The following is a 115,343-nucleotide window of genomic DNA, read 5'->3' on the forward strand; positions in this document are numbered from 1 at the left end:
CGTCGTACTGGATGTCATGAAACTAACCGATGACGCGAAAATATTCGCTGCCAAGTGGTCGTTTCAAACTGAAGGATTGCCGGTTTGGTTGAAACTTGACGGCATTGATTATGATGGTCGCCCTGTCAGCCTGCCAATCAAAACGGGCGAGCCGCATCTTTCAGCTGATGGATTGGAAATCCCGGTGGACGTCAATTGGCTGCGTAAGTTGAAAGACCGCAGTGAACTCACTGTCGTTGTTAGGGTTGGGCTTGACAAGCAAAGTACAGAGGAGTCGGCAGTAAGACTTCCGTTACGCAGCTACAGCATCAAAACGTTTGCTATTCCAACATTCGAGGACTTCTCATCAGTAGGCCATCGCATACTTCCTATCAACAGTCCCGTTGATATCAACAGCATGATACTCACAACCATAGCGCCGTCCACCGAGCGACAACAAATAGCGCAAAGCAACCCATTTCCTGGAAAGATCGATGGATACGTTATAGTACTAGGACTAACCGAAACCAGAGCAAAATTGCGAATGGACTTTAAGTTTTCTTATTCCAAGGTTACGTTCTGGTATTATCACGCGAATCTAATAGTTATTGCTGAGAGCTTTGACTCTGAGGGTAACTTCCTAGAAAAAATAGAGCTAAACCAACGCAGCCTCACTCAAATAAGCTTCTCCAAACCAGGAATAAAAAGAATAGAATTTGACAACAACCTAAACCAAAATCGCGCTTGCTTTCTGGACAGCTTCGAACTTACCCCATAACCCTGAAACCGATACCCGTGAAAATTTTAAACATGTAGCCATTAGAATTAACAAATAAAACATCGTTTCATTCGGCAGCTTCACATTGCTTAATACTGAAGCTGCCGCAGTTTGCGATACTTTTAAACCACCGCGTTTAAAAGACACCTCCAGACACGCCTTCAAGGCTACACAACCTTGCGCCTTTGCCTACAGCTAAGCCAGAATCCGCCGGCTTGTGCGCCTTGGGTGCGGGTTCTATTGTGGGTCGGTCGCTGACGAATCAGCGATCGGGTTTAGCGATCCGACACCTTACAGACGTAACAACCCCAGTCTCAATTGCAGTTCTTGTCGTTCTGCATTTGGCGTCATGGTGGCTGTGCGCGGGAGACCTTCGGGTCTACCCGGGGTTTCTGTGACCCGGATCGCTAACCTGCGTACAGCCGCCACCTTTACTTGTTTAGCGATGAGCCGTGGCGGCTAAATCAACCACGGAGCTTCACCATGATCAAACCAACACCCAACCCACCCGAAACCGACGCCACCTCGCCCTACGAATCCCTCAACTCAAAAAAACTCCACGAAGCCGCCGACCGCGCCCTCGACCACTACCTCTGCCCGCCCGGCTCCCCTCCGATTCAACGCAAAACCCGCTCGATGTACGCCGTGACCGCCGACTTCAAAAACGAGGAACTGTTGGCCAACGCCTGCGAAACACTCGCCTCAGCCCGAACCATCGCCAATGACTTCGCCAATCTCATACCTGCGTCGCAGCGCCGGACGCTGTTGGGGATTGCGCAGTTGATTATGCTCGGGGAGCTGGCGGTGAATCGGGCGCTGGACAATCTGGAGTTGCCAGGGTGATTCGGGCGTGAATACTTGTTGAGTTACTCGGGGTCAGCTCTGGCCCCTTCGCGAGCAGGCTCGCTCCCACAGGGGAGCAGAGGCAGGCAGTGAAGTAATGCGGACAAACTGTGAGAGTGAGCCTGCTCGCGAAGGCGGTGTATCAGTTAATGAATATGTTGATTGGGACACTGCTATCGCGAGCAGGCTCACTCCTACACTGGGCCATGTGGGTGGATCAGAAGGAACTGCCGCCCCTCCCCGTCAGTCGCATGATTAAGCAGACAGGATTCATAGGAGCGAACGTGTCCAGCGATCCCAAGCGTCACGTTGTCGACGCACCCGTCATTCATCGCCTGCGGGTGCTGACGGTCAATACTCACAAAGGCTTTACCGCGCTGAATCGGCGTTTCATCCTCCCGGAACTGCGCGAAGCGGTGCGCAGTACCTCGGCGGATCTGGTGTTTCTGCAAGAAGTGGTGGGCGAACACGAACGCCATTCCAGCCGCTACAACGAATGGCCGCAAACCTCGCAGTACGAGTTCCTTGCCGACAGCATGTGGAGCGACTTTGCCTACGGGCGTAACGCGGTGTATCCCGACGGCCATCACGGTAATGCCTTGCTGTCGAAATACCCGATTCGCGAATACCGTAACCTCGACGTTTCGATCACCGGCCCCGAGCGCCGAGGCTTGCTGCACTGCGTGCTGGATGTGCCAGGGCACGCCGAAGTGCATGCGATTTGTGTGCACTTGAGTTTGTTGGAAAGTCATCGCCAATTGCAGTTGCAATTGCTCTGTCAGTTGCTCGAATCGTTACCCGAAGATGCTCCGGTGATCATTGCCGGTGACTTCAATGACTGGCAATTGCAGGGCAACGCCGCCCTCGCCCGTCGCGATTACTTGCATGAGGCTTTCGAGCGTCATCATGGGCGCCCGGCCAAGACCTATCCGGCGAGGTTTCCGTTGCTGCGCCTGGACCGCATTTATCTGCGCAACGCCAGCAGTCATGACCCGCGAATCCTTGGCAACAAGCCGTGGACGCATTTGTCCGATCACCTGCCGTTGGCGGTGGAAGTGCATCTTTAGCGACGTGTTACGCGGGACCGCTCGTCAGTCGTTATGTCCAGAGGCGCAAATACCTTCTACACCTAATAGAGCTGAAGGATTGGCACTTCAAAACGTTAGGGTTCAGATCTCACGTAGTTGATTAGCTTCAGAGGTTTTTAGATCACGCACCCGTTCAAGGATGAATTCCCCTACCTGCACGGGAATTTGCAACGATGCGCTCTATTCGATCTCTGAGGGTTTTACCTCGCCGTTTTATTTTGCCCGCCTCCCTCGTACTGCTCGCCAGCCCGCCGGCCTGGTCGAGTTGCGTGTTGACGCCCGGCCCCGGCAACGACGCGTTCAGCTGTGACAGTGGCAGCAGCGGCCCGTTGACCGACCTCTCAGGTAACAACAGCCTGACCCTCCCGGCCAACGGCAGCGGCCAGATCAACGGCAGCGTGAGCTTTGGCGCCGGCGCTGACCGGGTCGAGATCAATTCAGGTGTTATCACGGGTGCAGTCAACCAAGGTGCGGGCGTCGATGATTTCGTCATGACCGCAGGCACGCTGGGTTTTCTCGCCCAAGGCGACGGGCGCGACACCTTTTTAATGACCGGTGGCACCATCGTCGCGGCCTTCGAGGACGGTGACGTGGCACGCATGACCGGAGGCACCATCGGCCGGGTCGATATGAAGCTCGACAACAATATTTTCGACCTGTCGGGCGGGCAGATTCTCGGCAATCTGGTCACCGGTTTTGGCACCGACATCATCATCGTTTCCGGCGGTCGCATCGGTGGCAACATCAGTGTCAGCGGCGGTAACGACAGCATCACTGTGACCGGCGGGGACATCGTCGGCGAGATTCGCGCCAGTGTCGGTGATGACCGTTTGTTGTGGGACGGCGGCGGCATTATCCGTTCGGCAATCCTGATGGACGTCGGCAATGACAGCGCCACCTTGCGCAATCTCGACGACAGCATTCTCGCGCTGACACCGAGCGTCGATGGCGGCGTCGGCACCGATACCCTGACCTTCGACAACAGCCGCACCGCCCTGCCCGCGCGTTTTATCAATTGGGAAAGCGTCAGCCTCAGCAACGGTTCGCAGCTGGATCTGGGCTCGTCCCGTTTGACACTCGGTGATGCTGGCAGCGGCACGGGTGTGTTGAACATCGACGCCAGCAGTGCGCTGTTCGCCACCCAAGGCGCGGTCACTTCTGCCGTGGCCGGTCAAGCGGTGACACTCAACAACGCCGGGATCATCGACCTGACCCGCAACAACAGCCGCAGCGACGACACCCTGACCGTGCAGGGCAACTACGTTGGTAACAGCGGTCAGTTGCTGTTGCAAAGCGTGGTCGGCGGCGATGATTCGCCGAGCGACAAACTGGTGGTCAACAATGGCAGCCTCAGCGGCGCCACGGTGATAAGCGTCAGCAACCTCGGCGGGCCGGGTGGGCTGACTCAGGTCAACGGTATCCAACTGGTGCAGGCGCAAGGCAGCACGGTGACGACCGACAACGCCTTTACCCTGAGCGCACCGGTATCGGCCGGCGCTTATGACTACTACCTGTTCAAGGGCGGCGTCACGGCTGGCACTGAAAACAGTTGGTATTTGCGCTCGGCCGTGGTCGCACCGCAGGTCGTCAGCGTGCCGAACCCTGACCCGACGTTGCCGCCGCAGCTCGTGCCCGTGGTCGCGACACCGGTCGTGGCGGCGATCACACCGATCGCCGCATCAGCGGGGCAACCCGCGCCGACGCTGCCCACGCTGCCGGTGCTGCCAGCCGCCATCGCGGGCGCCGAGCCGATTGCGCTGTACCGCCCGGAAGTACCGACCTGGTCAGTGTTGCCGCCCGCGGCGGCGCAACTGACGCTCAACGCGCTGGGGACCTTTCACGATCGCCAGGGCGATCAGCGTCTGCTGACGGAAACCGGTGCATTCAGCGCCGGCTGGGGGCGTGTCTATGGCAAGAATCTCGAGCAGAGCTGGGCCGGCACGGTCACCCCGCGCCTGGACGGCTCACTCAACGGCTTTCAGGTCGGCAATGATCTGTACAGCTCGCAGACCTCCGGCGGCCAGACCCAACGCGTCGGGTTCTTTGTCGGTCACAGCCGCTTGCAAGGTGACGTCGATGGGTTCAATGAGGGCTTCCAGCACAACAGCGCCGGCAAGATCAAACTCGAGGGCGACAGCTACGGCCTGTACTGGACGCTGACAGATCCGCACGGCGGCTACCTCGATACGGTGGTGATGGGCACCCGTTTCGACGGCGACAACCATTCCGATCGAGGAGTCAAACTCGACAATCGCGGGCATGCCCTGACGTTGTCGGCAGAAGCCGGTTATCCGTTGCCAATTAATGACACCTGGGTGATCGAGCCACAGGCGCAGATCATCCACCAGAAAATCTCCCTCGACAGCCAGGACGACGGCGTCTCCAAAGTGTCGTTCGATTCCGACGGTGCGTGGACCGGTCGACTCGGCGCGCGCCTCAAGGGCCGTTATCAGCTCAGCGGGCTGCCCGTGGAACCCTATCTGCGCGCCAATCTGTGGAAGACCTTTTCCGGCACTGATTCGGTGACGTTTGGCGACAGTGATGTGATCACTACCGAACAGAAATCCTCGACCGCGGACATTGGCCTCGGCGTCGTGTTGACCCTGGACCGCGCCGTCAGTGTGTACGCGAGTACTGATTACAGCAGCAATATTGACAGTAACGACGTGCGCGGCGTGGTGGGCAATCTGGGGATTCGGGTGAGCTGGTAGACCTTCTGTCGGCAATGGAAGCTTTCTACCTTGGGGCTTACGTCGCGTTTTTCCATACAAACAACCACTTAGTTATGTGCAGAAAAACAAACGCTTGCAAAGCGTGATTTGCGGTGACCGCTCATCGTTCAATTTCTTGACGGGCGGGCACCGCTCTTCTTATCTCTACCTTACTACCCCCGGAATCACTGCCCGGGGCGAGCCTTCGGACACTCGCGAAATCGAGCGGCCACGGTTCGCCCCGCTCCATTCGGTCGCCCCTCGTTCGGGGTAGGAGAGACGCCACACAGAGAGAATGCATGCGCCTGCAAGGTAGACCTCCATGAAAACCTCATTCACCCCACACGAGATCAAAATCACTTTCTGCACAGTGTCGAGTTCTATCTTGCTGTGCTCATCCATGGAGGCGCAGGCCGGTCCTGCGGCGGATGAAACCACGCCTTGGTATCGCGCGGATGTGCCGGTGATGACCCTGCCCACTACCGTCATCACGCCAGAACCGCAGCGCTTCAGTCCGCGTCCGGATCTGCAAGGCACACGGCTGATCACCGAAGACCTCGCGCCTTCGGCGTGGGATGAGTTGTATGGGCGCAGCGCGCGTCAGGCGCAAACCGATGTGCTGTCCTCGGGTTTCGCCACACCGGGCAGCGGCGATTTCAAAGGTCCGGCGGTGCTCACACTGCAAAGCGCCAGCCATACCCAGAAGATCGGTTTGATTGGCGGCCTCAACCAGATTCAGGCAAACGGCAACGGCCTGATCACTACCCGCGGCCTCGCCGACCCGACCCGCGACACCCTGAACTTGCAGGGCCAGAGCCTTGGCGCTTATTACAGCCTGATCGGTGCTCAGGGCTGGCATGTCGATCTGTCGGCCAGCGGTGGCCGGGTCAGCGGTTTCAGCCGCAACGAACAAGGCGCCCGGCAAGCCACCGAAGGCAGCGCGCTGACCTTCTCGGTGGAGGGTGGTTATCCGATTGGCTTGAGTGAGAACTGGGTGGTCGAACCGCAGGCGCAATTGATCAACCAGCGGATTACCGTCGATACGCCGTACGCCGGCTCCGGCAACGCCTCGTCGACCGACCTGAGCGCATGGAGCGGCCGTGTCGGTGCACGTTTGAAAGGCAGTTATGACTTGAACGGTCTGCCGGTCGAACCCTACGTGCGCACCAACCTCTGGCACACGGTGTACACCGGCAGCACGGTGACACTGGATCAGGTCGACAAGATCAGCAGCAGCCGCAAATCCTCGACCGTGGAGCTGGGCCTGGGTTTGGTGGCGCGGGTGACGCCGGCGGTGAGCCTGTATGTGAGCGCGGATTACAGCAGTGATGTCGATGACAATGATTTGAACGGGATTATTGGCAGCCTGGGGGTGCGGATGCGTTGGTGAGCGTCAGGTTACCGAAGATCCCTGTGGGAGCGAGCTTGCTCGCGAAAGCGGTTGAGCATTCAACATCATCGTTGACTGACAAACCGCCTTCGCGAGCAAGCTCGCTCCCACAGGTTTTACTGTGCCTTGGATCAACCCTCCGGCTTGAGGATCAACACCGCCAACGGCGGCAGATTCAGCTCCAGCGACAATGACTGACCATGGCTCGGCACTTCCTCGGTAAACGCCCCGCCGCCATTGCCGTAATTGGAACCGGCATAGGTGTCGGCATCGCTGTTGAGCAATTCAGTCCAGCGCCCGGCGAACGGTACGCCGACGCGATAGGCCTGACGCGGCACCGGCGTGAAGTTGGCCACCACCAGCACCGGCTTACCCTCCTTGCTCCAGCGCAACCACGCGTAAACGCTGTTGATCGCATCATCGCCGATCAACCACTGAAAGCCCTGCGGTGCGTCGTCCTGATCGTGCAGTGCCGGCTCTTGGCGATACAGCCGATTGAGGTCGCCGACCAGTTTCTGCACGCCTTTGTGCTCGGAATACTGCAACAGATACCAATCCAGTTGCTGATCGTGATTCCACTCGCGCCACTGACCAAACTCGCAGCCCATGAACAACAGCTTCTTGCCCGGGTGGGTCCACATGAAACTCAGGTAAGCGCGCAGGTTGGCGAATTTCTGCCAGCGATCGCCGGGCATCTTGTCGATCAGCGAATGTTTGCCGTGCACCACTTCGTCGTGGGAGATCGGCAGGATGAAACGCTCGGACCAGGCGTAGACCAGACCAAAACTCAACTCGTTGTGATGGTGCGCGCGGTACACCGGATCCTGCTGAATGTAATGCAGCGAATCGTGCATCCAGCCCATGTTCCATTTGTAGGCAAAGCCGAGTCCGCCCTGCTGGGTGCTCTGGCTGACGCCGGGCCACGCGGTGGATTCTTCGGCGATGACCAGCGCGCCCGGCGCTTCCAGTTCGACCACGTCGTTCAAGTGCCGGAGGAAGTCGATGGCTTCGAGATTCTCGCGGCCGCCGTGACGGTTTGGCACCCATTCGCCAGCCTTGCGCGAATAGTCGCGATACAGCATCGAGGCCACCGCATCGACGCGCAAACCGTCGACATGGAAATGCTTCAACCAATGCAGCCCGGAAGCGAGCATGTAGCCATGCACTTCGGTGCGCCCGAGGTTGTAGATCAGCGTGTCCCAGTCCTGATGAAAACCTTCCAGCGGGTTGCCGTATTCGTACAGCGCGGTGCCGTCGAACTGCGCCAGACCGTGAGCATCGGTCGGGAAATGCGCCGGCACCCAGTCGAGGATTACGCCGATCTCGGCCCGGTGGCAGGCGTCGACGAATTCAGCAAACTGCGCCGGCGAGCCGTACCGCGCGCTCGGCGCGAACTGCGACAGCAGCTGATAACCCCAAGAGCCACCGAACGGGTGCTCCATGATCGGCATCAGTTCGATGTGAGTGAAACCCAGTTCCTTGACGTACGGAATCAGCCGCTCGGCCAACTCCGGCCAAGTGTACTGACGGGCGACTTCGCCCAGATCATCCAATTCGCACTGCCAGGAACCGGCGTGCAGTTCGTAGATCGACAGCGGCGCCGAATGTTTCTGCCGTTCACGACGGCTGCTCATCCAGTCCTGATCCTGCCAGTCGATTTGCAACGGCGTGGCGACTTTCGACGCGGTGTCCGGCGGCAGGCTGGTGGCCAGTGCCATCGGGTCCGCCTTCAACGGCAGAATCCCGTGGGCGCCAAGAATTTCATATTTGTACAACTCACCCGCTTGCAGGCGCGGAATGAACAACTCCCAGACACCGGATGGATGACGCAAACGCATCGGATGCCGGCGCCCGTCCCAGACGTTGAAGTCACCGACCACCGAGACCCGCCGGGCGTTCGGCGCCCACACCGCGAAGCGCACACCGTCGACGCCATCAACGGTTTTCAGTTGCGCGCCAAGGCAGGCGCTGAGGTCACGGTGATTGCCCTCGGCGAACAGATACAAATCCATTTCACCGAGCAACTGGCCGAAGCTGTAAGGGTCCTCGGCAACCTGCTCGCCACCGGCCCAACGCGTGCGCAGCTGATACGGCCGCGCCTGATCGAAATGGCCGACGAACAATCCCGGGGTTTCGGTCTGCTGCAACGGGCCGCGCTCTTCACCCGAGTCCTTGTCCAGCACCACGACACTTAATGCACCGGGTAAATAGGCGCGAATGAACTGCCCGCCGGCGCCGTCGCCGTGGGGGCCGAGAATGGAAAACGGGTCGTGATGTTCGGCGCGCACCAGGGCGTCGATATCCTTCGCCGCCGGCAGCAATGCCTCTTTAGCCGGACCCTGTTCCTTGTTCGAGAAACTCATGACTACTCTCCACCAAGATCGGAAAAGGGTTTAAGCCCCGTCAATAACCCGTACAAACCGTGTAACGGTACGGGCAGCCACGTAGGGCGGTTTTCGGCTTCATAGGCCACTTCATAAGCGGCCTTCTCCAGGCCGAACAACGCCAGCGCGGCGTCGGCACCTTCAGGATCTTGCCAGGCATGATCAAGACTAGCTGCCGCTTGGCGATATGCCTGCACAAATGCCTCACGTGCTTCACGCAAATAACGTTCGGCCACCCGATGGCGCGCCGCTTCGGACTCGGCGCTGTGATCGACGTTGTGCACGTTGATGGTCATCGCCGCCGCGTAATCAAAGGAGCGCAGCACGCCGCTGACGTCCTTGTACGGACTGTGTTTGCCACGGCGCTCGCTCAGTGGCCGCGCCGGCTCGCCTTCGAAGTCGATCAGGTAAGCATCGCCCTTGATCACCAGCACCTGACCCAAATGCAGGTCGCCATGCACACGAATGCGCAAACCGCCGACGGCTTTTTTCGCCAGATCCTGCACGTGGGCAAGGATGGTTTTCTGCTCGTCGACCAGCCGTTTCACCAGTTTCTGATCCGCCGCGCTGAGTTCGCCCTGATGCTGTTTGAGCAACTTCAGTGCGTGCTCGACCTGTGCGGCAACATCTTTGCCCGCCGTCTGCGCATCCTTGGCCGTCGACACTTGCGGCTTGAAGTCGGGGTTGTCGGTGGGTGCGGCCAGCACTTTGTGCATCTCACCCAGACGCTGACCGAGCATGCCGGCAAAATCCTTCAGCTCACCCAGTGCGTTGTAATGCTGTTCCTGCTCGGACATGGCATCGGCCAGTTCATCACGCAGCGCCCGTTCGAGGTTGTTCTGCGTCCATTCCCAGGCGTCGCCCTGATTGCTCAGATAGCCTTGGGCGATCATCAGCAGATTGTCTTCGCCCTTGATGTCGCGGCGGATCACCGACCCGAGCAGCGGGGAGATATTGGCAAACCCGGCCTCGGTCAGGTAAGCGCTCATCTCCAGTTCCGGGTGTACGCCAGAAGCGACTTTACGTATCAGCTTGAGCACCAGACTGTTGCCGATCACCACCGAACTGTTCGATTGCTCGGCGGACAGATAGCGCACTTCCGACTCGGCGCCGAGGCCGAGTTTTTCCAGCTGCGGCGTCGGCGCAAAGCGGATTTCGCCGTCAGTGGATTCCAGCACGGTGTTGTTCTGCATGCCTTGCAGCACCGCGCGGATAAACGCTTCGAGGCTGAACGCGTCAGTGATCAAACCGACCTGTCGTACCCGGCGTACACGCGACAAGGCCAATTGCTGCGGCAATGCCGGGCCAACCTGGTCTTCGGCAATGAAGCCGAACGGCAGTTGATAGCGACTGGTCTGCCCGGCGCTGGTGACTTCGATTTCGCTGAGCAGCACCGGATGCTGCGCATCGCCGAAGCGCACGCCATAAGCCAGATGGACTTTTTCGATGGCCGCGTCCTTGCCGGCGAACCAGCGACGGTTCTGCAACCAGCTCGGCAGAATGTTCTGCTCCAGCGTATTGCGGGACGGCGCCTCGAGCAGCTCTTCCATGCGTTTTTTCAGCACCAGCGTGGTGAAGTCCGGCAGGCTCTGTGCCGGCTCAACGTGCCAGCTCGGCATCTGGTTTTCGCTGGCCAGCGCAAACCAATAGAAACCGTACGGCGCCAACGTCAGGAGGAAATTCAACTGGCCGATCGGCGGAAAAGCATTACCGCCGAGCATCTCCACCGGGACCATGCCGACGTACGCCGACAAATCCAGCTCCGCCGCTTGCGCGCTGCGCGACACGTTGGCCACGCACAGAATGATTTCATGCTTGCCGTCGGCGTCGGTGAATTCGCGGGTGTAAGCGAGAATCCGCCGGTTGCTCGGCGAGAGCATTTTCAACGTGCCTCGACCAAACGCCTTCGACTGTTTACGCACGGCGAGCATGCGTCGCGTCCAGTTGAGCAATGAATGCGGGTCGCCGGCCTGGGTTTCGACGTTGACCGACAGGTAACCGTATTGCGGGTCCATGATCGGTGGCAGCACCAGGCTCGCCGGATCGGCGCGGGAGAAGCCGCCATTGCGGTCGATCGACCACTGCATCGGCGTGCGTACGCCGTCACGGTCGCCGAGGTAGATGTTGTCGCCCATGCCGATTTCATCGCCGTAATACAGAGTCGGCGTGCCTGGCATCGACAACAACAGGCTGTTGAGCAACTCGACGCGACGACGGTCACGCTCCATCAACGGCGCCAGACGTCGACGAATACCGAGGTTGATCCGCGCGCGCCGGTCAGCCGCGTAGTAATTCCATAGATAGTCACGTTCTTTGTCGGTGACCATCTCCAGCGTCAGCTCATCGTGGTTGCGCAGGAAAATCGCCCATTGGCAGTTGGCGGGAATTTCCGGGGTCTGGCGCAGAATGTCGGTGATCGGGAAGCGATCTTCCTGGGCCAGCGCCATGTACATGCGCGGCATCAGCGGGAAGTGAAAGGCCATGTGACATTCGTCACCGTTGAGGCCCGCGGCATCGGTATCACCGAAATACAGCTGAGTGTCTTCCGGCCATTGGTTGGCCTCGGCCAGCAGCATGCGGTCGGGATAATTGGCGTCGATTTCCGCGCGGATCTGCTTGAGGACGTCGTGGGTCTCGGGCAGGTTTTCGTTGTTGGTGCCGTCGCGCTCGATCAGGTACGGAATCGCATCGAGGCGCAGGCCGTCGATGCCCATGTCCAGCCAGTAACGCATCACCGACAGGACGGCTTTCATCACTTGTGGGTTGTCGAAGTTCAGGTCGGGTTGGTGCGAATAAAAACGGTGCCAGAAGTATTGGCCGGCGACCGGGTCCCAGGTCCAGTTGGATTTTTCCGTGTCGAGAAAAATGATTCGGGTGCCGTCGTACTTCTGATCGTCATCCGACCACACATAGAAGTCGCGGGCCGCCGAACCCGGCTTGGCCTTGCGCGCACGCTGAAACCACGGATGCTGGTCGGAGGTGTGGTTGATGACCAGCTCGGTGATCACCCGCAGGCCGCGTTTGTGCGCCTCGGCGATAAAGCGCCTGGCGTCGGCCATGGTCCCGTAATCGCTGTGCACGCCACGGTATTCGGCAATGTCGTAGCCGTCGTCGCGACGTGGCGAGGGGTAGAACGGCAACAGCCAGATGGTGTTGACGCCGAGGTCGGCGATGTAATCGAGTTTGGCGATCAGGCCGGGAAAGTCGCCGATCCCGTCATTGTTAGAGTCGAAAAACGATTTGACGTGAACTTGATAAATCACCGCATCCTTGTACCAGAGCGGGTCTTTGATGAAGGTGGCTGCTGTGGGTTTCTTCGCCATGTGAAACTCCTGTTCAATTCTAGAAAAAACGTGAGCCGATCACCTGACTCCAATTCAATGAGCAACCTGTGGGAGCGAGCCTGCTCGCGAATGCGGATTAACATTCAGCAAAAGTGTCGCCTGCCAAATTGCTTTCGCGAGCAGGCTCGCTCCCACAGGGGTTCTGTGTTCAGGCAGTGATTCGCCAGATTCCAAACGGCTGGTACGCCGGGTCCAGGCGCATGAACTGATACTTGCCATGCCAGTCCCAGCGATGCCCGTTCATCAAGTCTTCGCCATGGGTTGTCGCGTCATCCGGCAGGCCCATTTCCCACAGCGGCAGTTCGAAATTCGCTTCCTGCACGTTATGCGGATCAAGGCTGACCGCGACCAGAATGAAGTTGCTGCCGTCAAAGCTGCGCTTGCCGAAATACAGAATGTTGTCGTTCCAGGCGTTGTAGACCTTCAGCCCCAGATGCGTGTGCAGCGCCGGGTTCTGCCGGCGGATGCGGTTGAGCTGGGCGATCTCGGCAATGATGTTGCCGGGCGCGGTGAAGTCGCGGACGCGGATTTCGTATTTCTCCGAATCGAGGTATTCCTCTTTGCCCGGCACCGGCGCCGACTCGCACAGTTCATAACCCGAATACATGCCCCACAACCCCGAGCCCATGGTCGCCAGCGCTGCGCGAATCAAGAAGCCCGGGCGTCCCGATTCATGCAGGAATGGCGGGTTGATGTCCGGTGTATTGACGAAGAAGTTCGGCCGGTAGCACTCGCGCCATGGCGATTCATTCAGTTCAGTGAAATACGTCGCCAGCTCAGCCTTGCTATTGCGCCAGGTGAAATAGGTGTAGCTCTGCGTGTAACCGACCTTGCCGAGGCGCGCCATCATCGCCGGTGTGGTGAAGGCTTCGGCGAGGAAGATCACTTCCGGGTACAGCGCGCGAACGTCGGCAATCAGCCATTGCCAGAACGGCAGCGGCTTGGTGTGCGGGTTGTCGACACGGAAAATCTTCACGCCTTCCTCAACCCAGCCGATGACGATGTTACGCAGCTCGACCCACAGGCTCGGAATCGCTTCCGGCGCGTAGAAGTCGACGTTGACGATGTCCTGATATTTCTTCGGCGGGTTTTCCGCGTATTTAATCGTGCCGTCCGGCCGCCAGTTGAACCAGCCCGGGTGCTGCTTGAGCCACGGGTGATCCTGGGAGCACTGAATGGCGAAATCGAGGGCGATCTCCAGGCCATGATCAGCGGCCGCCGCGACCAGTCGCCGGAAGTCTTCGCGAGTGCCGAGTTGCGAGTGAATCGCCTCGTGGCCACCCTCCTCGCTGCCGATCGCATAAGGACTGCCCGGATCCTCCGGCCCCGCCGTCAGGGAATTGTTGCGGCCCTTGCGATGGGCGCGGCCGATCGGGTGGATCGGCGTGAAGTACAGCACGTCGAAACCCATGTCCTGAATCATCGGCAGGCGCGCGTGCACATCATTAAAGGTGCCGTGACGGTGCGGATCGTCGGTGATCGAGCGCGGAAACAGTTCATACCAACTGGCGAACTCGGCCAGTTCACGCTCGACGTCCATGGGGAACTCGGCACTCACGCTCAGGTAAGCGCGGTGATCGGCCTGCGCCATCAACTGCGCACTGCGCGAGTGCAGAAACAGCGCGACCTGCTCGGTTTCGAGCAACCCGGACAGTTCGTGGTGCAACGCGGCCAATTGCTCGCTGAGCTGACCTTCGCTGCGTTCGGCGGCCTGTTGCACCATCGTTCGGCCTTCTTGTAGCTCTAGCGAAACCGGTACGGCGGCGGTGTGTTTCTTCTCCAGTTCATACTGAAAACTGGCGAAATGGTCGATCCACGCCTCGATGCAATACAGAAAACGGCCCTGATGCTCGGGACGGAACTGTCCTTGCCAACCATTATTGCCCTGGTCGGACATGACCTCGCTTTGCCAGGTCTCTTCGCCTTCTTCACGCCAGCGAATGCGCACTGCGAGTTTGTCGTGACCGTCGGCAAACACCTTGCTGGTCACCACGACGTCGCGGCCGGCGATCGACTTCACCGCGAACTGCCCGCCATCCAGGGTCGGCATGGTGTTTTCGATGGCGATGCGCGGCAACAGCAACGCCTGCGACAGCGGCATGTGCGGGTTGTAGCTCAGTTCAGAGGGTTTTTCAGCAGTCATTGAGCATCTCTCCTTAACGCCCAAAGGACGCTCTTGTGCCGGGGTCAGTGTTCGCAACGCAGCGCCTGCCCCGGAATGAACTCACTTAGGTTCCGAGCGACCGCCGCGGGGAAAAGTTCAGATGAAATTGTCGTGTCAGAAAAGCGGATCGAATGGCGCACGAGGTGGTCAACTCACTTAAGCACTTCTCACGCCATGTGCCACACGGAGGTCATCAGATGACTATCCCGATCCCGGCGGAAACGCCCGATCCGAACATCGACAAACCCACCCTGCCCGAGACGGAACCGCAACCGATCCCCGAGCAGGAGCCGCCGGGTACCACGCCACCGCCCAAAGAAGAACCGCCGAGCACGATGCCCCCCGTTATCGTGTAACTGAAAGTGTGGGAGCTTGCCTGCAAGCGATGAGGCCAGGTCAGTCAACCGCTGCATCGTCTGATGCGCCGCCATCGCCAGCAGGCTGGCTCCCACAACGATCATTCAGTGGTCATCCGTCTTCTGCTCTTTACTTTCGAAGAGCTTCACGATGCGCGGCATCACGCTGAAGATCGCCAGTGCCAGCAAGGTACTGAGCAACGCCGTCGCCTCTTTGCCCAACCCTGCTGCCACACCGATGGCCGCCGTCATCCAAAGCCCCGCTGCAGTGGTCAGGCCTTTGACATGGCCTTCGTCACCTTCAGGGTTTTTCAGGATTGTGCCAGCCCCCAGAAAGCCGATCCCGGCGATCACCCCCTGCAACACCCGACTCATCGCATTCGATTCCGCCCCCGAGGTCTGCGGCACCAGCACAAACAGCGCCGCCCCGAGCGCCACCAGCATATGCGTGCGCACCCCGGCAGCCTTGCCTTTGTGCTCGCGTTCAAAACCGAGAATGCCGCCGAGCACCGCCGCCATGAGCAGGCGCACAGTGATCCGGGTCAATTGCGAGGCATCGCCGATGTCGGCGAATTCTGTTTGCAGGGTTTCCCACACTTCATGCCACCACGCGTTCATCGTGCAGTCCTTGTTGTTTTGGCTCGATAGACGATGGACAACGGCGACCATTAATCGGTTGCGCAGAACGATCGTCGACGCGTGCGCCCTAACCTTGCAGACCTCCCTGAAAAAAGGACTGCTCCCATGCCTCTTCGAGTCGATGAATCCAATCCCGAGCAAAAAGTGTGTTTTTTCACTGTCGAGAATGGCGAGGAAATTCGCATTTGCGACACTCTGGAAGTCAAAACCGATAGCGACAAAGCCATGTCCTTCGTGGAAATCGAAGGCAGGCGCGTCTACGTCACCGAAGCAGAAGCCGACGCGCTGACCGTTGCAGGCGCCAGGGACGGTCGCAAGCATTTGAAGGCCGACGAGAGTGATTCGGTGATTTGACTGACCTTGATCAACACCCCGCGCAAACGTCTGCGATAGGCGTTTGCGCCTTTATCTGCGGGCTGCTTCAAGTTGTCGCAGGCGCTGCTGAAAATCGCATCTGATCCGCTTTTTATTGAAATACCTGAGTCTGTTATGCAAACAGATCGGCGCTCATAGTGCATTGGCCTGATGGAGGCTGATGAGCGACTAACCATGAGCGAACAAATCCCCGTCCGAACCGTAGAAGCAACGCCCACTATAAAGAGTGTGCCCGCACGCCCAATGAAGGCGACGGCCAAATCCAGCGACAACCAGATCCACACCCGCAGCTTCACTGGCCTGTTCCGCACCCTGCGCATGAGCGGCGCGGGTTTTCTGTTTTTGCTGTTTTTCGGCACCGTGTGGCTGAACTGGGGCGGACGTCAGGCGGTGCTCTGGGATCTTTCCGAAAGCAAATTCCACATCTTCGGTGCGACCTTCTGGCCACAGGATTTCATTCTGCTGTCCGCGCTGTTGATCATCGCCGCATTCGGCCTGTTCGCCATCACCGTGTTCGCCGGCCGGGTCTGGTGCGGTTACACCTGCCCGCAGAGTTCGTGGACATGGATCTTCATGTGGTGCGAAAAAATCACCGAAGGCGAACGCAACCAGCGGATCAAACTGCAAGCCGCGCCGTGGGGGCTGAACAAACTGGCCCGACGTGCGGCCAAGCACACCTTGTGGCTGGCGATCAGCGTGATGACCGGCCTGACCTTCGTCGGCTACTTCACGCCGATCCGGCCACTGGCCGAGGAACTACTGACCCTGCAAATCGGTGGTGTCAGCCTGTTCTGGGTGCTGTTTTTCACCGCCGCCACCTACATCAACGCCGGCTGGCTGCGTGAAGCGGTGTGCATGCACATGTGCCCGTATGCGCGGTTCCAGAGTGTGATGTTCGACAAGGACACTCTGGCGATTTCATATGACGTGGCCCGTGGCGAACACCGTGGCCCGCGCAAACGCGATGTGAAACCGCTTGAAGCCGGGTTGGGCGATTGCATCGACTGTCACTTGTGCGTGCAGGTCTGCCCGACCGGCATCGACATTCGCGATGGCTTGCAGATGGAATGCATCGGCTGCGCGGCGTGCATCGACGCCTGCGACTCGATCATGGACAAAATGAACTACCCACGCGGTTTGATCCGCTACAGTTCCGAACGTGAATTGCAGGGTGGCAAGACGCACCTGCTGCGCCCGCGCCTGATCGGTTACACCGTGGTGCTGGTGGCGATGATCGGCGCATTGGCATTGGCGTTGGTCGAGCGGCCGATGGTCTCGCTGGACGTGACCAAGGACCGTGGTTTGTTCCGGGAAAACGGTCAGGGCCAGATCGAGAACATCTACAGCCTGAAAGTCATCAACAAGACCCAGCAACGCCAGGACTACAACCTGAGCCTGGTCGACGGCGACGGTTTCCAGCTGCAAGGCAAGACCGAACTGAGCCTGGCGCCGGGGGAAATTGTCGATGTGCCGGTGTCGGTGGCGATGACCACGGAGCGCCCGACCAGCAGCTCGCAGACCTTGAGTTTCAAGATCGCCGACAGCGATGAGCCAGAGGTTTATAGCGTGGCGAAGAGCAGGTTTGTGGCGCCGATGAATCGCTGAGCCGTTAGAATCCGGCCCCTCACCCCAGCCCTCTCCCAGGGGTAGAGGGAGCCGACCGAGGTGTCTGTCGCTGTACATCGACCTGAGAGACCGAGTCGATTATGGATTCAGTAAAGCACTTTCAGGCCGAGTCGATTATGGATTCAGTAAAGCATTCTCAGGCCGAGTCGATTATGGATTCAGTAAAGCATTCTCAGGCCGAGTCGATTATGGATTCAGTAAAGCGCTTTCAGGCCGAGTCGATTATGGATTCAGCGAAGCAATTTCAGGTCGGTGTAGTTCACAAGCATCCCCCAATCAGTCCCCTCTCCCTCTGGGAGAGGGCTAGGGTGAGGGGCAGTTCCCCTGACACACCTCATCATCAACCCGCACCAAGGCTCCTCGATGAAACGCTACGAAAAATTCGCCGACGACATCGCTGAACTGATCCGCTCCGGCGTCCTCGGCCCCGGCCAGCGCGTGCCTTCGGTGCGTTACGCCAGCCAGACCTACGGCGTCAGCCCATCCACGGTGTTCCAGGCCTACTACCTGCTCGAACGCCGTGGCCTGATCCGCGCCCGGCCGCGTTCCGGCTACTTCGTCAACACCCACGCGCCGAGCCCGTTTTCGGAGCCGGTGATCAGCAGCCACGTCAACGACTCCACCGAAGTCGACGTCAGCGAACTGGTGTTCTCGGTGCTGGAATCGATCAAGGACCCGAGCACCGTGCCCTTCGGCTCGGCATTTCCCAGCCCGACGCTGTTCCCGCTGCAACGCCTGTCGCGCTCACTGGCCAGCGCCGCCCGCGAGATGGACCCGCGCATGGTCGTCACCGACATGTCGCCGGGTAACCCGCAATTGCGCCGGCAAATCGCCCTGCGTTACATGGTCGGCGGCCTGATGCTGCCGATGGAAGAACTGTTGATCACCAACGGCGCCCTCGAAGCGCTGAACCTGTGCCTGCAAGCGGTGACCGAACCTGGCGATCTGGTGGCCATCGAAGCCCCGGCGTTTTACGCCAGCCTGCAAGTGCTGGAACGGCTGAAACTCAAAGCCGTGGAGATCCCCGTGCACCCGCGCGACGGCATCGACCTCGGCGTGCTCGCGCAGACCCTTGAGCGGCATCCGATCAAGGCGTGCTGGTGCATGACCAGTTTCCAGAACCCGATGGGCGCGACCATGCCCGAGGCGAAGAAGCAGGAACTGGTGGAACTGCTGCGCCGTCACCAAGTGCCGCTGATCGAAGACGATGTCTACGCCGAACTCTATTACGGCCAGCAAGCGCCAAAACCCGCCAAGGCCTTCGACACCGAAGGTCTGGTGATGCATTGCGGCTCGTTCGCCAAAAGCCTGGCCCCCGGCTACCGCATCGGCTGGGTCGCCGCCGGGCGTTATGCGCAGAAAATCGAACGGCTGAAACTGATGACCTCGCTGTGCGCCTCGATGCCGGCGCAGGCAGCGATTGCCGACTATCTGCAACACGGCGGCTACGATCGGCATCTGCGCAAACTGCGTTACGCCCTCGAAGAGCAGCAAAGCGCGATGCTCGCCGCGATTGCCCGCTATTTCCCGGCGCAGACGCGGGTCAGCCAACCGGCGGGCGGCTACTTCTTGTGGCTGGAATTGCCACCGCAGATGGATTCGTTGAAGTTGTTTCAGATGGCGCTGGCTCAGGGCATCAGCATCGCCCCGGGGCCGATATTCTCGCCGACGCAGCGCTTCAGGAATTGTATTCGCCTGAATTACGGCAGCCCGTGGACCGAGGATTCGGAGAAGGCCATGGAGACGTTGGGGCGGATTGTGCGGTCGTTCTGACAGATTGATGGTGTTTGCTTTGGCCTCTTCGCGAGCAAGCTCGCTCCCACATGGGTTCTGTGTCATTCACACATCCAATGTGGGAGCGAGCTTGCTCGCGAAGGGGGCGGTGTTATCGAAACAAATCCAGGCGATTAACGCCCACCCCCCAAATCAACAAACGTCCCGGTCGCATACGAAGCCTTGTCCGACAACAACCAGACAATCGCCTCCGCCACCTCATCCGGCCGCCCGCCACGGGCCATCGGAATCGCTGACTCGAGTTTGCTGACCCGATCCGGATCGCCGCTCAACGCGTGAAAGTCGGTGTAGATGAAACCCGGACGCACCGCGTTGACCCGAATCCCCTCGCCTGCCACTTCCTTGGACAAACCGATGGTGAAGGTGTCGAGCGCGCCTTTGGACGCCGCGTAGTCGACGTACTCATTGGGCGAGCCGAGCCGCGAGGCCACCGACGACACGTTGACGATGCTGCCGCCCTGCCCGCCGTGCTTGGGCGACATGCGCAGGATCGCATGCTTGGCGCAGAGGATCGGCGCCAGAACGTTGGTTTTCATGATTTTGAGGATGCGGAATTCGGACATTTCATCGACCCGCGACTTGTGTCCGACGGTGCCGGCGTTATTCACCAGTGCGGTGACCCGACCCAGTTCGGTGTCGACCCGGTGGAACAGCGCGATCACTTCGTCTTCGATGCTGACGTCGGCGCGCACCGCGATGGCCTGAGCGCCCAATGCGCGAACTTGCTCCAGCACGCTTTGTGCGGCTTGTTCGTCTTGCTGGTAGTTGATGCAGATCCGATAGCCTTGCTCGGCAGCCAACAACGCCGTAGCGGCGCCAATCCCGCGCCCGCCGCCGGTGATCACAATGACTTTATCCATGCTGGCCTTTCCCCCAAATGCACACGTAACAGTCGGGGGGAAGAATAACCGCCATTGGCGGGTTTTGCATGAGGTCTGTTGTGTCTGGCCGGACGCCTTCGCGAGCAGGCTCGCTCCCACAGGGGGTATGCATTCCAAATGTGGGAGCGAGCCTGCTCGCGAAGAACGATAACGCGGTCGATCAAACCGCCGCCAGCGCCTCGCCCCGTGCAATATCCTGCATGAATTTATCCGCCGGCATCGGATGCCCGAGCAGATAACCCTGCAACGAATCACAACCCAATTGCGTCAGGAAATCCTGTTGCACATCGGTCTCGACACCCTCGGCGACAATTCGCAAACCCAGCGCCTGCCCCAGCGCGACAATCGCCGAAACGATGGCGGCATCATCGCTGTCGCGCTCCAGATCGCGGACAAAGCCACGGTCGATTTTCAGCTCGTTGGCCGGCAGACGCTTGAGGTACATCAGGCTCGAATAGCCGGTGCCGAAATCATCGATCGACAGATCGACGCCCATGTCCGACAACTCCTGCAACACAGTCATGCTCGCGTCGGCATCGCTCATCGCCGTGGTTTCGGTGATTTCCAGCGTCAGGCTGTTGGCCGGCAAGTGGTGCGTGGCCAGAGCCTTGGCGACGCTGCGCACCAGCCCGGTGTGGCAGAACTGCAACGCCGACAGGTTCACCGCGATGCGCCAATCGGTATAACCGAGGACAAACCACTCGCGCATCTGCCGGCAGGCTTCGTTGAGCACCCATTCACCGATCGGAATGATCAGACCGGACTTCTCGGCCAGGTCGATGAATTTGTCCGGCATCAGCATGCCGTGCACCGGGTGTTGCCAGCGCAACAGCGCTTCAGCGCCGACCGGACGGCCATTGGCGGCGTCGAACTTCGGTTGGTAATGCAGGCTGAACTGGCAGTGTTCCAGCGCCGCGCGCAGGTCCTGCAACAACTGCAACTGCTTGCGCGCGTTGTTGTTCATCGAGGCATCGAAAAAGCTGTAACCGTTTTTGCCGCCGCCCTTGGCGTGATACATCGCCGCGTCGGCGTTCATCAGCAACTCCTGGGCGGTCTGGCCATTGCCCGGATACAGGGCGATGCCGACGCTGGCGGATATCTGCAAGTCATGCTCGGCGACGCGGAACGATTGCGCGATCAGGCCGACCTGACGCGCCGCCAGCCCCAGCGCATCATTGGGTTCGCTCAGACGCACCAGCAACACGAATTCATCGCCACCGATCCGCGCCAGTGTGTCGAGGCTGCGCAAGTCTTCACGCAGACGCACCCCGACTTCGCGCAACAACTGATCGCCCATGTGATGGCCAAAGGCATCGTTGACCGGTTTGAAGCCGTCCAGGTCGATGAACATCAAGGCAAAACAGCCGCCCTGCTCATGAACCTTTTTCATCGCCTGATTGATCCGGTCGTCGAGCAGCATGCGGTTCGGCAGGCCGGTCAGGGTGTCGTGCAGGGCCAGTTGCGTGAGTTCGCGGTTGGCCACGGTCAGCGAGTGCGCCAGATCAGCGGTGCGCGCCTCCAGACGTGCGTCGAGAATCGAGGTGAGCAAGGCAATCGACAACACCGCCAACGTGGTGATCAGCACCAGACTGTCGAGGCCGTTACCCTTCAGACCATTGAGCGTAGCGCCACAAAAACTGCCATCAGGGAATTGTGCGGCAGCCATGCCGGTGTAATGCATGCCGACAATCGCGACGCCCATGATGATCGCCGCGCCGCCACGAATCAGCCTTACATAGGGCGAATGCTGACGCAGGCGAAAGGCAATCCACAGCGCGGCGGCAGAGGCACCGACGGCGATCAGCAATGAGGCACCGAAGAGGGTCGGGTCGTAATCGATCCCGGGCGTCATGCGCATCGCCGCCATGCCGGTGTAATGCATGGCGCTGATGCCCGTGCCCATGATCAGCGCACCAAAGGCCAGTTGCAGAATCGGCAGTTTCGGCTGACTGACCAGCCACAAGGCAAAACCGCAGGACAGTACGGCGATCAACAGCGACAGCGCCGTGATGCCGACGTCATAGCCGAGGTCGATGGGCAGTTTGAAGGCGAGCATGCCGATGAAGTGCATCGACCAGACACCGACGCCCATGGCCAGTGCACCACCCGCGGTCCAGAAATGCACTGCGCGCCCCTTGGCGGTGGCGATGCGCCCGGTGAGGTCGAGCGCGGTATACGAAGCGAGGATCGCCACACACAGCGAAATGAAAACCAGGGTGGAGGAATAACTACCGATGAGCATGAGCATTCTCGTGGCCACCCGACGCGGATTGCGTCCATTCTCGGTCGGGCAAATGCGGCGATTGTACTGATTGCACGGAAGAACGCACTGACAAAGTAAGCAAATTGCCATCAACCCGATGAAACGCTTGTTCGGTGGTTCGGCAAGGCTCTGGAATGGGCCTTTCTGCAACCGGCGCGCTTACTGTGGGAGCGAGCTTGCTCGCGAATAGGCCCTTCGATTCGAAACAATAAGTGAATGCACGGACGCCTTCGCGAGCAAGCTCGCTCCCACAGGTTGTTGATCATGGCGTGAGTTATTGGGTGTCACTGACATCCAGTTGCCCATCCCACCCACCGCCCAGTGCCGCGATGAGTTGCACGCTGGCGATCAAGCGGCTTTGCAGGATATTCAGCACGCTGCGCTCGTTGCTCAGTGCCGTGGCTTGCACCACGACCACATCGATGTAGGCGATCAATCCGGCCTTGTACTGGTTTTCCGTCAGGCGCAGGGAATCACGGGCGGCATCCAGCGCTTCCTGGCGCACCGCGGCTTCGTCCTCATATACCTTCAACTGCACCAGATAGTTTTCCACTTCGCGGAAACCGTCGAGCACGGTTTGCCGGTATTTGGCCACGGTCTGGTCGTAGACCGCTTCAGTGCGATCGACTTCGGCCGACCGGATGCCGCCATCGAAAATCGGCAGCGACAGTTTCGGCCCGACCGACCAGAAACGATTCGGCAGGCTGATCAGGTTCTGCGACGTACTGCTGCTGTAACCGCCACTCAGGCTCAAGGACAGATCCGGGTAATACGCTGCTTTCGCCACGCCGATGTTGGCGTTGGCGGCGATCACCGAGCGCTCTGCCGAGGCGATGTCCGGACGTCGCTCGAGTAACTGCGACGGCAGGCTCAACGGCACCTGCGGCAGGTTCGGGATGGTCTGGGTTTCGGCGATATTGAAATCCGCCGGTGCCTGACCGGTCAGCACGGCGATGGCGTTTTCAAACTGCGCGCGCTGCCAGATCAGATCGACCAGATCGGCCTGGGTGCTTTTCAGTTGGGTCTGCGCCTGCGCCACCGCATCGCGCCCGGAAACACCGGCGCGATACTGGTTCTGGGTCATTTTCAGCGAACGCTCGTAAGCGGCAACCGTCGCTTCGAGCAGGCGTTTCTGCTGATCGATCACGCGCAATTGCAGGTAGTTCTGCACCAGTTCCGATTGCTGGCTCAGGCGCATCGCTGCCAGATCGGCAAAACTGGCCTGGGCGCTGGCCTCGTCGGCCTCGAGTCCACGGCGCAACTTGCCCCACACGTCGGCTTCCCAACTGACACCCAATTCGGCGTTATAGGTGTCACGGATGCCGCTGGAGGAGCTGCTCAAACTCGAACTGCTGCTGCCGGTGCCCTGGCTGGAACGGGTTTTACCCAGGCTCAGATCGACACTCGGGTAAAACGCCCCGCGCGCACTGCGCACCAACGCCTGCGCCTGGCGGAATTGGGCTTCCGATTGCGCGACGGTCTGGTTGGAATTGTTCAGTCTTTCGATCAAGCCGTTGAGCTGTTGATCGCCATACAGCTCCCACCACGCACCGCGCGCCAGCGAATCGCTGGGCTTGGCCTGGGTCCAGCCTTCGGCTTCCTTGTACTGAGCGATTTCGGCGGTTTGCGGCCGTTGATAGTCCGGGCCGACAGCGCAGGCACTGAGCATCGCCACGCACAGCGACAGGCTCAACAGACGCGAACCGCGAACAGTGGCCAGATGAATAAGCGAACGGTCAGTCATAGCGGAGTTTCCAGAGCGGCGTCAGTACGCACGCCACGCCATTTGTTGAAACGATGGCGCAGCTTGTCGAGATAGAGGTAAACCACAGGCGTGGTGTAAAGCGTCAGCACTTGGCTGAAAATCAGCCCGCCGATGATCGTCAAACCCAGCGGCTGGCGCATTTCCGCACCTTCGGCACGGCCGAGCAGCAACGGCAAGGCACCGAGGATCGCCGCCAGCGTCGTCATCAGGATCGGCCGCAAGCGTTGCAGGCAAGCACTGCGGATCGATTCCAGCGGCGACAGGCCCTGATGGCGTTCCAGTTGCAGCGCCAGGTCGATCATCAGAATGGCGTTTTTCTTCACCACGCCAATCAACAGGAACAGCCCGAGCAACGAGATCAGGCTGAACTCGCCACCCAGCGCATAGATCGACAGCAACGCACCGACCCCGGCCGACGGCAAAGTCGACAGAATCGTCAGCGGGTGAATGTAGCTTTCATACAGCACACCCAGCACCAGATACACCGCCAGCAATGCACCGAGAATCATGAACGGCTGGCTCTTCTGAGTCGCGGCAAAGGCGTCGGCGGTGCCGGCCATTTTCGCGATGACGTCTTCCGGCAAGCCGAGCTTGGCAATCGCCCGCTCGATGGCGGCGCTGCCCTGCTCCACCGTCACGCCTTCGGCCATGTCGAAGGAAATGTCCTCGGAGGCGAACTGGCCTTCGTGACTGACGCGGTCGTCTTCCAGACTGTTTTCGTAATGGGCAAACGTCGACAACGGAACCCGCGCGCCGTCAGCAGTAATTACCTGCACTTGCTTGAGCGTCACCGGGTCCTGGGCGTATTTCGGATTGACCTCCATCACCACTTGATACTGATTGAGGCTGTCGTAGATCGTCGAAATCTGCCGCTGACTGTAAGCGTTGTTCAGTACCGCAGTGACCATGTTCATGTCCACGCCCAGGCGTTTGGCTTGATCGCGATCGACAATCAGCGTGACCTGTTGCGCGCCCTTGCCTTCGCGGGCATCAATCGCGGTCAGTTCGGGCAATGCGCGCAGCGCAGCGACCACTTTCGGGTACCACTCGCGCAGCGAGCCCAGATCACCGCTTTGCAGGATGTAGCTGTATTGCGACGTGGTCTGTTCGCGACCGCCGCCAAATTGCAGGTCCTGATCCGCCATCAGCATCAGTTGCGCACCCGGCACCTTGGGCATTTCCTTGCGCAAACGCTCAATGACTTTCTGCGCGTTGAGCTGACGCTCCTTGATCGGTTTCAGACGCACCAGCATGAAAGCGTTATTGGTGCCGTTGGTGCCGCCGATGAAGCCGGCAACGCTTTCCACCGCTTCGTCCTTGAGCACGGCGCGGCGGAAAATTTCCATTTTCGGCTGCATCACGCTGAACGACAGACCGTCGTCGCCGCGCACGAAACCGATCAACTGGCCGGTGTCCTGCTGCGGCATGAAGGTTTTCGGTACCACCACGTACAGCGCCACGTTGACGCCTACGGTGATGAGCAAGCTGAGCAGCGTCAGACGGCGATGGCGCAGCACCCAGTCAAGGCTGGTGGCGTATTTGCCGACCATCCAGTCGTTGGTGCGGCGGCTCCAGCGTTGCAGGCGGTTTTCCTGGCCCGGCGTGTGTGGCTTGAGCCAACGGGCGCAGAGCATCGGCGTCAGCGTCAGGGAAACCACCAGCGACACCACGATAGCCGCAGCCAGAGTGATGGAGAATTCGCGGAACAAACTCTCGACGATCCCGCCCATAAACAGGATCGACAGAAACACCGCCACCAGCGAGACGTTCATCGACAGCAAGGTAAAGCCGACTTCCTTGGCCCCCAGGTACGCGGCCTGCATCGGTTTGACGCCTTCGTCGATGTGCCGGGAAATGTTCTCCAGCACCACGATGGCGTCGTCCACCACCAGACCGGTGGCGAGAATCAACGCCATCAGCGACAGGTTGTTCAACGAGAAGCCGTAGAGATACATCACCGCAAAAGTGCCAACCAACGACACGGGTACGGCCAATGTCGGAATCAGCGAGGCGCGGAAGTTACCGAGAAACAGAAACACCACCAGAATCACCAGCGCCACGGCGATCAGCAAAGTCATCTCGGCTTCGTGCAACGTGGCCTTGATCACCGGCGAGCGGTCCATGGCCAAATTCAGCTTCACGCTAGCCGGAAGCACCGCTTGCAACGCCGGCAATTGCGCCTTGATCTCGTTGACCGTCTCGATGATGTTGGCGCCGGCCTGGCGGTTGATCACCAGCAACACCGCTGCGTCATCGTTGAAGAAGCCGCTGTTGTAGCGGTCTTCGACGCCGTCGCTGACCTTGGCCACGTCCTTGAGGCGCAGCGCGGCGCCGTCGGCGTAGTGGATGATCAGTGATTCGTAATCCTTGGCTTTCTCCAACTGGTCATTGGCCTGGATCTGCCACAAGCGCTGACCGTCCTCGACCGAACCTTTGGGCCGGCGCACGTTAGCGTCGGCGATGGTCTTGCGCACATCGTCGAGCGCCACGCCGTACTGGTTCAGCGCCTGCGGTTCGAGCTCGATACGCACCGCCGGCAACGAACTGCCGCCAATCTGCACTTCACCGACGCCCTGCACTTGCGACAGGCTCTGCGAAAGAATGGTCGAGGCCAAATCGTAGAGCTGGCCTTTTTCCAGCACATCCGAGGTCAGCGACAGCACCATGATCGGCGCCTGTGACGGGTTGACCTTCTTGTAGGTCGGCATGCTGCGCATACCGCTGGGCAACAGGTTGCGCGAAGCGTTGATCGCCGCCTGCACTTCCCGCGCCGCGCCGTTGATGTCGCGGTCGAGGTCGAATTGCAGAATGACCCGGGTCGAGCCCTGGCTGGAGCGACTGCTCATGGTGTTGACGCCGGCGATCGCGCCGAATGAACGCTCCAGCGGCGTCGCCACGGTGGACGCCATGACTTCCGGGCTGGCCCCGGGCAGGCTCGCCTGCACGACGATCACCGGGAAATCCATTTGCGGCAGCGGCGCCACCGGCAGCAGGCCGAAACTCACGCCGCCGAGCAGCATGATCGCCAGGCTCAGCAGCATCGTCGCGACCGGGCGCTTGATGAAAGGACCGGAGAGGTTCATTGACCACCGTTCCCTGCATCACCACACAACCCTGTGGGAGCGAGCTTGCTCGCGAATGCATTTTGACATTCAACGTAGACGTCGACTGATTGGCCGCTTTCGCGAGCAAGCTCGCTCCCACAAGGAATTCGTCGTGCATGCAGGGTCATACCGACACCTCTTCGCTGTCCGCATTGGTCTTGCGAAAGCGTCGACCGAGGCGATCGAAATACAGGTAGATCACCGGCGTGGTGAACAGGGTCAGCACCTGACTCACCAGCAGCCCGCCGACCATCACCAGACCCAGCGGCTGACGCAATTCCGCACCGGAGCCGGTGGCGAGCATCAACGGCACCGCACCGAACAGCGCCGCCAGTGTGGTCATCAGAATTGGCCGGAAGCGCAGCAGCGCCGCTTGGTAGATCGCCTCCTGCGGGGCCATGCCTTGGTTGCGTTCGGCATCGAGGGCGAAGTCGATCATCATGATCGCGTTCTTCTTGACGATACCGATCAACAGGATGATGCCGATGATCGCGATCATGCCCAGGTCGTTGCCGCTGAGCAGCAACGCCAGCAAGGCACCGACTGCCGCCGACGGCAATGTCGAGAGAATGGTGATCGGGTGAATGTAACTTTCGTACAGCACGCCGAGCACGATGTACATGGTCACCACCGCCGCCAGAATCAGCAGCAAAGTACTCGACAGCGACGCCTGGAACGCTTCGGCCGCACCCTGGAACTGGGTCTGCACGCCGACCGGCATGCCGATGTCCTTCTGCACTTGTTCAATGATGTCGACCGCATGCCCCAGCGCCACACCGGGCGCCAGGTTGAACGACATCATCACCGCCGGGAACTGGCCGATGTGGGTGATCGCCAGTTGCGCCTGACGCTCCTCGACGTGGGCCAGACTCGACAGACGAACCTGTGCGCCATCAGTGGTCTTGACGTGAATCTGGTCCAGCGCCTGCGGGCCGATTTTCTCTCCGGCCTGCGCCTGCAACACCACGCGGTACTGACTGGCCTGGGTATAGATGGTCGAGATCTGCCGCTGGCCGAAAGCGTCGTACAGCGCATCGGTGATGTTTGCCACTGAAACGCCAAGGCGTGACGCGGCATCGCGGTCGATCACCAGATAGACCTGTAAGCCTTTGTCCTGCAAGTCGCTGGCGACGTCGGTCAATTCCGGACGCTGCGCCAGTGCTTCGACCAGACGGCCGCTCCACTGGCTGAGCAGTTCGGAGTCCGGCGAGGACATGCTGAACTGGTACTGCGTACGGCTGACGCGGTCTTCGATGGTCAAGTCCTGCACCGGTTGCATGAACAGGCGGATACCGACCAGTTTGTCCAGTTGCGGTTGCAAGCGCGCGATCACCTCAGTGGCGGTCAGATCGCGATCACCATGCGGCTTGAGGTTGATCAGCAAACGGCCGCTGTTGAGCGTGGCGTTGTCGCCGTCGACACCGATGTAGGACGACAGGCTCTGTACCGCCGGATCTTCGAGAATGATTTTCGCCAGTTCCTGTTGACGCTCGCCCATCGCCGCAAAGGAAATCGACTGCGGCGCCTCGGAAATACCCTGAATCACCCCGGTGTCCTGTACCGGGAAGAAACCCTTCGGCACCACCATGTAGAGGACCACCGTCAGTGCCAGCGTGCCGATGGCCACCAGCAACGTCAGCGGCTGATGCTTGAGCACCCACTGCAACTTGCGTCCGTAGGCGGCGATCATCCAGTCGATGACAGCACCGCTGGCACGGTAGAAACGGCCCTGCTCGTGTGCTTCCGGCTCACGCTTGAGCAGACGCGCGCACATCATCGGCGTCAGGGTCAGCGAAACCACCAGGGAAATCAGGATCGCCACCGCCAGGGTAATGGCGAATTCGCGGAACAAGCGCCCGACCACATCCGCCATGAACAGCAGCGGGATCAATACCGCGATCAACGACAGGGTCAGGGAAATCAGGGTGAAGCCAATCTGCTTGGCACCCTTGAGCGCCGCTTGCATCGGGCTGTCACCCTCTTCGATAAAGCGCGCGATGTTCTCCAGCATGACGATGGCGTCGTCGACCACAAAACCGGTGGCGATGGTCAGTGCCATCAGGGTCAGGTTGTTCACCGAAAACCCGGCCAGATACATCACGCCAAAGGTGCCGATCAGCGACAGCGGCACGGCCACTGACGGAATGATCGTCGCACTGGCGCGGCGCAGGAACAGGAACGTCACCATCACCACCAGCGCGATGGCGATGAGCAATTCGTGCTGGACGTCAGTGACCGAGGCACGGATGGTTTGCGTGCGGTCAGTCAGTACCGTCACGTCGAGACCGGCCGGCAGGTTGTCGGTGATGCTCGGCAGCAAGGCCTTGATGCGGTCGACCACTTCGATGACGTTGGCACCCGGCTGACGCTGGATGTTGAGCAACACCGCCTGATTCTGGTTGGCCCACGCGGCGAGGCGTTCGTTCTCGGCGCCGTCGACGATTTCCGCAACGTCCTTGAGCCGCAGCGGCGCACCATTCTTGTAGGCAAGGATCAGGTTGGCGTAATCCTTGGGCGAAGTCAGCTGGTCGTTGGCGTCGAGCATCGACACCCGCGTCGGGCCGTCGAAGTTACCCTTCGGCTGGTTGACGTTGGAGGCGCTGATCAAGGTGCGCACGTCCGACAGGTTCAGGCTGTTGGCCGCGAGCGCCTCCGGATTGACCTTGATCCGCACGGCCTGGCGCTGACCGCCGGCAATGCTGACCATGCCGACGCCGCTGATCTGGGCGATTTTCTGCGCCATGCGCGTATCGACCAGGTCATTGAGCTTGGGCAGCAGCATGGTTTTCGAGGTGATCGCCAGGGTCAGTACCGGGGTGTCCGCCGGGTTGACCTTGTTGTACACCGGCGGTGCCGGCAGATCGGTCGGCAGCAGGTTGGTCGCGGCGTTGATCGCGGCTTGCACCTGTTGTTCGGCGACGTCCATGTTGATGTCGAGGCTGAAACGCAACGTCAGCACCGAGGCACCGCCGGAGCTGGTCGAGGCCATTTGCGTCAGGCCCGGCATCTGCCCGAACTGACGTTCGAGCGGCGCGGTCACGGCACTGGTCATCACGTCCGGACTGGCGCCGGGATACAGGGTCATGACGCGAATGGTCGGGTAATCGACCTGCGGCAGTGCCGACACCGGCAGCAAGCGATAAGCGATCAGGCCGGCCAGAACAATGGCCAGCATGCTCAGGGTGGTGGCTACCGGACGGAGGATGAACAGCCGCGAAATGTTCATGCGCCCTTCTTGGCCTTGTCAGTCACGGCGGCGTCTGGCGCGTTGGCTGCGGACTTGCCTTGCAGGTGTTCGGTCGGCGTGGTCGGGACCTGATTGCTGTCGTTGACCACTTCCACTTCACTGCCCTCTTTCAGGCGGTCGGTGCCTTCCAGCACCACGCGATCACCCGCCGCGAGGCCTTCGGTGATGACGGTGTTTTCACCGTCACTGGCGCCAATCTTCAATTGGCGAATGGTGACTTTCTTGTCGCCCTCCAGCGCATAGACGAACGTGCCGTTGTTGCCGAACTGAATCGCCGCCGACGGGGCCAGCACCACGCCTTTCAGCGTATCTGCCAGCAGGTGCACGTTGACGAACTGATTGGGGAACAGCGCCTGATCGCGGTTTTCGTAGCGCGCCTTGAACTTCAGAGTGCCTGTAGCGACGTCGATCTGGTTGTCGAGGCTTTGCAACACGCCGGTGGCTTGCAGTTTGGTGTCGCCACGGTCCCACGCCTCGGCCGGCAGCTTGGCGCCACTGCGATAGCGGGCGAGCACGGTTTCGAGGCTGTTTTCCGGCAGTGTGAAGGCGACGCTGATCGGTTGGGTCTGGGTGATCACGGCGAGGAACGTGGTGTCGTTGGCGGTCACCAGGTTGCCGACATCGACCTGACGCAGGCCCACGCGACCGCCGATCGGTGCGCGGACCTTGGTGAATTCGAGGTTGAGCTTGGCGTCATTGACGGCCGCCTGATTGGTCTTGACCGTGCCCAGGTACTGGCCGACCAGCGCTTCGGCGGTGTCCAGTGTCTGTTTGGCGATGCTGTCTTCTTTGAACAGGCCGCGATAACGCTCGACATCGACCTGAGCGTTTTTCAGCTGTGCCTGATTCTGCAGCAAGGTGCCTTCGGCCTGCAGCAAGGCGTTCTGGTACGGGCGCGGGTCGATTTCTGCCAGCACGTCGCCGGCCTTGACCATTTGCCCTTCTTCGAAATTGATCTTCATCAGTTCGCCACCGACCCGGCTGCGCACATTGATGGTGTTGAGCGCGGTCACGGTGCCCAGCGCCTTGTAATACAGCGGGAAGTCGCCGGTGACCGCCGGCGCCACGCGCACCGGAATCGGCCCGGTGCCGCCACCGAAGCCTGGCCGCATCATCCCCGAACGCCCGGCATGCCCGGCTGCAGCCTTCTCGCCGCCCTCCTTGTGGGCGGAACCGGCCGGCCAGAATTTCCAGCACAGGACGGCGATGACCAACAAGACAAGCAGGCTGATCAGCCAGCGACGGGATTTGCGTGGGGACGATTGCATGGAGTGATTAACCATTGGGCGCGTGGGCTTCTTTTACGGGAGGCTGAACGATAAGCACTGATGGGGAATTAGCAAAGCAGCTTTACCGGCAATTTACCTTCAACTTACGTTTCAAGGTGTGAGGCAAAACACTGATACACAAATGAAAACGGCCTGGACAGGGCCAGGCCGTTAACAATTGTAAAAGCGCTTATTTCAGAACGGACAGTGCCGCTTCGTAGTTAGGCTCTTCAGCGATTTCCTTGACCAGTTCGCTGTGCAGGACGTTGTCGTTTTCGTCCAGCACCACAACGGCGCGAGCGGTCAGGCCTTTCAGCGGGCCGTCAGCGATGGCCACGCCGTAGTTCTCGATGAACTCGGTGCCGCGCAGGGTCGACAGGTTCTGTACGTTGTCCAGGCCTTCGGCGCCGCAGAAGCGTGCTTGGGCGAACGGCAGGTCAGCGGAGATGCACAGCACCACAGTGTTGCTGATGTCGTTGGCCTGAGCGTTGAACTTGCGCACAGACGTGGCGCAGGTTGGGGTGTCGACGCTTGGGAAGATGTTCAGCACTTTGCGCTTGCCGGCAAAGTCTTTCAGGGTGACGTCGGACAGATTGCCGGCAACCAGAGAAAAGGCTGGCGCCTTGGAACCGGCTTGTGGCAACTGGCCGTTTACTTGAACCGGATTGCCTTTAAGGGTGACTTGAGCCATGACTTGAGTCCTTCTGATGTTTTGATTGGAAAGCATGCAAGAGGCCGAAGTTAACCACGAAATTGTCTGACGACCTATGCCCTGTTTGGAAATTGTTGGGGGGCTGCGCGAAAAATTGTATACAAAATCAGCGCAGTTCCCCCTGTGGGAGCGAGCTTGCTCGCGAAAGCGTTGGATCAATTCAGCATAAATGTTGAATGTGACGACCTCTTCGCGAGCAGGCTCGCTCCCACATTGGATTCTGTGGTGTTACTGGTCTTTTATTTATGAACCCTGTCGATTCACCGCTGGCCCGTTCGACTAAACCACGAATCCTCACAATCCACGGAGTCACTGCCATGCGATTCATGATCCTTGTAAAAGCCACCGTCGACTCGGAAGCCGGCATCATGCCCAGCGAAGAACTGATCACCGCGATGGGCAACTTCAACGAAGAACTGGTCAAGGCCGGCATCCTGATCGATTGCGATGGCCTGCACCCGAGCAGCAAAGGCGCCCGCGTACGCTTCTCCGGCGACAAGCGCACGGTCATCGACGGCCCCTTTATCGAAACCAAGGAGCTGGTCGCCGGTTACTGGATCTGGGAAGTGGAATCGAAAGAAGAAGCCATCGAATGGGTCAAGCGTTGCCCTAATCCGATGCGGGGCGATTCTGAAATTGAAATCCGCCAGATATTTTCTGCGGAAGACTTCGGCGACGAATTCACCCCTGAGGCGCGGGAACAGGAAGAACGCATCCGAGAGATGGTGAAGAAGTCTTGAGGAGTTGACATCCGGGCGGGGGAACGACATCCCTGCCCGGAAAGACCGCTAAATTGGGTGAATGTTTACCGCGACCAGGCCTCTCCTGGCATCGTCCTTAACTTCAAATTCAACCCTCTGACCCACCGTGAGCGTCTTGAATCCGCCACCCATGATTTCCGAGAAATGAGCAAATGCATCTTTGTTGTCGTCGTCCGACGTAATGAACCCAAACCCCTTAGAATCGTTGTAGAACTTAACTGTTCCCTTTGTTATCGCCATTTCTATCGCCCTCATTTTTAAATCGTCTTGCCATTTGACGAGACATTCCAGTCTCATCAGACGCCCGGTTCAGCCCTCCCACAACTGTCAAACCTGACAGGGTGTAAATATTCCCAGTACTCACGTCAACCTCCAACCCGAACGCTTTAGTACACGCTCTTCTTGATGGTTTGATCGTTCTCACGCTCTGCGTGGGAATGCCTCAAGGGACGCTCCGCGTTCCAGCTAGCGAATTTGACGCAGAGCGTCAGGGGCTGCATTCCTTTGCTGCGCGTGGGAACGATCATTCAACAGAGATCAGTTCTTGAGTTCGACGTGATCCAAGGCTTGATTCACCGCCAGTTCACCCAGCATCACAACTTGTGCAATACCCAGAGCAGTCTTGCGCTGAGAGGTTTCCAGCGAGGCGGCGAAGTTGATCAACATTTCGCTGGCCGAGCCGAGGGTTTCGCTGGCGTTTGCTAGCAGGGATTCGGTGTTGTACTTGGGATTGGCGAGGTACATGGGTTCCGGCTCGTTGGCGCTGGACATGATGCCGGCGGCGGGATTGAGGTAGTAGTCGAGGGCGCGGTCGGCGGCTTCGTGGAGTTTTTTGCTGTCGACTGAGGCGTAAGGGGATGTGGTGCTGGCGTCTGATTCTGGGGGGTTGGGTGTTGGTTTTTTCATGGTGTAACTCCACTGGAAAGTTGGAGCTGCCCCATTCGGTTTCCGGTCGAAGAGGTGGCAGCTGTACGCAGGTTGGAAACCCGGGCAGCGGCGACCCGGACGACCCGAAGGTCCCCCGCGCACAGCCGCCATAACGGAGTGCACACATTCGAAGTGCGCAAGGATACGTTATGAAAGGCGTGTACGCGCCACTAATACCCGTCGGGGTTTCCAGTCCCGGTCGCTGATTTGGCAGCGACGAACACAGGCTAGAGACCCGACGTCCGACGGACAACCTGAAAACCTTGTGGGAACGTTCCGCAAATTCCAAACAACGTTTAAACATCCCGAATTGAAATACGCATATGTAGCAGCAGCCCCATTTCACCCGACAGCGCCTACACCGTAAGCAATGGAATAGTTAGTACACAATAAGCTGTGAACCCGTACACAAAACCAAAGAATTAATCCATTCGGCTGGCTAACTCCCGATTAGCTGCTAGCGTCATTCAGACGTGTCCTACAGGCTTGATAAGAAAAGGGATTACGCCGTAACGGCCGAGATGTGCCGAGTTGTCCATAGGCCACCAGGGAATCGGGGATGATGTTCAATCGAGTGGGGAAGACTCTTTTTATGGCGAGTTCGCTGGCGGCTGCGTGTGGCGCGCAGGCGAATAACGCCGAGGACTCCAACAAGAGTAACAACCCGCTGAACATCGCACCCGGCGCCAATCTCCAGGACTACTACACCCCCAGACTCTACGACAGCAATGCGCACACCAATGATGTGTTGCTGCGCGGCACCTTGCCGATCGCCCCGAATGATTTGATCGGCGTGCCGCAACTGGTTCGCGCCACCCTGCCGATCAGCACCCGCCCCGATCCGCACCACGGTTACAGCACCGGCATCGGCGATCTGAACCTGTTCGATATCTTCATTCTGAAAACCGACGGCGTGCAGTTGGGCATTGGCCCGCTGATCACTGCACCAACCGCCGAACAGGACGAACTCGGTACCGGCAAATGGCAAGGTGGCCTCGCCGCCGTGGCCATCGACGCCTCGCCGCGCGGTTTGCTCGGCGCCCTGGTGCAGTATCAAAGCTCCTTCGCTGGTGACGACGACCGCACGCACGTCGAGAGCGCCACGATGCAGCCGTTCATCATCCATAACCTGGAAAAAGGCTGGTACCTGCGCTCCACCGGCACCTGGACTTTCGACCTGAAAAACGACACCCACTACATCCCGCTCGGCCTCGGCGTCGGTAAGGCCTGGAAGGCTGGCAGCAACATTCTCAACGCCTTCGTCGAACCGCAGTGGACGGTTGATCGCAAGGGCGACGGACTGCCGCAGTTCGTTGTGTACACCGGCATCAACGTGACATTCGGCAAATAAGGAAAACGCCATGCAAGCTGCCTTCAAAGTCGCCGGATACAGCCTGATGATCATGTTTGTCAGCTGTGGCGTTGGCGCCCAGAGTTTCAACGCCAGCCCTGATGAAGCCCTCGGCATCGCCAAGCGCACGGGCGTCGAGGTGCCCTTCAATCGGATCGGCACTACGACGCCGATGCTCAACCCAATCAATTCAAAACAGTAAGCGGAGATGTTGATGATCAAGCCCAACGTTGTGCGCCCGTTGTTGGCGCTGTGCATGATCGGCAGTCCTCTGCTTTACGCAGCAGAGGGCGGCGTCGGCCGACCGATCACCGGGCAGCAGGTGTTTTCCAACGCCGGGATCGTCCCGCCCGAACCGGGCTGGGTCATGTCGCTGACCAGTATCTGGTACGACGGCTCGCTCAAGGGCAGTAACGGTGCACCGATTTCCGGCGCGGTCAGCGGCGGGATCGACATGAAAGTCTCCTACACCATGGGCAACTTCACCCACGTCTGGGACACCGGCAAGGGCCGCTGGAATTACGCTTCGGCGATTGGCGTGCCGGTGCAATACACCGACATCAAAGCCAGCATCACCGGCCCGCGCGGACGGACGTTGGGCGACAGTGACTCGGGGACGCAATTTGCCGACGCCTTGATCACGCCGATTGCCGCCGGCTACCACTTCGATGAACTGAATCACCTTTCGCTGTCCCTGCCGATCTACGTGCCGACCGGCGCCTATAACGATAATCGGCTGGCCAATCCGGGGCAGAACAACTACACGTTCATGCCGACCGTGGCGTTCACTCATCTGGATGGCAAGGGCGGCGAGCTCACGCTGTCCAGCGGTCTTGAGTTCTATACCGAGAACGACGCCACCGACTATCGCAACGGCAATATTTTCACCCTCGACGCGCTGTGGACCCATGGCTTTGGCGATGGCTGGAACGCCGGTGTCGCCGCCGGTTATATCCAGCAACTGACCGACGACAAAGGCCAGACCGCCGATACCTTCAATGGCTATCGCGGCCGTTCGGTCGGTGCCGGTCCGGTGATCGGTTGGGCCGGCAAATTCGCCGACGCGCAAGCCAACATCAGCGCGCGCTGGGTGCCGGAGTTCGACACCAAGAACCGCCCCGAAGGCAACGGCTTCAGCGTCAACCTGACCCTGGCCTTTTTCTAGACCGGACACAAAGGACTGCCCCCATGACTGCGCTTACTGACCTCAACGCCCTGCAAGCGAGCATCGCCGAAGCGGTGCTCGGCCAGGATCAGGTGATCCGGCAGATCCTCCTTGGCCTGTTGGCCAATGGGCACTTGCTGCTGGAAAGCCTGCCGGGCTTGGCCAAGACGCGCACGGTCAAGGCGCTGGCCAAGCACCTCGACGCGAAGATGAGCCGCATCCAGTTCACCCCGGACCTGCTGCCGTCGGACATCACCGGCGCCGAGGTGCTGCATCAGGTCGAAGGCAAAAACGAAATCCGCTTTCAGCCGGGGCCGCTGTTCGGCAACCTGATCCTCGCCGACGAAATCAACCGCGCGCCGGCTAAAGTGCAAGCGGCGCTGCTCGAAGCCATGGAAGAACGGCAGATCACCGTGGCCGGCAACAGCCATGCGCTGCCAGAATTGTTCATTGTGGTGGCGACGCAAAACCCGATCGAACAGGAAGGCACCTATCCGCTGCCGGAAGCGCAGATGGACCGTTTTCTGATGAAGGTGCTGCTGGACTACCCGAGCGCCGACAACGAGAGCCAGGTCCTGCGATTGTTACGCGCCGAGGAGTTCGCCCAAGGTGCCAACACCGCACCGAACAAGGGTTTCAGCCTGTCGCAGGAGGTGATCTTTGCCGCGCGCAAGGAAGTCAGCGCCGTGCATGTTTCGCCGGCCATCGACAGTTATCTGATCGACCTGATCAACGCCACGCGCCATCCTGCAGATTACGACGAGGATCTCGCGCGCTGGATCGCCATCGGTGCCAGCCCGCGCGGCGGCATTGGTCTGGATCGCTGCGCGCGGGCCGATGCGTGGTTGCAGGGGCAGGATTTCGTTTCGCCGGACAACGTGCGCGCCGTGGTGCATCCGGTGCTGCGTCATCGCCTGCAATTAAGCTATGACGCGGTGGCCGATGGCGTCAGCGCTGATCAGGTGCTCGATCGCATTCTCGATAAAGTGGCGATTCCGGCATGAACGCCGACGGGCTGGTCTATGTCTCTCTCGCGCAATTGATGGCGCTGGAGTTCAAGGCCCGCGACCTGAGTTTTCTCGCCCGGCAACCGCGCGGCAGCATCCTCGCCGGCAACCATGCTTCGCGCCTGCGCGGGCGCGGCCTGAACTTCGACGAGTTACGCCGCTACCAGCCGGGCGATGACTTGCGCCACCTCGACTGGCGCGCGTCGCTGCGCACCGGCAAACCGGTGGTGCGCACCTTTACCGAAGAGCGCGACCGCCCGGCATTGATCGTGGTCGATCAGCGCATGTCGATGTTCTTTGGCTCGCGCCACAGTTTCAAATCTGCCCTCGCCGCCGAACTCGCGACGCTGGCCGCATGGATGGTGTTCAACGCCGGTGATCGGGTCGGGGGGCTGGTGTTCAACGATCAACGCATCGACAGCATCGCCCCGCTGCGCAGCCGCAAACGCGTGGAAGCCTTGCTCAGCCGCATTGCCGAACAGAATCAGGCATTGAACGCTGGCAACCCCGATGCCGAAGACGAGGATCAACTGGACAAGGTCCTGCAGCGCTGCCTCGCCCTGGCCGGGCACGACCATTTGATCTGCATCGTCAGCGATTTTGCCGGGGCCGGTGAACGCACTTTGCAACTGATGCGGCAGCTGTCGGCGCACAACGATGTGATCGCCTTGCAGGTCTATGACCCACTGGCGATGAAGCTGCCAAACAATGGTCGCCTGCTGGTCACCCAAGGCGAGTTGCAGGTCGAGCTGGCGGTGGAAAAACGCAATGTGCACCAGCCGTTGGGCGATTTCCTCAGCGGTCGGCTCAAGGACGTCGCCACCCTGCTGCGCCGCAGTCAGGTGCCGCTGATGATGTTCAGCACCGCCGAAGAGGCGCACGCGCAACTGCGCGCCGAGCTGGGTAAAAGCGCCGGGGCCCGCCGGTGAATCCGAATATCCCGAGCATCGAACAACTCAAGGAGTTGAGCCTGCCCGCGCCGGTCAGTTATGCGCCGCAAACGTGGGGCTGGTGGGTGTTGCTGGGGCTGTTGATCGTGCTTGCGATCGTGGTTGGTGTGCGGCGTTATCGGCAATGGCACAGGGATGCTTATCGCCGCGAGGGCCTGGCGCGTCTGGCGCAGTTGCGCAGCCGCAGTGACGACCTCAATGCCCTGCGCGAATTGCCCGCGCTGCTCAAACGCGTGGCGCTGTCGATGCCCACACACAAATCTTTGTTGTGGAATGCAAACCCTGTGGGAGCGAGCTTGCTCGCGAAGAGGCCGGCACAGCCAGCATCTCCGGTGACTGACACACCGCTTTCGCGAGCAAGCTCGCTCCCACAAGGGGTTGCGGCGCTTGGGCTGGACGATTGGCAAGGCTTTCTGCAACGGCACTGCAAAAAGCCGCTCCCGGCCGATTTCAGCGAACAACTCGCGCAACTCGCCTACGCCCCCGACGACACCCTGCACGCCCTCCCCGCGCCACAACGGCAGGCGTTGTTCGACACCTGCCAATCGTGGATGGAACATCACCATGTGGCAGCTTGATTACCCATGGCTGTTGCTCCTGCTGCCATTACCTTGGCTGGCTTACCGCTATCTGCCCGCCTACAACGAGGCCCGCAGCGCCGTGCGCGTACCGTTTTTTGCCGCGATGAGCCGCGCCGTCGGCGAGGCCCCGGCCAGCGCCGGCACCCGCCGCAATGCCTGGCAATTACTGCTGAACCTGTTGGTCTGGGCGTTGCTTGTGTTGGCCGTCGCGCGCCCGGTGTTTGTCGAAAAACCGATCGAACGCCAACAACCGGTGCGCGACCTGATGCTCGCCATCGACATTTCGCAGTCAATGGAGACCGAAGACTTCACCAATGCCCAGGGCGAAAAAATCAATCGCCTCGCCGCCGTCAAACAAGTCGTGCAAGGCTTCACCGACAAACGCAAGGACGACCGCCTCGGCCTGATCGTGTTCGGCAGCGGCGCCTATCCGCAAGCGCCGCTGACCCTCGACCACGCCAGCCTGTCACTGCTGCTGGCCGACACCGGCATCGGCATGGCCGGGCCCAACACGGCGATTGGCGATGCGATCGGTTTGAGCCTCAAGCTGCTCGATAAAGCCCATGAGCAGGAAAAAGTGCTGATCCTGCTCACCGACGGTAACGACACCAGCAGTGCAATCACCCCGGATCACGCCGCTGAAATGGCCGCGAGCAAAGGCGTGATCATTCACACCATCGGCATCGGCGACCCGAGTGCATCGGGTGAAGCCAAGGTCAATCTGCCGGGGCTGCAACAGATCGCCAAAACCACCGGCGGGCAGTCCTTCCGCGCCGAAGATCGCAACGCTCTGGATCAGGTCTACAGCACCCTCGATCGCCTCACTCCGCATCAAACGAAAACCCTCAGCCATCAACCGCAACGCGAGTTGTTCTACTGGCCGCTGGGCGCGGCGATCGGCTTGTTGGCGCTGTATCACTTCGGCGCCTCGCTGCGCCCACGGCTGTCGCGCGTGCGGCAAGAGCAGGAGGCCTGAGATGGAGATCAATCTCAGCGACTTGCACTTCCTGCGCCCGTTGTGGCTGTTGCTCGGCGTGTTCGGCGCACTGTTGCCGCTGATCTGGCGACGCAGCCGTGACCTGCAACGACAACTGCGCGGCAACATTGCCGAACACCTGCTGCCGCACCTGCTGGTCACGCCGCAGGACCACCAACGCCTGCGACCGGTGCACCTGCTGTGCGCGCTGTTGGTCCTCGGCGCGATCGCGGCGGCCGGGCCGACCTGGGAACAGGATCGGCCGGACTTCCTTGAAAATCGTGCGCCGCTGATTGTCGCCGTGGACCTGTCGCCGTCGATGGACGCCAGTGATGTGCAGCCGACCCGGCTGGAGGCGGCCAAACACAAACTGCACGATCTGATTCAACGCCGCGCCGGCGCGCGCACCGCACTGATCGCCTACGCCGGCAGCGCGCATCTGGTGTTGCCGCCCACCGACGACCCGGCGTTGCTCGACAGCTTCATTCAAGCGCTGGGTAGCGGGCTGATCGACAAACCGGGCAAGGACGTTGGCGCGGTCATCGAGCAGGCCAAACGTCTGCTCGGCGCGGAAAAAACACCCGGCAGCCTGTTGCTGATCACCGACGGCGCCGACACCGCACAACTGGACGGCCTCGGCCAACCGTTGCGCGACAGTCAGTTGCAAGTGCTGGTGCTGGCGGTCGGCAGTGAGGACGGCGGCATCATTCATGACGCCAACGGCCAACCGCGCACCGATGCCAACGGCCGTCCGGCGCTGGGCAGTTTCGATCAGGCGGCGATCAAGCAACTGGCGTCGGCCGTCGATGCGCCGCTCGGCAGCCTGACCCTCAACGACGATGACCTGGACTGGATCGAGTTGCACGCGCAACAGCACTTCCAGAGCGCCAGCGCCGAACAGCGCGAGTTGCACTGGAAAGATGCCGGTTACTGGCTGTGCTGGCCGTTGTTGCTGTTGGCCTTGTTCAGCGTACGCAAAGGCTGGAGCGTCAACTGGATGCCGGCGTTGGCGCTGGCGGTGGGCCTTGGCTGGCCGGCGGCCCCGGCACAGGCCAGTGCGTTGACCGACGCCTTCTTCACCCGCGACCAGCAAGGCCGCTGGGCCTTTGAACACGATCACTTGCCGCAAGCCGCCGCGCTGTTTGTCGACCCGTACTGGAAAGGCGTCGCGGCGTATCACGCGGCCGATTACGACCTTGCGCTGGCAACGTTTGCGCGGCTGGACACGCCACAGGCGTATTTCTATCTGGGCAATATTTACGTGCGCCGCTTCAAGTTCGATGAAGCCATCGCCGCCTACACCCAGGCCTTGAAACTGCAACCGCAGTTCCCCGAAGCCACGGCCAATCTGGCGCTGGCGCAAGCGTTGCTCAAGGACACCGAAAGCGCCGAGAAAAACGCCCCGCAGACCAAACCCGACGAGGTGAAATTCGACAAGGCGCCGGGCAAGGGCCAGAGCAAAAAGGTTGAGACCGAGCAGGCGGCATCGGATGCCTTGTGGCTGCAAAACCTGACCACCTCGCCGGCGAAATTTCTCAAGCAGAAGTTCAGCTTGCAGGATCAGCAGGGAGCCAGGCCATGAACCGAGTTGTAGCATTCGCGAGCAGGCTCGCTCCCACAGGGGATTTGCGGCCCGCACAGATCCAATGTGGGAGCGAGCCTGCTCGCGAAGGGGCCCGCCGGATCACCACAGCTCTGCTGATAGGTCTAGCCAGTGGCCTGTTCACACTTCAGGCCTTTGCCGCCGAACCCCAACTCAAAGTCCAGGCCCACCTGCAACCCGCCGAAGGCGCCATGGTTGGCGGCCTCGTCGAACTGCAAGTCGACGTCCTCACCGACACCTGGTTCACCAGCGCCGCCACCCTGCCCGACTTGAAACTCGACGGCGCGCTGGTGATGCCACCCGACGGTCAGGCCCAGCACCTCAATCAGACCCTCGACGGCCAAGCCTTCAGCGGTTTGCGCTACAGCTACCTGATCACCCCGAACGTTGCGCGCACGTTCGATATTCCAGCGCTGACCGTGCGTGCCACTCCCGGACAGGCGACGACGCAGATCAGCGCTCAAAGCCAACCGCTGCACTTCAGCGCCGCCCAGCCACCGGGGTTCAGCGCCAACGAAACACCGCTGGTGGCCAGCGGATTACGCTTCAGCCAAACCGTGACTCACTCGGCCACGCCGCTGAAAGTCGGCGACACCGTCGCCCGCCAACTGACCCTGCAAGCCGACGGTGCGCTGGCCATGGCCCTGCCGGTTCCAGCGTTCGCCGAGGTCGCCGGGCTCAGTCGCTACATCAACACCCCGCAGGTCACCCGCCTCGATGACGGTCGCGGCGATATCCTCGGCGGCCAGCGCATCGACACGGTCAGTTATCGCGTCGACAGCAGCGGCTCGCACACGTTGCCGGCCATCGACGTGAAATGGTGGGACTCGACCAGTCGCCAGACGCGCACCGCGCAAGTTCCGGCCGTGACGTTTACAGCGGCAGCCAACAGCGCCTACAAACCGGTGTTTTCGATCAGCGAGGACCTCAAGCAACTCGGCCAGCATCGCCTGCACTTTTCCACGCGCTGGCTGTTGTGGCTGACGGCGCTGGTTGCTCTGGTCGTCTGCGTTTGTCTACTGCGCCCCGCCGTCACCCGTGCCCACCAACAATGGCTGGCACGCCGACGCGCGCGGCAGTTGGCCTGGGTGCAATCGGCGGACTTCGCCTGGCAACAAATCGAGCCGCAATTGACCGCCTCACCGGCGCAATTGAGCGCCTTGTACCTGTGGCTGCGGCGCAGTCGCCTCGGGCTGAAACTGGTCGATGCCGGGCCGCGCCTGCAAGGCCTGTTGCGCGGGCTTTACGGCCGCGATCCTGCCGCCGGGCAAACACTTGTTCAACTGCGCCAATCGTTGACTACGCTTCACAGTCAGGCCGAACAGCAGCACGCAAAACCGGCCTCGGCCCTGCGCCCGCTCAACCCCGTTCACGAGAAGGATTTCCCATGACGAACCCGCCGCAGCACCGCCAACGTTTCAACCTGGCTCTGTTGTTTGCGCTCGCTTTGCCGTTGCTCGCGCAAGCCAGCGAACCGCTGCCTTCGTGGAACGAGGGGCCGACGAAAAAAAGCATCATCGAGTTCGTGCAGGCGGTCACCGACCAGAGCAGCAAGGACTTCGTCAAACCCGCCGAGCGCATCGCCGTGTTCGACAACGACGGCACCTTGTGGAGCGAGCAACCGGCCTACTTCGAACTGCTGTTCGCCTTCGATGAGGTCAAACGCACCGCGCCGCAGCACCCGGAATGGAAAACCACCCAACCGTTCAAAGCCGTGCTGGAAAACGATCACAAAGCCTTGGCCGCGTCCGGCATGGACGGCTTGCTGAAGATCGTCGGCGCGACCCACACCGGCATGACCACCGAAGCCTTCGACGACTACGCCAAGACCTGGCTCAGCCAGGCGCGCCACCCGAAAACCGGCAAACCGTACACCGAGATGATCTTCCAGCCGATGCTGGAAATGCTCGACTACCTGCGCAGCCAGGACTTCAAGACCTACATCGTTTCCGGCGGCGACACCGCGTTCATGCGCGCCTTCGCCGAAAAGGTCTACGGCATCCCGCCGGAACAGGTGATCGGCACCACCTTCATCACCTCGTTCCAGTTCAAGGACGGCAAGGCCTCGATCGTGCGCACGCCGAAACTGGCGCACAACGACGATGGCCCGGGCAAACCGGAAAGCATCGATGCGGTCATTGGCCGGCGGCCGATTCTGGCGTTCGGCAACTCCGACGGTGACCTGCAAATGCTCCAGTGGACCGCCGCCGGTTCCGGCAAACGCTTCATGGGCCTGGTGCACCACACCGACGCGAAGCGCGAATGGGCGTATGACCGAAAATCCGATATCGGGCGCCTCGACAAGGCGCTCGACGAAGCAAATTCCCGTGGCTGGACCGTGGTCGACATGGCGTCCGAATGGCGCCGGATCTACCCGTTCGAGTCACCGGCAACCGAGCAGGTGCAATAAGAAAGCGTGCTGCAGGACTGCAATAAACGTTAGTCGCAATAAACGACCCCCGCGCAAAGGAGCTAGTCATATGACTCGCATACGCAAGTGGCTTCCGAAACTCGCCTTGGTGGCGACTTCGGTCATGGCGCTGTCGGCAATTGCCACAGCGGCTGAGAAACCCAACATTCTCGTGATTTTCGGCGATGACATCGGCCAGACCAACATCAGTGCCTATTCGATGGGTGTGGTGGGCTACAAGACCCCGAACATCGACCGCATCGCCAAAGAAGGCATGATGTTCACCGACTATTACGCGGAGAACAGCTGTACGGCTGGACGATCGTCGTTCATCACCGGCCAGACGCCACTGCGTACAGGCCTGTCGAAAGTCGGCGTGCCGGGTGCACCGGTAGGCTTGCAAAAACGTGACATCACCATTGCCCAGGCGCTCAAGTCGCAAGGTTATGCGACCGGCCAGTTTGGCAAGAACCACCTCGGTGACAAGGACGAATACCTGCCGACCAACCACGGGTTCGACGAGTTCTTCGGCAACCTCTACCACCTCAATGCGGAAGAGGAACCTGAGCGTCCGTACTGGCCCAAAGACGATCCCGAGTTCGTCAAGGCGGTTTCCCCGCGAGGGGTGATCCACAGCTTCGCCGACGGCAAGATCGAAGACACCGGCGCACTGACCACCAAGCGCATGGAAACCATCGACGACGAAACCACGGCGGCGGCGCAAGCGTTCATCGAGAAACAGGCCAAGGCGGACAAACCGTTCTTCGTCTGGATGAACACCACGCGCATGCACTTGTACACCCACGTGCGTGATTCGATGAAGGGCCAGAGCGGCATGCCCGGCAACGACTACGCGGACGGCATGATCGAGCATGACGGCGACGTCGGCAAACTGCTGAAAACCCTCGATGACCTGAAACTCACCGACAACACCATCGTCGTCTACACCACTGACAACGGCCCGAACCAGTTCTCCTGGCCGGACGCGGCGACGACGCCGTTCCGCAATGAGAAGAACTCCAACTGGGAAGGCGCGTACCGAGTGCCCGCGATGATTCGCTGGCCGGGCAAGATCAAACCGGGTGAAGTCACCAACGAGCTGTTCTCCGGTCTGGACTGGTTCCCGACCTTGCTCGCGGCGGCCGGTGAGACCGATGTCGGCAACAAGTTGCTCAAAGGCTGGGCACCGACTGCCGGCGGCACCAGCTTCAAGGTGCATCTGGACGGTTACAACCAACTGCCTTTCCTGACCGGTCAGAGCCCGAAGAGTGAGCGTAAAGAGTTCTACTACTTCAACGATGACGGCGTGCTGGTGTCGGCGCGTTTCGGCAACTGGAAAGCGGTGTTCTGCGAACAACGCGCACCGGGTGGCTTCAAGGTCTGGAGCGAACCGTTCGTGTGCCTGCGTGTACCGAAAATCTTCAACCTGCGCATGGACCCGTACGAACGTGCTGACATCGTTTCCGATCAGTATTACGACTGGACGACCAAAAACGTATATCTGACCGAAATGGCCGTGATGAAGTCGGCGGCATTCCTGCAGACCTTCGTCGAGTATCCACCGAGCCAGAAACCGGCCAGCTTCAGTGTTGACCAGGTGCGCGCGGCGGTTGACGCCAAAATCGCTGAGAAAATGAAAGCTGCACAGTAAAACCGCTGGACCGCCGTCCGCCGTCACTGGCGGGCGGCCCTCTTTTTGACTTGGGACCGTGTTGGCTCCATTCGCGAGCAGGCTCGCTCCCACAGGGGATTTGTGGTGGCCACAGGTCCAGTGTGGGAGCGAGCCTGCTCGCGAAGGGGCCAGCACAGTCACAGTGACTCTTGAATTAAGGCCTTCGCATGTCCTCACGTATCGCCAGCAAGCCATCGGCCATACCCGTACCGCAAACCACCTCCCCAGCCTTGCTCGCCCCCGCCCTGCTGCTGTGCATCTCCGGCGCCGCCGCGCTGGTTTATCAAGTGTTGTGGATCAAGCAGTTGTCGCTGGTGGTCGGGGTCGAGGTGTACGCGATCACCACTGGCATCAGCGCATTTTTCGCCGGGCTGGCGATCGGTGGCTGGCTGTTCGGTCGCTGGGCGGATCGTTTGCAGCAACCGGTTCTGCTGTATGCCGGGCTGGAAGTGCTGGTGGCGATTCTCGGCGTCGGTGCGACCATTGCCATGAGCCTGGCGGCCAGTCCGTTTGCCTGGCTGCAAGGGCACGTCGGCCTGCTTGCGTGGCTATTGCCGTTCGTTTTGGTCGGCGTCCCGGCGGTGTTGATGGGCGGCACGCTGCCGGTACTGGTGCGTGCGCTGGCGAGTGACCCGGGCAAGGCCGGCGGTCAGTTGTATGCGGCCAACACCTTGGGCGCGATTATCGGCACCCTGCTCGCCGCCTTCGTATTGATCGCCAGCCTCGGTGTGCGTGGCAGCGCGTTGTTTGCGGCGATGCTCAATCTGCTGGCCGCCGTCGGGGCGTTGTGGTTGGCCCGTCAGCATCCGGCGATTGTGACAACTGCCGCTAAACATCATGCAGAGAAAGCCCCGGATCGCACCGCGTTGTGGCTGTATTCCATCGCCGGTGGCGTGGCGCTCGGCTATGAAGTGGTCTGGTCGCAATCGATCGTGCAATTCATGAGCACCCGCACCTACGCGTTCGCCGTGGTGCTGGCGACGTACCTGACCGGATTGTTTATCGGCAGCGCCCTGCTTGCGCGCCGGGTCGAGCGCATTCGTGATCCGTGGGGAGTGTTTGGCCTGCTGATTGCCGGTGCCGGGTTGATCGCCTTGCTGGAAATTGCCCTGCTCGGGCGCTGGCTGGTGATCGCTCAGAGCCAGGCGGAAATGTGGCTGTTGAGTCTGGGCGCCAGTGAGTTGGCGGGCATGAGTGCGCGTTTTGCAGTGGCCGCGTTGAGCATCGTGTTTGTGCCGACGCTGTTGCTCGGCGCGGCGTTTCCACTGGCCTTGCGGCTGAGTGTCGGCCATGAGCGGGTCGGTCGCGATGTCGGCGCGGTGGTGGCGTTCAATACCCTCGGCGGGATTGTCGGAGTGATGCTCTGCGGGTTTGTTTTGATTCCGCTGTTGGGGCTGGTACGCACGTTGGCCCTGCTGGCGATCATCGCCGCCGCTATCGGCTACTGCGCGGTGCGCAAAGGTCATCACGTGAAGAAAGGCCGGCGTCAGGCCGTGGTCGCCCTGGGGCTGGTGTCGGTGCTGTTGGCGGTGTTCACACCGGTCGACAAACTCGCCAGCCTCTTGCCCGGCGCGCGCAACGGCACCCTGGCGTTTTACGAAGAAGGTCGCGGCGGCACCGTGGCGGTGGTGGCTCAAGGTCGTGGCGAAAACAACTTTCACCGCTTGTACATCCAAGGTGTGTCGAACACCGGTGATGCCATGCCATCTCTGCGTTACATGCGTATTCAGGCGCTGTTGCCGTTGCTGATTCACAACGGTGAACCGCGCTCGACGCTAGTGATCGGCTTCGGCACCGGCATCACGGCCGGGGCGATGCTGCGCTATCCGGGGCTGGAACATCGGGTGGTCGCCGAATTGTTGCCGGCGGTGGTCAAAGCCGCGCCGCTGTTCAAGGGCAACTTCAACGCCGCCAGCGATCCCGGCGTCGATGTACGTCTGCGCGACGGTCGCCAGGAACTGCTGCGCAGCGCGCAAACCTACGACCTGATCACCCTCGAACCGCCACCGCCCTCCGCGGCCGGCGTGGTCAATCTGTATTCGCGCGACTTCTATCAGTTGGCGGCCAGCCGTCTGGAGCAACAGGGCATTGTTGCGCAGTGGCTGCCGTTGCCGACGCAGAACATCGACGATTCACGTTCGCTGGTGCGCAGTTTCCTGGATGTGTTTCCGTATGCCTCGCTGTGGACCAGCGAATTCCACGAAATGTTGCTGGTCGGTTCAATGCAGCCGATGCAACTGGACGCGGCAAAAATCACCGCGCGTTTCCAGCAGGACAGCGTACGCAGCACCTTGCAGGATGTCGGCATCGGCTCGGCCGCCGCCCTGCTCGCAACCTGGGTGACGGATCGCGCCGGGCTTGAACGCTTTGCCGCCGACGCGCCTGCGGTGACCGACGATCAACCACGCATCGAGTACGCGCCGTGGGTGCGCAGCAAGGAAATCACCCGCGTACTGCCGGCGTTGCTGGACCTGTACCAGCCGCCTGTGCTGGTAAATGCCGATGCCGGATTGATTGAACGGATGGAGACACATCGCCAGCGTTTGATGCAGTTTTATCGGGCGAGCTTGCACGCCTATGACGGCGATCGCGATGCGTGGGGGCGGGATATGCGCGAGGTGATGCGCTGGGATGGCGGGAATCCGTATTTCCGCTGGTTTACCGGGCAATGATTCGCTTTCTGATAGACCGCCATCGCGAGCAGGCTCACTCCTACAAGGGTTCTGTTTTGGTCACACGATATGTGTCCACCTGAATCCTTTGTAGGAGTGAGCCTGCTCGCGATAGAGCCATCAACTGCGCTGAATTATTTGGACCCTGACTTCAGCTTCAGATACGACTGACGCATGTCCGATGCCCAGCCATCGATCACCGGTTTGACGTCATTGGCCGTCATCGCCTGGGTGTCATTTTCCAGTGGTTTGCCGGTGCCTTTGCGTACCACTTGGGCGATCACTTTGTTGCTGGCGCCATCGAGGAACACCGCTTCGGTGGCCAGGGTGGTTTCCTGATCGCGGATACCGCTGGCCGTGCTTACGGCTGCGGCGACGAGGGCGATCGGAATCACCTCATACGCGTGCAGGCCTTCGGTCTTGCTGCTCACGGCGGTGATCGCCGCACGTACCACAATCACGCCCGGGCCAGGACCGGTCGCCAACGGCAGGTCTTTGCCGATTTCGCGCTTGAGTGCCTGATCGTAGTAGGAGGTGATGCCATTAAGGGTTTGCTGGGAGATCTTCGCGGTCGGCTGCGGTTTCGGGTAGAGCTGAGTCGGTTCGATGTACACACTGGTGAATTTTTTGATGTCGACCTTCGGATCGATCCAGCGCATCACCTCGGCGCCGGACGGTGATTTGGCCTCCTTGAGCTGGCTGTAGTCTTTGAGGAAGCCGGAATACTCTTTCGGGTCGACGGTTTTGCTGGAACACCCGACCATGGCGAGGGTGGTAATGCACAGCGTGCCCATCATCACTGCTAGCTTCATGCTGTAACTCCTGTCAGAAGGCCGAAAACTTTGCCTGGGGGAGTTACAGGTATAGCTAAAACCTCAGTAATTGCGATTGCAAAGCACAATATTCACGCAAGGCTGCGTGGCCGATCACAACCGTCATTTGACAGACGCCGGTCATCCGGCAAAGCTGCATCGAGCTTGAACGCACGCCAGACGGCAAATGCACCTGGACTACGGAAGTCGCAATGCCCAAGCATAAAAATAAAGCAGTACAACCTGACCCTGATTCGTCTCAATCTCCAATTTCAAAATATCTGTTCCCAATCGCCATCGGCGTGCTGCTGGCCGCCGTCGCAGGCATCGGCTGGTTTCTGTTCAGGCCCGCGCCGACGCCGGTGAAACCTGTGCCGATCAGCGCACCCGTCGCTGCCCCCGCCAAGCCTCAACCTGTCGCCACGAGCAAACCGGCAACAATGGTCGATGAGCAACAGTGCCAGGGCTGCCACACCGAACAGGTCAAGGATTGGCAAGGCTCGCATCACCAATTGGCGATGCAACCGGCGACCGCTGAAACGATGCTCGGCGATTTCAACAACATCACCTTCAAAGCCGAAAACGAGACCACACGATTTTCGCGCAAGGGCGGCGAATTCTGGGTCAACACGCCCGGCATCGACGGCAAGAATGCCGACTTCAAAGTCGCTTATACCTTCGGCATCGCGCCGTTGCAGCAGTACCTGATCGAGGTCGGCGAAGGTCGCTTACAGGCGCTCGGCGTGGCCTGGGATACCGAGAAAAACCGCTGGTTTCACCTCTACCCCGGCCAGGGCGTGAACTTCAAGAACCCGCTGCACTGGAGCAAGCCGAACCAGAACGCCAACTTCATGTGCGTCGAATGCCACACCACCGGTTTCAAACGTAATTTCGATGCGCCGAGCAATACTTTCAACAGCCACTGGAACAGCCTCGGCGTCGGTTGTCAGGCCTGTCACGGTCCAGCGTCCAATCACTTGGAGTGGACGCAGAAAAAAGGCGATCTGATCCATCAGGGTTTTGACGTCGATCTGAAGGACAAGAACGCCACCGTCGAGATCGAAACCTGTGCCCGTTGCCACGCGCGTCGTGCGCCGCTGGGCGATGGCTACACCGTCGGCAAGCGCCTGATGGACGATTACCTGCCGAGCACGCTCACCCGCGAGCTGTATGCGCTGGACGGCAAGATCAAAGATGAAGTGTTCGAACACGGCTCGTTCCTGCAAAGCAAAATGTTCGACAAGGGCGTGCGCTGCAGCAATTGCCATAACCCGCACAGCACCGAACTGAAGGCGCCGGGCAACGCGGTGTGCCTGCAATGCCACAACACTGCCGGCAAGACGTCGGTCGAAGGCGTTGATGGCAAGGGCCTGCAAGCGAAGAACTACGACTCCATCGAACACACCCGCCACACCATGGGCCAGCCCGGTTCGCAGTGCGTGGATTGTCACATGCCCGGCAAGTTCTACATGGGCAACGACTTCCGCCATGACCACAGCTTCAGCATTCCCAACCCTGAGCGCGCGCAGAAACTCGGCACCCCGGATGCCTGCCTGACCTGCCATCAGGGCAAGGCTGGCGACAAGGTCACCGCGCAGTTCAAGTTGTGGAGCGCCTCCAGCGCTACCCAGGCACCGCGTTATGACGAAAGCCTGTGGCTGATTCGCAATGGCCAACCGGGGGCTGCGGATGCGCTGTATGAGCAGTTGCAGCGCAGTAATTTGCCGGCGATTCAACGCGCGACCTTGCTCGCGGAGTTGCCGCTGTATCCGAGTGAGCAGGCGTTGAAGCTGGCGACCCAGGACTTGAAGAACCCGGCGCCGCAAGTGCGGGAAAGTGCGGTGCGGGCGATCAGCGCATTCTTGCCGCCACCGGAGCGTGCGCCGTTGTTGGCACCGCTGCTGGGTGATCCGGTGAAAGCCGTGCGCATCGTTGCCGCGCGCGATCTGCTCGGTGCGGCGCGCAACAACGGCCTCGGCGCGGCGCAAGCCAATTGGGACGCGGCGATTGCCGAGTACGAAGCCGTGCAGAAAAGTCTGCTGGAACGTGCCGAGGCCAATCTGAACCTGGCGATGTTGTATCAGGCCAGTGGCCGTGGTTCGGAAGTGGAAGACTTGCTGCGCTCGGCACTCAAGCGTGATCCGGACTTCTACCCGGCGCTGGTCACGCTGGTGCAGTGGCTGGAGGCCAATGGTCGCGGTCAGGAAGCACAAAAGTTGCTGGAGGACAGTCTCAAGGAACACCCGGACGCGGCGCTGTTGCAGCACACTCGGGGCTTGTCGCTGATCCGTGCCGGCAAGGCTGGCGAGGCCATGTCGCCGCTGAAGAAAGCCGCGCAACTGGAGCCACAGAACGCGCAGTACGGTTATGTGCTGGCGGTGGCGCTGCATGAAAGTGGCAAGGTTGATGAGGCGTGCGCGGTGCTGGAGGGTTTGCTCAAGGTTCAGCCAGCCAACCGCAACGCGCGGCTGTCGCTGATCCAGTGGTACCTCGACAGTGGGCAGGAGCCGAAGGCGCAGGTGCTGTTGCAGGGTTGGAAGAAGATGAACATGGGGGATCCGGCGCTTAAGTGACCGGCTGGAGATTGGCTTCCCTCACCCTAGCCCTCTCCCAGAGGGAGAGGGGACCGACCGGGGGATATTCAAGAATTCCGCCGACTTGAGCGATTGGCTTTGAATCCATAGTCGACTCGGTCTTTCACGTCGGTGCATTACGCCAGAAACCTCGGTCAGTCCCTTCTCTCAGAGGTAGATGGACGGGACCGATTGGGGGAGATTCAAGAGATGCACCGACGTGACCGATTCGCTTTGAATCCATAATCGACTCGGTCTGTCACGTCGGTGTCGCTCACCAGACAACTCGGTCAGTCCCCTCTCCCTCCGGGAGAGGGTTAGGGTGAGGGGCTTTCAAGGGTTCACCCCATTACCAGGACGACGTCTCACCACTGCGCAACGCCATCTCGCGCCGGCTATTGATGTGCATCGCCTTGATCAACGACACCGTGCCCACCAAAAGAATCGCCGCGCCCAACAGGAAGTCGATGTTGTACAACTGGAAGTCCTGCACCGGCCCAATCAGCAGCACCCGCACAATCGCCGCGCCCAACAGCGTGGCAAGGAAGTCGATCCCCGGTTCATTACGGTAGAACACCAGCAGCAACGGCAGACACAACACCAACAGCAGCAACAACACCACCACCTTGAACGAACCCTTGCGCTCGACGCTGAAGGCACATTCGTGCGGCCCGTAAGCCTTGTAATCGTCGTCACGAATCATCGAGGTTTTCTCGTTGATATAGTCGACGCGGTTGTACTTCTGGATCGGCGTAAAGGTGTTGGACATCTCCATCAGCGTGGTGATGTTCTTGAAACGCAGGTCAATGCGCTCGCTGCCCTTGAGGTAATAGAGCACCGGTTTGTAGCCGTAGCGATAGCTGTCGAAAGGAAATTCAGTGACCTGACCCTGCACACCGATCGGGCGCGGTTCAAGTTCGGCGTAGGCACTTTTGTTGGTGGCCGACAGGTTGCGGCTCAGCGGCTGCACCTTGACCTGCTCAAGGAAGATCGGCGTGACGCCGTAGGACCACTGCAAGGGCTCCATTCGCAAACGCAGTTCGTTGCGGCCCAGGTCATAACGGTTGAACGTACGTTCGGAGACCACCAGCGAACCACTGAGCATGAATTCGCCGCGCAGGTTGTTGGTGACGCGCAAGGTCAGTTGGTCCTTGCCCAGCAACGCCGCTTCATTGGACGGTGGCGTGCCGCACCACGCGGTGCTTTCGCCGACGCCGCCGAGCTGGCCGTCGCGGTTTTCCTTGAATACGTAAAAGTAACTGGCCCACAGCGTCAGCATTAACAGCAACGCCGTGAGGCCGAGGATTTTTTTGCCCGGACTCACTGATCAGACTCCCTTCTTCGGTTCCATCGTCCAGCCGAAAACCCGCTGGCGACGGCGACTCTACCAAAAGGCCACCACTGACCCAAGGGAAAATGCCCGAATGGCGAAGGTTCTAAGGGTTTCCCCGGTCCCGACAACACCGCAAAACTGTGGCGAGGGAGCTTAGCGTCTTCGGAACAGTGGACGCGGTTCGATGACTGAGCGGCCGTAGAGCACGCTCATGCCGGCCAGCCCCTTCAGCGCATCCTCGGCGGATTTGTCTTCACGCACGGCAAAACTGTCGAACCCGCACTGGCGCATGTGGCTGAGCTGATCGCGCAGCACATCGCCAATCGCGCGCAACTCCCCGGCCCAGCCGAACCGACTGCGCAGCAGATACGCCTGACTGTAGGCGCGGCCATCGCGAAAACTCGGGAAATCCAGCGCGATCAGCGGCAACGATCCCAGCCACGGCAGCAGGCTTTCGACTTCGTCGTCGGGGCAGAGCCACACGGCGTGGGTCGACGGCGATTGCAGCCAGTGCGCCAGCGGCAACATCAGCAAACCCGAGGGCCGTGGCGCCGAGGGCTCACGCACCAGCGTCCACGGATCATCCGTGACGATCCGCGCCACACCCGACTCCAGCCGCAACAGATTGTTCATACCGCCGCCTCCAGCGTCTTCGGATAGACCCGCTCCTTGAACGGCTCCAGGCCGATCCGCGCCACGGTGTCGACAAACAATTCCTCGTGCTCGCGATAGCGGACAAACGTGCCGATGATGCGTTCGATCACTTGCGGCACCTCGGCGGCGCTGAACGACGGGCCGATGACTTTGCCCAGTGCGCTGTGTTTGCCTTGCGCGCCGCCAAGGGTGATCTGGTACCACTCGCTGCCGTTCTTATCGACGCCGAGGATGCCGATATTGCCGATGTGGTGATGGCCGCAAGCGTTCATGCAACCGGAGATGTTCAGGCTGATATCGCCCAGATCATGCAGGTAGTCGAGGTTGTCGAAACGCGCCTGAATCGCTTGGGCGATCGGGATCGACTTGGCGTTGGCCAATGCACAGAAATCACCACCGGGGCAGGCAATGATGTCGGTGAGCAGGCCGACGTTGGCACTGCCCAGATCGTGTTTGCATGCCAGTTGCCACAGCGCGTAGAGGTCGGTTTTCGCCACGTCGGGCAGGACGATGTTCTGCTCATGGGCGATACGAATCTCGCCGAAACCGAAACGCTGCGACCAGTCGGCGACGGCGAGCATCTGCACGCCCGTCACATCGCCCGGCGGTGCGGCCATGCCCGGTTTGGTCGACAGCACCACGCTGGTGTAACCCGGCACCTTGTGCGGTTGTACATTGCGCGCGACCCAACGGGCGAACGCCGGGCTTTCGGCCAGGCGCGTGCCGAAGTCCAGATCGGTGTCGGCCAGGCTGTGATAAACCGGCGGCACAAAGGCACTGGCGACCCGTTGATATTCGTCCTCGGTCAACTGCGCCGGGCCGTCCTTGAGGTGTTGCCACTCCTCTTCGACTTCCTTGGCGAACGCCTCGATGCCCAGTGCCTTGACCAGAATCTTGATCCGCGCCTTGTACTTGTTGTCGCGCCGGCCATGGCGGTTGTACACCCGCAAAACCGCTTCGACGTAGGACAGCAAATGCTGCCACGGCAAGCCCTCGCGAATCTGCAAACCGAGGATCGGCGTGCGCCCCAGGCCACCGCCGACGATTACGCGCAGAAGCATTTGCCCGTCGCGACCGGGGTAAAGATACAGGCCGATGTCATGCATCATGATCGCCGCGCGATCCTGCTTCGCCGAGCAAATCGCAATCTTGAATTTACGCGGCAGGAAGAGGAATTCCGGGTTGATCGTCGACCACTGCCGGAGGATCTCGGCCAGCGGGCGCGGGTCGATCATTTCGTCGGCGGCGACCCCGGCAAACGCTTCGGTGGTGATGTTGCGCACGCAGTTGCCCGAGGTCTGGATCGCATGCATGTTCACTTGCGCCAAGCGTTCGAGAATGTCCGGCACCTCGGCCAGTTCGATCCAGTTGAACTGCATGTTTTGCCGCGTGGTGAAGTGGCCGTAACCGCGATCGTAATCGCTGGCGATGCTCGCCAGCGTGCGCATCTGCTCGGCGCTCAACGTGCCGTAGGGAATCGCCACGCGCAGCATGTAGGCGTGCTTTTGCAGGTACAGGCCGTTTTGCAGGCGCAGCGGCAGAAACTCCTCTTCGCTCAGTTCCCCGGCCATGAAGCGCTCGACCTGATCGCGGAATTGCGCAACACGCTCGAACACCAGCGCCCGGTCGTAATCATCGTATTGATACATGCAACTGCCACCTCATCAGAATTGATCACGGATCAAAACTGTGGGAGCGAGCTTGCTCGCGAATGCGGTGTGTCAGGCAACGAATAGGTTGTCTGACACACCGCATTCGCGAGCAAGCTCGCTCCCACAGGATTTTCCCAGACTATGGCCGAACGGCGCAGCACGTTACAGATTCACCTGAAGCGATAAAAACCATATCAGGGCGCGGCAGAACGCCGCAGTCAGCACTTCAATCTGATCCGCACAAATGATCAATTCCTGAGCCTGTTTTGTTTCTGACGGGGTTTCTACAGTGCAACTCATGCCAGACCGGGTGGCCTGGCAAGACTTTGCAACCGTGGATGAACTGACCATGAGCACAGCAACAATCGGACAGGCTTATAACTACAAGGTCGTCCGCCAATTCGTCATCGCGACGATTTTCTGGGGTGTGGTGGGCATGGCGATGGGTGTTTTGATCGCCTCGCAACTGGTGTGGCCGGAGATGAACCTGGACCTGCCGTGGACCACCTTCGGCCGCTTGCGCCCGTTGCACACCAGCCTGGTGATTTTCGGTTTCGCCGGCAGCGCGCAATTCGCCGCCAGCTACTACGCGGTGCAGCGTACCTGCCAGGTGCGGCTGTACTCGGACACCCTCGCCGCGTTCACCTTCTGGGGCTGGCAATCGGTGATCGTGATCATGCTGATCACCCTGCCGCTGGGCTACACCACTACCAAGGAATACGCCGAGATCGAATTCTCCGGCGCGGTGTGGATGGCCGTGGTCTGGGTCGCCTATGCCGTGGTGTTCTTCACCACCGTGGTGCAGCGCAAGACCAAACACATCTACGTCGGCAACTGGTTTTTCGGCGCGTTCATTCTGGTGATCGCCATGCTCCATGTGGTCAATCATCTGTCGATTCCGGTGGACTGGTTCAAGTCCTATCCGGTGTATGCCGGCGCCACCGACGCGATGGTGCAGTGGTGGTACGGGCACAACGCGGTGGGTTTCTTCCTGACCACCGGATTCCTCGGGATGATGTATTACTTCGTGCCGAAACAGGTCAATCGGCCGGTGTATTCGTATCGTTTGTCGATCGTGCATTTCTGGGCGCTGATCACCCTGTACATCTGGGCCGGCCCGCACCATTTGCATTACACCGCACTGCCGGACTGGGCGCAGTCGCTGGGCATGGCCATGTCGCTGATCCTGCTCGCGCCGAGCTGGGGCGGCATGATCAACGGCATGATGACCTTGTCCGGCGCATGGCATAAGTTGCGCACCGACCCGATTCTGCGCTTCCTGGTGTTGTCGCTGGCGTTCTACGGTATGTCGACGTTCGAAGGGCCAATGATGGCGATCAAAACCGTCAACGCCCTCTCCCACTACACCGACTGGACCATCGGCCACGTGCACGCCGGCGCCTTGGGCTGGGTGGCAATGATCACCTTCGGCGCGACCTATCACATGGTGCCGAAAGTGTTTGGCCGCGAGCAGATGTACAGCACACCGCTGATCAACCTGCACTTCTGGCTGGCGACCATCGGCACGGTGCTGTACATCGCCTCGATGTGGGTCAACGGCATTACTCAGGGCCTGATGTGGCGGGCGATCAACGAAGACGGCACGCTGACTTACTCGTTCGTCGAAGCGCTGCAGGCGAGTCATCCCGGGTTCATCGTGCGTTTCGCCGGCGGGGTGTTCTTCCTTACGGGGATGTTGCTGATGGCTTACAACGTGTGGCGTACGGTGCGGGTTGCCGACGTCGCACTGGCCCACCGTGAAGCGCAGATCGCCTGAGACAGGGAGCCGATCGTGATGGAGATTTTCTTTGATGTGCTGGGCGTGATGTTTCTGTGGCTGGCGGTGGAGTATTGCTTGCGGCGGGAGACGGCGGACAGTCTGGATGAGGCGAGTATGGTGCCGTTTGCCGATGATCCGGAGGTGGCGCGGCGGGTTGAGCTGGCCACCGGCAAAACCGTGAGCGCGGTGGCGCCGGAGGTGGCGAAGCCGGGGTGGGTCAATCTCGATATGTGAGGGGTGTCAGGTGGGCTGCCCTCACCCTAGCCCTCTCCCAGAGGGAGAGGGGACTGAGCGAGTTGATCATTTGAGTTACACCGACCTGAAATATCAAGTCGAACTCAGGTTTTGGCCATCCCCCAATCGGCTCCCTTTCCCCCTCGCCCCCTTGGGGGAGAGGGCTGGGGTGAGGGGGTAAGCTCTTGATCTTAACCGCGCTCGCGCGGAATCAAGCTCTGCAACTGCTGCGCCAGAAAGTTCGCATCAAAGACAAACGTATCCGGATCCTTCAGCCCATTGGTCTTGCGCCACTGCCACTCGCCATTCGCCATTCCCACCAGCGAAATGCTGCCATACCGCGCCGCCGTCAGCCCCATCACCGCCAGTGAAATCTGCCCGCCACTGCCCATCACATCCGGCACGAACTCCACCGGTTTGCCAGCAATCACAATGCTCAGCTTCTCCGTCTTGAACGTGGACGTTTCCACCGGCGTGCTCGGCCCGAACGCTACATAAGCCACACGACTCACCTCCAGCAGATTCGGTGCCTGCACCGGCTCCAGCCATTGCTGGATCTGACCGAAAAGCTCGCCTATGCGTGTGGTCCACGTCGCCGATTGCGTCTCGAACAGTTGCTTCTTGTGTGCTTCGCTGTCGGCATAGTGGCGAAGCATTTCACCCAGTTGTTGTACGTCGTCCATAGCGGTGTTCCTCGGAAAGGACCTGCAAAGGTTGATAGTGGCAGATACCAGCCTCTGCGTACGTTTAAGCTGCAGCAAGGCCGATGAAGCACCATGACACTTGCGTGAAAGATCAGCAGTACAGTCACTTGTCGCTGGCATCGGATCGCGAACAAAAGGACACTCCGGGCAGACCTGAACCCTCAACACATGTCAATGCATGAGGACATCCAATGCGCACCATCGGCCTGATCGGCGGCATGAGCTGGGAATCCAGCGCCGAATACTATCGACTCATCAATCAACAAGTCCGCGACCGTCTCGGCCCGTTGCGCTCGGCGCAACTGCTGATGTACAGCGTCGACTTCGGCCCGGTCGAACAGGCGCAGCACGCCGGGCGCTGGGACGATGCCGCGGCGATTCTGGTGGAGGCCGCGCGCAGGCTCGAAGCCGGCGGCGCCGAATGCGTGGTGCTGTGTACCAACACCATGCACAAGGTCGCCGAACAGATTCAGGCAGCGATCAGCATTCCGTTTTTGCACATTGCCGAACCGGCCGCGCAGGCGGCGCTGGAAATCGATGCACACACGGTCGGCCTGCTCGGCACGGCCTTTACCATGGAGCAGGATTTCCTCAAGCAACGCCTGATCGCTCAGGGTTTGACCGTGCTGGTGCCGGACGAAGTCGAGCGCAAGGACGTGCATCGGATCATCTACGACGAACTCTGTGTCGGCGTGATCAGTGAACCGTCGCGGCAGATCTATCAGCGGGTGATCGAATCCCTCACCGCACGCGGCGCGCAGGCGATCATTCTCGGCTGCACGGAAATCGGCATGTTGATCAAACCCCAGCACAGTGCCCTGCCCCTGCTCGACACCACCGAACTGCATGCGCAGTCGGCGGTGGCGTTCGCCCTAGGCGACTGAGTCAGGTTTTCGGGCGATTGCGCAGGCGGGCCATGCTCAGGGTGTCGACCCATTGCCCGTCGCGCACGGCGTAGTCGCGGAACAGGCCTTCGGTCTCGAAACCGAATTTGCGGTAGAGCGCGATGGCGGCCTCGTTGTCGGCGTAAACCGAGAGTTCGACGCGGTGCAGGTTCATCCAGTTGTCGGCGACGTCGAGGGCGGCCGCCAACAATGTCGAACCGACGCCTTTGCCCTGCCACGCCGCGGCAACGGCCATACCGACGCTGCCGGCGTGGCTGCGACGAATCCGCGAATAGTTTTCCAGCCCCAGATGGCCGATGACCTGACCCTGATGCAGCGCGACCAGCTTCAACACCCGTTCGTTTTCCGCCAGCAGCCGTTGGCGCCAGACGTCGGCGGACTGAAACGGCATCTGCAACACCTGCCGGGTGACAGCCCGTTCGTTGTAGAGCGCAGTGACAGCCTCGATGTGCGACTCGCTGAAGCGTTCGATGTGAATGGCGGGGTTGTGCTCAGGCATGAAAGATCCCTCCTGGATCAGTGCGTGGCCGGTCACTGTAAACCGCTTCTTCACGGATTCGCCACGACTGTTTAAAGCCGTTGACCGAAACGTCCGGCAAGCCACAACGCCTTGCGCCATTGCCTACGCATCCGCCAGAATCCGCCGGCTTGTGCGCCTTGAGGGCCGGCTCTATCGTTTCCGGGTCGCTGATGAATCAGCGATCGGGTCTCGCAGCCCGCGATCTCTAGACGCACAACACCCTCCAGTTTTATGGCGGCTGTACGTGGGAGACCCTCGGGTCTGCCGGTTCTAGAGTCCCGGTCTGCGACCCGCGTATAGCTGCCACCTCTTCGTATCGCAGCGAATCTGTGGCGGCTTCATGACTCTGGAGATTCAATCATGATCAAACCGACGCCAAACCCACCCGAAACCGACCCGACCTCGCCCTACGAAACCCTCGACTCCAAGAAACTCCACGAAGCCGCCGACCGCGCCCTCGATCACTATCTCAATCCGTTCCACCCCAGAAAACCGCCGCTCAAACCCAACACCCGCTACCTCATCGCCCCCGGCATCGACAGCGAAGAACTACTGGCCGACGCCTGCGAAACCCTGACCTCGGCCAAAACCATGGCCACCGACTTCGCCGGGCTGGTGGACGGCTCGCATCGGCATGTGCTGTTGGGGATTGCGCAACTGATCATGCTGGGGGGAACTGGCGGTGAATCGTGTGCTGGATAATCTGGAGTTGGCGGCTGAGCCTCGGCCCCGATTATTGAAACTGGAACGGCCCCCTTCAAAGGGCCGTTTTTGCGTCTGCAGGAAACCGTTCACCGACGACCATTCGTCTTAAAGTCACGCTCACCTGTCAGATCTGACAGGTGACGAGGCGCTCCTTTCGCGGTGTCATGAGCTTCGCCCCGAAGATGGCTATTGACCGCACGCCAGGAGAGCAACATGAGCATCAACGTCAATTCGACACAGATCAGCACCTTGCTCCAGCTGTATCCGATGGCCATCCCCGGCGCACTAGAAAACCTGCAACCGCCAGGGGCCTACCATCTGGGCATTCCCGAAAGCATTTATTCGCCATCCACCAAACTCTTCATGGTGATCGACCCGGTCACGTTGTTTTCCACCTCCTTTGCAGCAGGTGACTCCGTAAGGCTGTGGGTCAACAAGCAGGCGACATCCGTGATCAAGACGATCAAACCGGGCGAAGAGAACGTCCGCATTTTTATGGAGTTGCCTTGGGGAGGGTTGAAGGATGGCCTCAATACCCTGTACTACGAAGTCACCCGGGTCAGCGGTAATAAAGATAAATCCAATCCGATACTGAATGTGCTGTTCAACAACCCGGTCTCCGGTATCACGGTCAGCCATCCGGCCAGCATTGGCCCAGAACAAACGGGACCAATCACCATCACCATCAGCTACCCCCGCCCCTACGGAACCGTGACGCTGACCATCGGCACCTGGAGCATCCCGTTTACCAATTTTGATCACACCAAATCGATCATTTACCACCTGACCGCCGCCGAACTCCAACAGATCGGCAGTGGCACCCATCCGGTGAGTGCCAGGGTGATTGATCAATTGACCAACAGCAATGTGTCGGCAACAACTTCAATCAGCATTACCGCTAATCAGAAAGTGTACAACCCACCGATCATCGTGGAGGCAGAACCGGGCAAGGTGCTGGATGTGGCATCGCTGGCAGGGAAGAACGCAACGCTTCATGCGCGAACCTGGAGCGGCATGGTAGATGGCCAGCCATGCTGGCTGAAATTGCTGGGGTTCAAGGCCAACGGCAGCGCGCATGACCTGCAAATCTGGAACGGCCTGCCGGCGCGGACTAATCCCACCTGGATCAGTCAGGGCAAATATGTGCAGACAGTGCTTAACAGCTATCTGGCGCAACTGGGGAACGGTAGGACGCTGACGGTGCAGTTCTGGGTGTCGGAGGACAAGAGCAACAACTTCGCAACGGCGACGAAGTTTGTGGATCAGGTTTACACCGTCAAGGCATCGAATGTCACGATCACTTCGTTTAAAGACTCGGCCGGCGCCAGCGTGCCCAATGGGGGCCGGACATTCCAGACAGGGGGTACATTGACCGGTACCGCAGGTAGCAACCAGCAGGTGCAAATTCTGCTCAACGGCACAGCTCGACAAACCGTGACTGCCAGCGCCACCGGAATCTGGAACTACAGCATCTCCGGGCTGGCGGTTTTTTTTCATACATTCATTGCCAGGCCATTGCCCGTCGGCGCACCGGACTCAACGCAATGGCGAGTCAATATCGAGTCGGAATGGAAAAATGACTATACCGACTTTCAAAATGACTCCTACAACGGCTGGTTATTGCATAACGCGGCCCGCTCCGGCTATATCCGGATTCACGCAGGCGTGAAGGCATTTTTCAACTTCACCGATGAAGGTTCGAATAAAGGATTTGCCGGGACGGTGATGTACAAGGATTTCGATTGCCTGCCGGGAACCTATTCCTTCCGGATGCAAGCCTGCCATGTCGCCGACAGTCCGGCGCCCGGCATACCGAATCCGATCCTGCAACTGCAATGCGGCATCGCGGGTGGCAATGGTGCCGTACGCGAATTACCGAAGACTGGTATCTGGTACGATTTTTTGCTCAACATCAACGTCCCCGCTCGCCGCATCGTTCGGTTCTACATACAGAACCATCAAGACAATGGCCACGGCAATGACTTCGGCATTCGCAACATCAGCGTAGTCCGCAACGATGGCGGTGGCGGCATAATGGAATCGCTGGAAGAGGCCCCGCTCTACAGCGGCCCGCCACTGCTTCCGCTGCCTCTGGTATGACGCATGAAGAAAAAAAGAAAAAAGGGGACGGATTTATTTAATTAAAGAATCCGTCCTTCTCTTAATATTCATTCAAACCACTCCGCCCGCTCGTTGAAAGTGCGCCTGATCAACTCCACCAGCACCTGCACCTCTTCAACGCCCTGCGACTCACTGTTCACCGCCAACCAAACCTGCAACCGCATCGCCTCCTCAAAAAGCCCCGGTAACGCCACGAGCCCACGATCAAATCGGCTCATATACATCGGCAGCAACCCGATGCACGCGCTGCACCGAATCATCTCCAGCATCAGCTCGTACGACTGCATCTGCACCACGCCAGCCAACCGCTGTTCGACCAGTTCATTCCACGGCCGAAAGCTGTCGATCTGCCGATCATGCTGCCATTGCACCAGCATGAAATCGGCGAGGTCGTCCGGACTTTCCGGGCGTGCAGTGACGCGGGAGTAACGTTTGGCGATATGCGGCTGGTATTCCAGTTGCGCGAGGCGTTGCGGTTCGCTGGTGGCGAAGGTCGGGCCCGGGTGCGGAGTGCCACCGTGGGCGAGCCACAGCACGATGTCGGCGCTGACGGCGCGCAGGGCCAGTTCGCTGTCGAGGGCGATGATCTCGAGGCGCACACTGGCGTTACGGCGCAGCAGCGCGATCAGGTCGCGGCCGAGGATGTCATGCAGGATCGATTCGGCGACAGCCAGACGAATCAGCGGTTGTTCGACCACCGGCAGTTTGCGTTCATTCGCCAGCGCCACCAGTTTGGCCTGCAGTTGCTGGCCTTCGCGGGTCAGGCTCAGTGCACTGCCCTGAAAGCTGAACAGCGAGTGCTGGAGTTCTTGTTCCAGTTGCGCCAATTGTTTACGCAGCAAGGTCGAGCGCACGTTGAGGCTGCGCGCGGCTTGCATGAAGCAGCCGCAGCGGGCGCTGACCAGGAAGTATTGCGCGACGTCCGGGTCGACCTTCGCGGCTTGCGCCAGCCAGGGTTCATTGCTGTCGTGTGGCCAGCGAAATTCGGCACTGCCCTGTCGTCCTGCGGGTTCGGTGAATGACATCGATGACTCCCTGTCGATCTTTGTATTTGTCTTGAGTGCGCCATAGATCCCTGTGGGAGCGAGCTTGCTCGCGAAAGCGGTGTATCAGTCAACGAAGATGTTGAATGTGCTGACGCTTTCGCGAGCAAGCTCGCTCCCACAGGGGTTTGTGGTGAAGGTGAGATTAGTGTTTTTCCTCGAGGACTTTGTTGAGCTCCGCGCCGTCGATGCTCAGTGTCGCGGTGTTGAGCATGCCGTCCAGATACGCCTGGGCAATCTGTTCCTGACGCTGCGCACGCAAGGCTTCGGTCAGTTGATCGCGCAGTTCATCGAGGGTCGCCAGACGCGCCGGTTGTTGCTCAGTGAGTTTGATCACATGGAACCCGGCAGCGCTTTGCACCGGGTCGGAAACGGCGCCGACCTTTAGCCGGGCGACAGCGCCTCGCACCTCCGGTACCAGTTGCTGCAACGGTTGCAGGCCACTATCGCCGCCGCGTTCAGCGGTGACGCGGTCTTGGGAATACTGAGTCGCCAATGCAGCAAATTCCGCCGGCGTTGCCTGAGCTTTTTTGCTCAACTCCGCCGCCTGTTTGCGCACTGCGTCCAGAGCCTGCGGATCACTCACTGCGAGGAAAATCTGACTGACCCGATACAACGCCGGTGTCTGCCAATTGGCTTTGCCCGCGTCATAGGCCTGCTGCAGTTCAGCCGCACTCGGGTAATCCGCCGGCACCTCACTGACCGAACGCAAGTAATCCCGGAACACAATCTGTTCAGTAGCCGCACGGGTCTGCCGCGCAACCTCCGGGCGCTGCGCCCAACCCTGGGCATCGGCCTGCTCCAGCACCGCTTTCTCGGCCAGACGCGTGCGAATCCAGCGCTCCAGCGCTTGACGATTGCCGCGCAGTTGTTCGCGGGTCTCGGGCGCAACCGTTGCCAGCAGCGCCTGCAACTCGGCCGGCGTGACTTGCTGATTACCCAAACGCGCGACCGCTGGCCCCGCAGCAACCGCCACCACTGGCGACGATTGCTGAGCGGCGACCGGGTTATTGCCCGGTCGCACCACCAGCGCCACGGCCACCACCAACAGCGCCACCGCAGCGGCGCTGATCACCATGGCAGGCTTTTTCACAGCGCGACTTCCTCTTGCTCGGCGACGGCGACTTTGGCGGTCTGCGCGGTGCCGGCCTGAGTGAAATCACGCAGATAGACGATGAACTCCTGCAACAGACGATCCCACAATTCCAGGTTACCGCGCAGGTGATCGTTGCTTACGCCCGCCGCCACGACCACATCCATTTCCATCACCAGAAACTCTCCCTGCAACGACAACCGCGCAAAACGACGGCTGGCGTTCCACTGCTCGGCCACACCCTGCGGCAGTTCACCCTGCACGCGCAGCGCACAGCTGAAAGTGAAGTCGACGTAGCGGCCCTGCTCCACCGCCGGGTTGCCGAAACGCACGGCGTAGCCAATGCCCTGGCTGGCGCTGAGCAACTGGACGATGCCGTTCTGCTCGGTTTCGTTGACGCGATAACCGGCGGCTTGCAGAACTTCGGTCAGGGATTTTGGCGATACGTGGCTGATCAATTGAGTCATTGTTTCTTCCTTGTTTAGCAGTCTTTTAAATCAATGCGCGAGCGCGGCTTGCGGCGCGTCGAATTGAGTCTTGTAAAGCTCGTCACCCAACCCCTGGGCCAGTTCATCGAACTTGACCCGGGCGCTGCCCGCGAAGGGCTGGCGGATCTTCATCACCTCGGCCACGTCGATGTTTTCGTAGGCGGTGAGGATCTGCTTGGCGACGCCGTACATCTGCTGATTCTTGACTGAACATTGCTGCACTTGTGTGTCACGTTCAGCCAATTGCGCTTGAAGCTTAGACCGTTCTGCCTCTTTGGCACGGGCCATGACCAACAGCTCGTCATAGGCTTTTTTGAACTTGCCGGTCTGCTCGGCACTGGCCGCCACTTGCGCCTGCGCCTGGCTGTGCAGGCTCTGTTGCTGCCCGGCGAGCTGCTCGGCAACGCCTTTGGCCTTGGCCAGTTCGGCACTCAATTGCTTGATTTGCGCCTGCGCAGCCTTGGCTTCGTTCTGCGCGGCCAATTGCGCGGCGCTGGCCTGAGCCTGCTGGCTTTGCAGGGCCTGCAACTGCTGCGTGGTGCTGCGCAACTGGGTGCGCAAGCGCTCTTCCATGCCTTCGGCACTGGCCCCGGTGGCGATTAACAAGCCAAGCCCCAGCGATAACAAACGCGTTTTCATCACCCTCTCCCGGCGCCTTAGAAGCGCGTGTTGAGCTCAAGCTGCAAGACGTCGATGTCGAACGGCGCGCCGTACACCGCTTCGGTGCTCATCCAGCGACCGGTGGCGTAAACGTTCTTCGCCAGACCGTAATTGCCGCCAATGAAATAACCCTTGGCGTTGGTGCCGCCGAGGTGGAACGAGGAATCGTTGAAGCCATCCGGCAAGGCATCCGGCTGGATGTATTTGTAGCCAGCGAACATGTTCCAGTCGCCCTGCTTTTTCAGCTCCAGGGCGCTGCCGAGGGTGAACTGCACCATCCACGCATTGGCGCCGCTTTCGATGTCGCCATTGCTGTCGAGGTTGTTGACGATCTGCCCGGCCGAGCGCTTGCGCATGTCGCCTTCGTCGTACGCGAGGTTGTGGATGTAGTTGCCCTGGCTGCGCAGTTTGAAATCTTCTGGCAGATCGGCGTCCCACACCACGTTCAGATCGAGCAGATTGAATTCCGAAGCGAGGCCAACAAACTGCGGCTGCGGCGTGGTGGTCGGGTTGAGCGGGTTCGGCGTGATGTCGCGCAGCAGGAACACGCTGTTGCCCTTTTGCATGAACGCCGCGCGGCTGCCATCGCTGTCGCAACCCGGCGCACCGGCCCATGGTTCGCAAGGGCTGGAACGCTGACCCTGAATATCGTCGAAGCGGTAGTACGCCAGTGCACCTTTCAAGCGGTTGTTGCTGTTGATCGCCCATTTGGCGCCGATCTGCGCGCCGTACAGCCACTTGTTGTCGCTCTCTTCCTTGTCGAAGCCGTTGCTGCTGGCGGTGTCGTTGGTGTAGTCCACCGGGAACGCGCCGACGGTGCCGAACACGCCCCAATCGCGGTTGAGTTTGTGGTCGAAAATCGCCGCCACACCGTCGAAATTCAAGTCGTTGGAATAGAGCATGTCGGTGGACATGAACGGGTTGGCGAAGCGCCCGCCGGTCAGGGTCAATTCATCCGTCGGCTTCCAGTTCAGGTAGCCCTGATCGAGCCAGATGTCCTTCTTGGCGAAACCGCCGCCGAGGCTTTGCGTGGTCGACACCGGGTTGTTGTCCGAGCCGGTGCCGATGCGGATACCCGCTGTCCATTGCGGAGAAATCTCGGCTTTCATGCCCAGCCGTGCGCGGATACGGAATTGGTTGGTGCGGTCTTCGCGGGTATTGAGCAACGGCGGCAGGTTGGTGCTGCTGTTCGGGTTTACGTCGTACGGGCCGTTATTGTTGAGCTTGGCAAAGTCGACGATCTCGTTGCTGTTGCTGTCCGAGTAGTAGCGCGATTCGTCACGCAGGCGAATGTCGCCGTCGAAACTGATGCGCGCCGCCCATTCCGGGAAGCTGTTGGGCGCGGCCCAGTTTTCCTGTTTGGCGGTGGCCATGACTTCGGCTTTGACCTGATCGCGGATCTGGTCACGCACCGCTGCCGGCACGTATTGCACACGCACGTCACCCGGCGCCGCCACTGGCCCTGCCGCGACTGCGGTGGATGCGGCAGCCTGTTTGGCCTGCGCCGCTTCGTTCTGCGCCTGAGCGATCAGGGCATCAGCCTTGTCCTGTTTCAGAATGCCCTGCTCGACTAGCAAGCGGATCAGATTGATCGTGGCGTTCTCCGAGGGCGCAGGCGCTGCCGCGGCCTGACCGACCAGGGTCGCAATGACCATGCCGACCGCCAGGGACAATCGATTCACGTTGGAAATCATCTGCACACAACTCCTTTTGGCAAAGCTTTAAAAATGAGGGTTAACCCGGACGCCGCCCTTGCAGGGACAGGCGCACAGGCAAAGTGATGGAGGCCGGTGGCCGTTCGCTCAGGGCCGGTGCACCGCGTAAAGCGGCCAGCACCTGCGTATCAATGTCGGGGTTGCCGCTGGACTTGATCAGCTCGACGCGGGTGATCTCGCCAACGCTGCTCAGCCACACATCGGCCTGCAGCGAAAACGCGAGGTTGCGCAGCTCAGGGTTTTCGCGCAGCAAACGCTGGAAAGTGAACGCCAGAAACTGGCTGTACGTCCCGGTGCCCAAACGTCCGCCGCCGGCCCCGGCCATGCCGCCGCCCTTGCCCGCGCCGATGTTGAAAGCGTCGTTGCCGCTCTGCGCGTCGCCGTCCATTTGCATCGGGTTGGCCAGATCGTCAGCCGGTGATGGCGGCGCTTCTTCCTCGGGCTTGACCTCTTCGGGCTCCGGCGTTGGCTCGGGCTCGACGACTTTTTCTTCCACCGGGGTTTCCGGTTCCGGTGGTTTTTCCGGCGGCGGAGGTGGCGGTGGCGGCAACGGAATGATCGTCGGCACCTTCGGCGCTTCACGGCGGATGCCGCTCATGTCATTGGCCCACTGCCACAGGAACCACGCGGCGAGCGCGCCGATCAGCAAGCCGGCGCCCCACTTCGCATAACGCAGCACTGGTTTTTTTACCGGCAGCGGCTCGATCGGGAGTTGTGCGGTCATGACTCAGCCCTGACTCGGTTTGCCGGTCACAAGACCGACCTGGGACAGCTCGAGCCGGCGCAACAGATCCAGCACTTCAATGACTTTCTGGTACTGCACCGTCGCGTCGCCGCGCACGATCACCGGGAAATCCGGGCTCTGCGCTTTCTCGATGCGCAGGCGTTCTTCGAGCTCGGCCAGGGTCACCGGGTAAGCGTCGAGGAACACCTGGCCGCCGTCGTTGACCGAAATCGCCTTGGTCTTGGCCTCGGACAGCGACACCGAAGCGCTGGCCTTGGGCAGATTGATCTGGATCCCCGAGACCTGCGCGGTGGCGGTGAGGATGAACATCACCAGCACCACCATCAGCACGTCGACCAGTGGGGTGATGTTGATGCTGTCCACCGCTGCATCTTCGTCATCGTCGTGGGAGGCATTTACGGACGCCATGTCAGTGCTCCTCAGGCCGGTACAGAATGGTTGGCGTGATGGCCGCGATGCGCCGACTCACTGAACTGGCTCTCGCCATGCATCTCCGCCAGCCGCGTGATGAATTCGTCGACGAACACGCGCATGTCGGCGCTGACTTCCTTGTTGCGAGTGACCAGGCGGTTGTAGCCAAACAGTGCGGGGATCGCGACGAACAGGCCCATCGCCGTAGCGAGCAAAGCTGCGGCCATGCCGGGAGCGATGGCATTGATGTTGACGTCACCGGCCATCGCCGTGCCGAGGAACACCACCATGATCCCCAGCACGGTGCCGAGCAGGCCGATGTACGGGCCGCCGGCGATGGCGTTGGACAGGGTCGAGAGTTTCGAACTCAGTTGCTGGTTTTCACGGGTGCGCACACCGTCCATCGAGCAGCGAATGGCTTCGATGGTCGCGGCGGAAACCGAGGAGGTATCGGCGCCCTGCTCGCGGCGGGTGCGGATCTCTTTCACCGCCACCAGATACAGGCGCCACAGCGACGAATGCTGCAACCGCTGGGCGAGTTGCGCGTCGTCGGCGAACATCTCCAGACGTGTGCCGACCTTGGCGAACTGCACGCGGAAGTCTTCGTTGGCGGCGGATACGCGGCTGAGGCTGCGGTTCTTGCGCAGCATGATGATCCACGACTGGAACATCATCAGCACCAGCACGGCGATGATCACCCATGCGTCGATTGGCACGGCGTTGAGCAGGAAGCCGAGGCTGCCGAAACCGAAACCGGACTGTTCTTCGTCGACGCCGTAAGCCACCAGTTTCGACTCGGCACCTTGCGAGGTGGCGTCGGCCAGCAACAGCGGCGCCGGACGGGCGACTTTCGACAGACGCATTTCATCGATAGCGCCCACAAATGGCTGGAACGGACCTTCGTGCAGGTCGGCGCCAATGGCCATGACCGAGTTGAAGGCCGGCATCGCCTGAGCAAGCGTGGCAGCTTCGCGACCGTTGATGAACAGGGTCACTTTGGCGCCTTCAGCGGTCAGCGCGAGGTGTTGCCATTGGCCCGGGTTCAGCGCTTGGGTGGCAACGGCACGTTGGCCATCGATTTCGACAAATGGCACGCCTTGGTTTGCACCGATCAGCAAGCTGTTGGCGCCTTCGCGACGGGCTAGAATCAGTTGCTCGCCATTGGCCTGATCCAGACGCAGCCAGGCACTGAAGGTGAACGCACTGCCGGCGTTGTGTTGCAACGAAGGACTGGCCGACAGCAACAACGGTTGACCGCTGAACTGCAAGGCGCGCCCTACTACGCCGTCAATCGCCGCGCCGGTCGCGCTTTGCGCGGTGTTGCCGTAGGCCGTGGTGTCTTTGGCCGGGGTGCCGGTGGCGCCGTCAAAGTGATAGAGCGCGGTGTAATTCGGATCGAAAGTCAGCTGGCCGTTGCCGGTCGCCGGGGCCTTTTGATTGCCGTAGTACATCCAGATGTCTTGGCGCTGACCGCCCTCGACATTCGGCACATCGACCCAGATCAGCGCCATGCCCATCAGCGCGTCGAAACTTTCGATCTGGTGGTTGAGCACGGTCTTGTCATCGGCGGCGACAAAGCGCAGATCCGCGCCGTCCTCTTTCACCCCGTCAAAGGTGAAGTTGCCGGTGTGCAGGCGCACCAGCAGCGCAGTACGCCCGAGTGCCTGATTGATGCCCGCGCCTTGTGGCGTGGTGTCGACGGCAACCTGTTTGCGGTAGTGCCAGTCGTCCTGCCACCAGGCCTGAGCCGTGGCCGGGAGCACGAAGCCCAGGCAGATCAACAACGAAAGAATGAGGCGCTGCATGAACGTGCTCCTTTAGAAAGTGGCTTGAAGGTTGAAGTGCAGGCGCGATTCCTGCTTCGAGGTGTTCGGCCCTTCGAGTAACGGGTAGCCCCAGTCGAGGCTGCCGGACAGCCATTTGCTCAGGCTGGCGCGGGTGCCGAGGCCGACGCTGGCCAGGGCGTAATTGGCGTCCTGGTCCGGCAGTTCGTCGCGCAGATACAGTTGCGCGCCTTCGGCAAAGGCGTAGAAACGCCAGTCCTGCATCCATGTACCGGCGTACTTGGCCAGCGATGGCGTACGCAGTTCCTGACTGAGCAGCAAGCCGTCATCGCCAGTGCGTTCGGCGGCCAGATAGCCGCGCACCGAAGTGGCGCCGCCGGCGGAGAATTGTTCGTTGGAAACCAGTGGCCCCGACGCCAGTTGGAACGCGGCTTTGCTTGCGCTCTGCCAATCGCTGTCGAAGGTCCAGGTGTAACTGGTGTCGCCCTTGAGCACGGCGAAACTCGGTTTGGCGCGATAGCGTTTGTAGTCGAAATCTTCGTCGGTGCTGCCGTAACCGAAGATGCTGCGAGTGGCGGCAACCAGGCTCAGGCCGAGGCCGAGCTGGCTTTTTTCGGTGTAGCGATAGCCGTTGTAGGCGAAGGTGAATGGCGCGTATTGCAACGGCACTTTGTCGCTTTCGCCGGACAAGGTCAGGCGTTCGTCGAAGTCCTTGAAGTCGATGCCGGCCGACAGTGAGTTCGACCAGTTGCCGCTGGAGGGCAGCGTGTAAATTGCCGAAACGCCATAGGAATGGCCCTTGCCGAGCACGTTGCTGCCGCCAATGGTGGCGACGTTGCTGTCGGACTGATAACCGGAGAACTGCACGCTCCAGCGATCCGTCAGTGGCGCGGTGTAGGAACCCGACCAGACCTTGGCGTTGTCGGTCTCTTGCGGGGCGGTGAAGAACGTCAGGTTGACGCTATGGCCGAGTTGCCAGAGGTTGTTGTAACCGAGGCTGGTGACGGTGCGCAGCTTTTCGGTGTCGGCGCTGTAATCGTTGTTGAGGCCGACGCTGGCGGTCCACGGGTTCTGGTCTTCGACCTGCAAATCAACGTCCATGGTGCCGGGGCGCTGACCTTCGCGCACCAGCGGCATGACTTGGCGGCCCGGGGTTTTGTTCAGTTGCGCCAGTTCGCCTTGAACCTTGGCGAAGTCCGGCACCTCGCCCTCTTTCAGCGCCGGCACGTCGTCGCGGATGTCCAGCGGCGAATAGTGTTTGGCGCCGACCACACGCACGCGGCCGACCTTGGTTTCACTGACTTGCAGATAGACGATGCCATCGGCGACTGCCTGCTCCGGCAGCTCGACGAACACCGATTGATAGCCGCGTTGCTGATAGGCCTTCTGCAATGCATCCCGCGCACCTTCGATATCGCTGAGGGCTTTTTGCGGGCCAAGAAACGGGTACACCGCCTCTTCAATCGCCCGTGCATCGAGCACGGTGTTGCCGCGCACGAAGTATTCGTTGACGTCGACCAGACGCTGCGCTGCGGCGTTTGGCGCAGCCTCTTCGGCCAATGCCGGCTGCGCGCCCGCCGTCACCAGCAGCCAGCCCCACAGCGCCAGCCGTGACTTGAAAATCGGTTCCACACTACCCCCTGAATTCGCGATGACCTGTTGGCGCCTCGGCGCCCTTGTGTGTTGCCGCGCTTAGTTGCTGACGTGCGGGGCACAGGCGTGCTTGCCCAGCCACGTGTGCAACAGCGCGAAGTTCAGCGAGAACTCGGGCATTTGCAGCAACGCGCCGCAGAACACTTCGCCGATGATTTTTTGAATGAGCAGCACCGCGCGCGGCTCGTTGAGCAGCGTGGCGATGTCGCGACTGAGGGCGTTGAAGCTCCAGACTTTCTGGTTCAGACCGAGGCCGACGAACCAGCGGAACAACAGGTTGTAATTGAGCTGTTCATACAGTTGCTGCTCGCTGGGCACCGAATACAGCAGTTGCAGGAGCAGGATGTGCATCACCGTTTGCGCCGGAATCAGCATGCCGGGCTCGGCATTGAGGTCGTGCAGGAGGTCGCGGTGGGCATCGAGCAAATCGTCGATCTGCGGGCGCAGCAACACCAGCGAATGGCCCGGCGGAATGTAGCTGGAGACCTCTTTCAAGGCGCCCTGCCAGTCATCCTGCGAGACGATCCAGACCCACGGCGCGCCGTAGCGATACACCGAAACCGGCTTCTTGCGCGCGGCTTCGACGATCTTCGACAAGCGTTGATCAAGTTCCTGCATGCCCACTTTCGAGTAGCGTTCCATAGTCCCCATTGCCTCACTCCCGGCGTCCCGCCTCGGCTTGTGAAAAGCGCCCCGTTGGGCCCCTCAAGCGCGTTACATAGGCATGACCGGACTGGCGATGTGCTACCGAACTTTTGTCATAAAAGCTTCATTACCGAATTGCTCGAGAAATCACAGACAACAGAAAACCCTGTGGGAGCGAGCTTGCTCGCGAAGGCGGTGTGCCAGTCGAGTAGAAGGTGACTGACAGGACGCCTTCGCGAGCAAGCTCGCTCCCACAGGGGGATGTGCGTGATTTCGGAGTCAGGTGTAGACCGGCCAGGTGTCGATGATTTTGCCGCCGCGCACCGCCAGCAAATCGCCGAACTGCAGGAGGACGGCTTCGGTCTGGGTCGGGCGCAGGAAGACTTGATCTTCTATCGTCAGGCCCACGGCATTCGAGCCATTGACCATCTCCTGATTCGAGCTGTGGCCATACACGCCATTGCTCTGCAAACCGGCTGGCGACTCGAATTCGGCCATCCAGTTGCCGCCATAGATGAAGAAGGTCTGCCGCTGGTTCTGGTCCCACCACGAAAACAGCTTCGACTGGTCATCCAGCGCCGGGATATTCACCGCGCCGGTGCTCTTCAATACGGGCGTGGCGATGTAGGTCGCGGGCACGTGCTCGGTGAGTGACGGCAAATCATAGTGTGTAGGCTTGAGCATCGCTGTTCCCACCGACACTTCAGTGCTGAGCCTCTCGTTTTCATGAATCCGATAACTCGGGCTGCCCGCGGTGTTCAGGCACAAACCGTCGTGCCACAACGCGGGGAACTGCTGCCGGGTGAAATCGACACAGCGCTGATAAATCACCATGACCTTGGCAAACAGTTCTTCCGGCGAGCCAAGAATCCCCGGCACGCCCATGCCCACGAACGGGTCGTAGCCCATGAATCCGGCAAACTCCAGATGCTGCGGGTTGGCGCTGATCAACGTGAGCATCTGCCCCAGCACATTCACATCACTGACGCCGCCCCGGTGCAGGCCGACGTCCAGTTCGATATTGATGCGCATGCGCGTGCCCAAACCCTGCGCCAACGCCAGGTATTGCTGCAAACGTTCAGGACCGTCGAGCAGCCATTGCAGTTGCTTCGCCGGGTCGAATGGGCCTTTGTGGGATTGATAGAAAATCTCGGCCGAGCGCACCGGCAGTGGCTTGCCGAGCAGGATGTCCGATTGCGCAAACGTGACGGCATCATGATTGAGAAATGGCTGATGAAACGACATCAGCTTCTGCGTCCCGGCACGCTGGCCGATGTAATTCAACAATCCCGGCGCCGGCAAGGATTTTTCCACCAGCCGCAACTGCTTGCCGCCGCGTTTGACCGACTGCATCACCACGTCGATGTTGTGATCGAGGCGATCCAGATCAATCAGCAGCACTGGGCGCATCGGCCCTTTTTCCTTCAGCTCCTTGTTCAGCGCGCGGAAGTATTCGCTGTACGGCGCGCCACGATCCCCCGGCCGCAACCACGCGCCGACGCCCACCAGCAAAGCCCCGACACCCAAAGTGCCGAGGAGGAAATTACGTCGATTGACCGCCATCAGCTCACCCCCAATATCGACGACAGATGCGCGCTGAGAAAGCGCCCGCTCGGATCCAGCGCCTGGCGCACATCGACAAATTCGCGCCAGCGCGGATACAGCGGTTGCAGGGTTCGCGCATTCAGCGTGTGCAACTTGCCCCAGTGCGGCCGCCCGTTGTACTTCCAGAAAATCGGTTCGACCGCCGCAAAAAAGTTGTGATGATCCATCTGGTAATGCTGGTGCACCGAGATCGAACAACTGTCGCGCCCCTCGAACATACTCAGCGGAATATCGTCGGCCTTGACGTAGCGGTACTCGATGGGAAACCAGGTGCGCAGGTCCTTGTCCTGAATCAGCTTGAGAATTTCGCGCAGGCACGCCGGGCCGTATTCGGCGGGCACCGAATATTCCATCTCGTTGAAACGCACAGTGCGCACGTTGGCATAGATGTCGAACGAGTCGCCGACGCGGTCATCGAAACTGGCCAGATGGCGCAGGCTGTTGAGCATCGTGCGGCGCAGGTCGGCGAAATCGCTGCCGTACTTGTCGATCTTCTCGATCAGGGTGACGAACTCGTTGCCACCCTCCTCTTCGGGCGGGATCGGCGGCGTGGCCGGGTCGTCGGTTTCGTTGAGGGCAATGGACAAGGCGTAGTCGGAATGGGTGACGACGAGCATTTCCCAGTGCTGGTTTTCACGGGTGTTCTTGTCGAGGTCTTCGAGCAGTTCTTCAGTCTTGGCGATCCACTGGCGTTCGCGCAGGCGATAGGCCGGGCGGTTTTGCAGGCGGATTTTCGTCGCCACACCCAGTGCGCCGAGGGAAACCCGAGCGGCGTTGAACACTTCGCGATGGCGTTGGCTGTCGCAGTCGAGCACCTCGCCATTGGCGGTCACCAGTTGCAGACCGCAGACGTGCGCCGAGTAGGACTGGAAGTTTTTGCCGGTGCCATGGGTGGACGTCGAGATCGCCCCGGCGAGGGTCTGGTAGTCGATGTCGGCCATGTTCTGCAGGGCCTGACCGATGTCTTTCAGCGGCTGGCCCATGCGTGACATCGGCGTGCCGGCGGCGAATTCGGCTTGCAGGGTTTTCGTATCGTGGTCGAGCAGACCGTTGAAGTAACTCAGCGACAACAGCGTGCCGTCGGTGGGCACCAACGCGCTGAAGGAATGCGCCGAGCCGACCGGGCGGATTTTGCCTTGTGCCTGCTTGATGACCGTCGTCAGTTCATCAAGATCCTTCGGCGCCAATCGTGCCGCTGGCAGGCAACTCTGCCCGCCCGACCAATTGCGCCACGGAATCAAGCGTGGCGCACGCATCAATTGGCCCAATGCCGGGTGGCTCGCCAAGGCACTGAAGGCGCCGACGATGCTTGCCCGTTGCAACAACTGACGCCGTGTCAGATCCATGGTCATGCCGGGCACCTTATTCTGGGAGGGGCTGGTCGGCCATGAAGCCGATCAATTGCAGGAACTGTTCTTCCGAGCACTCGACGCACTGACCCATCGGCGGCATGCCGTTATAGCCGTTGATGGCGTGGTCGAGCAGCGTGTCGGCGCCCTGCCGGATGCGCGGCTCCCAGGCTTTGCGATCCCCGGTCAACGGCGCGTTGGCGGCCGGGTTGGCGTGGCAGAGTTGGCAGCTGTTGGCATAGATCTGCGCCAGTGCCGGGTCTTTTGGCATGGCGTTATGATCGGTGGTGGCCGGGGGTTTGGGGTCTTCGCCGCAGCCTGGCAGCGTCATGGCCAACGCCAGCATTAGAGTGAGTCGGATTGCCCGCATAACGGCCTCGCTTATTGTTGTGCTCACACCTTAAGGCAGGCGGGTCGGCGGGTTGAGGGCATTGCGGGACAGCGAGGGGGGCAAACGGGGCCAGTTGGGGTTCACAAGCGGGGCTAAAGAGGTCTAGGCTTGAAACACAATTCCAAGACCTCCCCTTCTTTCAATGTGGGAGCGAGCCTGCTCGCGAAAGGGCCGTGTCAGTCGCCGAAGGTTGACTGATGAACCGCTTTCGCGAGCAGGCTCGCTCCCACAGGTTTCTGTTTTCAACCTGCATACAATTTTCTAATCACGGGGTAGCGACATGACCACAGCAAACATCCTTGGCAATCTGTTCCCTTCTGTCAGCGACATCCCGGAAAAATACCGCCTCGACGCTCAGGTCGAGCAACGCGAATATCTGGTCGATGGCCAGTTGCGCCGCTGGGACGGCCCGCTCGCCACCGTGCGCAGCCCGGTCTATCTGAAGGGCGAAAACGGCGACGAACAAGTGATCCTCGGCAGCACGCCGCTGCTCGATGCCGAGACCGCCCTCACCGCCCTCGACGCCGCCGTGCGCGCCTATGACCGTGGCCAGGGCCTGTGGCCGACCATGCGCGTGGCCGAACGCATCCAGCACGTCGAAGCCTTCCTCGGGCGCATGCGCCAACAGCGCGATGCCGTGGTGAAGCTGCTGATGTGGGAAATCGGCAAGAACCTCAAGGACTCGGAAAAAGAGTTCGACCGCACCTGCGACTACATCGTCGACACCATCAATGCGCTCAAGGAACTCGACCGCCGCTCCAGCCGTTTCGAGTTGGAACAGGACACTCTCGGGCAGATTCGCCGCGTACCGCTCGGCGTCGCCTTGTGCATGGGCCCTTACAACTATCCGCTGAACGAAACCTTCACCACGCTGATCCCGGCGCTGATCATGGGCAACACCGTGGTGTTCAAACCGGCCAAGCTCGGCGTGTTGCTGATCCGTCCGTTGCTCGAAGCGTTCCGTGCCAGCTTCCCGACCGGTGTGATCAACGTCATCTACGGCAGCGGCCGCGAGACCGTCAGCGCGCTGATGGCCAGCGGCAAGATCGATATCTTCGCCTTCATCGGCACCAACAAGGCCGCCAGCGACCTGAAAAAACTCCACCCGAAACCACACCGTTTGCGCGCTGCGCTGGGTCTGGACGCGAAGAATCCGGGCATCGTCTTGCCGGAAGTCGATCTCGACAATGCCGTCAGCGAGGCGGTCACCGGCTCGCTGTCGTTCAACGGCCAGCGCTGCACGGCGCTGAAAATCCTCTTCGTCCACGAAGACGTGGTCGACAGCTTCATCGAGAAATTCAACGCAAAACTGGCCACGCTGAAACCGGGGATGCCGTGGGACAGCGGCGTTTCGCTGACGCCGCTGCCGGAGTCGGGCAAGGTGGATTATCTGCACGGTCTGGTGGCAGATGCGCAGAGCAAAGGTGCGCAAGTGGTCAACCCGAATGGCGGCGAATCCCGCGAGTCGTTCTTCTATCCGGCGGTGCTGTACCCGGTGAACCCGCAGATGCGCGTCTATCAGGAAGAGCAATTCGGTCCAGTCGTGCCGATCGTGCCGTACCGTCATCTCGATACTGTGATCGACTATGTGCTGGAGTCGGATTTCGGCCAGCAACTGAGCATCTTCGGCACCAACCCGGTGGCGGTCGGTCGACTGGTCGACACCTTTGCCAACCAGGTCGGACGGATCAACCTCAACGCGCAATGCCAGCGTGGCCCGGACACTTACCCGTTCAATGGCCGTAAAAACTCCGCCGAGGGCACGCTGTCGGTACACGATGCGTTGCGGGTGTTCTCGATCCGCACGCTGGTGGCCACCAAGTTCCAGGACAGCAACAAGGACCTGATCAGCGAGATCATTCGCGGGCGTGATTCGAGCTTCCTGACCACCGACTACATCTTCTGAGCAAATTGGAAATAACCGAAGGATTCGACATCAGCTTCGAATCTAAAGCCGTGAAGCCCCCGGCCATTCAGTGTCTACACTGATCCCAGCGCTGCGCTGGATGCCGGGAGGTTGATCATGCTTGATTACTTCGCGTTGGGTCTGTTGGTGTTTGTCGGACTCGTGTTGTTTTACGGAATCATCGTGCTGCATGACATTCCGTACGAAATTGCTGTGCACCGTAACCACCCGCATCAGGATGCGATCCATGCCACTGGCTGGGTCAGCCTGTTCACGCTGCATGCGCTATGGCCGTTTCTGTGGATCTGGGCGATGGCGTACCGCGAGGATCGCGGCTGGGGCTTCGGTGACGGTAAACCGGTGCAGAACCATGTTCTGCGCCTGGAGCAGCAAGTCATCGAATTGCAAAGCCGCATTGAACGGCTTGAAGCCCTGGCGCCGGATGATGCACCGCCGCCACACATCGAGGGGCGCTGAGCCATGGACCTGCTCCTTGTCCTGACCTATGCCGCGTTCTGCGTCGCGCTGTTCAAGATCTTCCGCATCCCGTTGAACAAATGGACGGTGCCCACCGCGGTGCTCGGTGGCATTTTGCTGATCGGCGCGCTGATTTTCACCATGAACTACAACCATCCCTATTCGGAAGTGGCGCGTTCGTATTTTGTCTCGGTACCGGTGATTCCCATCGTCAGCGGCCAGGTGATCGAGGTCCCGGTAAAGGGTAACGAACCGCTGGAAAAAGGTGATGTGCTGTTTCGCATCGATCCCACACCGTTTGAAAACCGGCTGAAGTCGCTCAAGGCGCAACTGGTCGCCGCCAAGGGTGATCGCTACCGCATCACCGAATTGATCCGGCGCAACTTCGGCACCCAGCGCGAACTGGACGCCGCCATCGCCCGTACCGATGACCTGCAGGCGCAACTGGACAATGCCCAATTCGAACTGGACAACACCACCGTTCGCGCGCCGAGCAAAGGCTTCGTCACCCATGTTTCGCTACGGCCGGGGATGATGGCGAGCAAGTTGCCGCTGCGCCCCTCGATGGTGTTCATTCCCGAGGAAGGCCAATACTTTGCCGCGTGGATGCGCCAGAACAGCCTGTTGCGTCTGACCGTGGGCGACGAAGCCGAAGTGGCGTTCGATGGCATTCCCGGCAAGGTTTTTGAAGGCCGGGTGAAAAATGTCATCGGCGTGATTGCCGAAGGCCAGGTACAGCCTTCTGGCACGTTGATCGGCTATACGGGATCGCCGCCAGCCGGACGCGTGCCGGTAATCATCGAAATCACCGATCCCGACTTCGCCCAGTACAGCAAATTGATGCCAGGTGGCGCCTACGGCCAGGCCGCGCTGTACAGCCAGCACTTCCACCACATTGGCGCGATGCGCAAAATCCTCCTGCGCATGTCGGCGTGGATGAATTACATTTTCCCCTTCCACTGACTTCAACTGAAATAACGCGAGGCCCGCACTGAGTACTTACAGCACCCATCGACTTCCGCCCTTGCTGCGCCGTGTCTTGCGTCCGTTGCTTGATCCTTATCGACGTTACCGGCACGCGCGGCTGATTCATGCGGTGCGCGTGGCCCTCGGGTTACTGGCAACCATCCTGCTCACCACCGGCATCAACCTGCCGCATGGCGAATGGGCGTCAGTGACCATGCTGGTGGTGATCGGCGGCTTGCAGCACCACGGCAATATCGGCAAAAAAGCCGCCGAGCGCGCCACCGGCACCTTGATCGGTGCCGGCGTCGGGTTGCTGTTGGTGGCGCAACAGGCGTGGCTCGGCATGCCGTGGCTGACGTATTTTGCGATGGCGGTGGTCTGCGGTTTCTTCTCTTATCACGCGATTGGCAAGGGCGGTTACACCGCCCTGCTCTCGGCGATCACCGTGTTCATCGTCGCCGGCCATGGCGACAACCCGATCACCGATGGCTTGTGGCGCGGCGTCGATATCTTGATTGGTATTGCGCTGGCGCTAGCCTTCTCCTTCGCCCTGCCGCTGTATGCGGTGTATTCGTGGCGCTACAACCTCGCCGATGCCCTGCGCGATTGCGCCACGGTGTATGGGCGGATCATCAGCGGCCAGCCGGTCAGCGCCGATGAGCATTTGAAGCTGATGAGCCGCCTCGGGGCGGTGATGGTGCAGTTGCGCTCGCTGATGCCGTCGGTGTCCAAAGAAGTCAAAGTCTCGATGACCGAACTCGATGCGATCCAGCGCAACCTGCGCATGTGCATCAGCACCCTGGAAATCCTCGGCAACACGCGGCCGGATACCAACGATCCCGAGGCCATGGCGCATTTGCAATCAGCGCTGAAGGCCGAGCACCGGCAGATTCGTGTGCAATTGATCGGCATGGCCCGCGCGTTGAAAACCGGGGCTGCACAACGTCTGGAGCGGCCATCGGAATTACCGGACGCAAGCCTTGAAACTCCGGTTTACAACGCACTGGATGGCTATCGATTGTTGACCCGGCAACTGGCGGCGAACGTTGCCGAGATGCGCCAGCGCCTGGCGAAAACCGCGCCGCGCTGGAACATCTGACGGTTACTGCGCGGCCAGTCGCCGCGCCTTCAGGCCCCAGCCCTGTTGCATGCCGGCGGCGGCCAGCAGGATCGCTGCAACACCGATCCACTGGAGGATTTCCAGGCGATGGCCGAAGGCGAACCAGTCGACGAAAATCGCCGCGATCGGGTAGATGAACGACAGTGCCCCGGTCAGCGCGGTCGGCAGTTTCTGAATCGCACCGTACAGCAACACGTACATCAACCCGGTATGGACGATGCCGAGTGTGACCAGACTGGCCCAGGCACTCGTCGCCTGTGGCAAAGCGCTGAAATGCGCGAACGGCGCCAGCAGCAGAACCCCGGTGCAGACTTGGATCAGCGCGATCAGATGTGGCGGCGTGCCGGTCAGGCGTTTGATGATCAACGCCGCAATCGCGTAGAGAAACGCCGCGCCCAAAGCCAGTGCAATGCCCAGCAGATAGTCGTTACCGCTGCCGCCCTGCGTGCCATGGGCGCTGACGATTGCCAGCATGCCCATGAACGAAATGGCCAGCCAGAACAGCTTCTGCACGGTGATTTTCTCGCCAAGAAACAGCGCCGCCAATCCGACCAGCATGAACGGCTGCACGTTGTACACCGCCGTGCCGATGGCAATCGAGGCCCGTGAATACGAGGCGAACAACAACACCCAGTTGCCAACAATCGCCATCCCACTGACCACGGCGAGCAGAAATGTGGTGCGGGTCAGAATGCCCGGGCGCAAGAAGCCGAACGCCGCGCAAATCAGCAGCAAAGTGCCGGCGCCGAATACGCAGCGCCAGAACACCACGTCCAGCACCGGTTGCCCGGACACCAGCACGAACCAGCCGATGGTTCCGGATATCAGCATGGCGGCGGTCATTTCAAACGAGCCACGACGGATTGTTTTGTCCATCATCAATCTCCTGTCTTTGTGGCAAAAGTATGCCAAGTAAAGCTGCAAGCGCTCCAGCGCAAAAAGAAGGCTAAACTCGGCATCTGCCTTTTTTATCGTGGGTAGTTTTCGCCAATTGCCTAATGCTGGAGTTTTCTCATGACTGACGATATTGATCAGATCCTCATCGGCGCCTTGATGGAGGATTCGCGACGCTCACTCAAGGCTCTGGCACAGATCAGTGGCTTGTCGTCGCCAAGCGTGGCCGAGCGCTTGCGCCGGCTGGAAGAGCGCGGTGTACTCAAGGGCTACACCGTGGAGATCGACCCGAAGTGCTTCGGTTATCAATTGCAGGCGATTGTGCGGGTGCGGCCATTGCCGGGGCAGTTGCAGGAAGTCGAGCGGCAGATTCTGGCGATTCCCGAGTTCACCGAATGCGACAAGGTCACCGGCGAAGACTGCTTCATCGCCCGTCTGCACGTGCGCTCGATGGAGCAACTGGACACGCTGCTCGACCGCCTCAATACCCTGGCCGAAACCAACACCGCCATCGTCAAGAAGACGCCGGTGAAGCGTCGTTTACCGCCGATGGCATAAATGCTTTTTCCGCACGTTTGGCGTAAATTGAGGGTTTTCCGGCGAAGGATTGGCGGTATGAAAGTTCAGGCAGTGATGCTGGCGGCGTTGATGCTGGCGGGTTGCGGTACGGTCCAGACAGTGGTGCGCAGTGATCAAGCGGCGGCAGACGGTTTGAAAAAACAGAAATCCTATTGCGGCGCTGTGCCTCGGGTCTACAGCGGTCTGATGTATGATTTTTGTAGCCTGCACGCCCCCTTGGAAGAAGGTAAGAGCGCCGACGATTACAACACTGCCGTCCCGGGATTGCTGGTTGACGCGTTGGTCTCCGGAGCCCTCGATACCTTACTGTTGCCCTACACCGTGTACCGGCAAAGTACCGATGGCAGCATTGTCGTCAACTGACCTTCGTTGACTATGGCTCAGACAACAAAAAACCCGCCGAGGCGGGTTTTTTGTTACTTCATGAACTGCAATCAGTCGTCGCGGCTCATGATGCCGAAGATCTGCAACAAGCTGATGAACAGGTTGTAGATCGATACATACAGGCTGATGGTCGCCATGATGTAGTTGCGTTCGCCGCCGTGAATGATGGCGCTGGTCTGGAACAGGATGCACACCGACGAGAACAGAACGAAACCTGCGCTGATCGCCAGTTGCAGGCCGCTGATCTGGAAGAAGAAGCTCGCCAGCGTTGCACCCAGCAACACGAAGAAACCAGCGGTGATGAAACCACCGAGGAAGCTCATGTCCTTGCGGGTGATCAGCACGTAAGCCGACAGACCACCGAACACCAGCGCGGTCATCGCGAACGCCGAGCTGACCACTTCAGCGCCGCCCTGCATGCCCAGGTAACGGTTGAGGATCGGGCCGAGCAGGAAACCCATGAAACCGGTCAGCGCAAAAGCGGACACCAGGCCCCACGCGGAATCACGGAGTTTGTTGGTAAGGAAGAACAGCCCGTAGAAGCCGATCAGCACCACGAAAATGTTCGGGTAGCCAACGCGCATCTGCTGGGCAACGAAAGCCATGACGCCGCTGAAAGCGAGGGTCAGCGCCAGTAGGCCGTAAGTGTTGCGCAGGACGCGGCTAACCTCTAGCTGCTCAGCCTGCACGCTGTTATTAACTGCGTAATCCTGTTCGCGCATGGCGACACTCCTGTTGGTTTGAAACGTTCAGTCGCAAAGATCATAACAGACGCTCTGTAACAAGCCATGCAGAGAGTTTGACAGTGTGTTTCATTCAGGTATTATGGCGCCCGCAACGCAACGGAGGTGTGGCCGAGTGGTTTAAGGCAACGGTCTTGAAAACCGTCGACTGTAACAGGTCCATGAGTTCGAATCCCATCGCCTCCGCCATCTTATGTACGACAAAGCCCTGATTATTCAGGGCTTTGTCGTTTCTGGGGTTCTGGTTTTTTACTCTGCACGCATCATTCGTTTGCGCACCTTCTTCAAGGTGAAGACCAAGGGCTGCCCTTGCCAAAACTCCCTGTTTTTCTGCGTGGGCCTGATCAGGCCGGGACAACCGGCGCAGCGGGCTTTTTGATCCCCGTAAACCGAGATCCCTTCCTATGATCAAATTGCAGGAAAGCGCAAACGCCTTCCTTTAAGAACAGAAGAGTTCAACGATGGAATGTATCTGCCCCTGTCAGCATTGCACCCCACAGCTTATCGGGCTCATCTGCATCCTTTACGTTTTCAGCCAATAGCCACATCGTCTTGATAATATCTTTGACACCACTACTCGTGTGCTGCCCCGACCAACTGGTCAACGAGCCATACTTGCCGAAATTCACAGTGAACGACAGCAAATCACCCGCGGCAAAGCCAACCAGATCAAAGTCTTCAGTAGGATTGGGTGTACCAACACCGGTCCTATATGTACCGATAACTTTGCCCGTGGCCGCATCCACGCGTAACTCCATTTCCGAATGAAGTTCATTGCGCCACTTGCCATTGAAATCTACAGCAGGTACGGCAGTCTCGACCGGGGTCGAAATAGTTGAAAAATGTCTTAACATGTTGCCTCCTTGCCCACTATTAATTGGACTGTGTTGCCGTAATCAGTACGAATCAAAAGGCTGTCTTCTGTAATCGTCAGAACCGTCAATGCGGCCACCTTACGCTAGCTCAAATCGCCAGAGTTGCAAAAAACCGAAAACCCGCTCTACGGGTTGGCCTCAAGCGATGCACTGCCTGCCATTCCCCCTTAAATTCTGGCTGAGTGAAAGTAGCTAAGCCCCCCCCCTGAAAACCGGGTAAATTCACGGCGAAAAAGGCGGCCAGATGTACTTTGAAGGATGAATCCTGAATGCCGAAGAAACCACCATCCCCTAAAGACAACGCCACCGCAGCAGACATCGAGCGCTCGATCCAGGCCCTGAACAAAATGGCCGAACGCCTCTGGGGCGAAGGCCGAGAAGCCGAGGCCAAGGCCCTGCTCGATGCCCTGGATGCGTTGAACCGGGCGCTGGACCGAATCAGAATTGGCGAAAGTCGCAGGGTCGTGACGCTGCACTGAAGAGTGGAATCTGGAACTGGCTCATGAATCAGCCGTGCCAACGTGGCACGGCCAAGGATGAACGCTGATGCGTGCGATAAAAACCTTCTTCGGTATTCTGTTGTTACTGTGCGGTTTCGACTTCACCTACGAAAAACCCCGCAGGGTTTTTACTGCGGGGTTCGTCAGGTTGTGCGTGGTGGTCGCTATTGCAGAGTTGCTGACGCTGCACATGATTTATTACGGTCCGACGCGTTAGCGCTACGGCTTGAGAATCAGCACCGGCTCACCCTTCTTGACGATGTAAGTCGCCAGCTCCGAGCCTTTGTCTGCGCCAACATTCTTCGCAACATGCGCCACCCCTTCCGGGATAAACAACGAATCCCCCGCCTTCAACGTGACCGGCGCCCTGCCCTCCATTTGATACTCGAACGTGCCGCTGATCACATAGGCGACTTCCACACCCGGATGAGCATGTCGGGGCGAGGTCACGCCCGGTTCGAAATCGACGCGCGCCTGAATCACCTCGCGCTCGGCGGTACCGAGGTCCTGACGAACCAGATCGGTGCGGCTCAAGCCTTGTTGCCAGCTCTTGGCCGGCGCATCAGCCGCGTGGGCGACGCCGATCATTGAAGCGAGTAGCGCAGCGCTGGCCAGTAACAGTGGACGAAGCATGATGAAGCCCTCTCGAACATAGTGGTGTGGTGGCCTCTACTTTGAGCGGGGCATGTAGGAAGGATGTGTCGCAAAGCCTGAGTTTAGTGTTCACATGTGTATCCACGGCAGATAGATACACGCTTATACAAAGGCTTTGCCGGCTGACGCCTGTGCCAACAGCCACGTTCTGAAGGCGACAATTTTCTTCGCCTGCGCCGTTTCATGAGGCGTCACCAGATAGAAACCCAGTTCATCTTTCAAACGCAGATCGAAGGGCACCACCAAACGCCCGGCCCGCAGATCGTCGTCGACATAGGTTGAACGGCCAATGCACACGCCCTGCCCGTCAACCGCGGCCTGTACCGCCATCATCGCCAGATCAAAGGTCAGGCGCGAGCCGTCAGCGAGTTGCGGCGATTGACCCGCCGCACGTCGCCACGTGCCCCAGTCACTGGCCGTCACGCCACTGACTTGCAGCAGGGTGTGATTGGCCAGATCCGCCGGCGTGCTCAAGGTCTTTGCCAGTGCCGGACTGCACACCGGAAAAATCTCATCCGACATCAGGAAATGGGCACGCAGTCCTTTCCAGTCGCCGCGCCCGTAACGAATCGCGGCATCGATCCCGCCCCGGCGAAAATCCACCAATTCAGTGGACGCGCTGATGCGCACATCAATAGCGGGAAACGCCTGCTGAAAGGACGGCAATCGCGGCAACAACCATTTGGAGGCAACGGAGACCAAGGTATTGATGGTCAACACACTGTTGTGGCGCGACTCCGATAACGCCTGCGTTGAATGGCGCAGTTCGTGGAACGCTGAGCGAATGCCGGGCCAATACGCCTGGCCGTCCTCAGTCAGCGCCAGCCCATCCTTGAGCCGCAGAAACAGACTCACGCCCAACTCCTCTTCGAGCCGACGGATCTGATGGCTGATAGCGGTTTGGGTGACATTCAGTTCTTCAGCGGCCTTGGTGAAACTCATATGCCGTGCGGCGCACTCAAAAGCTTTCAAGCCATTGAGCGAAGGAAGTCTGGCGACCATGGCGAATCCATTACCCATGAGATTTTGTCATACGCTAGCACTGCAAATGACCTTTGCGAAGCCTTGCCGTGGCAATGGATGCTGACACCTCCTCACCCACTGGAAGTGCCATGAAACTGTATTTCGCCCCCATGACCTGCTCGCTGGCGCCGCACATTGTGCTGCGCGAATTGGGCCTGCCTTTCGAGCTGATTCGCGTCAACAACCAGAGCAAGCGCACGGCCGACGGGCAAGACTTTCGCACCATCAACCCCAAGGGTTACGTCGCTGCGCTGGTGCTGGATAACGGCGAAGTGCTGACAGAAGGCCCGGCAATCTTGCAGTTTCTCGTCGATCAGGTTGCCGAAAATGCGCTGGCGCCGGCACTCGGCAGTTGGGAGCGGACACGTTTGCAGGAGGACCTGAACTTCATCAGCACGGAAATTCATGGTGGTTGTGCACCGCTGTTCGATGCGCAGATCCCACAGGCGACCAAAACGATGTTCACCGACAAACTGTTCAAGCGCCTGGACTACCTGAACCGCAGGCTGGTGGATCAGGACTATTTGCTGGGCACGTTCGGCGTCGCCGATGTCTATCTGTTCACCGTGCTGGGGTGGTTGCCAAATTTCAATATCGACTTGCAGGACTGGCCGGCGCTGGCCGCCCACTCGCGGCGGGTCGCCGCCCGCCCCAGTGTCCTTGCCGCCATAGCGGCTGAAGCGGCGACGCAGCCGGTTTGATCAATCCCTAACAGACTGCCCGTGCGCAAACGGGCCATGTCGGCCCCGAAGCTGTAAACTGCCGCGATCTTTACTCGCTCAAACAAGGGATCCGCATGGCCAACCAAGACATCACTTTTACACCCGATCCGGACGCGGATTCGATTTCTTCGGACGTCACCACGTTCAACGGCATCATGGTTTCCACCCAGATCCCGACCCGTGCCGATGGCAGCCTGGAACTGGGCGATATCACCTTGCAGAGCGAATGCACCCTGCAAGCATTGAAGGTGGCACTGGAGCGCGCCGGCAGCTCGATGGACCGCGTCATGCACCTGACCATTTACCTCACCGACATGGCCGATCGCGCCGCGTTCAACGAGGTTTACAAGCGTTTCTTTGCCAAGCCATGGCCGGTGCGTGCCGCAGTCGGCGTCGCCTCCCTGGCGGTTGAAGGCATGCGTGTGGAAGTGACCGCGATGGCGGCCAAGGCCTGACTTCACACCGCAAAACCCTGTGGGAGCGAGCCTGCTCGCGAAGGCTTCAGTTCAGGCACCATTGATGCTGAATGTGATGGCCCCTTCGCGAGCAGGCTCGCTCCCACAAGGGGTTGTGCGGTGTCAGTTGCCATCGGGCAGCACAGGCGTGCCGGGCGCGCGTTTCACGGGTAGAATGCGCGGCTAACCGTGACAGCCTGACTAAAAAAACTATGTCCTTGCCCAAGCATCATCTGGAATTGCTCAGCCCTGCCCGCGATGTCGCCATCGCCCGCGAGGCGATCCTGCACGGCGCCGACGCCGTGTACATCGGCGGCCCGAGCTTCGGCGCGCGCCACAACGCCTGCAACGAAGTCAGCGAAATCGCCGAACTGGTGGAATTCGCCCGCAAGTATCACGCGCGCATTTTCACCACCATCAACACCATCCTGCACGACAACGAACTGGAGCCGGCGCGCAAGCTGATCCATCAGTTGTACGACGCCGGTGTCGACGCGCTGATCGTTCAGGATCTGGGCGTGATGGAGCTGGACATTCCGCCGATCGAGCTGCACGCCTCGACCCAGACCGACATCCGCACCCTTGAGCGGGCGAAGTTCCTCGATCAGGCCGGTTTCTCGCAGTTGGTCTTGGCCCGAGAGCTGAACCTGCAAGAGATTCGCGCCATCGCCGACGAAACCGACGCCGCCATCGAGTTCTTTATCCATGGCGCGTTGTGCGTGGCCTTCTCCGGCCAGTGCAACATCTCCCACGCGCAAACCGGGCGCAGCGCCAACCGTGGCGACTGCTCGCAAGCCTGCCGTTTGCCGTACACCCTGAAAGATGAAAAGGGTGGCGTGATCGCCTACGAAAAACACCTGCTGTCGATGAAAGACAACAACCAGAGCGCCAACATCCGCGCGCTGGTCGAAGCCGGTGTGCGTTCGTTCAAGATCGAAGGTCGCTACAAGGACATGGGCTATGTGAAGAACATCACCGCCTATTACCGCCAGCGCCTCGACGACGTGCTCGAAGACCGCCCGGACCTGGCCCGCGCTTCAAGCGGCCGCACCGCGCACTTCTTCCTGCCTGATCCAGAAAAAACCTTCCACCGTGGCAGCACCGACTACTTCGTCACCGATCGCAAGATCGACATCGGCGCTTTCGACTCGCCGACCTTCACCGGTTTGCCAGTGGGCACCGTCGAGAAAGTCGGCAAGCGCGACATGCAGGTTGTCACGCAAGAGCCGCTGTCCAACGGCGATGGCCTTAACGTGCTGGTCAAACGCGAAGTGGTCGGTTTCCGCGCCAACATCGCTGAAGCCAAAGGCGAGTTCGAAGAAGACGGCGAGAAGCGCTATCGCTACCGCGTCGAGCCGAACGAAATGCCCGAAGGCCTGTTCAAGCTGCGCCCGAACCACCCGTTGAATCGCAACCTCGATCACAACTGGCAACAGGCGCTGCAAAAGACCTCGTCCGAGCGTCGCGTGGCCCTCAGCTGGCTCGCACGTCTGCGTGAAGAACAGCTGGAAGTCACCGCCACCAGTGAAGAAGGCATCAGCGCCAGCGTCACCCTGCCCGGTCCGTTCGGTGTGGCCAACAAGCCTGAACAGGCGCTGGAGCAATTGCGCGATCTGCTCGGCCAGCTCGGCACCACGCAGTACCACGCCACCGACATCAAGCTGGATGCGCCAGAGGCGTTCTTCATCCCCAACTCGCAGCTCAAAGCCCTGCGCCGTGAAGTGATCGAGAACCTGACCGCCGCCCGTGTCGCTGCGCACCCGCGTGGCGGCCGTAAAGCCGAAACCAGTCCGCCGCCGGTGTATCCGGATTCGCACCTGACCTTCCTCGCCAACGTCTACAACCAGAAGGCCCGCGACTTCTACCACCGTCACGGCGTGAAGCTGATCGACGCAGCGTACGAAGCGCACGAAGAGCCCGGCGAAGTGCCGGTGATGATCACCAAGCACTGCCTGCGCTTCTCCTTCAACCTGTGCCCGAAACAGGCGAAAGGCGTGACCGGTGTGCGCACCAAGGTTGCACCGATGCAGTTGATCCACGGCGATGAAGTGCTGACGCTGAAGTTCGATTGCAAACCGTGCGAGATGCACATCATCGGCAAGATGAAAGGCCACATCCTCAACCTGCCGCAACCGGGCAGCGTGGTCGGCCATATCAGCCCCGAAGACCTGATGAAAACCATTCCGCGCGCACCGCACTGAGTGGTTGGCGAGTACGGTGCTTCGGCGCCGTACTCGCCCGCCCTTCTGCGAATACACCAAATCGCAGGCATAAAAAAACGCCAACTTCTTGCGAAGTTGGCGTTTTTTTCGAATATGGCAGGGGCGGCTGGATTCGAACCAACGCATGGCAGGATCAAAACCTGCTGCCTTACCGCTTGGCGACGCCCCTACTGCTCTGTACAGCTACTTCGTTAGGTTCGCTGTGAGAACGGGGCGCAATTTACCAAGGTTTTTTGGCTTTGGGAAGCGCGAAGTGAAATATTTTTTGTTTTAAAACAGCTACTTATTATTTTGGCCTGAATCAGGCCCATGCCGAGTCGGTTTCGCCGCCGTGTATCACACTGTGTACGAACCCCGCCGCGACACATCGACTTTCAACAAAGCCGTTTTACGACACAGGCCAGATACGTCCCTACGCTCTAATGCACTCAAGGTTTCAGGTGTTCATTCAGAACCCTTGGCCAAAGGCTCGCAAAGGAGACGTCACCATGAAAAAGGCACTGCACACCCGCAACACCGCGTTCGGTTTGTCGATTCTGGCTTTGTCGTTGTTCGGCGCTTTTGGCAGCGCTCAGGCGCAAACCGCTGAACCTTCCGCCGTCAGTTATTCCGCGCCCTCGCCTTTCGGCCCGCTCAAGCATGTTAAGGCCGGCGTGCTCGACGTAGCCTACGCCGAAACCGGCCCTGCGAATGGCCCGGTGGTGATCTTGCTGCACGGCTGGCCCTACGACATTCACAGCTACGACGAAGTCGCGCCGTTGCTTGCGGCAAAGGGTTATCGGGTGTTGATGCCTTATGCGCGGGGTTATGGCGATACGCAGTTCCTCTCCAAAGACACCCTGCGCAACGGTCAACCGGCGGCGCTGGCCAGTGACGTCATCGACTTCATGGATGCGTTGAAGATCAAGCAAGCGGTGCTCGGCGGTTATGACTGGGGCGCGCGTTCGGCGGATATCGTTTCGGCGCTGTGGCCAGAACGAGTGAAGGCGCTGGTCTCGGTCAGCGGTTACCTGATCGGCAATCAGGCTGCCGGGCAGAACCCGCTGCCGCCCAAGGCGGAATTGCAGTGGTGGTATCAGTTCTACTTCGCGACCGACCGTGGTCGTGCCGGCTATGCGAAGAACACCCACGACTTCGCCAAGCTGATATGGCAAACCGCTTCGCCGCAATGGAAGTTTGATGACGCCACGTTCGACCGCAGTGCCAAGGCGCTGGAGAACCCGGATCACGTCGACATCACCGTGTTCAATTATCGCTGGCGTCTGGGTCTGGTACAGGGTGAGGACAAATATGCGGCGCTGGAGCAGAAGCTCGCCACCGCCCCGTCGATCAGCGTGCCGACCATTACCCTTGAAGGCGACGCCAACGGTGCGCCGCACCCGGCGCCGGAGGATTATGCCAAGCGCTTTACTGGCAAGTATCAGTTTCGTTTGATCAATGGCGGGATTGGCCACAACTTGCCGCAGGAAGATCCGCAGGCGTTTGCCAAGGCTGTGATTGATGCGGATCACCTGTAGAAACAAAAAAGCAGTCAGCCCGCAAAGGCTGACTGCTTGATCATCAACGTGTGATTACTCGGTTGGCACAACCAGATCCAACGCCTTGTTCACCGCCAACTCCCCCAACATGACCACTTGCGCAATACCCAGCAGCGTATGGCGGTTTGATCCCTCCAGCACCCCGGCAAAATTGCCGAGCATGACCGTGGCAGACGCGAGGGAACCACTGGCATTGCTCAGCAAGGACTCGGCGTCGGATTGCGGGTTAACCATGAACATCGTACTGGGCGTGTAGGGTGTGGCCATGATCGCGGCAGGCAACAGGTAATGGTCGAGCGCACGCTCTGCCGCTTCGTGAAGCTTTCTTGAATTGGGCGATGCGTACGGGGACACCAGGTCTGTGACCGGTGGTTCGGGTGGTTGGGACATCAGCTGAAACTCCAGACAAAAACCGTTTGCGGTTCTTTGATAGAAGGCGTGAAGCGTCGCGATCGCGGACGCTTGCGTGCAAATGAGGGCGCGCGCGCCCTCACCCATCTACACCGCGACTAGTGCGGCAAGCGCTGGTTATCCAGGACTCGACCGACCACCAGCTCGCTGAGCATGATCACCTGTTGCAGGATCAGCATCTTTTTGCGCTGTGAAGGGTCAATCGAATCGGCGAGATCTCGGGCCATGTCACTGGCCGAGGACAGGGTTTCGGTCGCTTCGACGAGCAACGTTTCGTTATCCACTGTGGGGTCGATGAGGTAGATCTTGCCGGTCTTGCGGGTGGGTATTGAAGTCTTCTGCGCGGAAGGATTGAGGTAGAAATTGATCGCGCGTTCGGTGGCCTCTTTGATGTTTCGAGGTTCGAGTGCGGCGTCGTAGGGGATTGGATCGGCTTCTGGCGGGTTTGGCGTAATTTTGAACATAGATGACACTCGCTTAGCAAAAAATAAGGAGCCATCACTCACGCTACCAAACGAGGTGGTGACCATTGCGCAGGTTGGTAGACCGGTCTAAGCGAGTAAACCCCGGCGCTCCCGAAGGAGCCCCACGCATGGCCACCATATAAAAACGAGCCCCGAAAAGAGGCTGCATATAGCGGCGCATAACGCTTAGAAGACGGGCTACCAAACCCGATCACTGTTTTGCAGTGACAGAGAAACGATACAGCCCGCCTCAAGGCGCGTAAGCCGGCGGATTCTGGCGTACGCGTAGGCAACGGCGCAAGGTGTTGTAGCCGTTATGGCGTAACAGTGCGTGTAAGTTAAACGTGTGTCGGTGATGGTGTTTAAGAGCCCCTCACCCTAGCCCTCTCCCAGAGGTAGAGGGGACCGACCGTGGTGTTTGGGGGAGGTACGCCGACGTGGGATACCGTGGTGAACTCTAGTGAGGAAGCGGTTGGTGCCGCCGACAAAGCCCCTCACCCTAGCCCTCTCCCTAGCCCTCTCCCAGAGGGAGAGGGAACTGACCGGGGTGTTTGGGCGAGGTTCGCCGACGTGGGATTTCGAGGTGAATTCAGGTGGGTGACGGCTTGGGTTATTTGACCAGTCGTTTTTCTTTGGAAGGTCTGTAGCCGAAATACGAGCTGTAGCATTTGCTGAAATGGCTTGGGGAAACGAAGCCGCACGCTACGAGCACTTCCACTTGTGACAGCTCGGTGTGTTGCAGCAAACGCCTTGCTTCGGTGATGCGCAGTTCGAGGTAATAACGCTGCGGCGTGGTGCCCAGTTGTTCTTTGAACAAGCGCTCGAGTTGCCGGCGGGAGCGGCCGGCGTACACCGCCAGTTGCTCCAGCTCCAGCGGCTCTTCCAGATTGGCGTCCATCAGTTTCACCACTTCACGCAACGGCGCACTGACGCAGAGGTTTTCATCGGGTTTGATCCGGCGGTAGCGCGACTCCTCAAAAGCCAGAATGTCTTCGATACCTTCGACCAACGCCTTGCCGTGCAGGCTTTTGATCCAGTCGAGTGCCATGTGAAAAGCGCCGGACGGACTCGAAGCCGTCAGCCGGTCGCGATCAATCACGTAAGGCTCACTGCTGACGTGGGTGGTTTTAGCGATTTCGGTCAGCGCGGGGCGATGTTCCGGGTGGATCGCGCAGCGATAACCATCCAGCAAACCGGCCCGGCCAAGAAACCACGAGCCATTCCATAACCCGGCGAGCGAGATGCCGCGCTCCGCTGCAACCTGAAGCAAATGAATAAACTCGTCACTCGCGCGCAATTCGGTGCGATACCCGCCACACACCACCAGCAGATCCAGCTGCTGAAGCGCGACCGAATCCAGACGTGCATCGGGGCGGATGACCAGGCCCAGGTCACTGATGACTTCAGCTTCGCCGAGGCCGAACGTGCGCGAAGCAAACAGCCCCGGGCGCAGCAGGTTGCTGGTGATGATGGTGTCCAGCGCCTGGGTAAAGGCCGGCAGCGAGAAGTGTTCGAGCAGCAAAAAACCGGTGCGGGTCACGCGGGCGTTATCAGCGCTTTGCTCATTCAGATAGCGGAGGTTTTTCCCCTTCATGCCCCCGCTGAATTGGCGTCGTTCGATCAAGGTCTGGTCCATCGGTCATGTTGTTATGCGCCGATATTTGGCTTGATCCGCCAAAGAGTCAATCACGCCTGTGGTTGATGGCTGGTCACGCAGTGAATTCCGCCGCCACCGGCGGCGATGGCATCGATGTCGAGCTGGACGATTTCGCGATCCGGATACAGCTGCGACAGCAGGTCGAACGCTTTTTTGTCCGCGGCTTTGTCGCCAAATTCCGGAGCGATGATCGCGCCGTTGATCACGAAGTAGTTGATGTAACCGGCGGCGAAGTCCGGGTTGTTTTTGTTGAACTTGCTTTTGCGCGGATTGAGCGGCGGCGACATCGTGTGGACCTGGAGTTTGCGACCATCAGCATCGGTGGCGTTCTTGAGGATTTCCAGGTGCGCCAGGGTGACCTTGTGATCGTAGGATTCAGGGTCGGTGTCGAGGTTGGCAATCACCACACCGGGCTTGATAAATCGTGCGTAGAAATCAACGTGGGCGTCGGTGATGTCCTTGCCCTTGATCCCCGGCAGCCAGATGATTTTGCGCAGACCCAGACGCTCCTTCAGTTCAGCTTCGACATCAGCTTTGCTCCAGTCGCGATTGCGGTTGCTGTTGATCCAGCTGCTCTCGGTCATGATTCCGGTGCCGTGGCCATCGACCTCGATGCCGCCGCCCTCGCCCACCAGATCGGTGCGGATGTAGGTGGCTTGTGCGTCGTCGGCGACCAGTGCGGCGATCTTCGAGTCTTTGCTGTGCTGCTGTTTGCCGCCCCAACCGTTGAAGTTGAAGTCCACCGCGCCCAAACCACCCTTATCGTCGATAACGAAATTGGCGCCGATGTCACGCATCCAGATGTCGTCGAGCGCTGCGGTGACGTAAGTGATGTTGTGTGTGCCGCAGAATTCCTCGGCGATGCTGCGCTCATTTTTGCGGCAGAACACCGTCACTGGCTCAAACCGCGCGATGGCGCGGGCGACGCGGCCGAGGGCTTCCTGAACGTCTTCGGTGAAGTCTTCCCAGATCGCGTCTTGCGCGCCGAAAGCGATGTAGGCGCGCTCATGCTTATCGCCTTCGTCAGGCATGAACCAGCGTCCTTGCGCAGCGGCGAACACTGTGCCCGGCGACAGGCCAAGGCCCATAAATGCCGCGCCGACACCGGCGGCGACCGTGACTTGTTTGATGAACTCGCGACGAGTCGACATGTTGCTTTTCCTGTAGAAAAAAGGCCGGCGCAACACGCCGGCCATGGATCATTGGCCAGTGGCAGTCTTGAATTTGGTCCAGGTGCGCATGCGCGCTCGCATATCAGCCTGGGGAATGTCCTTGCCCGGAATCAATCGAGCATAGGTCGCCTCGTCGAGGTAGATATCCGGGTTGTCACGCATGCTTGCATCGACGTTCGCCCGCGCCTTGGCGTTGGAGGTCGGGTAACCGGTGAAATTGCTGATCGCTGCCATGTTCGCTGGGCGCATGACGAAGTTGATAAACGCGTAGGCGTATTCCGGATGTCTCGCGTCGACCGGAATGGCCATGGTGTCCATCCACACCGTGGTGCCTTCGCGGGGCACGCGATACTGAAACTTCGTGTGCTTACCGGCACTGTCCGAAGTGCGCTGAGCCTGGGTCATGTCACCGCTGTAACCCAGTGAAAGGCACAGGTTGCCGTTAACCAGATCGGTGACCGGTTGCGACTGGAACTTGCGGATGTACGGCCGCAGCTTCATCAGCAATTCGCTGGCCGCTGCCAGATCCTCGGCTTTGCCGCTGCGCGGATCGCGACCGAGGTAATTGAGCACCACGGCCAGCGCTTCATCCGGCGAGTCGATCATCGAGATTCCGCAATCGGCAAACTTCGCCGCCAGCTCCGGTTTGAACAGCATGTCGAGGCTGTTGACCGGCGCGTCGGCCATGCGTTTTTTGATCTGCTCCTCGTTGTAGGTCAGGCCGATGGTGCCCCAGGTGTAGGGCACGGTGGCTTTGCTGGAGTGTTCGTAATGGCCGCGCAGTTTCTGCAAACCGGGTTCGATGTCGGCCAGTTCCGTCAGCTTCGTTTGATCCAGCGGCATCAGGCTGCCGGCGCGCATCAAGCGTTCGGCGACGGTGTCGCCGGGGAAGATCAGGTCGTAGCCGCTGCCGCCGGAGAGCATTTTGGCTTCGAGGGTTTCGCTGCCGTCCATGACGTCATAAATCACCTTGATCCCGGTTTCGGCAGTGAAACGGCTCAGCGTGTCTTCGGCAAAATAATCCGCCCAGTTGTACAGCCGCAGGGTTTTGTCTTCGGCGTGCAGCGACGGCATCAAGCAGATCAGCGCCAGGCCGATCGCGCCGCGTAAGCGTTTGTGGTGGATAGCCATGTCAAACCCCTTGGGTGTTCCAGCGTGCATGAAGGTGGCGACCGTCCTGACTCAGCAGCGGCCCGTACATGTCCGGACGACGATCGCGATAGATGCCCCAGCTCAAACGCTCTTCGCGCATGGCCGCCAGATCGAGGCGCTGAACCAGCACACCGGTGCTGTCGCGGTCAGCGCTGGCGAGCAATTGGCCTTTGTGATCGCTGATGAACGACGAGCCGTAGAAGCTCATTTGCAGGTTCGAATCGGTGGTCGCGGTTTCTCGACCGACGCGGTTCGACGCCACCACCGGTAGCAAATTGGCCGCCGCGTGACCGCGCATGGTCATCTGCCAGTGATCGCGGGAATCCAGCGCCGCGCAACCCGGTTCTGAGCCGATCGCAGTTGGATACAGAAGTACTTCGGCGCCCATCAACGCCAGGCAACGGGCGGTTTCCGGGAACCACTGATCCCAGCAGATGCCGACGCCAAGGCGGCCGAACGCGGTATCCCAGACTTTGAAACCGGTGTCGCCGGGGCTGAAATATTCCTTCTCCTGATAACCGATGGCGTTGGGGATATGGGTCTTGCGATACACACCCAACAGACGCCCGTCGGCATCGGCCACACTCAGCGAGTTGAAGTAGGCATTGCCAGCCTTTTCGAACCAGCTCAGTGGCAACACCACGCCCAGTTCACGGGCCAGTGCGGCGAAGCGCGCAAGCACGCGGCTGTCGCGGTATTCCTCGGCCAACGCCATGTGTTTATGGCTTTGCTCGATGCAGAAGTACGGCGTGGCGAACAGCTCTTGCAACAGGATCACTTGCGCGCCCTGCTGCGCCGCTTCGCGCACGAGATGCTCGGCGCGATCAAGGTTGCCGGGTAAATCCCAGGTGCACGGCATCTGCGTGGTGGCGAGGGTTAATAACGTCATCGCTTAACCCTCCGCCGGCCAGGCTGGCTGCTGCTGGGTAATGCAATGCACGCCGCCACCGCCGTGAGCCAAATGGTTGATCCGCACCGGCACCACTTCGCGGCCGGGAAAGGCTTTCTCCAATACTTTGGCGGCGACGTTGTCAGCCTCGATGCCATACGCCGGCATGATGACCGCGCCGTTGGCGATATAGAAATTGGTGTAGGACGCACAGAACACTTCGGCTTCGGTGTCGACCGCATCGGTGGCTTCGAACAGTTCGATCAGCTCGAACTTGCGGCCCTGCGCATCGGTGGCCAGTTCCAGTGCTCGGCGGTTTTCCCGTGCCACTTCGGCGTACACCGACGATTGATCGTGGGTGGCGTCAACCAGCAACACACCCGGACGGGCAAAGGCGCAGACGCCATCAACGTGGCCGTCCGTCATGTCGCCAGTGACGTAATCAGGATCACCCGGCAACCAGATGGTTTTCTTCACGCCGAGCAAACGGCTGAAGATTTCTTCCATCTCGGCTTTGCCGATGCCGGGATTGCGATTGGGGTTGAGCAGCACCGACTCGGTAGTGATCAGCGTGCCTTGGCCGTCGACATGTATCGCCCCGCCCTCGTTGCTCAGCGGCGTGCCAAAGCATTCCAGGCCGAGGTGATTGAGCGCACGACGCGCCAGGCTTTCGTCGAGGTCATGCGCCGACTTGCCACCCCACGCATTGAAGCGCCAGCTCACACCGGCCAGACCTTGCTGAGGGTGGCAGACAAAGGTCGGGCCAGAGTCGCGGCACCAACTGTCATTCACGGCCAGCGCAATCAATTCGATGTTCGGCCCGCACAACGCTTTGGCACTGGCGATGGCCGATGGATCGACCACCAGTTTCACCGGTTCGAAGCGGGCGATGGCGTTGGCGACGCGTGCGAAATCTTCCTGCACTTGCGCCAGGGTCACGCGCCAACCGGATTCCCACAACGTCTGGTTGTGCGGCCAGACCATCCACGTCGCGGCGTGAGTCACCCACTCTGCCGGCATCATCCAGGCGCTGTTTTTATTGTCGTTGTACTGCATGATATGCCTCGTTAGTTAAGCCAATGTGTTCACGCCGACCATGCTACGGACGCGTAAACAGGCAAACAAACAATGGATTTAGTGGATAACTGATTAGAGGAGCTTATCGATATGCTCAAACACTGGCCGCCGCTCAGCTCCCTGCGCGGCTTCGAAGCGGCTGCCCGGCTGGGCAGTTTTCACAAGGCCGCCGAAGAGCTGAGCCTCACCCAGTCGGCGATCAGCCAGCAGATTCGTAGCCTTGAGGCGTACCTTGAGCAGCCGTTGTTTTTCCGCAGCGGTCGCAGCGTGGCGCTGACCGATGCCGGGCACGATTTGCTCAGCACTACCCAGGCGATGCTGCAGCAACTGGCGGTGGGGATTCGGCGTCTGGGTCAGTATCAGAAACCCAATCAACTGGTGCTCAACACCACGCCGGCCTTTGCCCTGCATTGGTTGCTGCCACGGTTGGCGGACTTTCGCGCACTGCATCCAGAGGTGGATTTATGGATCTACAGCACCGATGAAGTGCCGGACATGGCCACGCAGACCATCGACCTCGCCGTGCGCGACGACATCAGTTCGCAAGCCGAATGCAGCTTCAAAGTGCTGCACGCCGATCGCCTCTATCCGGCCTGCCACCCACGCGTGCTGAAGCAACCGCAAGCGCAGCGCACGACCTTGCACGGTGAGCGGGAAATGGACTGGAGCCACTGGGCGGTCGAGGCCGGGATCGATGTCGGCCAACAGGATCAGGGCCTGAACTTCTCCGACCCGGGATTGCTGCTGGACGCCGCATGCTCGGGGCTCGGCATTGCGCTGGTGAGCCAGTTACTCAGCCGTCAGGCGCGGGCGGATGGCCTGTTGCAGCCGCTCGTCGAAGGCACCATTCGCGGGCCGAACTGGGCGCTGCTGACTCATCGCGACAGCGAAAACGACTCGATGGCGCGCAGTTTCAGCGAATGGCTGATCAATAACCTGAGCGATCAATGACCGGTGCATGCGCCGCCATTACCTCGACAATCCAGTCGATGAACACTCGCAGTTTCAGGCTGACATGCCGGTTCGGCGGATAAGCCACATAAAGCGGCATCGGTTCGAGTTGCCAGTCCTCGAATAGCGCTACCAGTTCGCCCTGCGCTTCGTGAGCGCTGGACATGTACTTGGGCAGCCAGAGTACGCCCAAGCCGGCCAGTCCTGCCGCGAGGTAGGCGTTGCCGTCATCAACTGCCAGTACGTGGCGGCCTTTGATTTGCAGGTTCTCACTGGCATTGCGCAAGGCATACGGCACCGGTTTGCCGGTGCGCGCCCAGAGGAAACCGACCACGCGATGGTGGCTGTTTTCCAGCTCCCGTGGATGCACCGGCGTACCCGCGCGAGCCAGATATTGCGGTGCGGCAAATACACCCAACTGCAGATCGGCGACCTTGCGCGCCATCAACGACAAGTCCAACAGTTCGCCACCGCGCACCACGCAATCGACGTTCTCATCAATGATGTCGACGATGCGGTCGCTGACGCCCATGTCGATCTGAATGTCCGGATAACGCGCATGAAACGCGGGCAAGGCCGGCACCAGAATCAGCCGTGCCAGCGGGCTCGGTACGTCCACGCGCAGCCGGCCCGAAGGCAACGCTGCGGCGCCGGGCAGGCTGGTTTCGGCGTCGTCCATATCGGCCAGCAACTTGACCACCCGCTCGTAGTAAACGGCGCCGTCGGCGGTGACGTTGACCTTGCGCGTGGTGCGGTTGAGCAACTTGACCCGCAGCCGCGCCTCCAGTTGTTGCACCAGTTGAGTCACGGTGGTCTTGCTCATGTGCAGGGTTTCCGCGGCTTTGGTGAAACTCCCGGCCTCGACCACCCGGGCGAACGCCTGCATTGCATCAAATCGGTCCACGTTTAAGCCTCTGATTGTTTGGCATTCACGAACAGTGAACGCCAAGCTTGCGCGTTTATCGCACGACTGCAAATACCTAAAGTGGCTCCATCAACTCACTGATGGAGACACCCCATGACCCAGCGCGATGTTGTTTTCCCGCCTGCCCGCCGCGCACTTTACGAGCGCCATCGTTACTCGCCGGCGGTGCGCTCCAACGGTTTTCTGTTTGTCTCGGGACAGGTCGGCAGCACTGAGGACGGCACGCCGGAGCCGGATCTGCAAACCCAGGTGCGCCAGGCCTTCAACAACCTCAATGCGATCCTTAAGGAGGCTGGCTGCACATTTGACGACGTGGTCGACGTCACCGTGTTCATCGTTGATCCGCAGTCGAAGTTCGAGACGATCTGGAATCTGGTGCTGAGCGAATTCTGGGGCGAGGCCCCGCACCCGACCGCCACCGCGATTGGCGTGACCTGGCTGTACGGCTTTGATTTCGAGATCAAGGTGATTGCCAAGCTACCCGAAGCGGCCTGATCGTCAGGTGGATTTGCAGCGTGGGCCGGCAGTCTTCAGACTGTCGGCCCTTTAGTCTTTCCCGACATCCGCCATGTCAGTTTCATTGCTCGAACCGGCCCTCCCCGGCATCGCCCTGCGTCGTTGGCGCCTGTTGCATCGCGTCAAGCAAAGCCACGCCGCGCAGATGTTCAACGTCACCCAATCGACCATTTCCCGTTGGGAAAGCGGCGTGCTGGCGATGGATTCAGCGGCGCATCTACAGCTTGAACAACTGCTGGCCGCGCGCCTCGACACGGCGGCCGACCAAGCCCTCGCCCGCTTGGTGCGCGAAAGTGCACGACCGGTGCATCTGGTCTGCGACCTCACTCACCGTTTGCTGGCCTGCTCCCCGGCCCGTGCCGCACAGTTCGCCAGCCCGCTGAGCGAATTGCTCGGGCAATCGCTGTGGCGTTTCGTGACGGCGGAAATCGCCAGCAACGAACTCGCACTCGACACCCTCGGCTGGCGTGAGCTGCAGGCGCCACCGGCGCTGGAATTTGTCACCGGCAACAACGACTCCAACATTGTGCCGATCCGCCAAAGCCTGTGCCGCTGGACCCGCATTCCGTTGTCCGACGGCACGGCGGCGCGGCTGGTCGAGACGCTCTGAACGCATATTTTATGCGTGGACGCTCACCCACATCAGTTCTAGGCTTGCCTCTCGGTTCCACCATCGGGCAAGTTCATGGACCTCGAAAAAATCAGCGGACGCCTTGAATTCCTGCGTGAAGCAGAAAGGCTCAAGGACGTCCTCAGAAGCGCACACACCTCGAATGGCCGCACCGAAAGCACCGCCGAACACAGCTGGCGCCTGTGCCTGATGGCGATGGTTTTCGCCGATGAACTGGTCGGACTCGACCTGCTGAAAGTGCTGAAGATGTGCGTGATTCACGACTTGGGCGAAGCGATCAATGGCGACATCCCGGCAGTCGATCAGGCCGCGTTCCCCGACAAGGCTGAGCAGGAGCGTAACGACCTTCTGCTGCTCACCCGCTCGCTTGATGAGACGCTGAGAAACGAGATTCTCGCGTTGTGGGACGACTACGAACATGCCCGGTCTGCCGAATCCAAAGCGGTCAAGGCACTGGATAAGCTGGAAACCCTGTTGCAACACACTCAGGGCCAGAACCCGGCGGACTTCGACTACCGCTTCAATCTGACCTACGGTGAGAAGCACACCGGTGCTGCACCGATTTTCGCTGCACTGCGCGCCCTCATTGATCAGGACACTCAGGCAAGAATTCAACAAGCGAAGTGAACTCGTCGCGTCCGGCATAGCCCGCGCCCCGGCGAACAATACGATCAACGCTCACCTTCAAGGATTGGCCGGCTTACAAAACCACATCTGTTGATGCTGGTCTTTGATGCCTTGAGTGCGTATAACCTCGCCGTTTCGTCTACCCTGAGTTTGCGCCTCACGTCGCCACTTCAGCCCTTTTGACGCTCACGAAACGGAGAATTCCATGCTCAAACGAACCCTGGCACTGACCGCCGGCCTGGCCCTGTCCTTTTCTGCGCTGGTAACTCACGCCGCCGACGTTCTGCGCGTCAGCGCGATTCCCGATGAAGCACCGACCGAGTTGCTGCGCAAGTTCGAACCGTTGGGCGCTTATCTGGAACAGCAATTGGGCATGAAGGTGCAGTTCGTGCCAGTAGCCGACTACCCGGCGGTGGTTGAAGCACTGGCCACCGATCGCCTCGACATGGCCTGGCTCGGTGGTTTCACCTTCGTTCAGGCACGCTTGAAAACCGACGCGACCACGCCGGTCATTCCGTTGGTGCAACGCGAACAGGATGCGCAGTTCACCAGTAAATTCATCACCGCCGACCCGAATGTGCACAGCCTCGCCGACCTGAAAGGCAAGACCTTCGCCTTCGGTTCGGTGTCGTCGACTTCCGGCAGCCTGATGCCACGTTACTTCATGCTGAAAAACGACAACATCAAACCTGAAGCGTATTTCAGTCGCGTCGCCTACTCCGGCGCGCACGACGCCACCGTGGCGTGGGTGCAGGCCGGCAAGGTCGACGCCGGTGTGCTGAACGCCAGCGTCTGGCAAAAACTGGTCGACGCCGGCAAGGTCGACACCAACAAGGTCAAAGTCTTCGCCACCACCCCGACCTACTTCGATTACAACTGGACCGTGCGCGGCACCCTCGACCCGGCACTGGCGGCGAAAATCAAGAAAGCCTTCCTTGATCTGGACCCGGCCAACCCTGAGCAGAAGAAGATTCTTGATCTGCAAGCCGCCAGCCGTTTCATCGACACCAAGCCCGAGAACTACAAGGGCATCGAGGAAGCCGCCCGCGCCGCCGAACTGCTGAAATGACCCTACGCCTCAAACACGGCAGCCTGCGCCACGCCAATGGAGTCGACGCCCTGCGCGGTGTCGACTTGCAGATTGGCGTTGGCGAACAGGTCGCCATCATTGGCCCGTCCGGGGCCGGTAAATCGAGTTTGCTCAACCTGCTGGCCACCGCACTGCGGCCCAGCAGCGGCGAGATCGAAGTGCTCGGCGAACGCGCCTGGCACCTGTCGGCCCGTCAGCGTCAACGTCTGCGCGCGCGGATTGGTCTGGTGCATCAGGCGCCGCCATTGCCACCGCGTCAGCGCGTGGTTACTGCCGTACTGGCCGGCAAACTTGGGCAGTGGAATCTGGGTAAAAGCCTTTTGAATCTGCTGCATCCACTGGATGTGGCCGGTGCGCGCGCGGCGCTGGCGCGACTGGATCTGGGCGACAAACTCTTCGCCCATTGCCAGCAATTGTCCGGCGGCCAGTTGCAGCGCGTCGGAATTGCCCGGGTGTTGTATCAGGCGCCGGAGATACTGCTGGCTGACGAACCGGTGTCCGCCATGGACCCGGTCATGGCCGGGCACACCCTGTCGATCCTCTCGCGCCACGCTCGCGAGCACAACGTGACGCTGGTGGCCAGCCTGCATGCGGTGGATCTGGCGTTGTCGCACTTCCCTCGGATCATCGGTTTGCGCGACGGGCAGATTCTGTTCGACAGCCCTTCCGCTCAAGTCAGCCATGAAATGCTCGATGCGCTATACGCCAACGAAAAACTGCAATCACCGACCGCTGCGGTGGCGCCCCTGACTGTGCAGATTCCACGATGCTGAAGGCTGATTCACGCGATCCGGCGGCGTGGCCACGGCTGCTGCTGACGTTGCTGGCGATTGCCTTGCTGTGGCCGGGCGTTCAGCTCAGTGAGCTGAACCTGGGCGTGTTGCTGCCCGACAGCCAGAATGAAATGGGCCGCTTTGTCGCGCAATTCTGGCCACCGGCGCATGACGAAGCGTTTCTCCAGTTACTGCTCAAAGCCACCCTGCAAACCCTGGCCATCGCCACCGCCGGTATGGCCTTGGCGCTGTTGCTGGCGATACCGGCGGGCCTGATCGCCAGTCGCGCGCTGTCGCTGTCCGCCGCCTCACGCGGTGGCGTGCCCAGTCGACTGGGGCGTCTGCTGCGCTGGCCGGTGCGCGGCCTGCTGATCTTTTTGCGCAGCGTGCCGGAAATCGTCTGGGCGCTGTTGTTTGTCCGCGCCGTCGGCCTCGGTCCGGCGGCGGGTGTATTGGCCATCGCGATTACCTACAGTGGCATGCTCGGCAAGGTCTACGCGGAGATTTTCGAATCCACCGATCAGCGTCCGGCCCACGCGCTGTTGCAGGCTGGCAGTGGTCGTCTGGCGGCGTTTGCTTACGGCACGCTGCCCAATGTCGCGTCGGAATTGCTCTCGTACACGGTTTATCGTTGGGAATGCGCGATTCGCGCCTCGGTGGTGATGGGCTTTGTTGGCGCCGGAGGCTTGGGACAACAGATCGACCTGTCGATCCGCATGTTCGCCGGCGGTGAAGTCGCGAGTATTCTGCTGTGCTTTCTGATTCTGGTTTTGGCCGCCGATCAACTCAGCCGCTTGCTGCGCTGGAGGCTGATATGAACCGTCTGATCAACCTGCTGCTGATCGCCAGCATAGGGCTCGCCGTCATCGCCTCGTTCGCGTATCTGGGGCTCGATCTCGGTGAACTCGGCAGCGCCACCAGCCTCAAGCAGATGGGCGCTTATGTGCAGCGCTTTTTCAGCCCGGACCTGAGCGCCGATTACCTCAAGGCAATCTTCCACGGTTCGCTGGAAACCTTGGCCATGTCGGCCCTCGGCACGTTGCTCGCCGCCGTGTTTGGCATCGTCCTCGCGCTGCCTGCCGCCGGGCGTTTCGGCTGGCCACTGCAAAGTGCCTCGCGCCTGTTGCTCAATGCCTTGCGGGCGATTCCGGAACTGGTCTGGGCCGCGCTGATGGTGCTCGCCGCCGGCCTCGGCCCGAACGCCGGCACCCTCGCCCTCGCCCTGCACACCACCGGCGTGCTCGGTCGCTTGTTCGCCGAGGCGCTGGAAAACACCCCGCCACAACCGGCCGAAGCGATTCGTTTGGAGGGCGGCAATCCAATCCTGGCCTTCTGCTACGGGACCTTGCCGAACCTTGCGCCGCAACTGCTCGCTTACATGCTCTACCGTTGGGAAAACAACATCCGCATGGCCAGCGTGCTCGGTTTTGTCGGTGCCGGCGGATTGGGGCAGATGCTCTATGTGAGCCTCAGCCTGTTCCAGGAAGCGCAAGCCAGTACGGTGATTATGGCGATGCTGGTGCTGGTGTTTGTGGTGGACTGGCTGAGTGCGTGGAGCCGGCAGCGCTGGGTCAAGGCGTAGGCCGGCTCACCCACTCAGTTCAGCGAAAGGTTGTGTTGCGTGACATTGTCCATATTGAAATGGCTCAAGCGTCCCTGATCATCAAACAGCAGAAAATCGCTACCGACACAACGTACCCGTACACCGTGTCGAGGCCATTGCAGTGTCGCAACGAGGCGGTTGCTGGTCCTGGCGATAAAGTGCCAGCGCATGTCGTGATCGTTGATCAGGTAACCGATCAGCCGGCAGTGCTCCTGCAAATGCACTTCCACCAACTCCTCATGGTCTTGCTCGAAGTCACAATCCGGCAGGCTGTAGTTGTTGCAATCAGTCCCACCACCGAACACCAGAACCGAAACCTCGTCGTTTTCACGCCCCACACGCATAAACTCCAATCGCCCATCAGCGCTAAGCAGGTACTGCTGGTCTATACCCACCGCAGGCACCGGCATTCGCTTCATCAGTCGCCGCTCAGGCAAGCGGTAATGCCATAACTCCAGGCCCGCTTGCGCATCACTCAGCCATAAAGATTCGTTGTACGTGTCATCCTTCATGCCAATGACCTCGCCGGGCAAATCGCTCACGTGCCACAGCGTTTCGAATCCACGATCGACATCCACCACACGCAGTTGTCGCCCACGGCCGATGGTCCAGTTCGAACCGTTGAAGGTGCGGCTGAACACATTGAACATCTGCACGCCGAGATCCGTTGCGATGCGCGTGACCAGATCCACTTTGCTGATACGCCACACTTCATTGCGTCGGGCGACCAGCAGTGCCACTTGCCGCCCATGGGCCAGAACGATGTATTGCGCAGGCATCGCGAATTGGTAGAGCGTGTTGCCATGCGCGTCGACCACCACTGCGCCGGCCTCGCCCAATGCCAGCAAGTAGCGCTGATCATCGAGCGGCACAGCATCCCGGATCATCCGGCTGCCCATGGCCGGCGCAGTCCATTGTAGGGGTTCGCTGCCGGTGACCTGTGTGTAGGGCGCAGGCCGCGCGGGCAATTGCTGCGGCAGGTCGGCCTGCAAGAGTTTGTCCTTGCTCATACTGACCAGTGCCTGCAACTGCAGCAGAGACAAACGCCCCTGCCCGCCCACCTGATCGGCGATGATCGCGTGGACGGTGGCGCTCGCCAACCAGGCCAGCTGGCTGGCGTGCGCCTTGTGCTGCAACAGGCTTTCGGCCAGTACCGCACGCTCGGCGTAGCGGGCAGGATCATCACGCAATTGCTCGACCTGATCGGCATAAGCCAACAAGGTGTCGGGGAGCAGAATCGCGCGCTTGACCAGCGCTCCAAGGGCCAGGCTGCCGCCGGCCATTTCGGCATTCAACAACCATTGCGTGGCGCGCTCGCGCTCCGCCGGCAGCGGCCAGACAACCTCGACGGCTTGCAACCAAAGGCCTTTGCGCGCCAGGGATTCGGCCCACTCAAGACGCAGGCGCTCGGCGTATAACGGCGATTTGTCCTGGAGCAACGCCACGGCGTCAGCGAAGGCTTCATCGCGGCGCGCCACCAGCAAGGCGCGCTGCCAGTTACCGGCCAGGCATAGCAGACGCACGATGGTCGCGGCAGGCATGTCCCAGGCCAGCGCGAGGTCGGCGGCCTGTTGTTGGCGGCCGTGTTTTTCCAGATAGTCGAGCGCCTCCTGCTGTACCTTGAGCAGTTCGGCGAGGACGAACACCGCCTCCTCAATCCGGCCTTCACGGTCGAGTCGCTGGAAGGTCTGGCGGTAGATCTGGCGCAGATGCCCCTCGACGTCTTGCTCGAAGACTATCGAGCGGGCGAGCCCCTGGTGTTGGCTGATCGACAGATCCTGGCGCCGCTGTGGCGTGCCGAACGACTGCTCACCGCTGTGCTCGCCACCGCCCAGCGGAATCGCATGGCGCAGCGCCTCTTCATAATCGCCGTTCTCGAACATCTCGAACATGCGCTGCATATAGGCTGCCTGACGCCGGCCGTACAGCGCAGACAGCCGCGAGTGCCGGGTCAGACGTGTCACCCATCGACGCCACAGCGCAGGTTTGTGTTGGAGCGGTCGCGCCCGCGGCGCAATGTCTGCGGGCGAATGGGTCGGCGCACCCGGCAATGGCAACGGCACGGACGCCACGCGCCGCAACAGATGACGCAACCCGAACAGCAACAGGGTCAACGCGACCCCGGCAATCAGCGTGCCTACTACGACGGCACCGATCTGCAACGACAGCGACGTCACCGGCGCGGGCGTCACAGCGTTCACATCGGTGTGCCGGCCCTGGGCGCCCATCCAGAACACCGCCACCAGCAACACCAGCGTCACACTGAGTTTCAGCCACGGCAGAGTTTTGGCATCAGGCACTGTCCCGCCGACGCTTGCGGGTGACACGACGGCGTCGGGCGATGCCTGCGGCGCTTTCTGCTGACGCGCGATCAGCGCCTGCAGAGTCTTCTGCTGCTCGGGGCTGACCGGTTTCAGGTTTTTGCCGAGAATCTCGCGCACATCGCTGGCGACCTCCAGCGGCTCCAGCACTGGCGGCGGCAGTATGTTGCGACAGTCATAGGTGTCGAGCAACGTCACGCCACTGATATCAATCCACTCACCCGGCGCCAACACTTCGGCATCGCGCAGATGCAGAGCACTGACATGGCTGCCGCGTACCAGCCAGAGATCAGCGGCCGGCAGATCACGCATTTCCTGCGGGTCGAGCACGGCAGAACACAGCACCTTGCCCTGACGAATCAACGGCCAGCCAAGCAAGGTCTCGCACTGCACGGTCAGTGGCAGAGCAAAGCGCAGCAGATCACCGTCGGCGAAACGGTAAGCGCTGGCAGCGGTTTGCCAATGCTCGATGATCAAGCGCTCACGTTCGTGCTGGGCGAACCGTTCAGCGGAGAACCACAGCCCTTCGATGCGCTGGTGACCGCTCAAAACCGGGCGGCGAATCAACGCGGCGGCGTGTTCAAGCATGGCTGGCGTCCTTGTTTTCCGGTTTTTCATTACAAATTACCTGCAAACGCAGGAGGCGCTGGGGTACCGCGTAGACCAGCAGTTCGCGGGCGCTGGTCAGTACGGCAACCAGACCGCTCAAAGGACAGAAGCTGACCTTGGCAATCACCTCGCTGGTGGTGAATAACGTCTCCATGTCATCTCCGTGCCACAGGGCGATAGCCTGCTGACCGGGGCTGATCATCAACAGCGAGTAACGCTCGTTGTCGTCTTGCAGCAAACCGATGCCTTTCCAGCCACGGGCCAGATCAATGCGTTGCGCGTCGGATGGCGAAGCCTTGACCGAGACCACACGCCAGCTTTCGCACTCATTTTTCACTGTGAGCAACGCGCAACCCCCAAAACCGTTACGCCAGTGATAACTGGCGGCAAACAGCACCTGACTGACGCCATCGGCCAATCCCACTGCATGCGCAGAAGTGACCCGCCCTTCCGGATTCACCGAATGGGCGTACAACCGAGTGCCTTCGCGGCGCACATAAGCCATTGCGTCAGCGTCCACCTTGGCGATGGCGATTACCTCTGTCGCCAGGCGATGAGTCTGCCGGGTTCCCGGGGTATTGGCATTTTTTGCAATTTCCACGATCCAGAAGGCCAGATGTCCTTGGGTATCGAGCAGAAACAAACGGCTGGCGGAGTAACCGCGCAAACCTACCGCGGGAAGGAAACAGGCGGTCCCCGGCGGCAGCCCTAACTCTTCCAGACCCGGCTTATCGACAGGTTTCAGGCCGGGAATACTCCAGAATGTCAGCTGCAGAGAGTCGCTCAAAACCGCCCCGATTGCGCGGCCGAAGAACAGAGCCGTCAGCGCTGTACGTCCCGAGCTCCAGAGGTTGCGGCGCACTTCCAAAGGTTTTTTCTGGTATGGCGCTGGTAACTTGATCACCACCATGCCGGGTTCATCGAGCATCTTTAGCGCGACATGGCTGCCGGCACTGGAAATGACCGGCGGCCGCGTGAGCGCCACCCGCGGCACACAACCCTTGGCCGTCGGCGCAGCATTGACCACTTCACCCTCGAACTGGCCTTTGAGCAATTGCAGGGCCAAGCGCTCATCGGGCATCGGCAGGCGTACGCGACGGGTATCCGTTGCCTGCAATTGCACGGACAGGCTGCTGCCATCAAGACTGCGCGCGACCTGCACGCGATGGGTGCATATCTTCCCGTCAATGACCGGCAGACGTTGCCCCACCAGCCAGCACTCACCGACCGGCATTGACGTGGTGCGCAGCCAGCTGCGCCACGTCTGCCAGTGTCCATCACCCACAGTGGTAAAGGTTCGTGCACTCAGCAATCGCTTGAGTTGCGCCGCCGAATCGACCTCGTGCAAGACTGGCTCCTGCTGCAAAATGCCCCAACGCAGTTCGGCACCCGCCTCTTTCGCACGACGTGCCAGCAGAATCAGCAGCGCCATGTGCACCAGGCGCGCAGCGCCCAGTTGCAGCGGCCCGGCGTCAAACAGCGCGACAATCAGGCGACTGGCCTGTTGCCCACGATATTGCGGCGCGAGGAACAGGTGTTCGCCTACAGCCGCGCGGCGCAAAAACTCGTCAGGCACTTCGTCGGCCAGCAGCCATTCGCTGGTCAGCAGCCGATCATAAGGCCCACGCCGCTGCAAATCGCCCAAGCCATCGGGCTCGGGCACGCCGCCCTGTTGCACACCGCGCAGCGGGCCCAGTACCGGGTTGAGCCGTCCAAGCAGATCGGCGAATAGCGGCAGTTGTTCCGGGGCGAACCATTCCAGCCATTCGCGCCACGGTTGCAGAGATTCAGGTAACTGCATCAGCGCCCCGCCCAAAAATCGTCAATGCGCTGCAAATGTTCTGCGCTCACCGGCAATTGCCGATCGAGCGGTACCACCGCCGGTGGATCACGCCACAGCAGCAGCGGCGCCCGCGAGAAGCGGTGCGACAACGCCTGTGCCAGCAGGTCGGTCGGTACATCCGGCTCCCAACTGGTGGGCAACCACAGCCCGGGCGCACGCTCGTCCATCGCCGCATAGGCAACGCCATCGACCCACGGCAGATCCGCCGCCGCGCCGCTCACCAGCAGCACGTCGCGATTGGCCGTGGTATGCAGGCGCGAGGCCTGTTCATCCGGTATCGCCAGCAATCGCGCATGCAGACGCCGGGCGGCTTCGCCCCACGCCACGGCAGCCTGTGGCGCCGCTGCCACCGGCCGCAAGCGCCAGGCCCAACTCAGCGGTTTGCCATTCATGCGGCAGTCGTCAGCAAACGGGCGAGCTGGCCGCGAACGTCGTGCAACGTCGCCGGGATGGTCAGGTCGTTGAAGTTGGCGTCGATCTCACGCAGCAGACCCTCCAGCAAGGCACCGGCCGGCGGTTCAGTGCGCGCCAGATAATCTTCGGCGGTTTCCAGCAGGCGACTGACCCGCGACATCGGCTGCAGGGTCGCCTCCTCCACCGCGCTGAACAGATGGCGGTTGCTCGACTGGGTGAACATCTCGCGCAGCACCTCGCGACCGTGCTGCTGGGTTTCCTTGGTTGGCAACACGTACAGCAGCGGCCACAGATCGGCGGCGCTGGCCTCCACTCGACCACCGAGCAACGCGGCGGCAGCGATCAGGCGCTGGGACTTGACGATGCGTCGATCCGACAACTGAATGCCGGCCTCACGCAATCGGCGAATGGCTTGGGCCAGCGCCGGGCGCACGGCGCTCAGGTCAACGCTCTTCAGAGCCTGACCCAGCGTGTCGAGCTGGCTCAGACCGAGCAACTGTTGAACCGGGCGTTGCTCGGACTGCCAGCCGCCGGCGAGCATCGCTTCCAGCTGATTGTCCGGCACCGACTCGACGAACAGGTGCAGCAGAAAGCGGTCGCCAAACGCCGCCAGCGCTTCATCGTCGGGCAAGCCGTTGGAGGCGCCGACGCAGACCCGCAGCGGGCACTGAATCTGCGTATGCCCACGCCGGAAACGCCGCTCGTTAAGCACGCCAAGCAGCGTGTTAAGAATGGCCGTCGAACCGAGGAACACCTCATCAAGGAAGACGATATCGGCTTCAGGCAGCATGCCGCTGACGTCGGTTTCCACCGTGCCTTCGCGAAGCTTTTTCAGGTCGACCGCGCCGAACAGTTCCGAAGGTTCGGTAAACCGCCCCAGCAGATACTCGAAATAGCGCCCGCCCATCGATTGCGCAACCCGGCGCACGACCGCACTTTTCGCGGTGCCTGGCGGGCCGATGACCAGAATATGCTCCTGTGCCACCGCGGCCAGAACGATCAGTTCGGCCAACTGCTCACGCCCCACCAGACCTTCGGTGGCGATGCGAACGGCCTGACGGATTTGCGCGGCAGCGCTCTGCAATGAAGCATTCATGAGCATCTTCCCTGAAAAGTGAATTCTAAGTGGGCTGGTCGGCAGGTATCGGCCGCGGGCAAGTGATCTTTAATTGCCACTACGGCCAAGTACGCGAGTGGATATCTGCCAGAAGCTGATTATGCTCAAAGAAACCTTGCAGCAATGCGAGGCGGTCAGACTGTGCAAGTTTCACGCGAGAGCAGTTGCGGCATATGCCACAAGGCCAGAGTGCGATAAGCAGTAACGGGGGACTCCGGCCTACAACAATAAGCACGACGGAGAACACCCATGGCCACAATCGACACAGCATCCACCGGCAGTCCACCGCGCAGCGGCGGCATCACCAAGGAGGAGCGCAAGGTTATCTTCGCTTCGTCCCTTGGCACGGTTTTCGAGTGGTACGACTTTTACCTCTACGGCTCACTGGCGGCGATCATCGCCAAGCACTTCTTTGCCGGTGTCAACGAAACCACCGCGTTCATTTTTGCCCTGCTGGCCTTCGCGGCGGGGTTCGCGGTGCGGCCGTTCGGGGCGATTGTGTTTGGCCGGCTCGGTGACATGATCGGGCGCAAACACACGTTCCTCATCACCATTGTGATCATGGGTGTCTCGACCGCGATTGTCGGTCTGTTGCCCGGTTACGCGACCATCGGCGTCGCCGCGCCGGTGATCCTGATTACCCTGCGTTTGCTGCAAGGCTTGGCGCTGGGTGGCGAGTATGGCGGCGCTGCGACTTACGTCGCCGAGCACGCGCCACGCAATCGACGCGGCTTTTTCACCTCATGGATTCAAACCACTGCGACCCTGGGCCTGTTTCTGTCGCTGCTGGTGATCCTCGCCTGCCGCACGGTGTTGGGCACTGAGGCATTCGAAGCCTGGGGCTGGCGGATCCCGTTCCTGCTGTCGATCCTGCTGCTGATCGTCTCGGTGTACATCCGCCTGCAACTGAGCGAGTCGCCGGTGTTCCAGAAAATGAAGGCTGAAGGCAAGGCGTCAAAAGCGCCGCTGACCGAATCCTTCGCGCGCTGGGACAACCTCAAAGTGGTGATCATGTCGTTGCTCGGCGGCACCGCCGGGCAAGCGGTCGTCTGGTACACCGGGCAGTTCTACGCGCTGTTCTTCCTGCTGCAGACGCTGAAGATCGACCCGCAGACCGCCAACCTGCTGATCGCCGGTTCGTTGCTGATCGGCACGCCGTTCTTCGTGATTTTCGGCAGCCTCTCCGACCGGATCGGGCGCAAGCCGATCATCATGGTCGGCTGCATGCTGGCGGCACTGACCTACTTCCCGATTTTCCACGCGCTAACCCAGTACGGCAACCCTGACGTGTTCATCGCTCAGGAGAGAAACCCGGTCAAAGTCATCGCCAACCCCGACCAGTGTTCGTTCCAGTTCGACCCGGTGGGCAAGGCCAAATTCACCAGCTCCTGCGATCTGGCGAAGACTCTTTTGGCGAAACGGGCGATTCCTTATGAGAACGTGATCGCCGAACCTGGCACCGTCGCGCAAGTGCGCATCGGTGACAAAGTGGTCGAGAGTTTTGAAGGCAGTGCCCTGCCGGCTGCCGACTTCAAGGCGCGCAACGACGCGTTCACCGCGACCCTCGGCACCGCACTCAAAGACGCCGGTTATCCGGAAAAAGCTGACCCTGCAAAAACCAACTACCCAATGGTGCTGCTCCTGCTCACCGTGCTGGTGATCTACGTGACCATGGTCTACGGCCCGATTGCGGCGTGGCTGGTCGAACTGTTCCCGACCCGCATCCGCTACACCTCGATGTCGCTGCCGTATCACATCGGTAACGGCTGGTTTGGCGGCTTCCTGCCGACGGTGGCGTTCGCCATGGTCGCGGCCACGGGGGATATATACTACGGCTTGTGGTATCCGATCGTGATTGCGGTGATGACGGCGATACTCGGCACGTTCTTCCTGCCGGAAACCAAGGATCGCGACATTCTCAAGGACTGAACCTGAACCTTGCAGGAGCGGTTTACGGCCGCTCCTGCAGGGGCATTGCCGGTATCAGAACGAGCCCGCTTTGCGACGCAAAGTTTCTGCACCGTTCATTCCACTGAGCCACAGAATTATCGAACGCTTACCGTACCGCCACCTCCAACGTTTACACCACTGGAGGTCAGCACAATGAACAACGATGACAACAAAACCCCGAACGCCCCGCCAACCGATACGTCCGGCAAACCGGTGAATGTGGTCGAGCGCGATCTTGAAGACCAGGACGATGACACCAAAGCCGTGGATGAGATCATCACGCCTTCGTCCACCCGAGAGAAAGAGCAGGACGCCGAGACGCTGCAACGCAAGATTGATGAGATCGAACGTAAAGTGGCTGATGGTAATTAGTGCCGCTCAATGCAATCGCAGCAGTCTGCTGGATCTACCCCCTCACCCCCCCAAGGGGGCGAGGGGAAAGGGAGCCGGTTTGTGTGCTTTTCAAATCCTGAGTTCAACTCGATATTTCACGTCGGCGTAACTCGCATCAACACTCCGGTCAGTCCCCTCTCCCCCTGGGAGAGGGCTAGGGTGAGGGCTTCTTCGCCATATTGAGTTTCACGGCCGCCCGAATCAGCGCAATCAACGCTTTCTCATCAATCCGGTCACCCTCGTGGAAATCAATCGCCCGTCGCGTATTGCCCTCCAGACTGGCATTGAACAACCCCGCCGGATCGTCCAGTGACGCCCCCTTGGCAAAGGTCATTTTCACCGCAGCCTTGTACGTCTCGCCGGTGCTGATAATTCCATTGTGCGACCACGTCGGCACACCCCGCCACTTCCATTCCTCAACCACTTCGGGATCAGCCCTATGCACGATCACGCGGATCTGCGCCAGCGTTTCACCGCGCCAGTCCCCCAGCTCGGCGATGCGTTGATCAATCAGAACGGAAGCGGATTCGGTGCCCTCGGCTTTTTTCATCGCAAGATTCTCGACGGACAGGAGACCCACAACTCTAGTCCGCGCCCTTCCCCCTCGCCAATTCAGCCCTCACCGCACATTCCGATACAACATCAACCGCGCACTTTCATGCAGTCCACGCGTCAACTCCACCAACCGCTGAAATTCCTCCGGGTTCTGCTCAGCAACATTGTCCAGCGGCGTCGCAGAACGCAGATCATGCAATGTCGGCGCACTGCCGTCGTGTTGCATCTGCAGCAAATGGTGTTGCGTCACGCCACCAATCAACGGGAACGTGCCTTCGCGCAACACCAGCGGCACCACGCGTTCGCCTTCCGGCGCCGGCTGCTGAATATCGCGGCCCATCGCGCCGTTGCTGAACGGGATGCCAGCCATGCCTGCCACCGTCGGCAGCAAATCCACCAACCCCACCGCTTCATCGATCCGCTTGGGTTTAAGCAAGCCCGGCGCATGAATCAGCATGGGCACATGGTTGCTTTCCAGCCCCAGTTGTTCGAAGGCCGGTGGCATGTGCGGGATCTGGCTGATGCGGGTGTTGTGGTCGCCGAAGAACACGAAAATCGTGTTGTCGTAATAGCCGCCGGCCTTGGCCAGTTCCATCAGCTTGCCAATGTTGAAGTCCAGCAGGCGCACGGCATTGTATTGCTCGACGCTGCGTGAACCGGCAGCTTGCACCTGCTCCAGCGACAGATGACTGATCTGGAAGCCATCGTTGTCCTTGGGAATGGTGAACGGCCGGTGGTTGCCCGAGGTTTGCACGTAGGCGAAGAACGGTCGGTCTTTGAGCAG

At 60.2% G+C, this 115,343-nt stretch carries 100 protein-coding genes, 2 tRNA genes and 2 pseudogenes (2 of these 104 cut by a window edge); 51 read left to right on the forward strand and 53 right to left on the reverse strand.

Annotated features, from left to right (window positions below):
- From A8O26_RS12355 to A8O26_RS12375, 5 genes are all read left to right on the forward strand, one after another.
- A protein-coding gene (locus tag A8O26_RS12355; RefSeq protein WP_064118249.1) for a hypothetical protein crosses the window boundary here: on the forward strand, positions 1-757 show its 3' end. It extends 1,463 nt beyond the left edge of the window; the window shows 757 of its 2,220 coding nt (coding positions 1,464-2,220); the start codon falls outside the window, past its left edge; its stop codon occupies positions 755-757.
- 483 nt (positions 758-1,240) lie between these two features.
- On the forward strand, positions 1,241-1,600 hold the full coding sequence (locus A8O26_RS12360) for a DUF6124 family protein (RefSeq protein ID WP_064118250.1): 360 nt from the start codon (positions 1,241-1,243) through the stop codon (positions 1,598-1,600).
- 284 nt (positions 1,601-1,884) lie between these two features.
- Entirely contained in the window at positions 1,885-2,667 is a 783-nt protein-coding gene (locus tag A8O26_RS12365; RefSeq protein ID WP_064118251.1) for an endonuclease/exonuclease/phosphatase family protein, read from the forward strand.
- 194 nt (positions 2,668-2,861) lie between these two features.
- Positions 2,862-5,399 carry an autotransporter family protein gene (locus A8O26_RS12370; protein WP_064118252.1) on the forward strand — a complete coding sequence of 846 codons (2,538 nt, stop codon included), beginning with the start codon at positions 2,862-2,864 and terminating at the stop codon, positions 5,397-5,399.
- A gap of 322 nt (positions 5,400-5,721) precedes the next feature.
- A complete protein-coding gene (locus A8O26_RS12375; protein WP_064118253.1) occupies positions 5,722-6,789 on the forward strand; it encodes an autotransporter domain-containing protein in 1,068 nt (355 codons plus the stop codon).
- 131 nt (positions 6,790-6,920) lie between these two features.
- Here A8O26_RS12375 and glgB read toward each other — a convergent pair whose 3' ends face one another.
- The 3 genes from glgB to A8O26_RS12390 all read right to left on the reverse strand — a co-directional run bounded on the left by glgB (position 6,921) and on the right by A8O26_RS12390 (position 14,660).
- Positions 6,921-9,152 (reverse strand): 1,4-alpha-glucan branching protein GlgB, encoded by a 2,232-nt coding sequence (glgB, locus tag A8O26_RS12380; protein ID WP_064118254.1) that lies wholly within the window; start codon positions 9,150-9,152, stop codon positions 6,921-6,923.
- A gap of 2 nt (positions 9,153-9,154) precedes the next feature.
- Positions 9,155-12,496: a maltose alpha-D-glucosyltransferase gene (gene treS / locus A8O26_RS12385; protein ID WP_064118255.1), complete on the reverse strand. Its 3,342-nt coding sequence runs from the start codon at positions 12,494-12,496 to the stop codon at positions 9,155-9,157.
- 169 nt (positions 12,497-12,665) lie between these two features.
- Entirely contained in the window at positions 12,666-14,660 is a 1,995-nt protein-coding gene (locus tag A8O26_RS12390; protein ID WP_064118256.1) for an alpha-1,4-glucan--maltose-1-phosphate maltosyltransferase, read from the reverse strand.
- A gap of 218 nt (positions 14,661-14,878) precedes the next feature.
- Here A8O26_RS12390 and A8O26_RS29945 point away from each other — a divergent pair, with 218 nt between their 5' ends.
- Positions 14,879-15,037 carry a hypothetical protein gene (locus A8O26_RS29945; RefSeq protein ID WP_172828146.1) on the forward strand — a complete coding sequence of 53 codons (159 nt, stop codon included), beginning with the start codon at positions 14,879-14,881 and terminating at the stop codon, positions 15,035-15,037.
- 105 nt (positions 15,038-15,142) lie between these two features.
- Here the strand turns inward: A8O26_RS29945 and A8O26_RS12400 are convergent, their stop codons facing one another.
- Positions 15,143-15,655 carry an MgtC/SapB family protein gene (locus A8O26_RS12400; RefSeq protein WP_064118258.1) on the reverse strand — a complete coding sequence of 171 codons (513 nt, stop codon included), beginning with the start codon at positions 15,653-15,655 and terminating at the stop codon, positions 15,143-15,145.
- 126 nt (positions 15,656-15,781) lie between these two features.
- On the opposite strand from A8O26_RS12400, the gene A8O26_RS12405 reads away from it, so the two are divergent.
- From A8O26_RS12405 to mapR, 3 genes are all read left to right on the forward strand, one after another.
- Complete coding sequence (locus tag A8O26_RS12405; RefSeq protein WP_064118259.1) at positions 15,782-16,030, forward strand: DUF3203 family protein; 249 nt, start codon at positions 15,782-15,784, stop codon at positions 16,028-16,030.
- 195 nt (positions 16,031-16,225) lie between these two features.
- Complete coding sequence (gene ccoG / locus A8O26_RS12410) at positions 16,226-17,656, forward strand: cytochrome c oxidase accessory protein CcoG (RefSeq protein ID WP_064118260.1); 1,431 nt, start codon at positions 16,226-16,228, stop codon at positions 17,654-17,656.
- A 384-nt stretch (positions 17,657-18,040) separates the two neighbouring features.
- Complete coding sequence (mapR, locus tag A8O26_RS12415; RefSeq protein ID WP_008087199.1) at positions 18,041-19,450, forward strand: GntR family transcriptional regulator MpaR; 1,410 nt, start codon at positions 18,041-18,043, stop codon at positions 19,448-19,450.
- Between the two features lie 134 nt (positions 19,451-19,584).
- On the opposite strand, the gene A8O26_RS12420 is transcribed toward mapR, so the two are convergent.
- The 7 genes from A8O26_RS12420 to tpx all read right to left on the reverse strand — a co-directional run bounded on the left by A8O26_RS12420 (position 19,585) and on the right by tpx (position 32,690).
- Positions 19,585-20,331 carry an SDR family oxidoreductase gene (locus A8O26_RS12420; RefSeq protein ID WP_064118261.1) on the reverse strand — a complete coding sequence of 249 codons (747 nt, stop codon included), beginning with the start codon at positions 20,329-20,331 and terminating at the stop codon, positions 19,585-19,587.
- 181 nt (positions 20,332-20,512) lie between these two features.
- Positions 20,513-22,594: a putative bifunctional diguanylate cyclase/phosphodiesterase gene (locus A8O26_RS12425; protein WP_064118262.1), complete on the reverse strand. Its 2,082-nt coding sequence runs from the start codon at positions 22,592-22,594 to the stop codon at positions 20,513-20,515.
- Between the two features lie 295 nt (positions 22,595-22,889).
- Complete coding sequence (locus A8O26_RS12430; protein WP_064118263.1) at positions 22,890-24,359, reverse strand: efflux transporter outer membrane subunit; 1,470 nt, start codon at positions 24,357-24,359, stop codon at positions 22,890-22,892.
- Positions 24,356-27,463 (reverse strand): efflux RND transporter permease subunit, encoded by a 3,108-nt coding sequence (locus tag A8O26_RS12435; RefSeq protein WP_064118264.1) that lies wholly within the window; start codon positions 27,461-27,463, stop codon positions 24,356-24,358. Before A8O26_RS12435 ends, A8O26_RS12430 begins: the two co-directional genes overlap by 4 nt.
- 145 nt (positions 27,464-27,608) lie before the next feature.
- Positions 27,609-30,710, reverse strand: coding sequence for an MdtB/MuxB family multidrug efflux RND transporter permease subunit (locus A8O26_RS12440; protein WP_064118265.1), 3,102 nt, complete (start codon positions 30,708-30,710; stop codon positions 27,609-27,611).
- Entirely contained in the window at positions 30,707-32,014 is a 1,308-nt protein-coding gene (locus A8O26_RS12445; RefSeq protein WP_064118266.1) for an MdtA/MuxA family multidrug efflux RND transporter periplasmic adaptor subunit, read from the reverse strand. Before A8O26_RS12445 ends, A8O26_RS12440 begins: the two co-directional genes overlap by 4 nt.
- Before the next feature lie 175 nt (positions 32,015-32,189).
- Positions 32,190-32,690 carry a thiol peroxidase gene (gene tpx, locus A8O26_RS12450; RefSeq protein ID WP_064118267.1) on the reverse strand — a complete coding sequence of 167 codons (501 nt, stop codon included), beginning with the start codon at positions 32,688-32,690 and terminating at the stop codon, positions 32,190-32,192.
- 338 nt (positions 32,691-33,028) lie between these two features.
- Between tpx and A8O26_RS12455 the strand changes: the two genes are divergently transcribed.
- Positions 33,029-33,451 (forward strand): YciI family protein, encoded by a 423-nt coding sequence (locus A8O26_RS12455; RefSeq protein WP_064118268.1) that lies wholly within the window; start codon positions 33,029-33,031, stop codon positions 33,449-33,451.
- 48 nt (positions 33,452-33,499) lie between these two features.
- Here A8O26_RS12455 and A8O26_RS12460 read toward each other — a convergent pair whose 3' ends face one another.
- Positions 33,500-33,769: a cold-shock protein gene (locus A8O26_RS12460; protein WP_437339880.1), complete on the reverse strand. Its 270-nt coding sequence runs from the start codon at positions 33,767-33,769 to the stop codon at positions 33,500-33,502.
- Positions 33,770-34,009: 240 nt separating this feature from the next.
- Complete coding sequence (locus A8O26_RS12465) at positions 34,010-34,378, reverse strand: DUF6124 family protein (RefSeq protein WP_064118269.1); 369 nt, start codon at positions 34,376-34,378, stop codon at positions 34,010-34,012.
- 583 nt (positions 34,379-34,961) lie between these two features.
- Between A8O26_RS12465 and A8O26_RS12470 the strand changes: the two genes are divergently transcribed.
- From A8O26_RS12470 to A8O26_RS12525, 12 genes are all read left to right on the forward strand, one after another.
- Positions 34,962-35,750 (forward strand): hypothetical protein, encoded by a 789-nt coding sequence (locus tag A8O26_RS12470; protein ID WP_064118379.1) that lies wholly within the window; start codon positions 34,962-34,964, stop codon positions 35,748-35,750.
- A gap of 10 nt (positions 35,751-35,760) precedes the next feature.
- Positions 35,761-35,952 (forward strand): hypothetical protein, encoded by a 192-nt coding sequence (locus tag A8O26_RS12475; RefSeq protein ID WP_064118270.1) that lies wholly within the window; start codon positions 35,761-35,763, stop codon positions 35,950-35,952.
- A 12-nt stretch (positions 35,953-35,964) separates the two neighbouring features.
- Positions 35,965-36,915 carry a SphA family protein gene (locus tag A8O26_RS12480; protein WP_064118271.1) on the forward strand — a complete coding sequence of 317 codons (951 nt, stop codon included), beginning with the start codon at positions 35,965-35,967 and terminating at the stop codon, positions 36,913-36,915.
- Positions 36,916-36,938: 23 nt separating this feature from the next.
- Positions 36,939-37,919 carry an AAA family ATPase gene (locus tag A8O26_RS12485; RefSeq protein WP_064118272.1) on the forward strand — a complete coding sequence of 327 codons (981 nt, stop codon included), beginning with the start codon at positions 36,939-36,941 and terminating at the stop codon, positions 37,917-37,919.
- Positions 37,916-38,851 carry a DUF58 domain-containing protein gene (locus tag A8O26_RS12490; protein WP_064118273.1) on the forward strand — a complete coding sequence of 312 codons (936 nt, stop codon included), beginning with the start codon at positions 37,916-37,918 and terminating at the stop codon, positions 38,849-38,851. Before A8O26_RS12485 ends, A8O26_RS12490 begins: the two co-directional genes overlap by 4 nt.
- Complete coding sequence (locus tag A8O26_RS12495; RefSeq protein WP_064118274.1) at positions 38,848-39,450, forward strand: DUF4381 domain-containing protein; 603 nt, start codon at positions 38,848-38,850, stop codon at positions 39,448-39,450. The genes A8O26_RS12490 and A8O26_RS12495 overlap by 4 nt, the downstream gene beginning before the upstream one ends.
- Positions 39,437-40,429 (forward strand): vWA domain-containing protein, encoded by a 993-nt coding sequence (locus tag A8O26_RS12500; protein WP_064118275.1) that lies wholly within the window; start codon positions 39,437-39,439, stop codon positions 40,427-40,429. Before A8O26_RS12495 ends, A8O26_RS12500 begins: the two co-directional genes overlap by 14 nt.
- A 1-nt stretch (position 40,430) precedes the next feature.
- Positions 40,431-42,011, forward strand: a complete 1,581-nt coding sequence (locus tag A8O26_RS12505; protein ID WP_064118276.1) for a VWA domain-containing protein — start codon at positions 40,431-40,433, stop codon at positions 42,009-42,011.
- Positions 42,008-43,423 carry a BatD family protein gene (locus A8O26_RS12510; protein WP_064118277.1) on the forward strand — a complete coding sequence of 472 codons (1,416 nt, stop codon included), beginning with the start codon at positions 42,008-42,010 and terminating at the stop codon, positions 43,421-43,423. The genes A8O26_RS12505 and A8O26_RS12510 overlap by 4 nt, the downstream gene beginning before the upstream one ends.
- Positions 43,420-44,442, forward strand: coding sequence for an HAD family hydrolase (locus A8O26_RS12515; protein ID WP_064118278.1), 1,023 nt, complete (start codon positions 43,420-43,422; stop codon positions 44,440-44,442). Before A8O26_RS12510 ends, A8O26_RS12515 begins: the two co-directional genes overlap by 4 nt.
- A 70-nt stretch (positions 44,443-44,512) precedes the next feature.
- Complete coding sequence (locus tag A8O26_RS12520) at positions 44,513-46,093, forward strand: arylsulfatase (protein WP_064118279.1); 1,581 nt, start codon at positions 44,513-44,515, stop codon at positions 46,091-46,093.
- Between the two features lie 188 nt (positions 46,094-46,281).
- Complete coding sequence (locus A8O26_RS12525) at positions 46,282-48,786, forward strand: fused MFS/spermidine synthase (protein ID WP_064118280.1); 2,505 nt, start codon at positions 46,282-46,284, stop codon at positions 48,784-48,786.
- A 134-nt stretch (positions 48,787-48,920) separates the two neighbouring features.
- On the opposite strand, the gene A8O26_RS12530 is transcribed toward A8O26_RS12525, so the two are convergent.
- Positions 48,921-49,598, reverse strand: a complete 678-nt coding sequence (locus A8O26_RS12530; RefSeq protein ID WP_064118281.1) for a DUF3313 domain-containing protein — start codon at positions 49,596-49,598, stop codon at positions 48,921-48,923.
- 212 nt (positions 49,599-49,810) lie between these two features.
- On the opposite strand from A8O26_RS12530, the gene A8O26_RS12535 reads away from it, so the two are divergent.
- Positions 49,811-52,171 carry a tetratricopeptide repeat protein gene (locus A8O26_RS12535; protein WP_064118282.1) on the forward strand — a complete coding sequence of 787 codons (2,361 nt, stop codon included), beginning with the start codon at positions 49,811-49,813 and terminating at the stop codon, positions 52,169-52,171.
- A 349-nt stretch (positions 52,172-52,520) separates the two neighbouring features.
- Here A8O26_RS12535 and A8O26_RS12540 read toward each other — a convergent pair whose 3' ends face one another.
- The 3 genes from A8O26_RS12540 to A8O26_RS12550 form a co-directional block, all read right to left on the reverse strand.
- Entirely contained in the window at positions 52,521-53,495 is a 975-nt protein-coding gene (locus tag A8O26_RS12540) for a hypothetical protein (protein WP_064118283.1), read from the reverse strand.
- Positions 53,496-53,657: 162 nt separating this feature from the next.
- A complete protein-coding gene (locus tag A8O26_RS12545; protein WP_064118284.1) occupies positions 53,658-54,137 on the reverse strand; it encodes a DUF934 domain-containing protein in 480 nt (159 codons plus the stop codon).
- The gene (locus tag A8O26_RS12550) at positions 54,134-55,807 is read right to left on the reverse strand and encodes a nitrite/sulfite reductase (protein WP_064118285.1); all 1,674 of its coding nucleotides are present in this window, start codon (positions 55,805-55,807) and stop codon (positions 54,134-54,136) included. Before A8O26_RS12550 ends, A8O26_RS12545 begins: the two co-directional genes overlap by 4 nt.
- Positions 55,808-56,159: 352 nt before the next feature.
- Between A8O26_RS12550 and ccoN the strand changes: the two genes are divergently transcribed.
- The gene (gene ccoN, locus A8O26_RS12555; protein ID WP_008081554.1) at positions 56,160-57,587 is read left to right on the forward strand and encodes a cytochrome-c oxidase, cbb3-type subunit I; all 1,428 of its coding nucleotides are present in this window, start codon (positions 56,160-56,162) and stop codon (positions 57,585-57,587) included.
- A gap of 18 nt (positions 57,588-57,605) precedes the next feature.
- Positions 57,606-57,824 carry a hypothetical protein gene (locus A8O26_RS12560; RefSeq protein ID WP_064118286.1) on the forward strand — a complete coding sequence of 73 codons (219 nt, stop codon included), beginning with the start codon at positions 57,606-57,608 and terminating at the stop codon, positions 57,822-57,824.
- A gap of 191 nt (positions 57,825-58,015) precedes the next feature.
- On the opposite strand, the gene A8O26_RS12565 is transcribed toward A8O26_RS12560, so the two are convergent.
- The gene (locus A8O26_RS12565; RefSeq protein ID WP_064118287.1) at positions 58,016-58,507 is read right to left on the reverse strand and encodes a hypothetical protein; all 492 of its coding nucleotides are present in this window, start codon (positions 58,505-58,507) and stop codon (positions 58,016-58,018) included.
- 212 nt (positions 58,508-58,719) lie between these two features.
- Between A8O26_RS12565 and A8O26_RS12570 the strand changes: the two genes are divergently transcribed.
- Positions 58,720-59,412 carry an aspartate/glutamate racemase family protein gene (locus A8O26_RS12570; RefSeq protein ID WP_064118288.1) on the forward strand — a complete coding sequence of 231 codons (693 nt, stop codon included), beginning with the start codon at positions 58,720-58,722 and terminating at the stop codon, positions 59,410-59,412.
- Position 59,413: 1 nt separating this feature from the next.
- Here A8O26_RS12570 and A8O26_RS12575 read toward each other — a convergent pair whose 3' ends face one another.
- The gene (locus tag A8O26_RS12575; protein WP_064118289.1) at positions 59,414-59,932 is read right to left on the reverse strand and encodes a GNAT family N-acetyltransferase; all 519 of its coding nucleotides are present in this window, start codon (positions 59,930-59,932) and stop codon (positions 59,414-59,416) included.
- A gap of 381 nt (positions 59,933-60,313) precedes the next feature.
- On the opposite strand from A8O26_RS12575, the pseudogene A8O26_RS12580 reads away from it, so the two are divergent.
- Positions 60,314-60,665 (forward strand): annotated as a pseudogene (locus A8O26_RS12580) (DUF6124 family protein); the annotation flags it as partial.
- Between the two features lie 206 nt (positions 60,666-60,871).
- Positions 60,872-62,758, forward strand: a complete 1,887-nt coding sequence (locus tag A8O26_RS12585; RefSeq protein ID WP_064118290.1) for a hypothetical protein — start codon at positions 60,872-60,874, stop codon at positions 62,756-62,758.
- A gap of 68 nt (positions 62,759-62,826) precedes the next feature.
- Here the strand turns inward: A8O26_RS12585 and A8O26_RS12590 are convergent, their stop codons facing one another.
- The 14 genes and pseudogenes from A8O26_RS12590 to A8O26_RS12650 all read right to left on the reverse strand — a co-directional run bounded on the left by A8O26_RS12590 (position 62,827) and on the right by A8O26_RS12650 (position 76,340).
- Entirely contained in the window at positions 62,827-63,804 is a 978-nt protein-coding gene (locus A8O26_RS12590; RefSeq protein ID WP_064118291.1) for a LysR family transcriptional regulator, read from the reverse strand.
- A gap of 47 nt (positions 63,805-63,851) precedes the next feature.
- Positions 63,852-63,968, reverse strand: a pseudogene (locus A8O26_RS30190) (metal ABC transporter ATP-binding protein); the annotation flags it as partial.
- On the reverse strand, positions 63,968-64,915 hold the full coding sequence (locus A8O26_RS12595) for a peptidylprolyl isomerase (protein WP_064118292.1): 948 nt from the start codon (positions 64,913-64,915) through the stop codon (positions 63,968-63,970). The gene A8O26_RS12595 and the pseudogene A8O26_RS30190, both read right to left, overlap by 1 nt.
- Complete coding sequence (locus A8O26_RS12600; RefSeq protein WP_064118293.1) at positions 64,912-65,382, reverse strand: YbjN domain-containing protein; 471 nt, start codon at positions 65,380-65,382, stop codon at positions 64,912-64,914. Before A8O26_RS12600 ends, A8O26_RS12595 begins: the two co-directional genes overlap by 4 nt.
- Before the next feature lie 30 nt (positions 65,383-65,412).
- Positions 65,413-66,042, reverse strand: coding sequence for a hypothetical protein (locus A8O26_RS12605; protein ID WP_064118294.1), 630 nt, complete (start codon positions 66,040-66,042; stop codon positions 65,413-65,415).
- 17 nt (positions 66,043-66,059) lie between these two features.
- A complete protein-coding gene (locus A8O26_RS12610) occupies positions 66,060-67,757 on the reverse strand; it encodes a putative porin (protein ID WP_064118295.1) in 1,698 nt (565 codons plus the stop codon).
- Positions 67,758-67,797: 40 nt separating this feature from the next.
- Positions 67,798-68,502 carry an energy transducer TonB family protein gene (locus tag A8O26_RS12615; protein WP_064118296.1) on the reverse strand — a complete coding sequence of 235 codons (705 nt, stop codon included), beginning with the start codon at positions 68,500-68,502 and terminating at the stop codon, positions 67,798-67,800.
- 3 nt (positions 68,503-68,505) lie between these two features.
- Positions 68,506-68,931 carry an ExbD/TolR family protein gene (locus tag A8O26_RS12620; protein ID WP_007915482.1) on the reverse strand — a complete coding sequence of 142 codons (426 nt, stop codon included), beginning with the start codon at positions 68,929-68,931 and terminating at the stop codon, positions 68,506-68,508.
- Positions 68,932-68,942: 11 nt separating this feature from the next.
- Positions 68,943-70,739 (reverse strand): DUF2341 domain-containing protein, encoded by a 1,797-nt coding sequence (locus A8O26_RS12625; RefSeq protein WP_064118297.1) that lies wholly within the window; start codon positions 70,737-70,739, stop codon positions 68,943-68,945.
- Between the two features lie 12 nt (positions 70,740-70,751).
- Positions 70,752-72,350: a ShlB/FhaC/HecB family hemolysin secretion/activation protein gene (locus tag A8O26_RS12630; protein ID WP_064118298.1), complete on the reverse strand. Its 1,599-nt coding sequence runs from the start codon at positions 72,348-72,350 to the stop codon at positions 70,752-70,754.
- Between the two features lie 60 nt (positions 72,351-72,410).
- Positions 72,411-73,022 (reverse strand): transposase, encoded by a 612-nt coding sequence (locus A8O26_RS30600; RefSeq protein WP_081265184.1) that lies wholly within the window; start codon positions 73,020-73,022, stop codon positions 72,411-72,413.
- 273 nt (positions 73,023-73,295) lie between these two features.
- The gene (locus A8O26_RS12640; RefSeq protein WP_172828155.1) at positions 73,296-74,504 is read right to left on the reverse strand and encodes a DSD1 family PLP-dependent enzyme; all 1,209 of its coding nucleotides are present in this window, start codon (positions 74,502-74,504) and stop codon (positions 73,296-73,298) included.
- Between the two features lie 74 nt (positions 74,505-74,578).
- Positions 74,579-75,907 carry a D-arabinono-1,4-lactone oxidase gene (locus A8O26_RS12645; protein ID WP_172828156.1) on the reverse strand — a complete coding sequence of 443 codons (1,329 nt, stop codon included), beginning with the start codon at positions 75,905-75,907 and terminating at the stop codon, positions 74,579-74,581.
- A 76-nt stretch (positions 75,908-75,983) separates the two neighbouring features.
- A complete protein-coding gene (locus tag A8O26_RS12650) occupies positions 75,984-76,340 on the reverse strand; it encodes a c-type cytochrome (protein WP_064118302.1) in 357 nt (118 codons plus the stop codon).
- A gap of 301 nt (positions 76,341-76,641) precedes the next feature.
- Between A8O26_RS12650 and A8O26_RS12655 the strand changes: the two genes are divergently transcribed.
- The 4 genes from A8O26_RS12655 to A8O26_RS12670 all read left to right on the forward strand — a co-directional run bounded on the left by A8O26_RS12655 (position 76,642) and on the right by A8O26_RS12670 (position 80,809).
- Positions 76,642-78,267 (forward strand): NADP-dependent glyceraldehyde-3-phosphate dehydrogenase, encoded by a 1,626-nt coding sequence (locus A8O26_RS12655; RefSeq protein WP_064118303.1) that lies wholly within the window; start codon positions 76,642-76,644, stop codon positions 78,265-78,267.
- 117 nt (positions 78,268-78,384) lie between these two features.
- Complete coding sequence (locus A8O26_RS12660) at positions 78,385-78,744, forward strand: DUF3302 domain-containing protein (protein WP_064118304.1); 360 nt, start codon at positions 78,385-78,387, stop codon at positions 78,742-78,744.
- 3 nt (positions 78,745-78,747) lie between these two features.
- On the forward strand, positions 78,748-79,707 hold the full coding sequence (locus A8O26_RS12665; protein ID WP_064118305.1) for an HlyD family secretion protein: 960 nt from the start codon (positions 78,748-78,750) through the stop codon (positions 79,705-79,707).
- 61 nt (positions 79,708-79,768) lie between these two features.
- Positions 79,769-80,809 (forward strand): FUSC family protein, encoded by a 1,041-nt coding sequence (locus A8O26_RS12670; protein ID WP_172828147.1) that lies wholly within the window; start codon positions 79,769-79,771, stop codon positions 80,807-80,809.
- Positions 80,810-80,812: 3 nt separating this feature from the next.
- On the opposite strand, the gene A8O26_RS12675 is transcribed toward A8O26_RS12670, so the two are convergent.
- Entirely contained in the window at positions 80,813-81,706 is an 894-nt protein-coding gene (locus tag A8O26_RS12675) for a DMT family transporter (RefSeq protein WP_064118306.1), read from the reverse strand.
- Positions 81,707-81,844: 138 nt separating this feature from the next.
- Here A8O26_RS12675 and A8O26_RS12680 point away from each other — a divergent pair, with 138 nt between their 5' ends.
- Together A8O26_RS12680 and A8O26_RS12685 are read left to right on the forward strand one after the other, a co-directional pair.
- Entirely contained in the window at positions 81,845-82,282 is a 438-nt protein-coding gene (locus A8O26_RS12680) for an Lrp/AsnC family transcriptional regulator (RefSeq protein ID WP_064118307.1), read from the forward strand.
- 57 nt (positions 82,283-82,339) lie between these two features.
- Entirely contained in the window at positions 82,340-82,666 is a 327-nt protein-coding gene (locus tag A8O26_RS12685) for a YceK/YidQ family lipoprotein (RefSeq protein ID WP_064118308.1), read from the forward strand.
- Between the two features lie 71 nt (positions 82,667-82,737).
- On the opposite strand, the gene A8O26_RS12690 is transcribed toward A8O26_RS12685, so the two are convergent.
- The gene (locus A8O26_RS12690) at positions 82,738-83,409 is read right to left on the reverse strand and encodes a Bax inhibitor-1/YccA family protein (protein ID WP_008081508.1); all 672 of its coding nucleotides are present in this window, start codon (positions 83,407-83,409) and stop codon (positions 82,738-82,740) included.
- A gap of 122 nt (positions 83,410-83,531) precedes the next feature.
- Here A8O26_RS12690 and A8O26_RS12695 point away from each other — a divergent pair.
- Positions 83,532-83,619 (forward strand) — tRNA-Ser (locus A8O26_RS12695).
- A 266-nt stretch (positions 83,620-83,885) separates the two neighbouring features.
- On the opposite strand, the gene A8O26_RS12705 is transcribed toward A8O26_RS12695, so the two are convergent.
- Complete coding sequence (locus tag A8O26_RS12705) at positions 83,886-84,284, reverse strand: avidin/streptavidin family protein (RefSeq protein WP_064118310.1); 399 nt, start codon at positions 84,282-84,284, stop codon at positions 83,886-83,888.
- Positions 84,285-84,574: 290 nt separating this feature from the next.
- Between A8O26_RS12705 and A8O26_RS12710 the strand changes: the two genes are divergently transcribed.
- On the forward strand, positions 84,575-84,784 hold the full coding sequence (locus tag A8O26_RS12710) for a hypothetical protein (protein ID WP_064118311.1): 210 nt from the start codon (positions 84,575-84,577) through the stop codon (positions 84,782-84,784).
- Between the two features lie 67 nt (positions 84,785-84,851).
- Positions 84,852-85,022 (forward strand): hypothetical protein, encoded by a 171-nt coding sequence (locus A8O26_RS29950; protein WP_172828148.1) that lies wholly within the window; start codon positions 84,852-84,854, stop codon positions 85,020-85,022.
- A gap of 2 nt (positions 85,023-85,024) precedes the next feature.
- On the opposite strand, the gene A8O26_RS12715 is transcribed toward A8O26_RS29950, so the two are convergent.
- Together A8O26_RS12715 and A8O26_RS12720 are read right to left on the reverse strand one after the other, a co-directional pair.
- Positions 85,025-85,438, reverse strand: a complete 414-nt coding sequence (locus A8O26_RS12715; RefSeq protein WP_064118312.1) for a cupin domain-containing protein — start codon at positions 85,436-85,438, stop codon at positions 85,025-85,027.
- A 123-nt stretch (positions 85,439-85,561) separates the two neighbouring features.
- On the reverse strand, positions 85,562-86,461 hold the full coding sequence (locus A8O26_RS12720; protein ID WP_155740657.1) for a transcriptional regulator GcvA: 900 nt from the start codon (positions 86,459-86,461) through the stop codon (positions 85,562-85,564).
- Between the two features lie 110 nt (positions 86,462-86,571).
- Here A8O26_RS12720 and gstA point away from each other — a divergent pair, with 110 nt between their 5' ends.
- From gstA to A8O26_RS12735, 3 genes are all read left to right on the forward strand, one after another.
- Positions 86,572-87,183 carry a glutathione transferase GstA gene (gene gstA, locus A8O26_RS12725; protein ID WP_064118314.1) on the forward strand — a complete coding sequence of 204 codons (612 nt, stop codon included), beginning with the start codon at positions 86,572-86,574 and terminating at the stop codon, positions 87,181-87,183.
- 95 nt (positions 87,184-87,278) lie between these two features.
- Complete coding sequence (locus tag A8O26_RS12730; protein WP_064118315.1) at positions 87,279-87,659, forward strand: RidA family protein; 381 nt, start codon at positions 87,279-87,281, stop codon at positions 87,657-87,659.
- 212 nt (positions 87,660-87,871) lie between these two features.
- Positions 87,872-89,860: a peptidase U32 family protein gene (locus A8O26_RS12735; protein ID WP_064118316.1), complete on the forward strand. Its 1,989-nt coding sequence runs from the start codon at positions 87,872-87,874 to the stop codon at positions 89,858-89,860.
- A gap of 115 nt (positions 89,861-89,975) precedes the next feature.
- Here the strand turns inward: A8O26_RS12735 and A8O26_RS12740 are convergent.
- A tRNA-Gln gene (locus A8O26_RS12740) sits at positions 89,976-90,050 on the reverse strand.
- Between the two features lie 319 nt (positions 90,051-90,369).
- On the opposite strand from A8O26_RS12740, the gene A8O26_RS12745 reads away from it, so the two are divergent.
- Complete coding sequence (locus A8O26_RS12745; protein ID WP_064118317.1) at positions 90,370-91,398, forward strand: alpha/beta fold hydrolase; 1,029 nt, start codon at positions 90,370-90,372, stop codon at positions 91,396-91,398.
- Between the two features lie 54 nt (positions 91,399-91,452).
- Here the strand turns inward: A8O26_RS12745 and A8O26_RS12750 are convergent, their stop codons facing one another.
- From A8O26_RS12750 to A8O26_RS12780, 7 genes are all read right to left on the reverse strand, one after another.
- On the reverse strand, positions 91,453-91,809 hold the full coding sequence (locus A8O26_RS12750) for a DUF6124 family protein (RefSeq protein ID WP_007919067.1): 357 nt from the start codon (positions 91,807-91,809) through the stop codon (positions 91,453-91,455).
- A gap of 119 nt (positions 91,810-91,928) precedes the next feature.
- A complete protein-coding gene (locus A8O26_RS12755; protein WP_064118318.1) occupies positions 91,929-92,294 on the reverse strand; it encodes a DUF6124 family protein in 366 nt (121 codons plus the stop codon).
- Positions 92,295-92,904: 610 nt separating this feature from the next.
- Complete coding sequence (locus tag A8O26_RS12760; RefSeq protein WP_064118319.1) at positions 92,905-93,930, reverse strand: GlxA family transcriptional regulator; 1,026 nt, start codon at positions 93,928-93,930, stop codon at positions 92,905-92,907.
- A gap of 50 nt (positions 93,931-93,980) precedes the next feature.
- Positions 93,981-95,102: an agmatine deiminase family protein gene (locus A8O26_RS12765; RefSeq protein WP_064118320.1), complete on the reverse strand. Its 1,122-nt coding sequence runs from the start codon at positions 95,100-95,102 to the stop codon at positions 93,981-93,983.
- Between the two features lie 48 nt (positions 95,103-95,150).
- Positions 95,151-96,254, reverse strand: a complete 1,104-nt coding sequence (locus A8O26_RS12770; protein ID WP_064118321.1) for an extracellular solute-binding protein — start codon at positions 96,252-96,254, stop codon at positions 95,151-95,153.
- 1 nt (position 96,255) lies between these two features.
- Entirely contained in the window at positions 96,256-97,164 is a 909-nt protein-coding gene (gene aguB, locus A8O26_RS12775) for an N-carbamoylputrescine amidase (RefSeq protein ID WP_064118322.1), read from the reverse strand.
- Positions 97,165-97,167: 3 nt separating this feature from the next.
- Positions 97,168-98,220: an agmatine deiminase family protein gene (locus A8O26_RS12780; protein ID WP_064118323.1), complete on the reverse strand. Its 1,053-nt coding sequence runs from the start codon at positions 98,218-98,220 to the stop codon at positions 97,168-97,170.
- A gap of 111 nt (positions 98,221-98,331) precedes the next feature.
- Here A8O26_RS12780 and A8O26_RS12785 point away from each other — a divergent pair, with 111 nt between their 5' ends.
- Positions 98,332-99,192 carry a LysR substrate-binding domain-containing protein gene (locus A8O26_RS12785; protein WP_064118324.1) on the forward strand — a complete coding sequence of 287 codons (861 nt, stop codon included), beginning with the start codon at positions 98,332-98,334 and terminating at the stop codon, positions 99,190-99,192.
- On the opposite strand, the gene A8O26_RS12790 is transcribed toward A8O26_RS12785, so the two are convergent.
- Positions 99,170-100,096, reverse strand: a complete 927-nt coding sequence (locus A8O26_RS12790) for a LysR family transcriptional regulator (protein ID WP_064118325.1) — start codon at positions 100,094-100,096, stop codon at positions 99,170-99,172. The two genes, A8O26_RS12785 and A8O26_RS12790, sit on opposite strands and share 23 nt — an antisense overlap.
- A gap of 114 nt (positions 100,097-100,210) precedes the next feature.
- Here A8O26_RS12790 and A8O26_RS12795 point away from each other — a divergent pair, with 114 nt between their 5' ends.
- The 7 genes from A8O26_RS12795 (at position 100,211) to phnE (ending at position 105,336) form a co-directional block, all read left to right on the forward strand.
- Positions 100,211-100,612: a RidA family protein gene (locus A8O26_RS12795; RefSeq protein WP_064118326.1), complete on the forward strand. Its 402-nt coding sequence runs from the start codon at positions 100,211-100,213 to the stop codon at positions 100,610-100,612.
- A 73-nt stretch (positions 100,613-100,685) separates the two neighbouring features.
- Positions 100,686-101,243, forward strand: coding sequence for a helix-turn-helix domain-containing protein (locus tag A8O26_RS12800; protein WP_064118327.1), 558 nt, complete (start codon positions 100,686-100,688; stop codon positions 101,241-101,243).
- Between the two features lie 75 nt (positions 101,244-101,318).
- Entirely contained in the window at positions 101,319-101,891 is a 573-nt protein-coding gene (locus A8O26_RS12805; RefSeq protein WP_064118328.1) for an HD domain-containing protein, read from the forward strand.
- Between the two features lie 205 nt (positions 101,892-102,096).
- On the forward strand, positions 102,097-102,960 hold the full coding sequence (locus A8O26_RS12810) for a putative selenate ABC transporter substrate-binding protein (RefSeq protein ID WP_007919100.1): 864 nt from the start codon (positions 102,097-102,099) through the stop codon (positions 102,958-102,960).
- On the forward strand, positions 102,957-103,754 hold the full coding sequence (locus tag A8O26_RS12815; RefSeq protein WP_064118329.1) for a phosphonate ABC transporter ATP-binding protein: 798 nt from the start codon (positions 102,957-102,959) through the stop codon (positions 103,752-103,754). The genes A8O26_RS12810 and A8O26_RS12815 overlap by 4 nt, the downstream gene beginning before the upstream one ends.
- Complete coding sequence (locus A8O26_RS12820; RefSeq protein WP_064118330.1) at positions 103,748-104,572, forward strand: PhnE/PtxC family ABC transporter permease; 825 nt, start codon at positions 103,748-103,750, stop codon at positions 104,570-104,572. The genes A8O26_RS12815 and A8O26_RS12820 overlap by 7 nt, the downstream gene beginning before the upstream one ends.
- Positions 104,569-105,336, forward strand: coding sequence for a phosphonate ABC transporter, permease protein PhnE (gene phnE / locus A8O26_RS12825; protein WP_064118331.1), 768 nt, complete (start codon positions 104,569-104,571; stop codon positions 105,334-105,336). The genes A8O26_RS12820 and phnE overlap by 4 nt, the downstream gene beginning before the upstream one ends.
- A gap of 14 nt (positions 105,337-105,350) precedes the next feature.
- On the opposite strand, the gene A8O26_RS12830 is transcribed toward phnE, so the two are convergent.
- The 4 genes from A8O26_RS12830 to A8O26_RS12845 are packed head-to-tail and all read right to left on the reverse strand — an operon-like array spanning position 105,351 to position 111,640.
- Entirely contained in the window at positions 105,351-108,266 is a 2,916-nt protein-coding gene (locus A8O26_RS12830) for a bpX6 domain-containing protein (protein ID WP_064118332.1), read from the reverse strand.
- The gene (locus tag A8O26_RS12835) at positions 108,259-110,088 is read right to left on the reverse strand and encodes a hypothetical protein (RefSeq protein ID WP_064118381.1); all 1,830 of its coding nucleotides are present in this window, start codon (positions 110,086-110,088) and stop codon (positions 108,259-108,261) included. The genes A8O26_RS12830 and A8O26_RS12835 overlap by 8 nt, the downstream gene beginning before the upstream one ends.
- Positions 110,088-110,522 (reverse strand): hypothetical protein, encoded by a 435-nt coding sequence (locus A8O26_RS12840; protein WP_081265185.1) that lies wholly within the window; start codon positions 110,520-110,522, stop codon positions 110,088-110,090. Before A8O26_RS12840 ends, A8O26_RS12835 begins: the two co-directional genes overlap by 1 nt.
- Entirely contained in the window at positions 110,519-111,640 is a 1,122-nt protein-coding gene (locus tag A8O26_RS12845) for an AAA family ATPase (protein ID WP_064118333.1), read from the reverse strand. Before A8O26_RS12845 ends, A8O26_RS12840 begins: the two co-directional genes overlap by 4 nt.
- A gap of 270 nt (positions 111,641-111,910) precedes the next feature.
- Between A8O26_RS12845 and A8O26_RS12850 the strand changes: the two genes are divergently transcribed.
- Positions 111,911-113,590: an MFS transporter gene (locus A8O26_RS12850; protein ID WP_064118334.1), complete on the forward strand. Its 1,680-nt coding sequence runs from the start codon at positions 111,911-111,913 to the stop codon at positions 113,588-113,590.
- Positions 113,591-113,764: 174 nt separating this feature from the next.
- Positions 113,765-113,983 (forward strand): hypothetical protein, encoded by a 219-nt coding sequence (locus tag A8O26_RS12855; protein ID WP_064118335.1) that lies wholly within the window; start codon positions 113,765-113,767, stop codon positions 113,981-113,983.
- A 175-nt stretch (positions 113,984-114,158) separates the two neighbouring features.
- Here the strand turns inward: A8O26_RS12855 and A8O26_RS12860 are convergent, their stop codons facing one another.
- Together A8O26_RS12860 and A8O26_RS12865 are read right to left on the reverse strand one after the other, a co-directional pair.
- Positions 114,159-114,554 carry a DUF1801 domain-containing protein gene (locus tag A8O26_RS12860; RefSeq protein ID WP_016984488.1) on the reverse strand — a complete coding sequence of 132 codons (396 nt, stop codon included), beginning with the start codon at positions 114,552-114,554 and terminating at the stop codon, positions 114,159-114,161.
- Between the two features lie 69 nt (positions 114,555-114,623).
- Positions 114,624-115,343: the 3' end of an LTA synthase family protein gene (locus tag A8O26_RS12865; protein ID WP_064118336.1), read on the reverse strand. 1,308 nt of this gene lie beyond the right edge of the window; 720 of the gene's 2,028 nt are visible here — the last part of the coding sequence; its start codon lies off the right edge, out of view; the stop codon is at positions 114,624-114,626.

It is taken from the genome of Pseudomonas fluorescens (assembly GCF_001648775.1).
Taxonomy (GTDB): Bacteria; Pseudomonadota; Gammaproteobacteria; order Pseudomonadales; family Pseudomonadaceae; genus Aquipseudomonas; species Aquipseudomonas fluorescens_M.

Coding starts and splice junctions, on each gene's coding strand:
- A8O26_RS12360 (WP_064118250.1), top strand. CDS start 1,241: ATGATCAAACCAACACCCAACCCACCCGAAACCGACGCCACCTCGCCC.
- A8O26_RS12370 (WP_064118252.1), top strand. CDS start 2,862: ATGCGCTCTATTCGATCTCTGAGGGTTTTACCTCGCCGTTTTATTTTG.
- A8O26_RS12375 (WP_064118253.1), top strand. CDS start 5,722: ATGAAAACCTCATTCACCCCACACGAGATCAAAATCACTTTCTGCACA.
- glgB (WP_064118254.1), bottom strand. CDS start 9,152: ATGAGTTTCTCGAACAAGGAACAGGGTCCGGCTAAAGAGGCATTGCTG.
- treS (WP_064118255.1), bottom strand. CDS start 12,496: ATGGCGAAGAAACCCACAGCAGCCACCTTCATCAAAGACCCGCTCTGG.
- A8O26_RS12390 (WP_064118256.1), bottom strand. CDS start 14,660: ATGACTGCTGAAAAACCCTCTGAACTGAGCTACAACCCGCACATGCCG.
- A8O26_RS29945 (WP_172828146.1), top strand. CDS start 14,879: ATGACTATCCCGATCCCGGCGGAAACGCCCGATCCGAACATCGACAAA.
- A8O26_RS12400 (WP_064118258.1), bottom strand. CDS start 15,655: ATGAACGCGTGGTGGCATGAAGTGTGGGAAACCCTGCAAACAGAATTC.
- A8O26_RS12405 (WP_064118259.1), top strand. CDS start 15,782: ATGCCTCTTCGAGTCGATGAATCCAATCCCGAGCAAAAAGTGTGTTTT.
- ccoG (WP_064118260.1), top strand. CDS start 16,226: ATGAGCGAACAAATCCCCGTCCGAACCGTAGAAGCAACGCCCACTATA.
- mapR (WP_008087199.1), top strand. CDS start 18,041: ATGAAACGCTACGAAAAATTCGCCGACGACATCGCTGAACTGATCCGC.
- A8O26_RS12420 (WP_064118261.1), bottom strand. CDS start 20,331: ATGGATAAAGTCATTGTGATCACCGGCGGCGGGCGCGGGATTGGCGCC.
- A8O26_RS12425 (WP_064118262.1), bottom strand. CDS start 22,594: ATGCTCATCGGTAGTTATTCCTCCACCCTGGTTTTCATTTCGCTGTGT.
- A8O26_RS12430 (WP_064118263.1), bottom strand. CDS start 24,359: ATGACTGACCGTTCGCTTATTCATCTGGCCACTGTTCGCGGTTCGCGT.
- A8O26_RS12435 (WP_064118264.1), bottom strand. CDS start 27,463: ATGAACCTCTCCGGTCCTTTCATCAAGCGCCCGGTCGCGACGATGCTG.
- A8O26_RS12440 (WP_064118265.1), bottom strand. CDS start 30,710: ATGAACATTTCGCGGCTGTTCATCCTCCGTCCGGTAGCCACCACCCTG.
- A8O26_RS12445 (WP_064118266.1), bottom strand. CDS start 32,014: ATGGTTAATCACTCCATGCAATCGTCCCCACGCAAATCCCGTCGCTGG.
- tpx (WP_064118267.1), bottom strand. CDS start 32,690: ATGGCTCAAGTCACCCTTAAAGGCAATCCGGTTCAAGTAAACGGCCAG.
- A8O26_RS12455 (WP_064118268.1), top strand. CDS start 33,029: ATGCGATTCATGATCCTTGTAAAAGCCACCGTCGACTCGGAAGCCGGC.
- A8O26_RS12460 (WP_437339880.1), bottom strand. CDS start 33,769: ATGAGACTGGAATGTCTCGTCAAATGGCAAGACGATTTAAAAATGAGG.
- A8O26_RS12465 (WP_064118269.1), bottom strand. CDS start 34,378: ATGAAAAAACCAACACCCAACCCCCCAGAATCAGACGCCAGCACCACA.
- A8O26_RS12470 (WP_064118379.1), top strand. CDS start 34,962: ATGTTCAATCGAGTGGGGAAGACTCTTTTTATGGCGAGTTCGCTGGCG.
- A8O26_RS12475 (WP_064118270.1), top strand. CDS start 35,761: ATGCAAGCTGCCTTCAAAGTCGCCGGATACAGCCTGATGATCATGTTT.
- A8O26_RS12480 (WP_064118271.1), top strand. CDS start 35,965: ATGATCAAGCCCAACGTTGTGCGCCCGTTGTTGGCGCTGTGCATGATC.
- A8O26_RS12485 (WP_064118272.1), top strand. CDS start 36,939: ATGACTGCGCTTACTGACCTCAACGCCCTGCAAGCGAGCATCGCCGAA.
- A8O26_RS12490 (WP_064118273.1), top strand. CDS start 37,916: ATGAACGCCGACGGGCTGGTCTATGTCTCTCTCGCGCAATTGATGGCG.
- A8O26_RS12500 (WP_064118275.1), top strand. CDS start 39,437: ATGTGGCAGCTTGATTACCCATGGCTGTTGCTCCTGCTGCCATTACCT.
- A8O26_RS12505 (WP_064118276.1), top strand. CDS start 40,431: ATGGAGATCAATCTCAGCGACTTGCACTTCCTGCGCCCGTTGTGGCTG.
- A8O26_RS12510 (WP_064118277.1), top strand. CDS start 42,008: ATGAACCGAGTTGTAGCATTCGCGAGCAGGCTCGCTCCCACAGGGGAT.
- A8O26_RS12515 (WP_064118278.1), top strand. CDS start 43,420: ATGACGAACCCGCCGCAGCACCGCCAACGTTTCAACCTGGCTCTGTTG.
- A8O26_RS12520 (WP_064118279.1), top strand. CDS start 44,513: ATGACTCGCATACGCAAGTGGCTTCCGAAACTCGCCTTGGTGGCGACT.
- A8O26_RS12525 (WP_064118280.1), top strand. CDS start 46,282: ATGTCCTCACGTATCGCCAGCAAGCCATCGGCCATACCCGTACCGCAA.
- A8O26_RS12530 (WP_064118281.1), bottom strand. CDS start 49,598: ATGAAGCTAGCAGTGATGATGGGCACGCTGTGCATTACCACCCTCGCC.
- A8O26_RS12535 (WP_064118282.1), top strand. CDS start 49,811: ATGCCCAAGCATAAAAATAAAGCAGTACAACCTGACCCTGATTCGTCT.
- A8O26_RS12545 (WP_064118284.1), bottom strand. CDS start 54,137: ATGAACAATCTGTTGCGGCTGGAGTCGGGTGTGGCGCGGATCGTCACG.
- A8O26_RS12550 (WP_064118285.1), bottom strand. CDS start 55,807: ATGTATCAATACGATGATTACGACCGGGCGCTGGTGTTCGAGCGTGTT.
- ccoN (WP_008081554.1), top strand. CDS start 56,160: ATGAGCACAGCAACAATCGGACAGGCTTATAACTACAAGGTCGTCCGC.
- A8O26_RS12560 (WP_064118286.1), top strand. CDS start 57,606: ATGGAGATTTTCTTTGATGTGCTGGGCGTGATGTTTCTGTGGCTGGCG.
- A8O26_RS12565 (WP_064118287.1), bottom strand. CDS start 58,507: ATGGACGACGTACAACAACTGGGTGAAATGCTTCGCCACTATGCCGAC.
- A8O26_RS12570 (WP_064118288.1), top strand. CDS start 58,720: ATGCGCACCATCGGCCTGATCGGCGGCATGAGCTGGGAATCCAGCGCC.
- A8O26_RS12575 (WP_064118289.1), bottom strand. CDS start 59,932: ATGCCTGAGCACAACCCCGCCATTCACATCGAACGCTTCAGCGAGTCG.
- A8O26_RS12585 (WP_064118290.1), top strand. CDS start 60,872: ATGAGCATCAACGTCAATTCGACACAGATCAGCACCTTGCTCCAGCTG.
- A8O26_RS12590 (WP_064118291.1), bottom strand. CDS start 63,804: ATGTCATTCACCGAACCCGCAGGACGACAGGGCAGTGCCGAATTTCGC.
- A8O26_RS12600 (WP_064118293.1), bottom strand. CDS start 65,382: ATGACTCAATTGATCAGCCACGTATCGCCAAAATCCCTGACCGAAGTT.
- A8O26_RS12605 (WP_064118294.1), bottom strand. CDS start 66,042: ATGAAAACGCGTTTGTTATCGCTGGGGCTTGGCTTGTTAATCGCCACC.
- A8O26_RS12610 (WP_064118295.1), bottom strand. CDS start 67,757: ATGATTTCCAACGTGAATCGATTGTCCCTGGCGGTCGGCATGGTCATT.
- A8O26_RS12615 (WP_064118296.1), bottom strand. CDS start 68,502: ATGACCGCACAACTCCCGATCGAGCCGCTGCCGGTAAAAAAACCAGTG.
- A8O26_RS12620 (WP_007915482.1), bottom strand. CDS start 68,931: ATGGCGTCCGTAAATGCCTCCCACGACGATGACGAAGATGCAGCGGTG.
- A8O26_RS12625 (WP_064118297.1), bottom strand. CDS start 70,739: ATGCAGCGCCTCATTCTTTCGTTGTTGATCTGCCTGGGCTTCGTGCTC.
- A8O26_RS30600 (WP_081265184.1), bottom strand. CDS start 73,022: ATGGGGACTATGGAACGCTACTCGAAAGTGGGCATGCAGGAACTTGAT.
- A8O26_RS12650 (WP_064118302.1), bottom strand. CDS start 76,340: ATGCGGGCAATCCGACTCACTCTAATGCTGGCGTTGGCCATGACGCTG.
- A8O26_RS12655 (WP_064118303.1), top strand. CDS start 76,642: ATGACCACAGCAAACATCCTTGGCAATCTGTTCCCTTCTGTCAGCGAC.
- A8O26_RS12660 (WP_064118304.1), top strand. CDS start 78,385: ATGCTTGATTACTTCGCGTTGGGTCTGTTGGTGTTTGTCGGACTCGTG.
- A8O26_RS12665 (WP_064118305.1), top strand. CDS start 78,748: ATGGACCTGCTCCTTGTCCTGACCTATGCCGCGTTCTGCGTCGCGCTG.
- A8O26_RS12675 (WP_064118306.1), bottom strand. CDS start 81,706: ATGGACAAAACAATCCGTCGTGGCTCGTTTGAAATGACCGCCGCCATG.
- A8O26_RS12680 (WP_064118307.1), top strand. CDS start 81,845: ATGACTGACGATATTGATCAGATCCTCATCGGCGCCTTGATGGAGGAT.
- A8O26_RS12685 (WP_064118308.1), top strand. CDS start 82,340: ATGAAAGTTCAGGCAGTGATGCTGGCGGCGTTGATGCTGGCGGGTTGC.
- A8O26_RS12690 (WP_008081508.1), bottom strand. CDS start 83,409: ATGCGCGAACAGGATTACGCAGTTAATAACAGCGTGCAGGCTGAGCAG.
- A8O26_RS12705 (WP_064118310.1), bottom strand. CDS start 84,284: ATGTTAAGACATTTTTCAACTATTTCGACCCCGGTCGAGACTGCCGTA.
- A8O26_RS12710 (WP_064118311.1), top strand. CDS start 84,575: ATGCCGAAGAAACCACCATCCCCTAAAGACAACGCCACCGCAGCAGAC.
- A8O26_RS29950 (WP_172828148.1), top strand. CDS start 84,852: ATGCGTGCGATAAAAACCTTCTTCGGTATTCTGTTGTTACTGTGCGGT.
- A8O26_RS12715 (WP_064118312.1), bottom strand. CDS start 85,438: ATGCTTCGTCCACTGTTACTGGCCAGCGCTGCGCTACTCGCTTCAATG.
- A8O26_RS12720 (WP_155740657.1), bottom strand. CDS start 86,461: ATGGTCGCCAGACTTCCTTCGCTCAATGGCTTGAAAGCTTTTGAGTGC.
- gstA (WP_064118314.1), top strand. CDS start 86,572: ATGAAACTGTATTTCGCCCCCATGACCTGCTCGCTGGCGCCGCACATT.
- A8O26_RS12730 (WP_064118315.1), top strand. CDS start 87,279: ATGGCCAACCAAGACATCACTTTTACACCCGATCCGGACGCGGATTCG.
- A8O26_RS12735 (WP_064118316.1), top strand. CDS start 87,872: ATGTCCTTGCCCAAGCATCATCTGGAATTGCTCAGCCCTGCCCGCGAT.
- A8O26_RS12745 (WP_064118317.1), top strand. CDS start 90,370: ATGAAAAAGGCACTGCACACCCGCAACACCGCGTTCGGTTTGTCGATT.
- A8O26_RS12750 (WP_007919067.1), bottom strand. CDS start 91,809: ATGTCCCAACCACCCGAACCACCGGTCACAGACCTGGTGTCCCCGTAC.
- A8O26_RS12755 (WP_064118318.1), bottom strand. CDS start 92,294: ATGTTCAAAATTACGCCAAACCCGCCAGAAGCCGATCCAATCCCCTAC.
- A8O26_RS12760 (WP_064118319.1), bottom strand. CDS start 93,930: ATGGACCAGACCTTGATCGAACGACGCCAATTCAGCGGGGGCATGAAG.
- A8O26_RS12765 (WP_064118320.1), bottom strand. CDS start 95,102: ATGTCGACTCGTCGCGAGTTCATCAAACAAGTCACGGTCGCCGCCGGT.
- A8O26_RS12770 (WP_064118321.1), bottom strand. CDS start 96,254: ATGGCTATCCACCACAAACGCTTACGCGGCGCGATCGGCCTGGCGCTG.
- aguB (WP_064118322.1), bottom strand. CDS start 97,164: ATGACGTTATTAACCCTCGCCACCACGCAGATGCCGTGCACCTGGGAT.
- A8O26_RS12780 (WP_064118323.1), bottom strand. CDS start 98,220: ATGCAGTACAACGACAATAAAAACAGCGCCTGGATGATGCCGGCAGAG.
- A8O26_RS12785 (WP_064118324.1), top strand. CDS start 98,332: ATGCTCAAACACTGGCCGCCGCTCAGCTCCCTGCGCGGCTTCGAAGCG.
- A8O26_RS12795 (WP_064118326.1), top strand. CDS start 100,211: ATGACCCAGCGCGATGTTGTTTTCCCGCCTGCCCGCCGCGCACTTTAC.
- A8O26_RS12800 (WP_064118327.1), top strand. CDS start 100,686: ATGTCAGTTTCATTGCTCGAACCGGCCCTCCCCGGCATCGCCCTGCGT.
- A8O26_RS12805 (WP_064118328.1), top strand. CDS start 101,319: ATGGACCTCGAAAAAATCAGCGGACGCCTTGAATTCCTGCGTGAAGCA.
- A8O26_RS12810 (WP_007919100.1), top strand. CDS start 102,097: ATGCTCAAACGAACCCTGGCACTGACCGCCGGCCTGGCCCTGTCCTTT.
- A8O26_RS12815 (WP_064118329.1), top strand. CDS start 102,957: ATGACCCTACGCCTCAAACACGGCAGCCTGCGCCACGCCAATGGAGTC.
- A8O26_RS12820 (WP_064118330.1), top strand. CDS start 103,748: ATGCTGAAGGCTGATTCACGCGATCCGGCGGCGTGGCCACGGCTGCTG.
- phnE (WP_064118331.1), top strand. CDS start 104,569: ATGAACCGTCTGATCAACCTGCTGCTGATCGCCAGCATAGGGCTCGCC.
- A8O26_RS12830 (WP_064118332.1), bottom strand. CDS start 108,266: ATGCTTGAACACGCCGCCGCGTTGATTCGCCGCCCGGTTTTGAGCGGT.
- A8O26_RS12835 (WP_064118381.1), bottom strand. CDS start 110,088: ATGCAGTTACCTGAATCTCTGCAACCGTGGCGCGAATGGCTGGAATGG.
- A8O26_RS12840 (WP_081265185.1), bottom strand. CDS start 110,522: ATGAATGGCAAACCGCTGAGTTGGGCCTGGCGCTTGCGGCCGGTGGCA.
- A8O26_RS12845 (WP_064118333.1), bottom strand. CDS start 111,640: ATGAATGCTTCATTGCAGAGCGCTGCCGCGCAAATCCGTCAGGCCGTT.
- A8O26_RS12850 (WP_064118334.1), top strand. CDS start 111,911: ATGGCCACAATCGACACAGCATCCACCGGCAGTCCACCGCGCAGCGGC.
- A8O26_RS12855 (WP_064118335.1), top strand. CDS start 113,765: ATGAACAACGATGACAACAAAACCCCGAACGCCCCGCCAACCGATACG.
- A8O26_RS12860 (WP_016984488.1), bottom strand. CDS start 114,554: ATGAAAAAAGCCGAGGGCACCGAATCCGCTTCCGTTCTGATTGATCAA.